At 55.1% G+C, this 115,343-nt stretch carries 99 protein-coding genes, 8 tRNA genes, 3 rRNA genes and 1 riboswitch (2 of these 111 running past the window's edge); of the genes, 39 read left to right on the top strand and 71 right to left on the bottom strand.

What is annotated here, in order from left to right; all coding sequences use genetic code 11:
• The 3 genes from DAI21_RS05410 to pldB form a co-directional block, all read right to left on the bottom strand.
• Nucleotides 1-160: the start of a carboxylate/amino acid/amine transporter gene (locus DAI21_RS05410; protein ID WP_107702643.1), read on the bottom strand. Its footprint begins 740 nt before the window's first position; 160 of the gene's 900 nt are visible here — the first part of the coding sequence; it begins with the start codon at nucleotides 158-160; its stop codon lies beyond the left edge, outside the window.
• Between the two features lie 82 nt (nucleotides 161-242).
• The gene (gene yigL / locus DAI21_RS05405) at nucleotides 243-1,043 is read right to left on the bottom strand and encodes a sugar/pyridoxal phosphate phosphatase YigL (protein WP_100778451.1); all 801 of its coding nucleotides are present in this window, start codon (nucleotides 1,041-1,043) and stop codon (nucleotides 243-245) included.
• A 25-nt stretch (nucleotides 1,044-1,068) separates the two neighbouring features.
• Nucleotides 1,069-2,061: a lysophospholipase L2 gene (gene pldB, locus DAI21_RS05400; protein WP_102105646.1), complete on the bottom strand. Its 993-nt coding sequence runs from the start codon at nucleotides 2,059-2,061 to the stop codon at nucleotides 1,069-1,071.
• A gap of 109 nt (nucleotides 2,062-2,170) precedes the next feature.
• Here pldB and rhtB point away from each other — a divergent pair, with 109 nt between their 5' ends.
• On the top strand, nucleotides 2,171-2,791 hold the full coding sequence (gene rhtB / locus DAI21_RS05395) for a homoserine/homoserine lactone efflux protein (RefSeq protein ID WP_100778449.1): 621 nt from the start codon (nucleotides 2,171-2,173) through the stop codon (nucleotides 2,789-2,791).
• Nucleotides 2,792-2,841: 50 nt separating this feature from the next.
• Here rhtB and rhtC read toward each other — a convergent pair whose 3' ends face one another.
• The 3 genes from rhtC to pldA form a co-directional block, all read right to left on the bottom strand.
• Nucleotides 2,842-3,462: a threonine export protein RhtC gene (gene rhtC, locus DAI21_RS05390; RefSeq protein ID WP_100778448.1), complete on the bottom strand. Its 621-nt coding sequence runs from the start codon at nucleotides 3,460-3,462 to the stop codon at nucleotides 2,842-2,844.
• A gap of 61 nt (nucleotides 3,463-3,523) precedes the next feature.
• Nucleotides 3,524-5,353 (bottom strand): ATP-dependent DNA helicase RecQ, encoded by a 1,830-nt coding sequence (gene recQ, locus DAI21_RS05385; RefSeq protein WP_100780793.1) that lies wholly within the window; start codon nucleotides 5,351-5,353, stop codon nucleotides 3,524-3,526.
• Nucleotides 5,354-5,442: 89 nt separating this feature from the next.
• Nucleotides 5,443-6,312, bottom strand: coding sequence for a phospholipase A (gene pldA, locus DAI21_RS05380; protein WP_100778447.1), 870 nt, complete (start codon nucleotides 6,310-6,312; stop codon nucleotides 5,443-5,445).
• 160 nt (nucleotides 6,313-6,472) lie between these two features.
• Here pldA and yigI point away from each other — a divergent pair, with 160 nt between their 5' ends.
• Both yigI and rarD read left to right on the top strand, forming a co-directional pair.
• Nucleotides 6,473-6,940 carry an acyl-CoA thioesterase YigI gene (gene yigI / locus DAI21_RS05375; protein WP_095283881.1) on the top strand — a complete coding sequence of 156 codons (468 nt, stop codon included), beginning with the start codon at nucleotides 6,473-6,475 and terminating at the stop codon, nucleotides 6,938-6,940.
• A gap of 51 nt (nucleotides 6,941-6,991) precedes the next feature.
• Nucleotides 6,992-7,888: an EamA family transporter RarD gene (gene rarD, locus DAI21_RS05370; RefSeq protein WP_100778446.1), complete on the top strand. Its 897-nt coding sequence runs from the start codon at nucleotides 6,992-6,994 to the stop codon at nucleotides 7,886-7,888.
• An 82-nt stretch (nucleotides 7,889-7,970) separates the two neighbouring features.
• Here rarD and corA read toward each other — a convergent pair whose 3' ends face one another.
• The 8 genes from corA to DAI21_RS05335 form a co-directional block, all read right to left on the bottom strand.
• Nucleotides 7,971-8,921: a magnesium/cobalt transporter CorA gene (gene corA / locus DAI21_RS05365; RefSeq protein ID WP_095283883.1), complete on the bottom strand. Its 951-nt coding sequence runs from the start codon at nucleotides 8,919-8,921 to the stop codon at nucleotides 7,971-7,973.
• A 150-nt stretch (nucleotides 8,922-9,071) separates the two neighbouring features.
• Nucleotides 9,072-9,128 carry a YsgD/CorL family protein gene (ysgD, locus tag DAI21_RS23175; RefSeq protein ID WP_212743980.1) on the bottom strand — a complete coding sequence of 19 codons (57 nt, stop codon included), beginning with the start codon at nucleotides 9,126-9,128 and terminating at the stop codon, nucleotides 9,072-9,074.
• A 149-nt stretch (nucleotides 9,129-9,277) separates the two neighbouring features.
• Nucleotides 9,278-11,440 carry a DNA helicase II gene (uvrD, locus tag DAI21_RS05360; RefSeq protein WP_107702642.1) on the bottom strand — a complete coding sequence of 721 codons (2,163 nt, stop codon included), beginning with the start codon at nucleotides 11,438-11,440 and terminating at the stop codon, nucleotides 9,278-9,280.
• A 78-nt stretch (nucleotides 11,441-11,518) separates the two neighbouring features.
• Nucleotides 11,519-12,235: a 5-amino-6-(5-phospho-D-ribitylamino)uracil phosphatase YigB gene (gene yigB / locus DAI21_RS05355; RefSeq protein ID WP_102105650.1), complete on the bottom strand. Its 717-nt coding sequence runs from the start codon at nucleotides 12,233-12,235 to the stop codon at nucleotides 11,519-11,521.
• Complete coding sequence (gene xerC / locus DAI21_RS05350) at nucleotides 12,235-13,137, bottom strand: tyrosine recombinase XerC (RefSeq protein WP_107702641.1); 903 nt, start codon at nucleotides 13,135-13,137, stop codon at nucleotides 12,235-12,237. Before xerC ends, yigB begins: the two co-directional genes overlap by 1 nt.
• Nucleotides 13,134-13,841, bottom strand: a complete 708-nt coding sequence (locus tag DAI21_RS05345; protein WP_100778442.1) for a DUF484 domain-containing protein — start codon at nucleotides 13,839-13,841, stop codon at nucleotides 13,134-13,136. Before DAI21_RS05345 ends, xerC begins: the two co-directional genes overlap by 4 nt.
• The gene (dapF, locus tag DAI21_RS05340; RefSeq protein ID WP_102105652.1) at nucleotides 13,838-14,662 is read right to left on the bottom strand and encodes a diaminopimelate epimerase; all 825 of its coding nucleotides are present in this window, start codon (nucleotides 14,660-14,662) and stop codon (nucleotides 13,838-13,840) included. The genes DAI21_RS05345 and dapF overlap by 4 nt, the downstream gene beginning before the upstream one ends.
• A gap of 34 nt (nucleotides 14,663-14,696) precedes the next feature.
• Nucleotides 14,697-14,900, bottom strand: a complete 204-nt coding sequence (locus tag DAI21_RS05335; protein WP_102105653.1) for a lipoprotein — start codon at nucleotides 14,898-14,900, stop codon at nucleotides 14,697-14,699.
• A gap of 137 nt (nucleotides 14,901-15,037) precedes the next feature.
• On the opposite strand from DAI21_RS05335, the gene cyaY reads away from it, so the two are divergent.
• The 4 genes from cyaY (at nucleotide 15,038) to DAI21_RS22935 (ending at nucleotide 17,420) form a co-directional block, all read left to right on the top strand.
• A complete protein-coding gene (cyaY, locus tag DAI21_RS05330; protein WP_107702640.1) occupies nucleotides 15,038-15,358 on the top strand; it encodes an iron donor protein CyaY in 321 nt (106 codons plus the stop codon).
• A 239-nt stretch (nucleotides 15,359-15,597) separates the two neighbouring features.
• Nucleotides 15,598-16,077: an Hcp family type VI secretion system effector gene (locus tag DAI21_RS05325; RefSeq protein ID WP_107702639.1), complete on the top strand. Its 480-nt coding sequence runs from the start codon at nucleotides 15,598-15,600 to the stop codon at nucleotides 16,075-16,077.
• Nucleotides 16,078-16,092: 15 nt separating this feature from the next.
• Nucleotides 16,093-16,956 (top strand): hypothetical protein, encoded by an 864-nt coding sequence (locus DAI21_RS05320; protein ID WP_234419517.1) that lies wholly within the window; start codon nucleotides 16,093-16,095, stop codon nucleotides 16,954-16,956.
• Nucleotides 16,957-16,958: 2 nt separating this feature from the next.
• Nucleotides 16,959-17,420 carry a hypothetical protein gene (locus DAI21_RS22935; RefSeq protein ID WP_159075405.1) on the top strand — a complete coding sequence of 154 codons (462 nt, stop codon included), beginning with the start codon at nucleotides 16,959-16,961 and terminating at the stop codon, nucleotides 17,418-17,420.
• A 117-nt stretch (nucleotides 17,421-17,537) separates the two neighbouring features.
• Here the strand turns inward: DAI21_RS22935 and cyaA are convergent, their stop codons facing one another.
• On the bottom strand, nucleotides 17,538-20,081 hold the full coding sequence (gene cyaA / locus DAI21_RS05315; protein WP_107702638.1) for a class I adenylate cyclase: 2,544 nt from the start codon (nucleotides 20,079-20,081) through the stop codon (nucleotides 17,538-17,540).
• Between the two features lie 345 nt (nucleotides 20,082-20,426).
• Between cyaA and hemC the strand changes: the two genes are divergently transcribed.
• Genes hemC through hemY form a run of 4 tightly spaced genes read left to right on the top strand, consistent with a single transcriptional unit; the run spans nucleotide 20,427 to nucleotide 24,510 of the window.
• Nucleotides 20,427-21,368: a hydroxymethylbilane synthase gene (gene hemC / locus DAI21_RS05310; protein ID WP_146003479.1), complete on the top strand. Its 942-nt coding sequence runs from the start codon at nucleotides 20,427-20,429 to the stop codon at nucleotides 21,366-21,368.
• Entirely contained in the window at nucleotides 21,365-22,105 is a 741-nt protein-coding gene (gene hemD / locus DAI21_RS05305; protein WP_107702637.1) for a uroporphyrinogen-III synthase, read from the top strand. Before hemC ends, hemD begins: the two co-directional genes overlap by 4 nt.
• Nucleotides 22,106-22,126: 21 nt before the next feature.
• On the top strand, nucleotides 22,127-23,314 hold the full coding sequence (gene hemX / locus DAI21_RS05300; RefSeq protein WP_100778432.1) for a uroporphyrinogen-III C-methyltransferase: 1,188 nt from the start codon (nucleotides 22,127-22,129) through the stop codon (nucleotides 23,312-23,314).
• A gap of 2 nt (nucleotides 23,315-23,316) precedes the next feature.
• Nucleotides 23,317-24,510 (top strand): protoheme IX biogenesis protein HemY, encoded by a 1,194-nt coding sequence (gene hemY / locus DAI21_RS05295; protein WP_102105659.1) that lies wholly within the window; start codon nucleotides 23,317-23,319, stop codon nucleotides 24,508-24,510.
• A gap of 568 nt (nucleotides 24,511-25,078) precedes the next feature.
• Here the strand turns inward: hemY and DAI21_RS05290 are convergent.
• The 17 genes from DAI21_RS05290 to trxA form a co-directional block, all read right to left on the bottom strand.
• Nucleotides 25,079-25,155 (bottom strand) — tRNA-Pro (locus DAI21_RS05290).
• 42 nt (nucleotides 25,156-25,197) lie between these two features.
• A tRNA-Leu gene (locus DAI21_RS05285) sits at nucleotides 25,198-25,284 on the bottom strand.
• Between the two features lie 22 nt (nucleotides 25,285-25,306).
• Nucleotides 25,307-25,382, bottom strand: a tRNA-His gene (locus DAI21_RS05280).
• 65 nt (nucleotides 25,383-25,447) lie between these two features.
• Nucleotides 25,448-25,524, bottom strand: a tRNA-Arg gene (locus DAI21_RS05275).
• Nucleotides 25,525-25,629: 105 nt separating this feature from the next.
• Nucleotides 25,630-27,012, bottom strand: a complete 1,383-nt coding sequence (locus DAI21_RS05270; RefSeq protein ID WP_100778430.1) for an amino acid permease — start codon at nucleotides 27,010-27,012, stop codon at nucleotides 25,630-25,632.
• Between the two features lie 194 nt (nucleotides 27,013-27,206).
• Nucleotides 27,207-27,947 (bottom strand): lipopolysaccharide N-acetylmannosaminouronosyltransferase, encoded by a 741-nt coding sequence (gene wecG / locus DAI21_RS05265; protein WP_100778429.1) that lies wholly within the window; start codon nucleotides 27,945-27,947, stop codon nucleotides 27,207-27,209.
• Nucleotides 27,948-27,959: 12 nt separating this feature from the next.
• The gene (gene wzyE, locus DAI21_RS05260; protein ID WP_100778428.1) at nucleotides 27,960-29,309 is read right to left on the bottom strand and encodes an ECA oligosaccharide polymerase; all 1,350 of its coding nucleotides are present in this window, start codon (nucleotides 29,307-29,309) and stop codon (nucleotides 27,960-27,962) included.
• Nucleotides 29,306-30,385, bottom strand: a complete 1,080-nt coding sequence (locus tag DAI21_RS05255) for a TDP-N-acetylfucosamine:lipid II N-acetylfucosaminyltransferase (protein WP_107702636.1) — start codon at nucleotides 30,383-30,385, stop codon at nucleotides 29,306-29,308. Before DAI21_RS05255 ends, wzyE begins: the two co-directional genes overlap by 4 nt.
• The gene (gene wzxE / locus DAI21_RS05250) at nucleotides 30,382-31,632 is read right to left on the bottom strand and encodes a lipid III flippase WzxE (RefSeq protein ID WP_107702635.1); all 1,251 of its coding nucleotides are present in this window, start codon (nucleotides 31,630-31,632) and stop codon (nucleotides 30,382-30,384) included. The genes DAI21_RS05255 and wzxE overlap by 4 nt, the downstream gene beginning before the upstream one ends.
• Before the next feature lies 1 nt (nucleotide 31,633).
• Entirely contained in the window at nucleotides 31,634-32,764 is a 1,131-nt protein-coding gene (gene rffA / locus DAI21_RS05245; protein WP_107702634.1) for a dTDP-4-amino-4,6-dideoxygalactose transaminase, read from the bottom strand.
• 4 nt (nucleotides 32,765-32,768) lie between these two features.
• Nucleotides 32,769-33,446, bottom strand: coding sequence for a dTDP-4-amino-4,6-dideoxy-D-galactose acyltransferase (gene rffC, locus DAI21_RS05240; protein ID WP_107702633.1), 678 nt, complete (start codon nucleotides 33,444-33,446; stop codon nucleotides 32,769-32,771).
• Nucleotides 33,443-34,705 carry a UDP-N-acetyl-D-mannosamine dehydrogenase gene (wecC, locus tag DAI21_RS05235; protein ID WP_107702632.1) on the bottom strand — a complete coding sequence of 421 codons (1,263 nt, stop codon included), beginning with the start codon at nucleotides 34,703-34,705 and terminating at the stop codon, nucleotides 33,443-33,445. Before wecC ends, rffC begins: the two co-directional genes overlap by 4 nt.
• Nucleotides 34,702-35,832, bottom strand: coding sequence for a non-hydrolyzing UDP-N-acetylglucosamine 2-epimerase (wecB, locus tag DAI21_RS05230; RefSeq protein WP_102105666.1), 1,131 nt, complete (start codon nucleotides 35,830-35,832; stop codon nucleotides 34,702-34,704). Before wecB ends, wecC begins: the two co-directional genes overlap by 4 nt.
• 56 nt (nucleotides 35,833-35,888) lie before the next feature.
• On the bottom strand, nucleotides 35,889-36,935 hold the full coding sequence (gene wzzE, locus DAI21_RS05225; RefSeq protein ID WP_100778419.1) for an ECA polysaccharide chain length modulation protein: 1,047 nt from the start codon (nucleotides 36,933-36,935) through the stop codon (nucleotides 35,889-35,891).
• Nucleotides 36,936-36,948: 13 nt separating this feature from the next.
• Nucleotides 36,949-38,052 (bottom strand): UDP-N-acetylglucosamine--undecaprenyl-phosphate N-acetylglucosaminephosphotransferase, encoded by a 1,104-nt coding sequence (gene wecA / locus DAI21_RS05220; RefSeq protein ID WP_100778418.1) that lies wholly within the window; start codon nucleotides 38,050-38,052, stop codon nucleotides 36,949-36,951.
• Between the two features lie 240 nt (nucleotides 38,053-38,292).
• Nucleotides 38,293-39,552 carry a transcription termination factor Rho gene (rho, locus tag DAI21_RS05215; protein ID WP_061706582.1) on the bottom strand — a complete coding sequence of 420 codons (1,260 nt, stop codon included), beginning with the start codon at nucleotides 39,550-39,552 and terminating at the stop codon, nucleotides 38,293-38,295.
• A 330-nt stretch (nucleotides 39,553-39,882) separates the two neighbouring features.
• Nucleotides 39,883-40,212 (bottom strand): thioredoxin TrxA, encoded by a 330-nt coding sequence (gene trxA, locus DAI21_RS05210; protein ID WP_002437994.1) that lies wholly within the window; start codon nucleotides 40,210-40,212, stop codon nucleotides 39,883-39,885.
• Nucleotides 40,213-40,356: 144 nt separating this feature from the next.
• Between trxA and rhlB the strand changes: the two genes are divergently transcribed.
• Both rhlB and gppA read left to right on the top strand, forming a co-directional pair.
• A complete protein-coding gene (gene rhlB / locus DAI21_RS05205) occupies nucleotides 40,357-41,625 on the top strand; it encodes an ATP-dependent RNA helicase RhlB (RefSeq protein ID WP_100778417.1) in 1,269 nt (422 codons plus the stop codon).
• A gap of 5 nt (nucleotides 41,626-41,630) precedes the next feature.
• Nucleotides 41,631-43,115, top strand: coding sequence for a guanosine-5'-triphosphate,3'-diphosphate diphosphatase (gene gppA, locus DAI21_RS05200; protein ID WP_107702631.1), 1,485 nt, complete (start codon nucleotides 41,631-41,633; stop codon nucleotides 43,113-43,115).
• Between the two features lie 5 nt (nucleotides 43,116-43,120).
• Here the strand turns inward: gppA and rep are convergent, their stop codons facing one another.
• Nucleotides 43,121-45,142: a DNA helicase Rep gene (rep, locus tag DAI21_RS05195; RefSeq protein WP_100778415.1), complete on the bottom strand. Its 2,022-nt coding sequence runs from the start codon at nucleotides 45,140-45,142 to the stop codon at nucleotides 43,121-43,123.
• Between the two features lie 95 nt (nucleotides 45,143-45,237).
• Between rep and ppiC the strand changes: the two genes are divergently transcribed.
• Entirely contained in the window at nucleotides 45,238-45,519 is a 282-nt protein-coding gene (gene ppiC / locus DAI21_RS05190) for a peptidylprolyl isomerase PpiC (RefSeq protein WP_015960967.1), read from the top strand.
• A gap of 154 nt (nucleotides 45,520-45,673) precedes the next feature.
• Here ppiC and ilvC read toward each other — a convergent pair whose 3' ends face one another.
• Nucleotides 45,674-47,149: a ketol-acid reductoisomerase gene (gene ilvC, locus DAI21_RS05185; protein WP_100778414.1), complete on the bottom strand. Its 1,476-nt coding sequence runs from the start codon at nucleotides 47,147-47,149 to the stop codon at nucleotides 45,674-45,676.
• Between the two features lie 148 nt (nucleotides 47,150-47,297).
• Between ilvC and ilvY the strand changes: the two genes are divergently transcribed.
• Nucleotides 47,298-48,188 (top strand): HTH-type transcriptional activator IlvY, encoded by an 891-nt coding sequence (gene ilvY / locus DAI21_RS05180; protein ID WP_100778413.1) that lies wholly within the window; start codon nucleotides 47,298-47,300, stop codon nucleotides 48,186-48,188.
• Here ilvY and ilvA read toward each other — a convergent pair.
• The 7 genes from ilvA to ilvL all read right to left on the bottom strand — a co-directional run bounded on the left by ilvA (nucleotide 48,185) and on the right by ilvL (nucleotide 54,734).
• The gene (gene ilvA / locus DAI21_RS05175) at nucleotides 48,185-49,729 is read right to left on the bottom strand and encodes a threonine ammonia-lyase, biosynthetic (RefSeq protein ID WP_107704217.1); all 1,545 of its coding nucleotides are present in this window, start codon (nucleotides 49,727-49,729) and stop codon (nucleotides 48,185-48,187) included. The two genes, ilvY and ilvA, sit on opposite strands and share 4 nt — an antisense overlap.
• Before the next feature lie 2 nt (nucleotides 49,730-49,731).
• Nucleotides 49,732-51,582 (bottom strand): dihydroxy-acid dehydratase, encoded by a 1,851-nt coding sequence (gene ilvD, locus DAI21_RS05170; RefSeq protein WP_107702630.1) that lies wholly within the window; start codon nucleotides 51,580-51,582, stop codon nucleotides 49,732-49,734.
• Nucleotides 51,583-51,641: 59 nt separating this feature from the next.
• A complete protein-coding gene (ilvE, locus tag DAI21_RS05165; RefSeq protein WP_100778411.1) occupies nucleotides 51,642-52,571 on the bottom strand; it encodes a branched-chain-amino-acid transaminase in 930 nt (309 codons plus the stop codon).
• An 18-nt stretch (nucleotides 52,572-52,589) separates the two neighbouring features.
• The gene (gene ilvM / locus DAI21_RS05160) at nucleotides 52,590-52,853 is read right to left on the bottom strand and encodes an acetolactate synthase 2 small subunit (protein WP_095283916.1); all 264 of its coding nucleotides are present in this window, start codon (nucleotides 52,851-52,853) and stop codon (nucleotides 52,590-52,592) included.
• Nucleotides 52,850-54,496 carry an acetolactate synthase 2 catalytic subunit gene (ilvG, locus tag DAI21_RS05155; RefSeq protein WP_100778410.1) on the bottom strand — a complete coding sequence of 549 codons (1,647 nt, stop codon included), beginning with the start codon at nucleotides 54,494-54,496 and terminating at the stop codon, nucleotides 52,850-52,852. Before ilvG ends, ilvM begins: the two co-directional genes overlap by 4 nt.
• Nucleotides 54,493-54,549: a peptide IlvX gene (gene ilvX, locus DAI21_RS23050; RefSeq protein WP_194514210.1), complete on the bottom strand. Its 57-nt coding sequence runs from the start codon at nucleotides 54,547-54,549 to the stop codon at nucleotides 54,493-54,495. Before ilvX ends, ilvG begins: the two co-directional genes overlap by 4 nt.
• Nucleotides 54,550-54,635: 86 nt before the next feature.
• On the bottom strand, nucleotides 54,636-54,734 hold the full coding sequence (gene ilvL / locus DAI21_RS05150) for an ilv operon leader peptide (protein WP_023620831.1): 99 nt from the start codon (nucleotides 54,732-54,734) through the stop codon (nucleotides 54,636-54,638).
• Between the two features lie 343 nt (nucleotides 54,735-55,077).
• On the opposite strand from ilvL, the gene DAI21_RS05145 reads away from it, so the two are divergent.
• Nucleotides 55,078-56,598 carry a YifB family Mg chelatase-like AAA ATPase gene (locus DAI21_RS05145; protein WP_107702629.1) on the top strand — a complete coding sequence of 507 codons (1,521 nt, stop codon included), beginning with the start codon at nucleotides 55,078-55,080 and terminating at the stop codon, nucleotides 56,596-56,598.
• A gap of 31 nt (nucleotides 56,599-56,629) precedes the next feature.
• Here the strand turns inward: DAI21_RS05145 and DAI21_RS05140 are convergent, their stop codons facing one another.
• Complete coding sequence (locus DAI21_RS05140) at nucleotides 56,630-56,968, bottom strand: DUF413 domain-containing protein (RefSeq protein WP_100778408.1); 339 nt, start codon at nucleotides 56,966-56,968, stop codon at nucleotides 56,630-56,632.
• A gap of 118 nt (nucleotides 56,969-57,086) precedes the next feature.
• On the opposite strand from DAI21_RS05140, the gene hdfR reads away from it, so the two are divergent.
• Nucleotides 57,087-57,908: an HTH-type transcriptional regulator HdfR gene (hdfR, locus tag DAI21_RS05135; protein WP_100778407.1), complete on the top strand. Its 822-nt coding sequence runs from the start codon at nucleotides 57,087-57,089 to the stop codon at nucleotides 57,906-57,908.
• A 92-nt stretch (nucleotides 57,909-58,000) separates the two neighbouring features.
• On the opposite strand, the gene DAI21_RS05130 is transcribed toward hdfR, so the two are convergent.
• The 9 genes from DAI21_RS05130 to btuB form a co-directional block, all read right to left on the bottom strand.
• A tRNA-Trp gene (locus DAI21_RS05130) sits at nucleotides 58,001-58,076 on the bottom strand.
• 53 nt (nucleotides 58,077-58,129) lie between these two features.
• Nucleotides 58,130-58,206, bottom strand: a tRNA-Asp gene (locus DAI21_RS05125).
• 55 nt (nucleotides 58,207-58,261) lie between these two features.
• Nucleotides 58,262-58,377 (bottom strand): 5S ribosomal RNA (gene rrf, locus DAI21_RS05120).
• A 95-nt stretch (nucleotides 58,378-58,472) separates the two neighbouring features.
• A 23S ribosomal RNA gene (locus DAI21_RS05115) occupies nucleotides 58,473-61,377 on the bottom strand.
• A gap of 207 nt (nucleotides 61,378-61,584) precedes the next feature.
• A tRNA-Ala gene (locus DAI21_RS05110) sits at nucleotides 61,585-61,660 on the bottom strand.
• A 110-nt stretch (nucleotides 61,661-61,770) separates the two neighbouring features.
• Nucleotides 61,771-61,847, bottom strand: a tRNA-Ile gene (locus DAI21_RS05105).
• Between the two features lie 71 nt (nucleotides 61,848-61,918).
• A 16S ribosomal RNA gene (locus DAI21_RS05100) occupies nucleotides 61,919-63,458 on the bottom strand.
• The 16S, 23S and 5S rRNA genes sit together here with 4 tRNA genes alongside, the layout of an rRNA operon.
• 383 nt (nucleotides 63,459-63,841) lie before the next feature.
• Entirely contained in the window at nucleotides 63,842-64,693 is an 852-nt protein-coding gene (murI, locus tag DAI21_RS05095; protein ID WP_102105806.1) for a glutamate racemase, read from the bottom strand.
• Nucleotides 64,638-66,491 (bottom strand): TonB-dependent vitamin B12 receptor BtuB, encoded by a 1,854-nt coding sequence (btuB, locus tag DAI21_RS05090; protein ID WP_107702628.1) that lies wholly within the window; start codon nucleotides 66,489-66,491, stop codon nucleotides 64,638-64,640. The genes murI and btuB overlap by 56 nt, the downstream gene beginning before the upstream one ends.
• A 65-nt stretch (nucleotides 66,492-66,556) precedes the next feature.
• Nucleotides 66,557-66,734: riboswitch (cobalamin riboswitch) on the bottom strand.
• Between the two features lie 104 nt (nucleotides 66,735-66,838).
• On the opposite strand from btuB, the gene trmA reads away from it, so the two are divergent.
• A complete protein-coding gene (gene trmA, locus DAI21_RS05085) occupies nucleotides 66,839-67,939 on the top strand; it encodes a tRNA (uridine(54)-C5)-methyltransferase TrmA (protein WP_100778404.1) in 1,101 nt (366 codons plus the stop codon).
• Nucleotides 67,940-68,022: 83 nt separating this feature from the next.
• Here trmA and DAI21_RS05080 read toward each other — a convergent pair whose 3' ends face one another.
• The gene (locus DAI21_RS05080) at nucleotides 68,023-68,382 is read right to left on the bottom strand and encodes a YijD family membrane protein (protein ID WP_100778403.1); all 360 of its coding nucleotides are present in this window, start codon (nucleotides 68,380-68,382) and stop codon (nucleotides 68,023-68,025) included.
• Entirely contained in the window at nucleotides 68,382-69,026 is a 645-nt protein-coding gene (fabR, locus tag DAI21_RS05075; protein WP_129035629.1) for an HTH-type transcriptional repressor FabR, read from the bottom strand. The genes DAI21_RS05080 and fabR overlap by 1 nt, the downstream gene beginning before the upstream one ends.
• A gap of 196 nt (nucleotides 69,027-69,222) precedes the next feature.
• Here fabR and sthA point away from each other — a divergent pair, with 196 nt between their 5' ends.
• The gene (gene sthA, locus DAI21_RS05070) at nucleotides 69,223-70,623 is read left to right on the top strand and encodes a Si-specific NAD(P)(+) transhydrogenase (RefSeq protein WP_100778401.1); all 1,401 of its coding nucleotides are present in this window, start codon (nucleotides 69,223-69,225) and stop codon (nucleotides 70,621-70,623) included.
• Here the strand turns inward: sthA and oxyR are convergent.
• The 4 genes from oxyR to argC all read right to left on the bottom strand — a co-directional run bounded on the left by oxyR (nucleotide 70,606) and on the right by argC (nucleotide 75,090).
• Nucleotides 70,606-71,523: a DNA-binding transcriptional regulator OxyR gene (gene oxyR / locus DAI21_RS05065; RefSeq protein ID WP_095283927.1), complete on the bottom strand. Its 918-nt coding sequence runs from the start codon at nucleotides 71,521-71,523 to the stop codon at nucleotides 70,606-70,608. The genes sthA and oxyR overlap by 18 nt on opposite strands.
• Before the next feature lie 292 nt (nucleotides 71,524-71,815).
• A complete protein-coding gene (gene argH, locus DAI21_RS05055) occupies nucleotides 71,816-73,189 on the bottom strand; it encodes an argininosuccinate lyase (RefSeq protein ID WP_100778400.1) in 1,374 nt (457 codons plus the stop codon).
• A 113-nt stretch (nucleotides 73,190-73,302) separates the two neighbouring features.
• Entirely contained in the window at nucleotides 73,303-74,079 is a 777-nt protein-coding gene (argB, locus tag DAI21_RS05045) for an acetylglutamate kinase (RefSeq protein ID WP_095283929.1), read from the bottom strand.
• A 6-nt stretch (nucleotides 74,080-74,085) separates the two neighbouring features.
• Complete coding sequence (argC, locus tag DAI21_RS05040; protein WP_107702627.1) at nucleotides 74,086-75,090, bottom strand: N-acetyl-gamma-glutamyl-phosphate reductase; 1,005 nt, start codon at nucleotides 75,088-75,090, stop codon at nucleotides 74,086-74,088.
• 88 nt (nucleotides 75,091-75,178) lie between these two features.
• Here argC and argE point away from each other — a divergent pair, with 88 nt between their 5' ends.
• The 3 genes from argE (at nucleotide 75,179) to DAI21_RS05025 (ending at nucleotide 80,183) form a co-directional block, all read left to right on the top strand.
• The gene (gene argE / locus DAI21_RS05035; RefSeq protein WP_100778398.1) at nucleotides 75,179-76,330 is read left to right on the top strand and encodes an acetylornithine deacetylase; all 1,152 of its coding nucleotides are present in this window, start codon (nucleotides 75,179-75,181) and stop codon (nucleotides 76,328-76,330) included.
• A 258-nt stretch (nucleotides 76,331-76,588) separates the two neighbouring features.
• Nucleotides 76,589-79,240: a phosphoenolpyruvate carboxylase gene (gene ppc / locus DAI21_RS05030; RefSeq protein WP_100778397.1), complete on the top strand. Its 2,652-nt coding sequence runs from the start codon at nucleotides 76,589-76,591 to the stop codon at nucleotides 79,238-79,240.
• 94 nt (nucleotides 79,241-79,334) lie between these two features.
• Nucleotides 79,335-80,183, top strand: coding sequence for an AraC family transcriptional regulator (locus DAI21_RS05025; RefSeq protein WP_100778396.1), 849 nt, complete (start codon nucleotides 79,335-79,337; stop codon nucleotides 80,181-80,183).
• On the opposite strand, the gene DAI21_RS05020 is transcribed toward DAI21_RS05025, so the two are convergent.
• From DAI21_RS05020 to DAI21_RS05000, 5 genes are read right to left on the bottom strand one after another with little or no spacing between them, the layout of a single operon-like run.
• Nucleotides 80,170-80,526 carry a PTS fructose-like transporter subunit IIB gene (locus DAI21_RS05020; RefSeq protein ID WP_100778395.1) on the bottom strand — a complete coding sequence of 119 codons (357 nt, stop codon included), beginning with the start codon at nucleotides 80,524-80,526 and terminating at the stop codon, nucleotides 80,170-80,172. The two genes, DAI21_RS05025 and DAI21_RS05020, sit on opposite strands and share 14 nt — an antisense overlap.
• A 1-nt stretch (nucleotide 80,527) precedes the next feature.
• Nucleotides 80,528-81,403 carry a [formate-C-acetyltransferase]-activating enzyme gene (locus DAI21_RS05015; protein WP_107702626.1) on the bottom strand — a complete coding sequence of 292 codons (876 nt, stop codon included), beginning with the start codon at nucleotides 81,401-81,403 and terminating at the stop codon, nucleotides 80,528-80,530.
• A complete protein-coding gene (locus tag DAI21_RS05010) occupies nucleotides 81,369-83,663 on the bottom strand; it encodes a formate C-acetyltransferase (protein ID WP_107702625.1) in 2,295 nt (764 codons plus the stop codon). Before DAI21_RS05010 ends, DAI21_RS05015 begins: the two co-directional genes overlap by 35 nt.
• 51 nt (nucleotides 83,664-83,714) lie before the next feature.
• On the bottom strand, nucleotides 83,715-84,035 hold the full coding sequence (locus DAI21_RS05005; protein WP_100778392.1) for a PTS fructose-like transporter subunit IIB: 321 nt from the start codon (nucleotides 84,033-84,035) through the stop codon (nucleotides 83,715-83,717).
• Between the two features lie 14 nt (nucleotides 84,036-84,049).
• Nucleotides 84,050-85,129 (bottom strand): PTS fructose transporter subunit EIIC, encoded by a 1,080-nt coding sequence (locus DAI21_RS05000; RefSeq protein WP_100778391.1) that lies wholly within the window; start codon nucleotides 85,127-85,129, stop codon nucleotides 84,050-84,052.
• Nucleotides 85,130-85,443: 314 nt separating this feature from the next.
• On the opposite strand from DAI21_RS05000, the gene ptsP reads away from it, so the two are divergent.
• The 3 genes from ptsP to DAI21_RS04985 are packed head-to-tail and all read left to right on the top strand — an operon-like array spanning nucleotide 85,444 to nucleotide 89,738.
• Nucleotides 85,444-87,945, top strand: coding sequence for a phosphoenolpyruvate--protein phosphotransferase (gene ptsP / locus DAI21_RS04995; protein WP_107702624.1), 2,502 nt, complete (start codon nucleotides 85,444-85,446; stop codon nucleotides 87,943-87,945).
• A gap of 14 nt (nucleotides 87,946-87,959) precedes the next feature.
• The gene (gene fsa / locus DAI21_RS04990; protein WP_107702623.1) at nucleotides 87,960-88,622 is read left to right on the top strand and encodes a fructose-6-phosphate aldolase; all 663 of its coding nucleotides are present in this window, start codon (nucleotides 87,960-87,962) and stop codon (nucleotides 88,620-88,622) included.
• A 12-nt stretch (nucleotides 88,623-88,634) separates the two neighbouring features.
• On the top strand, nucleotides 88,635-89,738 hold the full coding sequence (locus tag DAI21_RS04985) for a glycerol dehydrogenase (protein WP_107702622.1): 1,104 nt from the start codon (nucleotides 88,635-88,637) through the stop codon (nucleotides 89,736-89,738).
• A 119-nt stretch (nucleotides 89,739-89,857) separates the two neighbouring features.
• Here the strand turns inward: DAI21_RS04985 and katG are convergent, their stop codons facing one another.
• The 4 genes from katG to metB all read right to left on the bottom strand — a co-directional run bounded on the left by katG (nucleotide 89,858) and on the right by metB (nucleotide 96,967).
• Nucleotides 89,858-92,035: a catalase/peroxidase HPI gene (katG, locus tag DAI21_RS04980; RefSeq protein ID WP_100778387.1), complete on the bottom strand. Its 2,178-nt coding sequence runs from the start codon at nucleotides 92,033-92,035 to the stop codon at nucleotides 89,858-89,860.
• Between the two features lie 208 nt (nucleotides 92,036-92,243).
• Complete coding sequence (gene metF / locus DAI21_RS04975; protein WP_102105674.1) at nucleotides 92,244-93,134, bottom strand: methylenetetrahydrofolate reductase; 891 nt, start codon at nucleotides 93,132-93,134, stop codon at nucleotides 92,244-92,246.
• Between the two features lie 238 nt (nucleotides 93,135-93,372).
• Nucleotides 93,373-95,805, bottom strand: a complete 2,433-nt coding sequence (locus DAI21_RS04970) for a bifunctional aspartate kinase/homoserine dehydrogenase II (RefSeq protein WP_107702621.1) — start codon at nucleotides 95,803-95,805, stop codon at nucleotides 93,373-93,375.
• Entirely contained in the window at nucleotides 95,747-96,967 is a 1,221-nt protein-coding gene (metB, locus tag DAI21_RS04965; RefSeq protein WP_107702620.1) for a cystathionine gamma-synthase, read from the bottom strand. Before metB ends, DAI21_RS04970 begins: the two co-directional genes overlap by 59 nt.
• Before the next feature lie 274 nt (nucleotides 96,968-97,241).
• On the opposite strand from metB, the gene metJ reads away from it, so the two are divergent.
• The gene (gene metJ, locus DAI21_RS04955; RefSeq protein WP_015960995.1) at nucleotides 97,242-97,559 is read left to right on the top strand and encodes a met regulon transcriptional regulator MetJ; all 318 of its coding nucleotides are present in this window, start codon (nucleotides 97,242-97,244) and stop codon (nucleotides 97,557-97,559) included.
• A gap of 42 nt (nucleotides 97,560-97,601) precedes the next feature.
• On the opposite strand, the gene DAI21_RS04950 is transcribed toward metJ, so the two are convergent.
• Entirely contained in the window at nucleotides 97,602-98,282 is a 681-nt protein-coding gene (locus DAI21_RS04950; protein ID WP_107702619.1) for an oligogalacturonate-specific porin KdgM family protein, read from the bottom strand.
• 317 nt (nucleotides 98,283-98,599) lie between these two features.
• Entirely contained in the window at nucleotides 98,600-98,812 is a 213-nt protein-coding gene (gene rpmE / locus DAI21_RS04945) for a 50S ribosomal protein L31 (protein ID WP_015960996.1), read from the bottom strand.
• A gap of 273 nt (nucleotides 98,813-99,085) precedes the next feature.
• Here rpmE and priA point away from each other — a divergent pair, with 273 nt between their 5' ends.
• The 7 genes from priA to rraA all read left to right on the top strand — a co-directional run bounded on the left by priA (nucleotide 99,086) and on the right by rraA (nucleotide 107,079).
• Entirely contained in the window at nucleotides 99,086-101,281 is a 2,196-nt protein-coding gene (gene priA / locus DAI21_RS04940) for a primosomal protein N' (protein ID WP_100778381.1), read from the top strand.
• 130 nt (nucleotides 101,282-101,411) lie between these two features.
• On the top strand, nucleotides 101,412-102,437 hold the full coding sequence (cytR, locus tag DAI21_RS04935; RefSeq protein WP_100778380.1) for a DNA-binding transcriptional regulator CytR: 1,026 nt from the start codon (nucleotides 101,412-101,414) through the stop codon (nucleotides 102,435-102,437).
• A 93-nt stretch (nucleotides 102,438-102,530) separates the two neighbouring features.
• On the top strand, nucleotides 102,531-103,550 hold the full coding sequence (gene ftsN, locus DAI21_RS04930) for a cell division protein FtsN (protein ID WP_107702618.1): 1,020 nt from the start codon (nucleotides 102,531-102,533) through the stop codon (nucleotides 103,548-103,550).
• Nucleotides 103,551-103,641: 91 nt separating this feature from the next.
• Nucleotides 103,642-104,172, top strand: a complete 531-nt coding sequence (gene hslV, locus DAI21_RS04925) for an ATP-dependent protease subunit HslV (RefSeq protein WP_100778378.1) — start codon at nucleotides 103,642-103,644, stop codon at nucleotides 104,170-104,172.
• Between the two features lie 9 nt (nucleotides 104,173-104,181).
• Nucleotides 104,182-105,513 (top strand): HslU--HslV peptidase ATPase subunit, encoded by a 1,332-nt coding sequence (gene hslU, locus DAI21_RS04920; protein ID WP_100778377.1) that lies wholly within the window; start codon nucleotides 104,182-104,184, stop codon nucleotides 105,511-105,513.
• Between the two features lie 67 nt (nucleotides 105,514-105,580).
• Complete coding sequence (gene menA, locus DAI21_RS04915) at nucleotides 105,581-106,501, top strand: 1,4-dihydroxy-2-naphthoate polyprenyltransferase (protein WP_107702617.1); 921 nt, start codon at nucleotides 105,581-105,583, stop codon at nucleotides 106,499-106,501.
• Nucleotides 106,502-106,593: 92 nt separating this feature from the next.
• Entirely contained in the window at nucleotides 106,594-107,079 is a 486-nt protein-coding gene (gene rraA / locus DAI21_RS04910) for a ribonuclease E activity regulator RraA (protein WP_100778375.1), read from the top strand.
• A 111-nt stretch (nucleotides 107,080-107,190) separates the two neighbouring features.
• Here the strand turns inward: rraA and zapB are convergent, their stop codons facing one another.
• Nucleotides 107,191-107,436, bottom strand: a complete 246-nt coding sequence (gene zapB, locus DAI21_RS04905) for a septal ring assembly protein ZapB (protein ID WP_100778374.1) — start codon at nucleotides 107,434-107,436, stop codon at nucleotides 107,191-107,193.
• A gap of 393 nt (nucleotides 107,437-107,829) precedes the next feature.
• Between zapB and DAI21_RS04900 the strand changes: the two genes are divergently transcribed.
• The 4 genes from DAI21_RS04900 to fpr all read left to right on the top strand — a co-directional run bounded on the left by DAI21_RS04900 (nucleotide 107,830) and on the right by fpr (nucleotide 112,156).
• Complete coding sequence (locus DAI21_RS04900) at nucleotides 107,830-108,675, top strand: MIP/aquaporin family protein (protein WP_107702616.1); 846 nt, start codon at nucleotides 107,830-107,832, stop codon at nucleotides 108,673-108,675.
• A gap of 21 nt (nucleotides 108,676-108,696) precedes the next feature.
• Nucleotides 108,697-110,205 carry a glycerol kinase GlpK gene (gene glpK / locus DAI21_RS04895; protein WP_100778372.1) on the top strand — a complete coding sequence of 503 codons (1,509 nt, stop codon included), beginning with the start codon at nucleotides 108,697-108,699 and terminating at the stop codon, nucleotides 110,203-110,205.
• A gap of 97 nt (nucleotides 110,206-110,302) precedes the next feature.
• The gene (glpX, locus tag DAI21_RS04890; protein ID WP_102105679.1) at nucleotides 110,303-111,313 is read left to right on the top strand and encodes a class II fructose-bisphosphatase; all 1,011 of its coding nucleotides are present in this window, start codon (nucleotides 110,303-110,305) and stop codon (nucleotides 111,311-111,313) included.
• A gap of 96 nt (nucleotides 111,314-111,409) precedes the next feature.
• Nucleotides 111,410-112,156, top strand: a complete 747-nt coding sequence (gene fpr, locus DAI21_RS04885; protein ID WP_100778370.1) for a ferredoxin--NADP(+) reductase — start codon at nucleotides 111,410-111,412, stop codon at nucleotides 112,154-112,156.
• Here fpr and DAI21_RS04880 read toward each other — a convergent pair whose 3' ends face one another.
• Nucleotides 112,157-112,576 carry a DUF805 domain-containing protein gene (locus DAI21_RS04880; RefSeq protein ID WP_100778369.1) on the bottom strand — a complete coding sequence of 140 codons (420 nt, stop codon included), beginning with the start codon at nucleotides 112,574-112,576 and terminating at the stop codon, nucleotides 112,157-112,159.
• A 112-nt stretch (nucleotides 112,577-112,688) separates the two neighbouring features.
• Between DAI21_RS04880 and DAI21_RS04875 the strand changes: the two genes are divergently transcribed.
• Together DAI21_RS04875 and tpiA are read left to right on the top strand one after the other, a co-directional pair.
• Nucleotides 112,689-113,279, top strand: coding sequence for a DUF1454 family protein (locus DAI21_RS04875; RefSeq protein ID WP_100778368.1), 591 nt, complete (start codon nucleotides 112,689-112,691; stop codon nucleotides 113,277-113,279).
• A gap of 111 nt (nucleotides 113,280-113,390) precedes the next feature.
• Entirely contained in the window at nucleotides 113,391-114,158 is a 768-nt protein-coding gene (gene tpiA, locus DAI21_RS04870; protein WP_100778367.1) for a triose-phosphate isomerase, read from the top strand.
• 81 nt (nucleotides 114,159-114,239) lie between these two features.
• On the opposite strand, the gene DAI21_RS04865 is transcribed toward tpiA, so the two are convergent.
• Nucleotides 114,240-115,343, bottom strand: the 3' portion of a protein-coding gene (locus DAI21_RS04865) for an SLC13 family permease (protein WP_107702615.1). 201 nt of this gene lie beyond the right edge of the window; 1,104 of the gene's 1,305 nt are visible here — the last part of the coding sequence; the start codon falls outside the window, past its right edge; the stop codon is at nucleotides 114,240-114,242.

Here is a 115,343-nt window from a genome sequence, read left to right as displayed (position 1 = left end):
TCGTCTGTCCGCGCAGGCGCAGGAACGGCAGGAACACCAGCGCAGCCAGCCCAACGCGCATCAGCACAGAGAAGTAGCTGTCGACGTGTACGGCAAGATATTCACCGATCAGGCTGAACGAGAAGGCCCACAGGATAGTGGTGATAATGAGTAGCGCCACAATGCATGTCTCTCAGAAAGAAGGACGAGCATTGTAGCGAACTCTTCAGTTGACAACTGAGCAATAAATAATCAAATGAAGATTATTCAAGGAACAGTTTGCGCAGATAGTTCGGCACGGCGTTATCGGTGTTGGTGCCAATCACCTCCAGCTCCGGGTGCAGATCTTTCAGACGCTGGTGCGCGTTTTCCATAATGCAGCCTTTCCCGGCCATCGACAGCATTTCAGCGTCGTTCATGCCATCGCCAAAGGCGATGCAATCTTTCAGCTCGTAGCCCATGCGTTTTGCCACCGCTTCCAGGGCGTGACCTTTCGATACGCCGCCCGCCATCACTTCCAGACAGGTCAACGTTGAGAAGCTGACGTTCACCCGGTCGCCCCAGCGCGCGTTAATGGCCTGCTCCAGCGGCAGCAGCTCTTCGTGGCTTTCGCAGGTGAAGAACACTTTACTGATCCCTTCAGGCTCCAGCAGACCCGGCTCGTACAGGGTGTAGTTGAAAACCGCTTCCTTAAAGAAACGCATTTCATCCGGACGATGACGGTTCATAAACCAGTCGTCGTTGCGGTAAACATTGGTGACGATTGACGGGTTGCTATGCACCACGCCAAACAGGTCGGCGGCGATATCGCGATCGAGGTTATGGGTGAAGATCAGATTGCCGTCGGTGTCGTGTACGCGAGCACCGTTAGAGGTGATCATGTACGCTTTGATGTCCAGATTATCGCGGATCTGCCCCACATCCACGTGGTGGCGGCCTGTTGCGAAGACGAAGTTCACGCCACGGGCTGTCAGGAGTTTTAAGGTTTCTTTCGCGTAAGGCGACAGGGTGTGGTCGGGAGAAAGCAGCGTGCCATCTAAATCAGATGCGACAACCTGGTACATAGGAAAATTTAACCTCAATAGGAAATCAGTTATGCCTGTCGAAAAACTCGACGATAGCGTTGAGCGCGACTGAGCGCATGGTGTCCTTTTCAAAAAGGATCTCATGGTACGCGCCCTTTATGACCAACGGTTTCTCCCCTTCACAGGGGTGCCCGGCGGCGGCGCGCAATTCGCAAAAACGGTCGTGCATGCGGTTATCCACCACACGCTCTTCTTCCGCCTGAATCAGTAACGTTGGCGTGGCATCTTTACCCGCACCGGCCAGCGCAGACTCCCCCGCGCGGATACCCTCACGCACCCAGTGGTACGTTGGCCCACCGACGCGCAGGCGCGGCTCATCGGCGTAGAAACGCAGGTTACGCCGATAACGCTGGCGGCTGTGCGTTAGCACGTTCACGGCAAACGGCAGGGCGCGCCAGCGACCGGTCCCGATCGCGTAGCCTTCACGAATGCGCTGATGGCCCTCAGCCCAGTCGAGAATATGGCGCACCATCCAGTCCGGAAAGCGCATCACGATGCCAAACATCGGTGCGGTGAGCGCGATGGCATCGCACTGATGCGGATGACGCTGTAAAAAGAGCGTCGCAATCGCCCCGCCCATGGAGTGTGCCAGGATATAGCGCTTGCGCCACGGCCCAGGCTGTACTTCCTGCTCCCAGAACGCGGCGAGATCGTCGACATAATCGCTGAAATTCACCACATGCCCGCGGTGCGAGTCGGATAACAACCGACCGGAGCGCCCTTGCCCACGATGGTCGATAATCAGTACATCAAACCCAAGATGGAAAAGGTCGTAGGCCAGTTCAGCGTATTTAACGTAACTTTCGATACGACCGGGGCAAACCACGATCACGCGGTCATTTTTGACATTCCGAAAACGAACAAAGCGCACCGGAACATTGTCCACGCCTGTGATTTCGGCTTCTTCGCGCTGACGCCAGAAATCGGTCAGCGGCCCCATGGAGAAAGCAGCAAATGCGTTCTCGCGTGTTTCCCAGTCCTTTTTCTGCTGAAACATCGGGTTTCCACCCCTGTAAGCCAAGGAATATCGTTTTTTCTGGTTGCGTCACACAATGACGCGACAATAGCGTATTGTGGCATAAAAATAGACGATTCGGGAGTTTCAAATGACCTTCGAGTGGTGGTTCGCTTACCTGCTGACATCCATCATCCTGAGCCTTTCCCCTGGCTCTGGCGCGATCAATACCATGACCACGTCCATTAACCACGGCTATCGCGGCGCGGTGGCGTCCATTGCCGGACTGCAGACCGGGCTGGGTATTCATATCGTGCTGGTGGGGATTGGTCTTGGGACGCTGTTCTCGCGTTCAGTGCTAGCGTTTGAAGTGCTCAAATGGGCAGGCGCAGCTTATCTGATTTGGCTGGGCATCCAGCAATGGCGCGCGGCAGGCTCGATTGACCTGAATACCCTCGCCCATACCCAGACGCGTGGTCGCCTGTTTAAACGCGCGGTATTTGTGAACCTGACTAACCCGAAAAGCATCGTCTTTCTCGCCGCCCTCTTTCCGCAGTTTATTGTCCCGCATCAGCCACAGGTGATGCAGTACGTGGTGCTCGGCGCCACCACCATTATCGTCGATATCATTGTGATGATTGGTTACGCGACCCTGGCGCAACGAATTGCCGCGTGGATCAAAGGGCCGAAACAGATGAAGGCGCTGAACAAAGTGTTCGGGTCATTGTTTATGCTGGTAGGTGCGTTGCTGGCGTCGGCGAGGCATGCGTAGCCGGGAAAAGCCGGATGGCGGTGCAAGCACCGCATCCGGCATTCAGGATATTAGCGGGAGATAATCAGGTGAATCCCAAACCCTGCGAAGAGCGCACCCGCAAAGCCGTCGATCCACTTCGCCAGGCGCTGATAGCCGCGGCGCATGGACGGTAAGGCGAACAGGCTCGCTACCACGGTAAACCACGCGAAGGTTTCGACGACGATCAGCAGGAAAATGCCCCAGCGCGCGCCCGCGCCGACGTCGTCACCGACGAACAGGGAAAACACCGAACCGAAGTAGATAATCGCTTTTGGGTTTGCAAGGTTGGTCAGTAAGCCGCGTACGAAACTGCGTCCACCGGTCGCCAGCTCAACGTTAGGTTCAGCGGCTACGCTCTCTTCTTTCTTCAGCGCACCGCGCAGCATCTGGTAGCCCATCCAGCACAGATACAAGCCACCGCCGACCATAATGATATTATGCAGCCAGGCCATTTTCGCGAGGATCAGGTTCAGGCCAAGCAGCGCAACGGCAGCCCAGACCATGACACCCATGGTAATACCGAGCACGCCCATCATCGCCTCTTTGCGGGAGCGGCTGACGGCAGTCTGCGAAACGAAGAAAAAGTCAGGGCCAGGGCTCATCAACGCAACGATGTGCACCAACGCCACAGTGAGGAATAGCATTAACATAATTAACTCGCGGGAAAATAATTCAGTGAGTCACCATCCTGGCACTTTTTAGCCGGACTGACTACTCCTCATCGTCACCATCAGCATGGGAACGAATGAGCGCCATAAATTCTTTGCCAAAGCGCTCGAGTTTGCGCGTACCAACGCCGTTGACGCTCAGCATTTCACCGGCGCTGAGCGGCATCTGCTCGGCCATCTCAATCAGTGTCGCATCGTTGAACACCACATACGGCGGGATGTTTTCTTCGTCGGCAATCGCCTTACGCAGCTTGCGCAGTTTGGCAAACAGCTTGCGATCGTAGTTGCCGCCGTAGGATTTCTGCATCACGCGCGGTTTCAGGGCGACGACGCGTGGAACCGCGAGCTGCAGCGCTAACTCACCGCGCAGCACAGGACGCGCCGCTTCCGTGAGCTGGAGCGCGGAGTGCTGGGCGATATTTTGCGTGGCGAAACCGAGGTGAATCAGCTGACGGATAATACTCACCCAGTGTTCGTGGCTCTGTTCGCGGCCAATGCCATAAACCGGCAGCTTATCGTGGCCCATCTCGCGGATACGCTGATTATTTGCACCGCGCAGCACTTCCACCACGTAACCCATACCAAAGCGCTGATTCACGCGGTAAATGGTTGAGAGCGCCTTACGGGCGTCCATCAGCCCATCGTACTGTTTTGGCGGGTCGAGACAGATATCGCAGTTACCGCACGGCTCCTGGCGCCCCTCACCAAAGTAGTTAAGAAGCACCAGTCGACGGCAGGTTTGCGCTTCGGCAAACGCGCCCATCGCGTTGAGCTTATGACGTTCGATATCCAGCAACTGCCCCTGCGGTTTTTCTTCCAGGCAGCGGCGCAGCCACGCCATATCCGCCGGATCGTAAAACAGCATCGCTTCGGCAGGCAGACCATCACGCCCGGCGCGGCCCGTCTCCTGATAGTAGGATTCGATATTGCGCGGAATGTCGAAATGCACCACAAAGCGCACGTTCGGTTTGTTGATGCCCATCCCGAACGCCACGGTCGCGACCACGATTTGCAGGTCATCACGCTGGAATTTTTCCTGCACGTCGGCGCGGATATGGTTTTCTAAACCGGCGTGATAGGCCGCGGCGCTAAAGCCACGGTTTTGCAGACGCGCGGCGGTGTCTTCCACTTTCGCGCGGCTGTTGCAGTAAATAATGCCGGATTTGCCGCGCTGCTCCTGCACGTAGCGCAGAAGCTGGTCCGTCGGCTTGAATTTTTCCATCAGCATGTAGCGGATGTTGGGGCGGTCGAAGCTGCTGACCTGAATAAAGGGATCGTTTAGCCCGAGCAGGCGCACGATGTCCAGACGCGTGGTGTCATCCGCCGTGGCGGTGAGTGCCATAAACGGCAGCGCCGGGAAACGCTGGCGGAGTTGGCCGAGCGCGGCGTACTCCGGGCGGAAATCGTGCCCCCACTGGGAGATACAGTGCGCTTCGTCGACCGCCAGCAGCACCGGGTTCCAGTGCGCCAAATGTTCGAGGAAGTTGTCCAGCATCAGACGTTCCGGGGCGATGTACAGCAGGCGAATCTGCCCGGTACGGCATCCGGCCATCACTTCCTGCTGCTGTTCACGAGTCTGAGTGGAGTTGATACAGGCAGCGGCCACGCCGTTAGCCAGCAGCTGATCCACCTGGTCTTTCATCAGGGAAATGAGCGGTGAAACCACCACCGTAAGACCATCCAGCACCAGCGCGGGAACCTGATAGCACAGGGATTTGCCGCCGCCTGTCGGCATCACTACCAGACAGTCGCGGCCTTCCAGCACGGTTTCAATGATGGTTTCCTGGCCAGGGCGGAATTGCTGGTAGCCAAAGGTTTCATGCAAAACCTGTTTAGCCAGCGATTCCTGATTCATTACTTCCGCCTGCGCCACGTTAACCCCATTTGCCAGATACAAAACAGGCGCTATTTTCAGCGCCTGAGAGAGAAACTTCAACGTTTAACGCAAAAACATTTAGCAGGCTAGAAAAGATCGTTAAGCATCACGCCCACGCCGACGCGGGTCTGATTGAAGTTGTAGTCGATCAGCGACTCGCCGTAACCGCTGTACACCTGAGTATAGATGCGTACATGTTTGGTCATCGGATAGCTCAGGCCCAGCTCTGCGCCGCCGTAGCCGGTGTTCCAGTTGTATTGACCTTTGGCGCTCAGCACCGCGTCGCCCAGCTGATAGCCAATCTTCAGCTGATAGTAGCCCATGTATTTGGTGATATCCGGGTTGTCGTCCGTATCGCCAATCACATACCACGGCTTCACTTCCACCATCCAGTTGCCGTTTTCCGCCATCAGACGTGTGTACAGGCGGTTCCAGCTACGCGAGGTTGGATCGGATCGGCCGTTGGAGTCGTGGTTATAGCCAAACTCCACATCGCGCAGCGTCCAGCCGGCAAATTCGTCATCGGTCGCAAAACCGAGGAACAGCTGCGGCTCATAATTGGTTTCGCGGAACGGAGAAGATTCGCCGCTATTAGAGAGCTGCCACCAGGATTTCTGGGTATACGAGCCGCCCAGAACCGAGTTCGGCCCCAGAATGCCGCGCCAGAACGGGAAGGCCAGGCTGAGCTGGAACTTCACTTCGTCTTTACGCGCATTATCGGACCAGTTATAGGAGCTGATCGCTTCTTTGTTGAGATCGCTCGTCTGGGTGTAGATCACATAGTTTGTGTCGTACGGGTAGAGCGTGAACGGGTTATCGTGCTCCTGAAGCATGTTAGCAATAATGCTGCCGCGAACGGCGGGCTTATCGTGCACTTCCTTGAGCGTCGCTTCCTGCGCAAATGCTGTGAGCGGCAGCGTAACCGCCGCCAGTAACCAACCCAGATACGTCCGCATCGGTGGGGTTCTCCTGCAAAATGAAATTATGTGAATAGTTATGTGGGCCACATTCTACCTATTTCTCAATTAACTTCCCCTCTTCGTTTCTGAAAGTGGAATTCCTTATCTCTGAAGCTTAAAATCAACATTTTGTTAACAACGAAGGATGCGACTTTTCATGTCAGCCACGCTTACCGCTGAAGAAGCTCTGAAACTGGTGGGAGAGATTTTTGTCTATCACATGCCCTTTAACCGTGCGCTGGGGCTGGAGCTTGAACGTTACGAGAAGGGATTCGCTCAGCTCAGCTTTAACAATCAGCCGATGATGGTGGGAAACTGGGCGCAAAGCATTTTGCACGGCGGAGTGATCGCTTCTGCGCTGGATGTTGCCGCCGGGCTGGTCTGCGTGGGCAGCACGCTGGCACGCCATGACACCATCAACGAAGATGAACTGCGTCAGCGCTTATCCAGAATGGGCACCATTGATTTACGCGTAGATTATTTACGGCCAGGCCGCGGGAACCGTTTTACCGCCACCAGCAGTCTGCTGCGCGCAGGCAATAAGGTCGCCGTCGCTCGCGTCGAATTGCATAACGAAGAGCAGGTTTACATCGCCAGCGCAACCGCCACTTATATGGTGGGTTGAGAAGGTGTAATCGGGTAAAATGAATTTACTTTTTTGTAACGGATTATCCCGATGGATGCTAAACAGACGCGGCAGGGCGTTTTACTCGCTCTAGCCGCTTATTTTATATGGGGTATCGCGCCTGCGTACTTCAAGCTGATCTACTTTGTCCCGGCCGATGAAATCCTCACCCACCGTGTGATCTGGTCCTTTTTCTTTATGGTGGCGCTGATGAGCGTGAGCCGCCAGTGGTCGGGCGTGAAAACGCTGATGCAAACCCCGAAGAAGATTTTCCTGTTGGCGCTGTCTGCGGTGCTGATCGGCGGCAACTGGCTGCTGTTCATCTGGGCGGTGAACAACCACCATATGCTGGAAGCGAGCCTCGGTTACTTTATTAACCCGCTGGTGAATATCGTGCTGGGGATGCTTTTCCTCGGCGAGCGTTTCCGCCGAATGCAGTGGGTGGCGGTACTCCTGGCGCTCTGCGGTGTACTGGTACAGCTGTGGACCTTCGGCTCGCTGCCGATCATCGCTCTGGGGCTGGCTTTTAGCTTTGCGTTTTATGGCCTGGTGCGTAAGAAAATCGCCGTGGAAGCGCAAACCGGGATGCTGTTTGAAACCCTGTGGCTGCTGCCGCTGGCCGCGATCTATCTGTTCGGCATCGCCGACAGCAGCACCAGCCATATGGCGAATAATCCGTGGTCGCTGAATCTGATGCTGATTGCCGCCGGTGTTGTCACCACCATCCCGCTACTGTGCTTCACCGGTGCCGCCACACGCTTACGCCTCTCCACGCTTGGCTTCTTCCAGTATATCGGCCCGACGCTGATGTTCCTGCTGGCGGTGGTGTTCTACGGCGAAGTACCGGGCGCGGATAAGATGGTGACGTTCGCGTTCATCTGGGTGGCGCTGGCGGTATTCGTCGCCGATGCGATTTATACCCAGCGTAGAGTGCGGAAAGGGGTGTGATTTTTTGCCGGTGGGCGCTTTGCCACTCTGGCCTACAGGTTACGTAGGCCGGAGAAAGCGCAGTTGCCACCCGGCATCACGCTCAAAGCCAGTTACGACGTTTGAAATAGAGATACGGTGCCAGCCCGGCGAGGATCATAAAGATAATCGCGCCCGGGTAGCCGAAGCTCCAGCGCAGTTCCGGCATAAACTCAAAGTTCATCCCGTAGCTCGACGCCACCAGCGTTGGCGGCAGGAACACCACCGACACCACCGAGAAGATCTTGATGATGCGGTTCTGCTCGATATTGATAAAGCCCATCGCCGCCTGCATCAGGAAGTTAACTTTCTGGAACAGGGATTCGTTATGCGGCAACAGGGATTCGATATCGCGCAGGATCTCACGCGCCTGCTCCAGCTGACCGCCCGGTAAACGCGCTTTACGCACCAGGAAGTTCAGGGCGCGCTGGGTATCCATCAGACACAAACGCACTTTCCAGCCGATATCTTCCTGCTCCGCCAGCGTCGACAGCGCTTCGTCATATTCATCGCCCTGATGGCCTTCCATGATCACGCGGCTCAGCTTTTCAAGATCGCTGTAGATGTTTTCGATTTCGTCCGCCAGCTGCTCGATTTTGGTTTCGAACAGGTCGAGCAGCAGCTCATAGGCATTGCCATCTACCATCGCCTGGCTGCGGGCGCGCATGCGGTAGAGACGAAACGCAGGCAGCTCGCGTTCGCGCAGGGTAAACAGGCGGCCATCACGAATGGTAAATGCCACGGTGGAGTTACCGGCGTGGTCTTCCGCATCTTCATAAAAGAAGAAGGAGTGAATATGCAGGCCGTCTTCGTCTTCAAAGAAACGCGCGGAGGCCTCGATGTCTTCCAGTTCCGGGCGGGTCGCCAGGCTTTGTCCGAGCTCTGATTGTACGCGAAGGCGTTCATCGTCGTCCGGCTCGACCAGATCCACCCATACGGCATCAATGAGGGGCTGTGACTCTTCAGCTTCAAGCCGAATCAGTCGGTTTTTTTCCAGTTGAAATGCGCTCAACATGACCGGGACTCCCAATGCAAAAAATATCGGACAGTTCGGTGGGCACACAGAAACAATATGGGTTTCAGACCATTAAAAGCCTGACTCAGCGCGACGGGAATTAAGCAGGTCGCTGACAACCACTAAGGCCATCAGCAAGAGGAGATAGCCTTAGGAGTTGTTCCTGGATGACAGGGAATTGAGCCAGTATCTACTGGGTGTGTCCAAGGCGAATGTCCTCTTAGCGTAATCGTGCGCGCATGTTACGCCAGCAATAACTGTGGCGTCAACACGCAACGGAACGCTGAAGAGCAATAAATAGCCTTCAGCTTATAAGGCTAGCAGATTATTACAAAATAATGATATTTTTCTGAATGTTACACTGTTTCCAGCTTGGCGTAAGCCGCGACCAGCCATTTGATCCCCTGCCCCTGGAACGCCACCTGCAGGCGACTGTGCTCGCCGCTGCCTTCCAGATTCACGATGGTGCCTTCGCCAAATTTGGAATGGCGAACGCGCTGGCCCAGCTTGTAGCCCGTATCGTTTTCCGAAATCGGCGTGCCCATCCGCTGATGGTTGACCGGACGGCTGATACTGGCGCGCAAACGCACCTCTTCGACGCACTCCTCCGGCAGCTCGCCGATGAAGCGCGACGGGCGATGGTAGACCTCTTTGCCGTACAGACGGCGCGTTTCCGCATAGGTCAGGGTCAGCTTTTGCATCGCACGGGTGACGCCCACATAGGCCAGCCGACGCTCCTCTTCCAGACGCCCGCCTTCATCGAGCGACATCTGGCTTGGGAACATCCCCTCTTCCATCCCGACGATAAACACCTGCGGGAACTCTAGCCCTTTCGCGGAGTGCAGCGTCATCAGTTGAACCGCATCCTGCCAGGTATCCGCCTGCCCTTCGCCCGCTTCCAGCGCCGCGTGGGAGAGGAATGCCTGCAGCGGCATCAGATCTTCGTCTTCTTCGTTGTAGCTAAACTGGCGCGTTGCCGTCACCAGTTCCTCTAAGTTCTCAATACGCGTCTGGCCTTTCTCGCCTTTTTCCTGCTCGTACATCGTGCGCAGACCGGAATCTTTCACCACCCTGTCCGTCTGCACGTGCAGCGGCATGTCGGCCGTTTCCTGTGCCAGGGCATCGATCAGTTCGATAAAGCGCTGAAGCGCGCTCGCGGCGCGTCCTGCCAGCGCTTTTTCCTGCAACAGCTCACGGCACGCCTGCCAAAGGGTGAGCTGGCGGTCACGGGAGGCCTGGCGCACCACGTCGAGGGTGCGATCGCCGATACCGCGCGTGGGTGTGTTCACCACGCGCTCAAAGGCCGCGTCGTCGTTACGGTTGGCAATCAGGCGCAGATAGGAGAGCGCATCTTTGATTTCCTGACGTTCGAAGAAGCGCATGCCGCCGTAAATGCGATACGGCATGCTGACCTGTAACAGCGCCTCTTCCAGCACGCGCGACTGGGCGTTGCTGCGATAGAGAATGGCGCACTGCTCAAGCGCTCCGCCGTTTTCCTGCCAGGTTTTAATGCGGTTGACCACAAAGCGGGCTTCGTCCAGTTCGTTGAACGCGCAGTAAATTGAAATCGGCTCACCGTCGACGCCGTCGGTCCACAGCTTTTTGCCCAGACGCCCGTTGTTGTTTTCTATCAGGGCGTTTGCGGCGCTCAGAATATTGCTGGTTGAACGGTAGTTCTGCTCCAGACGAATGGTTTCGGCGCCCGGGAAGTCGTTCAGGAAGCGCTGGATGTTTTCCACCTGCGCGCCGCGCCAGCCGTAAATCGACTGGTCATCATCGCCGACGATCATCACTTTGCCGGTGTCGCCCGCCAGCAGGCGGATCCACGCGTACTGAATGTTGTTGGTATCCTGGAATTCGTCCACCAGGATGTTGGTGAAGCGCTCGCGGTAATGCTGAAGAATATGCGGTTTGTTGAGCCACAGCTCATGGGCGCGGAGCAGCAGCTCGGCGAAATCCACCAGCCCCGCGCGGTCGCAGGCTTCCTGATAGGCCTGATAGACCTTCTGCCAGGTTTGCTCCACCGGATTACCGAAGCTCTGAATATGGTGCGGGCGTAGCCCTTCGTCTTTCTGGCTGTTGATGTACCACATCGCCTGACGCGGCGGCCACTGCTTCTCGTCAAGATTCATCGCCTTAATCAGGCGTTTAAGCAGGCGCAGCTGGTCTTCACTGTCGAGGATCTGAAAATCCTGCGGCAGATTGGCATCCATATGGTGCGCGCGCAGCAGACGGTGCGCCAGCCCGTGGAACGTGCCTACCCACATGCCGCCCTGGCTGGTGCCCATCAGCTGTGCGATACGGTGGCGCATCTCTGCCGCCGCTTTGTTGGTAAAGGTCACCGCCATGATGGAGTACGGCGAGCAGTTCTCTACGCTCTGCAGCCATGCGATGCGATGCACCAGAACACGCGTCTTACCACTGCCCGCCCCTGCCAGCACCAGCATATTGGTCCGCGTCGCGGCAACCGCGTCGCGCTGTTTGTCATTAAGGCTGTCGAGAAGGTAAGAAACGTCCATTGGCACCGCCAGAAGTCATCTGCCCGACAGCGTTTTTTCTGCCGGGCATACTGTTGATTTATACAATACTGCTGGTGATTATATCAGCGTGGTGAGGGATGCCAACCGCGAAATTTCGATGTGTGGCAACAGGCGGCTGTCGGCGGTCTGCATCAGATCGGCCCTTTCCGGTTTGATCCAGCAGGCCTGCATTCCGCAGCGGATCGCGCCCGCCACGTCGGTGGTCAGGTCATCGCCGACGTGCAGGATCTCGCCCAGCGGCAGATCGAGTTTTTCGGCAGCCAGATGATACATGTCGTTAAAAGGCTTCGAGCGCCCGTGCGGGCCCGCGCGCAGGACGAACTGGAAATAATCGCCCAGGCCAAACAGTTCCGGCTGCGCGTTGCCGTTGGTGATCGCCACCAGCGGCCATTTTTTACCGAGAGCCGTCAGGGTGTCGTGCGTTTCCTGCGGCACATCGATCCGGCTGCGCCATTTGGCAAAGTTCGCCATTGAAGCTTCTGCGCCCAGCGCCGCCTCTTGCGCGCTCAGGCCGGCATTCAGCATCGCCTGCTCTACCGCACGACGACGCCATTCGGTTACGTCGTGATAGATGTCCGGTTCGGTTTCGCGCAACGCCTGGCGCAGGCGCTGAAAATCTTTGTTTTGCAGCGTTTTTAAAGCGGGATGGTAGTTTTGCACAAACGCCAGAGATTCCTGCTCGGTGCGCAGAATCACTTCGCGGTTATCGTAAAGGGTGTCATCAAGGTCAAACGTCAGGGCAGAGATCTGACCCAGTGGGCGGTAAAAACGCATTATTTCCCCCGTTTTGCGCGTGGATGCGCCGAGTCATACACCGAAGCAAGGTGTTGAAAATCAAGATGGGTATAGATTTGAGTGGTCGATAAATTGGCGTGGCCTAACAGCTCCTGCACGCCGCGCAGGTCGCCGCTGGATTCCAGCATGTGGGTGGCAAAAGAGTGGCGCAGTTTGTGCGGGTGAACGTGGCTGTTCAGCCCCTGCTTAATGCCCCATTCGGCAAAACGCTTCTGCACATTACGCGCGGAGATCCGCTTGCCAAGCTTCGAGAGAAACAGCGCGTTCTCTTCGGCGCCAAACAGCCCGCGCAGGTCGAGCCAGTGCTCAATCCATACCACTGCATTGCGGCCAATCGGTAAACGGCGCTCTTTGCTGCCTTTCCCCATCACCCACACTTCGCCGGTATCCAGATCGAGATGTTTAAGATCTAACCCCACCAGTTCCGAAAGACGTAAGCCCGCACCGTACATTACTTCTAGCATGGCGCGATCGCGTACCGCCAGCGGATCGTTAAGATCGATATCCAGCAGCCGATTCACGTCATCAACGTCGATATTTTTCGGCAGATGGCGCGGCGCTTTCGGGGTAGCGATGCCTTTCGCCGGATTGGCTTTTAGCTGGCCCTGGCTCACCAGCCAGTCGAAGAAACTGCGCAGGGCTGAGAGACGTAACGCGAGACTCGCGGGGCCTAAACCTTTGCGGCGACTGCGCACCACAAACCCGCGCACGGTGGCAGCGTCACATTGTTGCCAGCTCTTCAGACCGGTTTCATCGGCGATCTGCATGATGGCATCAAGCTGACGCTGATAGTTCAGCAGCGTGATCGGGCTAAGCTGTCGTTCAACGCCCAGATAGCGCAGGAAACGCACCACCAGAGGCGCAAGCAGGGAGTCCGTCATACGCGCTCAATCCAGCGCTCCAGCAGCTCAGGGAGCATCAGGGCGATTTCCTGCAACAAATGCGTGGCTTGTCCCTGCTCGTAATGATGCGCGTCGCGGCTGGTGAATAACATTACGCCCAAATCGCCTTCGCGCCCCATCAGGGACATGGCAACCGAGCCGATAGCCTTGGCTTCAGGAAGCACCACCAGCAGTTCAGGACCGTTCAACGGGCCGAGATAGTGATGCTCATGACCAAGACGCTGAATGCGCAGCGGTTCAAACGCCTGACGGCTTAGCGCCAGATGCGTGAAACCGGAGGGGGCACCGATGCGCCAGCGGTCGGGAAAGAGACGAATAGTTGCGCCTGCCAGCCCAAGCTCACGCGCCCAGCGATGAAAGCGGCTGAGAAACTCGTCCAGGCTGTGCGCCGACGCGAGCCGCGCCTGCAAATGTAGCAGACGATAAAACAGGCTTTCGTTATTGCTGGCCTGTTCCATCAGCAGGGTCATGTTCTCTTCCAGCTGATCGATGTGCTTGCGCGAGCGCGCCATATGCCATTCGACCAGCGAGACGGTGTCGCGCACCGGATGCGGCACGCGCATCTGTTCGACCACGCGTGCATTGCGGATAAAAAACTCAGGATTGCGCAGCAGATAATCAACAACAGTCCGGTCGTCCAGCTCCGTTATTGCTTCCTGCAGTTCTTCCCCTGGTTGTTTCATAAATGGATAAACCCGTCGTATACATGTGCCGCCGGGCCAGTCATATACAGTGGATGACCCGGACCTTTCCAGGCGATATCAAGACGACCGCCCGGCAATTCCACGCGAACCTCTTCTGCCAGTAATCCTTGTGAGATACCCACAGCCACAGCCGCGCACGCGCCGCTGCCACAGGCCCGCGTTTCGCCTGCGCCGCGCTCATAAACGCGCAGACGGATATGTTCACGTTTCACCACCTGCATGAAACCGATATTGGCGCGCTCAGGGAAGCGCTCATGGCTTTCCATAATCGGGCCTAAGGTTTCAACGGCAGCGACATCAACATCATCAACCTGAATCACGCAATGGGGATTGCCCATCGAGACGACGCCGCACAATACTGTCTGCTCAGCCGCCCGCATAATATAGGTCTTTTCCGCTTTGATTGCCCGAAACGGGACCGCAGAAGGCTCGAAGTTGGGCTCGCCCATGTTCACGCGCACCAGCTCGTCGTCGGTGACGCTGAGCACCATGCGGCCATTGGCCGTACTGACGCGAATATCGCGCTTGTTGGTCAGCCCTTTCAGACGCACAAAGCGCGCAAAGCAGCGCGCGCCGTTGCCGCACTGGGATACTTCGCTACCGTCAGCATTAAAGATTCGGTAGTGAAAATCGAGATCCGGATCGTAGGGTGGCTCAACGACCAGCAGTTGATCAAACCCCACGCCCAGATGCCTGTCCGCCAGGCGACGAATCAGCTCAGGGGAAAAAAAGACATTCTGCGTTACCGCGTCGACGACCATAAAATCGTTGCCAAGGCCATGCATTTTAGAGAACTGCATCATTTACTCCATTGCGCGGTTGAACAACTGATTGTCAGTAGTTGACCTGGCTTGGGCCACCGTTATCGCCGCGATCGTTGCTCACTGGCGTCGATGATTCAATCTGGGTTTGAACGGGTTTGGTTGGCGGCGGCGCTGTTTTATCGGCTGGCGGGAAGTAAAGCGGCCCTTTCAGACCACAGCCAGTCAGACTAAACAGTGTGATGAGAACGGCAAGCGTTCGAAAAACGTTTTTCATTATGGGTTGCCCGTAAGTTCATGCTTTCTGTTTCTATCATCGCAGGAGAAGACACAAAAGCAAGAGTTAGCCGCTTTCCTGCAACGGGAATTATTTAGCGTTATACTGCCGCCATCACGAAAAACAGGAACAAAACCATGAATGACAGTGAATTCCATCGCCTGGCCGATACCCTGTGGCAGACCATTGAAGAGCGCCTGGACGACTGGGATGGCGACAGCGATATCGATTGTGAAATCAACGGCGGCGTGCTGACGCTCAGCTTCGAAAACGGCAGTAAAATTATTATCAACCGCCAGGAGCCGCTGCACCAGGTATGGCTGGCAACAAAACAGGGCGGCTACCATTTCGATCTGAAAGACGACCAGTGGGTGTGTGACCGTAGCGGCGAAACGTTCTGGAATCTGCTGGAGCAGGCTGCGACGCAGCAGGCGGGCGAGGACGTCAGCTTCCGTTAAGTGAATTGATACCGTTTCTTTCTGGAAACGGTATTCACAAAAACACGCTTTTCCTTTTTATTTATTTCATAGATCCCCAGTAGACCTTCCATTAATTAATTTAAATACCTCTATTATTCACACCTCATCATTACACTAAATTGATTGATTTCTTTTTGGGTCGGGCACAGAATTATTTTCGTTATTACACTGCAAATCCAAAACTTATAATCCGGCTGAATATATAATAAGGAAATGATATGTCTGACTTGGTTTATTTAACCCTGAATGGCAACCAGCAAGGGTTAATTTCTGCTGGCTGTGCATCCATGAGTTCAATCGGTAATAAGGCCCAACTCGCCCATGTTGATCAAATCATGGTGTATGCGCTCAAGCATGCCCTCTCTCGCGTACAGAACGTTAATCATCAGGAGTTAAGTATTGTAAAACCCATCGATAAATCTTCTCCTCTGTTAGGAAAAGCCATAAATGATAACGAAACGCTAACCTGTGAATTCAGTGTTTACCGTACCAACCGGGCAGGTATGAATGAGCTTTACTATAAAATAAAGCTGACCAACGCCCACATTTTGCACCTGGAAACAGTCATTCCGCACAGCGTTATTGAAAACGGAGCAGAATCACAGGAAAAAGTTTCCTTCAGTTATGAATCTATCACCTGGGAGCATTTCTCAGCCGGAACAAGTGCATACAGTTTGTGGAGTGAGCGAATTTTATAATCTCAAGGAACGATAATGAACATGAATGAATGGCACACAGATCCAAACCCCTGGGACAACCACGACTCTCATCCGTTTCCCAGCATGAATCCTATGCTGGGTGATATGGCAATGCTTAATGACACGTTGATTAGTCAAAGTCACCATATCCTTTTGCTGACGCTTGAGGAAGCGCAGGAAGTGACTGACGAGATGCTTGGAAACATCGATAGCTTTTTCTCCTACCGCGCAGGGCCAGGGAATATCAAAGACGCCATGGATGGTTTTCACTTTCTCAGTCGTTTGACAACTTACTATAACCCTGCAGGGCAATTACTTATTAACTTTAAATCGCTGGGTATCAAAGCGGTTGAATACACACTCAATGGCCATAGCTACATCAAAATCACTGGTTATCCAGGCCTGCGTCGTATTTTGCAGGGGACCCGCTATGGTGCTCGCAATGTACAGATAATGGAAATGGGGATTGGAAGGCTTGGATATTTCGGTGCTATTACGGGCGGAATTAAATGTTGTATCTATTTTTCTCTTGCGTGGCGAGCGATAGAACTCATTTTTAAATCTGACTATACATTGAATGATTTTCTGGTAGATATTCCTATGGATGCGGTGAAAGCGATGGTTGCCGGAGTGGTGATTGGAGCGATTGGTGGGGGATTTATGTTAATAAGCGGATCAATATTAATTACTCCTTTTTGTATAATTGCTATAGGATTTGCTACGAACATAGGATTTAACATTATTGATGATAAATTAAATTTATCTACAAGCCTAAAAAAAGGACTCCTTACAGCGATCACAGAAAGGAATAAAATCAGTGCTTGGAACCTACAACACAACGATCATTTTTTTAGCAATTTATTCAGCCAGGGATGGTAAGAATGAAAAAAAATACAACGTTAAGCTGGAAAGTGTTTATCATCAAAAAAATCGTATCCATTTTTATCATAGGAGTATTCTCTCTATTTATTATATTCAATATTAAATCAGTTCCATTACGAAGTGTTATATCATTAATTAATCGCAACGATATTATCTTCAATTATGGTATGTCAATCGCATGTTTTGGAGGATTGCCATTTGCGCTATATATTATTGGTTTTACGCTTCGTACTTTATTTCAGAAAAGAACCATAACTACAGAACGACCAACATTAGCAGGAAGTATATTTTTGTTTTTTAGCATTGTTATTTTCGGAATCTTCATCATCGCATCTTATTTAGTGCCATTATGGCTGATTTTTTCTGGATATCATCCGTGCCAGGGGGCCTCACTACATGGGTACTTTGTGATTGATTTAGATTTATGTAAGAGCATTGCCCCACCATCTAGTTTTTGGTGAATCATTGCGGCGTGTCTGAAACGACTTATTAGGCGGCAGCCCGAATGCGCTACGCTTATCGGGCTTACAACGACTGAACCTTAGGCCGGATAAGCGAAGTGCATCCGGCATGGTGGCTCAGGAAAAATACTGCTGCAACAGCGGCTGATTCGCGTCCTGGTTGGCCGGCGGAGCGGGGATAACCTGGGTGCGGAACGGAATCACCTGCGCGCGGTCATCGACTTTCACAATCTGATAGAACTGCGGCAAGTTGAAGTTGATAAAGCTTGAGCCGTAGGTGAAGCGGTCGTGTGAGGACGAATAGAAGCGGCTCACGTCGCGCACCAGCTCTTCTTTACTGCCCTCGCAGTGGTGATACACCTCGGCGCGGTTGGTCTCATCCAGAATATAAATGGTAAACCCGGACTCATCGGCCGCTTCTTCGAAGAAGAACTGGATAATCCCTTCGCTGGCAAACCCATCCACCACCTGCGGCAGTTTAACGTGGTTCGTTTCTACCTGCACAGAGAGGCCATGCAGCTTGTTGTGGGAAATCGCGCCGTAGAACTCAATCGCGTTTTCCAGCTTCTGTACAGAGACGTTGAGGCGTTCAAAGAACAGGCCCCAGGTCTGACCGGAGACACGCAGCGCTTTGAAGCGTCCGGTTTCCTGACGCGTACTGGACAGGCGCAGTTCGATACACTCTGACACAAGCTGCTGCACGCGGGTACGAATCAGGCCACGCAGATGCTGGCTGTAGCAGAACACTTCCACGCTATCCGGCGGCGCAGCGTCCTGGTGCATTTTGCCGAGAATAGTTTTCAGCGCTTCGATCATCGCCTGCTCGCCGTTGAAATGCAGAGTACGCACTTCGTTCCACGAGTTGCGATACAGCAGATCCACGCTGCCGACCAGGCAGTTTTGCTGCTCGCCAAAGCTAAAGACATCCAGCTTGCGGAAATCAAAATGGACCACCTGATTGCGGAAGGCCGCCGTCGGGTCGTATTCCAGGTTGACGATAATCGCCAGATGGCGAATCTCACACGGGCTGTAGAGCGCTTTTGGTGTTGGCGCTGGCAGACGCAGCGGGAAGTGGTGCGACACATCGGCGACCATTTCCTGCAATTTGGCGAGATCAACGACCTCATTGCCTTTGATAAACAGGCGCGTCCGCGATGTCAGCAGGCCGTTAAACCAGGCCCAGGCCACCAGCTTGTTCAGATAGCGGTTATATTCCAGCGGCTGATGGCTGATGATCGAATCCATGCTTGGCGCACGGTTGTACAGATACCAGCCCGTGCGGTTGGCGCGGCCTGGCGGAACATAGATAAAGGTCAGATTAGGTTCTGACAGGTCCGGCGAAATCTGCGGGTTAACCAGCGTGACTTTCCCCGGCAGCGCTTCGAACGCAGCGTAAAGTTTACGGGTTAAAACACCGATATCCTGCGGGCTGGCGGAAACGCTGAGGTTGTTACGGCGGGCGAAGCGAATCAGATTGCGGTAGCTCTGCATCATCGCATCGAGCAGTTCGTTGTGCGCTTCACGCACCTGATCGATTTTCCAGTTGGCGCGGTTATCGAGCATAGACAAACGTTCTTCGTCCCAGCCCCACTCTTTGACTAACTGACTGACCACTTCACGACGCCAGCCAACGCATGCGCGTTCGCGGCTGAGTTTTTCACAGACTTTGAGATAGAAACATCGACGTACCAGATCGAGACGCGTGGTGTCATCAATGGCTTTCAGGTATTCGGTCACGCGTTCAAGCATCATGCAATAGGCATCGAGGCCAAAGGAGACGATCTCTCCATCATGCAAACGCTGTTTGATATCTTTCGCCAGCAGTCGCGGCGTAGGGTATTCCCAGGAGTAGGCTTCCAGCAGCAGGGTTTTCAGCACCGCTTTATACGGGGAATCAATACTCTTATAGAGCTGCCACAGACTCGCGCCAAAATACTCTTCGGCGGACAGAGAGCTTAAACCGCCCAGATCCAGCCATTCGTTTGGCGTCAGGACGCCCTGGGAGTAGAGCGACATGACGTAATCGTCGTAATGCTCTTCTTCTTCGCACGGCACCATATTCCACAGAATACGCTTCCCGGCGAGGCGCACGGCGCTACGGTAAAATTCGTCGAGCAGCAAAATATGCTGCGTGGAGCCACAGTCTTCACCACCGAGACTGCCGCTTTCGTTATGGCGGAAACGGTTTTCATCAATCAGGAAGAAGCTCACTTCCACGCCGAGCGACGCCGCCCAGCTCTCCAGCAGGCTGCATTTACGCTGCAACAACTGGCGCTCGTCATTATCGAGCCAGGATTGATGGCAGACCCAGATATCCAGGTCAGAAGAACAGCTTTGGCCTACGGATGAGGTACTCCCCATGGTGTAGACGCCGGTTATCGGCAGCTCACCTTTTGGAGACACCTGCGGCGGCATGCCACGGTAGAGTTCCAGCTCGGTCAGATAGTGCTGTTGAGTTTCATCAGGCGTGAAAAGGCAAATGCCCTGGGGAACGTTACCATCGAGGTAACCTGGCATCAGCGGATGGTGATAGTGCAGTAATGTTGGCAGCAGACTGTAAACCTGTTGGAAAGCAGGTCCCATGGCAGCAAGCGCACGATCCACGCGCAATTGATTTATGGCATCCAGTCTCTGTTTCAGAGTCTCAATATAGAGGTACAAGACATATCGCCTGATGTTGCCGGACGTAGCAATCGTTCAAAAGAGCAATGATTACGAGCCCGCAGTATTTCAAAAAAGAACCGTTACCCTTTTTCGTCCTTACTCAATGGTGGTAGCGACGAAAAAATGGTCTAAAACGTGATCAATTTAACACCTTGCCGATTGACCGTAAAGAAAGATGCGCTACATACAAGTGTAGCACCGTTCTGTACGTGTAAATTCCTTAATACGGCAGCGGGTGTCCTGCGCACCGCCTTGTCCCTCACCCCTTCATCGACCGTAAAACTGACATCCCAGAGTCAACAATGTTAGGATGGTCTGCGGACGATAATGACGGTAACAAGCATGTTAGACAATGTTTTGAGAATTGCCACACGCCAAAGCCCCCTTGCGCTATGGCAGGCACAATATGTTAAGCAGCGCCTCGAAGCCTGCCATTCCGGGTTGCGTGTCGAACTGGTTCCTATGGTGACGCGCGGCGATGTGATCCTTGATACGCCGCTGGCGAAAGTGGGCGGAAAAGGCCTGTTCGTCAAAGAGCTGGAAGTTGCACTGCTTGAGAACCGCGCCGATATCGCCGTCCACTCCATGAAAGATGTCCCGGTCGAATTCCCCGAGGGATTGGGCCTGGTGACGATTTGCGAGCGCGAAGATCCGCGCGATGCGTTCGTCTCAAACCACTACGCTTCTCTGGACGATTTACCCGTCGGGAGCGTGGTTGGCACGTCAAGTTTACGCCGTCAGTGTCAGCTGGCTGAGCGTCGCCCGGACCTGGTGATTCGCTCTCTGCGCGGCAATGTCGGTACGCGTCTCGGCAAACTGGATAACGGCGATTACGATGCCATTATTCTGGCGGTTGCGGGCCTGAAACGTCTGGGGCTGGAGTCTCGTGTACGCGTTGCCCTTGCGCCAGAGCTTTCACTTCCGGCCGTTGGCCAGGGCGCGGTGGGGATTGAGTGTCGTCTTGACGACGACCGCACCCGTGCCCTGCTGGCACCGCTGAATCACGACGAAACCGAGATTCGCGTCAAAGCCGAGCGCGCCATGAACACCCGCCTTGAAGGCGGCTGTCAGGTGCCGATTGGCAGCTATGCTGAATTCATTGACGGTGAATTGTGGCTGCGTGCGCTGGTTGGCGCACCGGACGGTTCACAGATGGTGCGTGGCGAACGCCGCGGACGGGCGCAAGACGCCGAAGCGCTCGGCATCTCACTTGCCGAAGAACTGCTGAATAACGGCGCCCGCGAAATTCTGGCAGACGTCTACAACGGAGAACCACCAGCATGAATATTCTCGTCACCCGCCCTTCTCCCGCAGGAGAGCAGTTAGTGAGCCGTCTGCGCGCACTGGGGCAGGTGGCATGGAGTTTTCCGCTGATTGAGTTCTCCCCTGGCCGGCAGCTCTCTGCGCTCGCCGACCATCTGCACGCATTGAATGAAGGCGATTTAGTTTTCGCCTTATCACAACATGCCGTGGAATTTGCACACGCCCAACTGCAGCAAGAGAAACAGCACTGGCCGACTGCGCCGCGCTATTTCGCCATTGGACGCACCACCGCCCTGGCCCTGCATGCGGTCAGCGGAATTGACGTCCAATACCCGTTAGATCGGGAAATCAGCGAAATCTTGCTACAATTACCTGAATTACAAACTGTTGCGGGAAAGCGTGCGCTGATTTTGCGCGGAAACGGCGGCCGTGAACTGCTGGGCGAAACCTTAAGCGCCCGTGGGGCTGACGTCACGTTCTGCGAATGCTACCAGCGCTGTGCAAAATATTATGACGGCGCGCAGGAAGCGATGCGCTGGCACACGCGCGGCGTGGATACCATCGTCATCACCAGCGGCGAAATGCTACAGCAGCTCTGGTCGCTCATTCCGCAATGGTATCGTGAAAACTGGTTACTCCGCTGTCGGCTTCTGGTCGTCAGTGAGCGTCTGGCGAACCTCGCCCGGGAACTGGGCTGGCAAGATATTCGGATCGCTGATAACGCCGACAACGATGCGCTGCTGCGCGCATTACAATAACTCTCATAATGGGAAGCCATAATGACGGAACAAGAAAAATCCTCCGCCGTGGTTGAAGAGACCAGGGAGACTGTGGCCACCCCGCCGCAGCCAGAAAAGACTGAACACACTGTTGAGAAAAAAAACGGCAGCAATAAAACCAGCCTGGCGCTGAGCGCGATAGCTATCGCCATTGCCCTGGCGGCCGGTGTCGGTCTATACGGTCTGGTAAAAAAACAGGCCACTAACCAGACGGTCACCAGCGATGCGCTGGTGAACCAAATCACCGCCCTGCAAAAAGCGCAGGAGACGCAGAAAGCGGAGCTGGAAGGCGTCATTAAGCAGCAATCTACGCAGCTGGCCGAAGCCAACTCCCGCCAGGAAGAGCTGACGAAACAGCTCGGCGAAGTGCAGCAAAAAGTGGCGACCATCTCCGGTACCGATGCCAAAACCTGGCTGCTCTCTCAGGCCGATTTCCTGGTCAAACTGGCCGGACGTAAGCTGTGGAGCGATCAGGATGTCACCACCGCCGCCGCGCTGCTGAAAAGCGCCGACGCCAGCCTGGCCGACATGAACGACCCGAGCCTGATCGCCGCGCGTCGCGCCATTACCGAAGATATCGCCAGCCTGGGTGCGGTTTCGCAGGTCGATTACGACGGCATCATTCTGAAGGTCAATCAGCTGTCGAATTCGATTGATAACCTGCGCCTCGCGGATAACAACGACGACGACTCCCCGATGGATTCCGACGGCACGGAGCTGTCCAGCTCCCTGAGCGAGTGGCGTATCAATCTGCAAAAAAGCTGGCAGAACTTTATGGACAGCTTTATCACCGTCCGCCGCCGCGACGAAACCGCTGTTCCGCTGTTAGCGCCGAATCAGGACGTCTATCTGCGCGAAAACATCCGCTCCCGACTGCTGGTTGCGGCGCAGGCCGTCCCGCGTCATCAGGAAGAGACCTACAAGCAGGCGCTGGATAATGTTTCAACGTGGGTACGTGCTTACTACGATACCAGCGATGCCACGACGACCGCGTTCCTGGACGATGTTGATAAGCTCAGCCAGCAAAATATCACCATGAATGTCCCGGACAAACTCGAAAGCCAGCCGATTCTGGAAAAACTGATGCAAACCCGCGTGCGCAACCTGCTGGCCCAGCCTGGCGTTGCAGCGCAGCCGGATGCAGCAGCCCCTGCGCCAGCCCCTGAAAGCGCACCTCAAGGAGAGTGATCATGTTAAAAGTCTTATTACTCTTCTTATTGTTGATCGCTGGGATCGTCCTCGGGCCGCTGATTGCTGGCCATCAGGGCTATGTGCTGATCCAGACCGATAACTACAACATTGAAACCAGCGTGACGGGTCTGGTGATCATCGCGATCCTCACCATGGTGGTGTTGTTTGCGATCGAATGGATCCTGCGCCGCATCTTCCGTACCGGTGCGCACACCCGTGGCTGGTTCGTTGGCCGCAAACGCCGCCGCGCGCGCAAACAGACTGAACAGGCTTTGCTTAAACTGGCCGAAGGCGATTATCAGCAGGTTGAAAAGCTGATGTCGAAAAACGCCGACCATGCCGAGCAGCCGGTGGTGAACTATCTGTTAGCCGCCGAAGCGGCCCAGCAGCGTGGGGATGAGGCGCGTGCGAATCAGCATCTGGAGCGCGCGTCGGAGCTGGCATCGAATGATCAGATCCCGGTAGAAATCACCCGCGTGCGCATCCAGCTGGCACGCAATGAGAATCACGCCGCGCGTCATGGCGTTGACCGCCTGCTGGAGATCACCCCGCGCCATCCGGAAGTGCTGCGTCTTGCCGAGCAGGCTTATATCCGCACCGGCGCCTGGGGTTCACTGCTGGATATCATCCCATCGATGGCGAAAGCCAACGTGGGCGATGATGAGCATCGTGATGAGCTGCAGCGCCAGGCGTGGATTGGTCTGATGGATCAGGCGCGAGCCGATCTGGGCAGCGATGGGCTGAAAACCTGGTGGAAAAATCAGAGCCGCAAAACGCGCCAGCAGGTTCCGCTGCAGGTGGCGATGGCCGAACATCTCATCGAATGTGACGATCATGACACAGCGCAGGAGATCATCCTTGATGGCCTGAAACGCCAGTATGATGACCGTCTGGTGATGGTGATCCCACGTCTTAAAACCAATAATCCTGAGCAGATGGAAAAGATGCTGCGCCAGCAGATCAAAACCGTGGGTGACCGCCCGCTGCTGTGGAGTACGCTGGGCCAGTCGCTGATGAAACACGGCGAATGGCAGGAGGCAAGTCTCGCTTTCCGCGCAGCGCTGAAACAGCGCCCGGATGCGTTTGACTACGCCTGGCTGGCCGATACGCTGGACAAACAGCACAAGCCGGAAGAAGCCGCTGCCATGCGTCGCGATGGCCTGCTGTTAACGTTGCAGAACAACGGTCAGTAAGCTTAAGCAGTGCAATCAGGAGGCCCATGGGCCTCCTTTTTTATTGCCGCAATCCTGAGGATCGCCCATAAAAAAACGCCTGCTATAAAAGCAGGCGTTAAACAGGTCTGTTTGACAACATATTTGGTGCTTCACTCAACGTTGTGTCCATGGTGTTTGATGAGGCCGAAGCGACATCTGTCTGTGGACGATAAGCACCTTAAATGGCTCTGCGTCATTCCTGAGTTTATGAGGCACTAAGGCGAACATAAGAGATGGAATGAGCATCTACGCGTATATTATTGCACGTTACGTGCCAGGGTTACAAAAAGAAGTTTTACATTTCGCAACATGATAAGAAGAAAGGAATTTTTATTTTGATGGGGTATTCAGAACAGCTGAAAAGGACCTAAATTTGGCGCAAGTGTCTCCTGAGAACGACACAATTATCGCTAAAGAATAATAGTCATATAAAACAGTGGATTAGCTGTCTCTGAATCGCGACAAATAGAATTAACGTTGTCGGGAAATGACAACAGAGGAATAAACGACAGAAAACAAAAAACCCCGCCGAAGCGGGGTTCAAAATTGGTCGGCGAGAGAGGATTCGAACCTCCGACCCACTGGTCCCAAACCAGTTGCGCTACCAAGCTGCGCTACTCGCCGATGTACTGCTTTTTTGAATTTTTAGTTCAATTCGTTAAGTCGTGGTGCGAGGGGGGGGACTTGAACCCCCACGTCCGTTAAGACACTAACACCTGAAGCTAGCGCGTCTACCAATTCCGCCACCGTCGCAATGTCACAACTTATCAAATAATGGGGTGGCTAATGGGATTCGAACCCACGACAACTGGAATCACAATCCAGGGCTCTACCAACTGAGCTATAGCCACCACTACTTATTCTTTCACGCGGTATGTACTACTACCACCGCAGCTCGAACGCCACACTACTTTATTGGCGCGCCCGACAGGATTCGAACCTGAGACCTCTGCCTCCGGAGGGCAGCGCTCTATCCAGCTGAGCTACGGGCGCTTAGCGCCGTTGCGGGGCTGGATATTACGGAGGTCTCGGTCTGCTGTCTAGTGCTTTTTTGAAAATAATGCGCGTTTGGTTACGCTTTGTGCATTTTGTCGCTTATTACTCCACTTTCTGGATTTCAGCGTGGCGGCTGAGACCAAAAAGCTTATAGCCAATCGACACGGCGGCCATAAAGATAATCCCGACAAACAGCGACATGCGGGTATCTTCATTAAAGTACATGCCGATCAAGACGCAAATCAGGAACGCCATCGTTAAATAGTTCGCCCACGGGAACATAATGGAGCGGAACGGGTGACTGGCGATCGCCTGCTTGTGCGCCTGACGGAAACGCAGCTGGCTAATCAGAATCACAAACCACGGCACCATGCCCGGCAGCACGCTGGCACTGTAGACATAGACAAACACGCGCTGTGGATTGGGAATGATGTAGTTCAGGCACGAGCCAATCAGCAGAATGGCAATGGAGACCGTTACGCCCGCTACCGGCACGCCAGCGCGGGAGACTTTCCCCATCGCCGCCGGAAGCTGACGGTTTTTCGCCAGTGCATAGAGCATACGTCCACAGCTGTACATGCCGCTGTTACAGCCTGAGAGCGCCGCCGTCAGCACCACGAAGTTGATAATCCCTGCCGCCGCCGTGATACCAATTTTCGCGAAGGTCAGCACGAAGGGGCTGCCGGTGGTGCCAATCTGGTTCCAGGGGAAGATGGTGACGATAACGAAAATCGCGCCCACGTAGAAAATCAGGATACGCCACAGCACTTTGCCGACCGCGCTACGCAGCGTGACCTGCGGGTTTTTCGCTTCCCCGGCGGTGATACCGATAAGCTCCACCCCCTGATAGGAGGCAACCACGATACAGAGTGCCGTCAGGAAGCCCTTCCAGCCGCCCGCAAAGAAGCCGCCATGCTCGGTCAGATTGCCAAAGCCAATCGCCTGACCACCGTTGCCGAAGCCAAAGAAGATCACGCCCAGCCCCACCACAATCATCACGATAATGGTGGTGACTTTAATCATCGCAAACCAGAACTCGATTTCGCCGTACAGACGCACAGCCGCAAGGTTCGCGAGCGCCACCAATCCTACGGCGATCAGCGCTGGTATCCACTGTGCCATTTCCGGGAACCAGAACTGGACGTAGACACCTATCGCTGTGATCTCCGATATCCCCACCGCCATCCACATAAACCAGTAGGACCAGGCCGTGAGATAGCCGAAGAAGGGGCTCATGTACTTGTGCGCATAAACGGCGAATGAACCGGCAACCGGCTCAAGGAACAGCATTTCGCCCATCGAGCGCATGATGAAGAAGACGAACAGTCCTGCGACGATATACGCCAGTAAGACCGACGGGCCTGCCCATTTAAGCGTGCTTGCGGAGCCCATAAACAGGCCGACGCCGATAGTGCCGCCTAGCGCTATCAATTCAATGTGACGAGCTTCCAGCCCACGCTGAAGCTCAGGTTTTTTCTCTGCCATAAATCCTCGGTTGTGTTTGCTGTTGCCCGGCTTTTGCCGGTTATTATTTTTGGGTACTGAAATACGGGGAGGAATGGTTTCTTAAATCCTGCTAAATGGCAAACGATGCATTAAAAAAATGAACGTATTGCACAGAAACGCAGCAGTTTTGCAGGCGGGTTGCAGCGCGAATAGCACATCGCGCTACATTTTGATTACATTTTGCCGGTGTAATGCCAGGCCAGATAGCGCAGGAGTTTAATCTGTCGTTTAATGCGGCTCGGCTGGGACAAGAGGCGATATAACCACTCCAGCCCTAAGTTTTGCCACACTTTTGGCGCACGCTTCACATGGCCGGTAAAGACGTCGTAGGTGCCGCCAACGCCCATATACAGGGCATTCGGGTAAACCAGACGGCAGTCGCGCATCAGGATTTCCTGGCGCGGGGAGCCCATCGCCACGGTCACGATTTTCGCGCCACTGTCGCGAATGCGTTCAAACAGCGCCTGACGATCCTCGGGTTTGAAGTAGCCATCCTGGCTGCCCACGATATTAACATTCCACTGCGCGCGGAGTTTCTGCTCCGTCTGCGCCAGCACATCGGGTTTACCACCAATCAGGAATACTGGCGTTCCATCCTGTCCTGCCCGCGCCATTAGCGCTTCCCAGAGATCGGCTCCGGCAACGCGAGAGACCTGCGCCTGCGGAAACTTTTTGCGAATCGAACGGACCACGCTGATGCCGTCGGCATATTTAAACTCGGCGGCTTCAATCAGGCTTTTCACTTCCGCGTTGTCTTCAATCGCCAGCATTTTTTCGGCATTGATGGCCACCAGGGTGCCAGATTTGATCTGCCCATCAGCGCAGAGATAATCCAGCGCATGCTGCATATCACGCCAGCCGATGAGCTGCAGGCCGCGCAGCGCATAGACCGGCGCAGAGGTATTGTCAGTCATTATTATCCTTACTCAGACTTGGGAAAGCGTGCTGGTTGCCCGCGTCAGTCGTCGGTGAATCAGGCCCGCGCTATCAAACAGCCAGTACAACAGTTTCGCCAGCAGCAGACAGAGACCGAAGACCACCATGAAAAACACCACGCGTGACACAAACGAATCCAGCCCTTCACGCGCCAGCACGATCATATTGAAAATGGCACCAAAACAGAAACTGTGCAAAATCGCCGCTTTATAGCGGTTGGTCTCTTCGTTCCCGCGCACATAAAGCCAGTCGAACCATTTGATGATAAGCCCAACGGCCACGGCGCCCGGCAGGATAAACCACACGCCGCCCATCACCACCAGCGAGCCAATCAGCGTCGGGGAGATCGCCAGGCCAGAGTGGTTGTTGAGCACTTCCCAGGTAAAGTAGTTCGCCGTGTTCAGCACCACGCCAGGCCGATCGGGCCACAGCCAGGTCGGGATAAAGACGTAGAAATCACGTGCGATGGGGGCCAGCCCCTGGAAGTCAATTTTGTCGTAGTTTTGCAGCAGTAGCGCCAGGTTTTCCCACGGCGAGAAGGTGTCTCGGGTGAGGTACAGGAAGGTGTAAAACGCTTCGTCACCACTCACGTCCATGCCGTAGCGCTTGAGCGCCAGCCAGAACATGCCGACAATCCCAAACACCCCTGCCGCAACCAGCATCCAGAGCGAGATCCAGCCGCGAATGATGCCGATAAACAGGAAGATCGCGAAGGCGATGATGATATTCGCGCGCGTCCCGCCGACGATCATATAGGTCAGAAGACCGAAGGCTACCGTGCTCACCAGGAAAAACAGCCAGGCTTTGCTGTCCTGACGCAGGAAGTAGATCACCAGCATCGCGGGGATGAAGAAATAGAAGAAACGCTTAAGTGCCACGCCGGACACTTCGGCGGAAAAAATCTGGCTGTAAGAGTGCAGTTTGAACAGCAAAAAGCCGTTATGCATGAAGAAAATACCGACACTCACCAGCGCGATAATCATCAGCATCACCCAGGTCAGGTGCGTTTCCACCCGATTCATGGTGAACAGCGGACGGCGCGGCGCGTGGTTCACCGGACGTAAACGGGTCTTATAGGTGACGTAGTACACCGCGTAGAAACAGGTGGCAGACAACAGGGCCTGCATCAGAATTTCTGGCGGGGCGACGGCCACGTCAAAGCGGAAGACCAGAATGCTGGTCAGCGGGAAGCCGAAGAAGAAGGTCAGCAGGAACAGCAGCGAGAAGAAGACGTTGAAGTTAAAGCGCACGCGGCGGAACTCAAACCAGGTGAGCGTGCCGATAAACAGCGAGGCCAGAAGCCAAATCACCAGTAAGCCGCTAAATTCCAACTGGCTCATGCTTTGTCTCCTGCAGCTATCCGCAGCGCCTGATGCCAGGGCGTGAGAAAATTCGGGCTGAAAAAGTCGATGGCATTTTTATCCACCAACGCCAGCTGACGCTGTGCTTCGCGCACCACATCCTCATTCAGATCGTCCGTGGTAAACAGCACCGGAATGTGCTGCTCCGCCATATCCTGCCAGAAAGGATTTTCACGGTTAAGCACGCACGGAACGCCGGCCTGAATCAGGAGGCACAGCGTGCCAATCCCCTGCTGGCGCGCAAAGATGAAGTAGCCGAGATCGCATTTTCTGAGCAGGGCCAGGTAGTCGTCAAACTCGAGCTTTTCGCTGAGGATTTGCAGATTATCCGGGCTGAACAGCGCCAGCCCGCTCTGACGGACCTCCGCAATATACGCGTCGTTATGTGCAGGATAGCCCATCGGCACAATCACGTTCACCGTGTCGCCAAACTGCTTATGCACGGCTTTCAGCGCTGCGATGTGTTCGTTACTGCGATCGCCCGAATTGCCCACCAGTATGGTCAGCTTGCCTTCGCGCTGCGTATCGTTCGCCATTGTGTTCAGCGCAGGGTCCATCCGCGTGGGGAAATAGAGCAGTTCGCCGCGCACGTTTGGGTGCTGTTGCGCGAAAAAGTTCAGGTCGCCGCGCGTCGCAAACACGCAGCCAACGCGCCCCTGAGCCATACGGCGCAGGGGATAGAACAGGCGGAATTTCCAGCCGCGCGACACTTCATACAGATCCGCGCCCCAGATATGCCAGTTAAACTGCGCAGGCTTGATGCCGCCACTCAGCAACGCCAGCCACAGGCCGGTATTAAACTGGCCGTGAAAGAAGAAACGCTGCTCGCGGTTGGCTTTGGCTTTAGCGATCACCGCGTTTGCCAGCGCGGATTTATCCGGCCAGAAGCTTAACGACAGCGCAGGAAAGGCGGCGCTTAGCCCCTTATCCTGGCCCGCGACCATAAACTCGCGCGCGTCGGCGCTGCCGGCCGCCAGCGAGTCATTAAAAAACTGTAATACTGTGCGGTTGTGATGCGGGATATCCGAACCCAACACGTGAATCAGTGCAGTCATGCGCGTCTACGCCAAAGTAAAAATACGCCGCAACAGGCAGCAAAATAGACAATGTAAGTGGCCATATAGGCCTGAGCCGCCCCTAGCGCGCCATGCGTTGGGATCAGCCAGTGCGAGAAACCGGTCAGCAGCGTGAACTGGCTAATCTCTGCCAGGATATACAGCCGCAGAGAGGCTTTGGCAATCACCAGATAGCCGAAAACGTAAGCACCCACTTTCAGGACATCGCCCACCAGCTGCCAGGCGAACAGGTCGCGCATCGCGGTAAATTTCGCAGAGAACAGCAGCCAGATGGCGACGTCGCGCAGCAGCCAGACGGTTAAACTCGCGGCGGCCACAGCAGGAAGCACAAAACGCAGTGAGCGGCCAATTTCGCGGGTGATGTCCTGCCGGGAGGTCAACCGCGACAGAGTCGGCAGCAAATAGACACTGAACGAGGCAGTAATAAACTGGAGATAGGCGTCAGAAATACTGCTGACACCCTGCCAAATCCCGACCTCATCCCAGCTGTAGTGCGCTGCCAGCAGGTTTCGCATCATCACATACGCCACAGGAAGCGTGACGGAAGTGATGAGCGCCATCAGGGTAAATTTCCCTAACTGCCCCGCCAGAATTTTGTCCCACTGCGGCTTGAGATAGCTCAGGGGAATTGTGCGCCTGCGCATCAGCATAAACGCAGCGGGAATGACCACCAGTGCAGGAACCAGCGCCAGGCCAAGCAGCGCGCCTTCATAGCCGCCAAGGCGATAGCAGAAATAATAGGCAATGACGCCGATAAGGCTGCCCAGAATCAGTGCCAGCGCATTTCCGGCGGCGTCGCGGAAACCTTTCATTAAGGCTAACAGCAGGTTAGCCCAGGCGATCCCCATCTGCACCAGCGCCACCAGACGTACCAGCCCCTGGTAATGGGTATTGCCGAAGAGTGCCTGACTGACAGGCGCGGCCGCCAGTAAAAAGACGATGGCCAGCAGCGTGGAGAACCCGAGCACCATCGCCGAGGACGTGCCGACCACCCGACGCAGCGCGGCCTCATCGTCGTGATGCTGCGCTACGTATTTGGTGACACCGTTGAAAATACCGGCCCCGGCAAGCACGCCGAGTACGGTGATGAGCTGACGGAAGTTACCGGCCTGCCCGACACCAGAAGGGCCAAATGACACCGCCAGCATTTTTACAACTAGCAGCCCTGCGCCAATCTTGACGAGTGTGGACGCGGCGGTCCACACCGATGCTTTCGCCAGTGACATATCAGCGGAAGTAGCTCAGAAGGGTATTAATCACCGTGCGCTGATTCACCGGCGCGAGGTTGTAGAACAGTGGCAGACGAAGCAAACGCTCACTTTCTTTCGTGGTGTAGCGATCGTCACCGACAAACTGGCCGAACGCTTCACCCGCCGGGCTGGAGTGCAGCGGAATGTAATGGAACACCGCCATAATCTCAGCTTCTTTCAGGTAAGCGATCAGACTGCTGCGATCGTCGTTGTCGCGCAGTTTGATGTAAAACATATGTGCGTTGTGAACGCAGTCTGCCGGGATCGTCGGCAGCTCAATACGCCCTTTTTGCGCCAGCGGCGTCAGGGCATCGTAATAGGTCTGCCACAGGGTCAAACGCTGCTGGTTGATGCGCTCAGCCGCTTCGAGCTGCGCCCAGAGATAGGCGGCCTGCAGATCGGCCATCAGATAGCTGGAGCCGATATCGCGCCAGGTGTATTTGTCGACCTGACCACGGAAGAACTGGCTGCGGTTGGTCCCTTTTTCGCGGATCACTTCAGCCCGCTCCACCAGCGCGCGATCGTTAATCAGCGTTGCGCCACCTTCACCGCCCGCCGTGTAGTTTTTGGTTTCATGGAAGCTAAAGCAGCCGATATGGCCAATAGTACCCAGCGCACGGCCCTTGTAGGTGGACATCACCCCTTGCGCGGCGTCTTCTACCACGAACAGGTTGTGCTTTTTGGCGATGGCCATGATGGTGTCCATCTCACAGGCCACACCCGCATAGTGTACCGGCACAATCGCCCGCGTTTTATCGGTGATCGCCGCTTCAATCAGGGTTTCATCGATGTTCATCGTATCCGGACGGACATCCACAAAGATAATTTTGGCACCACGCAGGACAAACGCATTCGCCGTCGAGACGAAGGTGTAGCTCGGCATGATGACTTCGTCGCCCGGCTTGATGTCCAGCAGCAGAGCAGCCATCTCCAGCGACGCCGTACAGGATGGCGTTAGCAGCACTTTCGCACTGTGAAAACGCTGCTCCATCCACTGCTGGCAGCGACGGGTGAAACCACCGTCTCCGCAAAGTTTGCCGCTGCCCATGGCAGACTGCATGTAATCAAGTTCGGTGCCCACAACGGGAGGCGCGTTAAATGGAATCATCTTGTCACCTGTATAACCAGTAAGCGGTCGCATCAATGTTGCCACCGCTGGCAATGTAACGTTTAAGCGCGGCGGTGTTGCCTAGTTGGGTCGCCACGCGCAAAGTTGATAAATGACGCTGCGCGGCCCAATTCAGGGCGGCCTGCATGAGTTTGTCGCCCATTCCGCGCCCGGCGAGCAGGCCAATACGCGCTTCGCTATCGCTCAATTGGCGCAGCGAGACAAACGCCTGGATCTCACCGCTGTTTTCGCGGAAAACCAGACATTCATGGTCAAACGTGCCTTTGACGGCGTTTTCAATCCACTGGGCGTAAAAACGACCGCTGGCGTCAGGCGCATACCACGGCGCGCGGAAACGGCTTTGCGCAAAAGCCTGCGCGGCCATCTGGCGCAGCGCGGGGATATCCTGTTCGGTCGCCACTTCTGCGGCAGCCAGGCTGTGCGGCGTGACGGCAAGGCTCAGATCGACTTCGCCTTCCACCAGTTGAAAACCCAGCGTTTGTAGGGCATCCAGCCAGTCGGCGCGCCCTGCCGGAATTTTGGCCTGTACCCGCGCCCACGGCGAAAAATCCGCCGCCGTGAGTGCCGGAGCGTCGTCGCGAAAGCGCACTACCGCAGAGGAGAGACCAAAAAATTGACTCTCCCAGGTTAGCGGTTCAAGTACGCCGGGCAACTCACTCAACGCCACACCCCTTTCGTATCAACAATATACTTCTGCTGCACCGCATCGCTGCTGATGGCTTTGAACTGGCTATGGTCTACCAGCAGAACCAGCACGTCGGCAGTGTTCAGTGCGTTTTCCAGCGTCGCGAGCTGGCAGTGCCCGGCCAGTTTCTTCGGCAGGGTATGAATATTTGGCTCCACAACCAGCGTTTCACCGGTGTGCCAGTTGGCAATCATCTCGGCGATGCCCATCGCCGGGCTTTCGCGCAGGTCGTCGATGTTTGGCTTAAACGCCAGGCCAAAGCAGGCGATTTTTATCTCGCTGGCGCGCTTGCCGCTTTCGGCCAGGCAATCCGCTACCGTGGCTTTCACCTGGTTCATTACCCAGTGCGGTTTACCGTCGTTCACTTCGCGGGCCGTGCGGATCAGGCGAGCCTGGTCCGGGTTTTGTGCCACGATAAACCACGGGTCCACGGCGATACAGTGACCGCCCACGCCAGGTCCTGGCTGGAGAATATTGACGCGCGGATGGCGGTTCGCCAGGCGAATCAGTTCCCAGACGTTAATTCCCTGGTCGGCACAAATGAGTGACAGTTCGTTAGCAAAAGCGATGTTGACGTCGCGGAAGCTGTTTTCGGTGAGCTTGCACATTTCTGCCGTGCGGGAGTTAGTGACCACGCACTCCCCTTCGAGGAAGATGCTGTAGAGTTCGCTGGCACGCGCAGAGCAGACGGGCGTCATCCCGCCAATTACGCGGTCATTTTTGATCAGCTCAATCATCACCTGGCCGGGCAGAACGCGCTCCGGGCAGTAGGCGATATTAATATCCGCCTGTTCGCCTGCCTGCTGCGGGAAGGTCAAATCAGGGCGGGCTTCCGCCAGCCATTGGGCCATTTGCTCCGTCGCGCCGACGGGAGAAGTGGACTCCAGAATCACCAGCGCGCCTTTCTTCAGCACTGGAGCAAGGGATTTTGCCGCCGCTTCGACATACACCATATCCGGCTCATGCTCGCCTTTAAACGGCGTCGGCACCGCGATCAGATACGCATCGGCTTCCACCGGCGTTGTGCTGGCTTTGAGAAAACCGCCTTCAACTGCGGTTTTGACCACTTTGTCGAGATCCGGCTCCACGATATGAATTTCACCACGGTTAATGGTATCCACCGCATGCTGGTTGATATCCACCCCGATAACCTGTTTTTGACGCGATGCAAAAGCGGCCGCAGTCGGCAGTCCAATGTAACCAAGACCAATGACAGAGATGGTAGAAAAACTCATAGCGTTACCCGATTATGTTTAAGTGCATGCAAAATACGACTGCAGGCCTGCCCGTCACCATAAGGATTATGGGCGTGGCTCATCGCCTGGTACTCTTTTTCATCGTGTAGGAGGCGTGTCACCTCTGCCACGAGATGTTTAGTGTCGGTCCCGACCAGGCGTACCGTTCCGGCTTTAATAGCCTCCGGACGCTCGGTCGTTTCACGCATCACCAGCACCGGTTTACCCAGCGACGGTGCCTCTTCCTGAATGCCGCCGGAGTCGGTCAAAATCAGCCACGCGTGGTTCATCAGCCAGACGAACGGCAGATAGTCCTGCGGCTCAATGAGGATCACGTTTTCGATATGGCCGAGGATGCGGTTAACCGGCTCGCTGACGTTCGGGTTGAGGTGGACCGGATAGACGATCTGGACGTCAGGGTTTTGCGCGGCGATCTCCGCCAGCGCATGGCAGATCTGCTCGAACCCACGGCCAAAGCTCTCGCGGCGATGGCCCGTCACCAGGATCATCTTTTTGCCAGCGGTGAGGAACGGATAGCGCACCGCCAGCTCTTCGCGCAGAGCGTCGCTGGCCATCACGCGATCGCGAACCCAAATCAGGGCGTCAATCACCGTATTGCCGGTCACGAAAATTTTGTCATCACGGATGTTTTCGCGCAGCAGGTTCTGCCGGGAATTTTCGGTTGGCGCAAAGTGATACATTGCCAGATGACCGGTAAGCGTACGGTTGGCCTCTTCAGGCCACGGAGAATAAAGGTCGCCGGTGCGCAAACCGGCTTCAACGTGCCCGACCGGGATGCGTTGATAGAATGCCGCCAGGCTGGTTGCGATGGTGGTAGTGGTATCGCCGTGCACCAGAACCACGTCTGGTTTAAACGATTCCAGAATAGGTTTTAGCCCTTCCAGAATGCGGCAGGTAATTTCGGTCAATCCCTGCCCCGGTTTCATAATATTGAGATCGTAATCCGGGACAATAGAAAAGAGATTTAAAACCTGATCAAGCATCTCCCGATGCTGCGCGGTAACGCATACTTTCGCCTCAAACCAGGGATCATTTGCCAGCGCATGGACCAGCGGCGCCATCTTGATGGCTTCCGGCCTTGTGCCAAATACGGTAAGTACTTTCACATCGATTCTCTTCGATTAGGTGATGAAGGCCGAAACCTTCATCGTAGACGGCGTTCTTAATTTGTGCGACGACGTGTTAACGCCACGCCTGCGCCCGTCAATGCGCCCACAATCCCCCACATGATCATCAGGAATGCGCGACGCGGACTATCGCGTTTTACAGGTTCTTCAGGCGTTCGCAAATAACGATAGGTCTGAAAACGCGGGTCCAGTGTAGGACCGACATTCAGGGTATTGAGCATCGCGCGGTTCTGGTCGTAGTCGAGATCAAAATCTGGCCCAACGGCCTGCAGATTTTCCAGGCGTGCCTGCAGCATCGGGCGGCCCAGCAGGAACATTTCTGAATCCGGCAGTTCATCAGCCGGAACGTCCGTTTCACTGCGGGAGATATTGCGCTGCTCGGCAATTTTCAGTGCCTGTTCAATGTTATGGACGCGGCGGGAGAAAATGGCTTTAGCCACCTCTTCCTGGCGTTTGACCTGCGCCTTCATTTGGATAGTACGCGCGGCCCAGGCCCCTTTCAGCTCATCATTGAGATGGCTCGCGGCGCGCTGGCTGGCAAATGCCACGTACTGACGCAGCAGGTTATTGGCGTCCGGCGCGGTTTCGGCAATCAGCTTAACGTTATCATTAATATTGCGCAGGATGTCGCCTGGCGTGAACTGGATGTTGTTGATCAGATCGTCGAGCAGGGCGGCGTCGGCTTTACTGTTGCCGACCATACGCTGCTTGTAATAATCGGTCTGGGACCAGAAATCACGGCGCGTATCCCAGGAAGCCAGCTGCATGATGAACTCTTTGTAAGATTCATCCATCACGGAGGGCTGATCCGAAGAGGCCAGATTGGCTTTAATGTCGAGATTACGCAGGAACTGCTGCTGCGAATAGAATCCGCCCAGCATATTCACCGTTGGTCGATCGGTAATCGCTGTCGCGCTCCACTCTTGTTTCGCAAAAAAGGTATACGCCAGCGCTAACAGCGCGAACCCCAGCGCGATCCCAGCAATCCACAGTTTGCCCGCCCATAGAACACGAAACAAACCACGAACATCCAGCTCATTCTCAGTTACCACTGATTTCGCTCCCGCCAACGGTTGAGTCATCACAATCCCGTTTTTACTTAGTTAATGTTGGATTTTTACCACTGTTTCTACGCATCCGGCGTTTTACACGTTTAATGAAGCGCGCGACTTTCCATGCGCGTTTAATGCAATAGCCGTACATGAAGAATGCTAGCAAGAATAATACCAACATTACCCATTCAGGAATAAAGTGCGCATATTCTGCTGCCACACCGATACCTGCCAACAGCGCGGCAGCAAGGGTAATCAGCACAAATGCCTGACGTGAAGTAAAACCTGCACGCATGATCAGATGATGAATATGCTGGCGGTCCGGCGAGAAAGGACTCATACCTTTACGCAGACGGCGGTACATGATTGCCACCATGTCCATCAGCGGAATAGCAATAATCCACAGCGCCGTTACCGGGCTAATCGGATGGGTTTTACCCTGAGTGGTTTCCAGCAAAATCCAGATAACGGTGAAACCAATCAGCGTACTGCCCGCATCACCCATGAAGACTTTGTAGCGACGGCCCAGCACACCGAGGTTGAGCAGGATATAAGGCAGGATGGCCGCAATCATGGCGAAACACCACATTGACAGGCTGTACTGACCATCAAACCATAGAATGATGCCGATTGCGGCAAAGGATACGGACGAGAGACCGCCCAACAGGCCATCAATCCCATCTACCATGTTAAAGGCGTTGATAGCAGCCCACACGGCGAAGAGCGTCAGGAAGAAGCCGAAGGGACCGAGCACCATCTCCCAGGTACCGAAGATGTAACCGAGACTGCTCAGATAGAGCTTACCGACCACCATCATAATGATGCCGATTGCAGCCTGCACCGAAGCGCGGAATTTTACGCTGATATCGAAACGATCATCCAACGCGCCCACCAGCACCAGAACCCCTGCACAGGCCAGATAGAGTGCCGCGTGGGGGATATAATAATCTGCGATTCCAAAGGTGAAGCAAATACCCGCGTAAACGGAGATCCCCCCGACCAATGGGATCAAGCCCTGATGGCGTTTACGATAATTGGGTTTATCCACTAACCCGATTCTTTTTGCCACCTTGCGCGCAATGAACAAAAAACAGGTTGTGAATAAAAATATACTGATTAGCTCAGTAACCGCAGTGAGTAGATTCACAATGCATGCTCTCAACAAAAGTTAGTCCTGGAAGTATAACTACGAAGCCATAGCTCCCGAAGGATTAAAGCCAGCCTCTTACAACTCCCTTTGTATGTTTTTCAATCAATTACTTTTTGACGCAACAAACATTCTAATTGTCGCACTGGTTAGTCAAAAATGGGAGTCTGCGGTTATAGCGTATAGTCCAAAAAAAGAAAACGCCACGTAAAAACGTGGCGTTGGCTGGGTTTATTTGTATTACGAGCGTTTCATCATGTCGAAGAATTCGTCGTTTGTCTTAGTCATTGCCAGCTTATTGATGAGGAATTCCATTGCATCGATTTCGCCCATTGGGTGAATGATCTTACGCAGAATCCACATTTTCTGCAGCTCTTCCTGGGTGGTGAGCAGCTCTTCTTTACGGGTACCGGAACGGTTGTAGTCTATTGCCGGGAAGACGCGCTTCTCTGCAATTTTACGAGAGAGGTGCAGTTCCATGTTACCTGTACCTTTAAATTCTTCGTAAATAACTTCATCCATTTTGGAGCCGGTATCAATCAGCGCGGTCGCGATGATGGTCAGGCTTCCGCCCTCTTCCACGTTACGTGCAGCACCGAAGAAGCGTTTTGGACGGTGCAGGGCGTTGGCATCCACACCACCGGTCAATACTTTGCCGGAAGCAGGAACCACGGTGTTGTACGCGCGCGCCAGACGAGTGATGGAGTCGAGCAGAATGATAACGTCTTTTTTATGTTCAACCAGACGCTTCGCTTTCTCGATAACCATTTCAGCAACCTGAACGTGGCGAGACGCTGGCTCATCAAAGGTAGAAGCAACCACTTCACCTTTGACCAGACGCTGCATCTCGGTCACTTCTTCTGGACGCTCATCGATCAGCAGAACCATCAGCACGCAATCAGGGTGGTTGTAAGCAATGCTCTGTGCGATGTTCTGCAGCAGCATTGTTTTACCCGCTTTCGGCGGTGCCACAATCAGACCACGCTGACCACGACCAATCGGAGAAGCCAGATCCAGAACGCGAGCCGTCAGGTCTTCGGTAGAACCGTTACCACGCTCCATGCGCAGACGCGAGTTAGCGTGCAGCGGCGTTAAGTTTTCGAACAGGATCTTGTTGCGCGAGTTTTCAGGTTTATCGTAGTTAACTTCGTTAACTTTCAACAGCGCAAAGTAGCGTTCACCCTCTTTTGGAGGACGAATCTTACCTGAAATGGTGTCACCTGTGCGGAGGTTGAAACGGCGGATTTGGCTTGGGGATACGTAGATGTCATCAGGACCGGCGAGGTAGGAGCTGTCTGCAGAACGGAGGAAACCAAATCCGTCTTGCAATATCTCCAGGACACCGTCGCCAAAGATATCTTCGCCACTCTTTGCGTGCTGCTTCAGGATGGCAAAAATAATGTCCTGCTTGCGCATACGAGCCTGGTTTTCCAGCCCCATATTTTCGCCGAGAGTGATCAGCTCAGAAACCGGCGTATTCTTTAATTCGGTAAGATTCATAATGGTGTGGGTTCTTAAACTCGGGGTGAAACTCGAACTTAATGTTGTGAATGGTATGGCAGGGTCATCCATGCCTGTTAGCGGCCATCAACTCATGTCTGTTCGCTGTCTGGTCAAAGGGGAAGCACAGAACTGAAACGACAAGACGGATTGAGTGACAAGCCCGGAATCTATCTGCCTCTCGCATCGTTCATTTAACAATGGGAAGCATCGGGTAAAACCAGAACGACAAGGTATGTTTAAATCGAAGTCATAGGTAACTTAGCACGACTAAAGCCGGGCGTCCAGAGATCCACAGAATTTCGGAATCCAGACCCCGGCCGAGAAACCTTACGCCAGATTAGCGTCCAGGAACTCTTTCAGCTGACCTTTGGACAGTGCGCCCACTTTGGTTGCAGCCACTTCGCCGTTTTTGAACAGCAGCAGGGTTGGGATACCACGGATGCCGTACTTCGGCGCAGTGCCCGGGTTCTGGTCGATGTTCAGCTTGGCAATCGTCAGTTTGCCCTGATATTCGTCAGCGATTTCATCCAGAATCGGAGCGATCATTTTGCAAGGACCACACCATTCAGCCCAGAAATCGACGAGGATCAGCCCGTCAGCTTTAAGTACGTCCGTGTCAAAACTGTCGTCAGTCAGGTGAATAATTTTATCGCTCATATATAACTCCACAGGAATAAGCCTGGCGTGTTGGTGTAGGATTAATCAACGACGTGTTGATGTAGCATTAACCAACTAAAGGTTGACTTTATTTCACCGGATACGCTTTCGTAAAGCAATAGTAAGCTGATATTCTACCACACTATGAGCAAAACACATTTAACAGAACAGAAGTTTTCCGACTTCGCCCTGCACGCAAAAGTTATCGAAGCCCTTGAAAATAAAGGCTTTCATAACTGCACGCCCATTCAAGCCCTCGCTCTGCCGCTCACGCTGGCAGGTCGCGATGTTGCAGGGCAGGCGCAAACCGGTACTGGCAAAACGATGGCGTTTTTGACGTCAACGTTTCATTATTTACTTTCTCATCCAGCAATTGCTGACCGAAAAGTTAACCAACCGCGTGCGCTGATCATGGCTCCAACGCGAGAACTTGCGGTGCAGATCCATGCCGACGCTGAACCTCTGGCACAGACCACTGGCCTGAAATTAGGGCTGGCTTATGGCGGCGACGGCTACGATAAACAGCTCAAAGTGCTGGAAAGCGGCGTTGATATTCTGATCGGTACGACCGGTCGTCTGATCGACTACGCGAAGCAAAATCACATCAACCTCGGTGCCATCCAGGTTGTGGTCCTCGATGAAGCCGATCGCATGTACGATTTGGGCTTTATTAAAGACATCCGCTGGCTGTTCCGTCGTATGCCACCTACCACGCAGCGTCTGAACATGCTGTTCTCTGCGACTCTCTCCTACCGCGTCCGTGAACTGGCGTTCGAACAGATGAATAACGCCGAATACGTGGAAGTCGAGCCAGAACAGAAAACGGGTCACCGTATTAAAGAAGAGCTCTTCTATCCATCGAATGAAGAGAAGATGCGTCTGCTGCAAACGCTGATCGAAGAAGAGTGGCCAGATCGCGCCATTATCTTTGCCAACACTAAGCATCGCTGCGAAGACATCTGGGGCCACCTTGCCGCAGACGGACATCGCGTTGGCCTGCTGACGGGTGACGTTGCACAGAAAAAACGTCTGCGCATCCTTGAAGAATTTACCCGTGGCGACCTGGATATTCTGGTAGCAACCGACGTTGCTGCACGTGGCCTGCACATCCCTGCTGTCACACACGTCTTTAACTACGATCTCCCTGACGATTGCGAAGACTATGTTCACCGCATTGGCCGTACCGGTCGTGCTGGCGCAAGCGGCCACTCCATCAGCCTCGCCTGTGAAGAGTACGCCCTGAACCTTCCTGCCATCGAGACGTACATCGGCCACTCCATTCCGCAGAGCAAATACAATCCGGAAGCCCTGTTGAGTGAACTGCCTCCGGCGAAGCGCCTCACGCGCGCCCGCTCCGGCAATGGCCCACGCCGCACCGGCGGAGCACCACGTAACCGTCGTCGTTCAGGTTAAATATTATGCTCAGTTCCACCTCGCTCTATGCAGCTATTGATTTAGGTTCGAATAGTTTTCATATGCTGGTTGTACGCGAGGTGGCGGGGAGCATACAGACCCTGACGCGCATTAAGCGCAAGGTCCGCCTCGCGGCGGGCCTGAGCAGCGATAATTACCTCTCCCCTGAAGCGATGGAACGCGGCTGGCAATGTCTGCGCCTCTTCGCTGAACGTCTGCAGGATATTCCGCACAATCAAATTCGCGTTGTGGCGACCGCCACGCTGCGATTGGCTGTGAACTCCGTCGATTTTATTGCTAAAGCGCAGGAAATTCTCGGCTGTCCGGTGCAGGTCATCAGCGGTGAAGAAGAAGCGCGCCTGATTTATCAGGGTGTCGCCCACACTACCGGGGGTGACGATCGCCGTCTGGTGGTGGATATCGGCGGTGCCAGTACGGAACTGGTCACAGGCACCGGATCGCAGGCGACGTCGTTGTTCAGCCTGTCAATGGGCTGCGTCACCTGGCTGGAGCGCTATTTTACCGATCGTAATCTCGCACAAGAGAACTTCGACGAGGCCGAAAAAGCCGCGCGCGAAGTGCTGCATCCGGTGATGGATGAGCTGCGATATCACGGCTGGAAAGTGTGTGTCGGCGCGTCGGGCACCGTTCAGGCTCTGCAAGAGATCATGATGGCGCAGGGCATGGACGAGCGGATTACGCTGGCGAAACTTCAACAGCTTAAACAGCGCGCTATTCAGTGCGGCCGTCTGGAAGAGCTGGAAATTGAAGGGCTGACGCTGGAGCGCGCGCTGGTGTTTCCGAGCGGCCTGGCGATCCTAATCGCCATTTTCACCGAATTAGAAATCCACTGCATGACGCTGGCTGGCGGCGCGCTGCGCGAAGGGCTGGTCTACGGCATGTTGCATCTTGCTGTAGAACAAGACATTCGCAGCCGGACGCTGCGTAACGTTCAGCGTCGTTTTATCGTTGATACGGAACAGGCACAGCGCGTGGCCCAACTGGCCTCAAGCTTTGCCGATCAGGTGGCAACCACCTGGGCGCTCGAACCCTTGAGCCGCGATTTACTCCTGAGCGCCTGTGCGCTGCATGAGATTGGCCTGAGTATCGATTTCAAACAGGCGCCGGTTCATGCCGCGTACCTGGTGCGTCATCTGGATCTGCCTGGTTTTACTCCGGCGCAGAAAAAGCTGCTGGCGACATTGCTGCTTAACCAGACCAACTCGGTCGATCTCTCTTCTTTGCATCAGCAAAATGCCGTTCCGCCGCGCGTGGCCGAGCATCTCTGCCGACTGCTGCGCCTGGCGATTTTGTTTGCCAGCCGTCGTCGTGCCGATCTGCTGCCCGCCATTACTCTTTCTGCGGAAGGCGAAAACCTGACGCTTACGTTGCCGGATAACTGGCTGGATAATCATCCGCTTGGCGCGGAGATGATCGAACAGGAATGCCAGTGGCAGAGTTACGTCCACTGGGCTCTTGAAATTAAATAGCGCCGCTATTTTTCTTTGGCTTTCGCCAGCATGGCGCGAATGTTCGCGACGTTCGCCTGGCCCTTGTGCATCCTCTCTTCCGCCGTAATCACTTTTCGTTCCTGTTCCCAGATCAGATCGTCCTGCGGCAGTTCCAGCAGGAAGCGGCTCGGCTCCGGGCGCACCAGTTCGCCATACTGACGACGCTCTTTGCACAGGGTAAAAATCAGCTCTTTTTGCGCACGCGTGATACCCACGTAGGCCAGACGTCGCTCTTCATCGACGTTGTCCTCATCAATGCTGCTCTGATGCGGCAGTAACCCTTCTTCCATTCCCACCAGATAGACATACGGGAACTCCAGGCCTTTGGACGCGTGAAGCGTCATCAGCTGAACCTGATCCGCCTCTTCTTCGCTCTCGCCGCGCTCCATCATATCGCGCAGGGTAAACCGCGTGACCACCTGCGTCAGCGTCATCGGCTCGTCGATATCAGAACCTTCCAGCATCTCGGTCATCCAGGTGAAGAGCTGGTTGACGTTTTTCATCCGCATTTCTGCCGCTTTCGGGCTGGCGGAGGTTTCATACAGCCAGGACTCATAATCCACGCCGTGGATCAGATCGCGCACGGCGGCGATCGGCTCGCGCTCGGCAAGACGCTGGATTTCCGCCAGCCACTGGGTGAAGCGCGTGAGCGACTCGTAGCCGCGCCCGGTCAGCGTCTGGCTCAGGCCCATGTCGAAGCTGGCGGTGAACATGCTTTTGTTGCGGGTCATCGCCCACTCGCCCAGCTTTTGCAGCGTCGCCGGTCCGATTTCACGCTTCGGTGTATTCACGATGCGTAAAAATGCGCTGTCATCGTCCGGGTTGGTCAGCACGCGCAAATAGGCAAGCAAGTCTTTGATTTCAGGACGAGAGAAGAACGAGGTCCCGCCGGAAATTTTGTACGGAATGCGGTTTTGCATCAGCATTTTTTCAAAGACGCGCGACTGATGGTTCCCGCGATACAGGATGGCGTAGTCTTTGTACGCCGTTTTGTTGACGAAGTGATGGGCGATCAGCTCGCCGGCCACGCGTTCGGCCTCGTGCTCTTCATTGTTGGCACTTAAGACTTTCAGTTCGGTGCCGTATCCCAGCTCAGAGAAGAGGCGCTTTTCGAACACGTGCGGGTTATTGGCGATCAGGATGTTAGCTGCTTTCAGGATGCGCCCTGACGAACGGTAGTTCTGCTCCAGCTTAATTACCTGCAACGCCGGAAAATCTTTGCTCAGCAACACCAGGTTTTGTGGGCGAGCCCCACGCCAGGAGTAGATAGACTGGTCATCGTCGCCCACCACCGTAAAGCGCGCGCGCTGCCCCACCAGCAGTTTTACCAGCTCATACTGGCTGGTGTTGGTGTCCTGGTATTCATCCACCAGCAGATAGCGGATTTTGTTTTGCCAGCGCTCGCGCACCTCTTCATTACGTTGAAGCAGCAGCGTTGGCAGCAGGATAAGATCGTCAAAATCGAGAACATTACAGGCCTTGAGATGGTCATCATACAGGCTGTAACAATGCGCAAAGATCCGGTCCCGTTCGCCTTTGGCGCTCGCCGCCGCTTGCGCGGGGGTCATCAGATCGTTTTTCCAGTTTGAGATCGTGGAGATCAACTGCTGGAGAATCGTCTTGTCCTCTTCGAGCCGCCCTTCGGTCAACTCTTTTAGCAGCGCCATCTGATCCGTATCGTCGAACAGGGAGAAATTCGATTTCATTCCCAGCGCGGCGTATTCGCGCTTAATGATATCCAGGCCCAGCGTGTGGAAAGTGGAGATCATCAGGCCTCGCGCCTCTTTGCGCCCCAGCGTCTGACCGACACGCTCCTTCATCTCACGCGCCGCTTTATTGGTGAAGGTAACCGCCGCAATGTGACGCGCCTGATAGCCGCAGCCGCGAATCAGATGAGCGATTTTATTGGTGATTACACGCGTCTTTCCGGAACCCGCACCCGCCAGCACCAGGCAAGGTCCGGTGACGAATTCGACGGCTTGTTGTTGTCCGGGGTTTAAACGCATAAGAAGTTCACTCAATGAAGGTCGGGAGGAGAAGAAAAAGGAAAATCGCGTGTGGTAGTATAGCGAGCCTAATCCATACCACTCAAGGCACGATCATGGCAAAAACAGCAGCAGCACTGCATATTCTTGTTAAAGAAGAGAAACTGGCACTGGATCTTCTGGAGCAGATCAAAAACGGCGCGGACTTCGAGAAACTGGCGAAGAAACACTCTACCTGCCCGTCAGGCAAAAAAGGCGGCCACTTAGGTGAATTCCGTCAGGGTCAGATGGTTCCTGCGTTTGATAAAGTGGTGTTCTCCTGCCCGGTGCTGGAGCCAACCGGCCCACTGCACACCCAGTTCGGTTACCACATCATTAAAGTGCTGTACCGCAACTAAGCAGTAAAAAGCCCGGTGGCGGCTACGCCTTACCGGGCTTATTGAGTGTCATTTCGATTGGCAGGAAAGCGCTAAATGCGCACAACCCTACTACTCAGTGACTGGGCTGTGCGAATGTTGCCAATGCATCTGCAACTCGAAAGGTGACGAGGGATCAGCCAGCGACGGCGATACGCTTCATATCTTTCATATAACCGCGCAGCGTATGACCCACGCTCTCAATTGCATGGCTACGAATCGCTTCGTTCACATCACGCAGCTGAGCGTTATCCACCGTACCTTCGGCAATCGCTTTGCCCAGATCGCCTGGCTGCAGAGTCGTCATGAACTCTTTCAGCAGCGGTACGCAAGCGTAAGAGAACAGGTAGTTACCGTACTCAGCGGTATCAGAGATAACCACGTTCATCTCGTACAGACGCTTACGGGCGATAGTGTTGGCAATCAGCGGCAGCTCGTGCAGTGATTCATAGTACGCAGACTCTTCGATGATGCCGGAATCCACCATGGTTTCGAACGCCAGTTCAACGCCCGCTTTCACCATCGCGATCATCAGAACGCCTTTATCGAAGTACTCTTGCTCGCTGATTTTACCGTCAAACTGCGCAGCGGTTTCGAACGCGGTTTTGCCGGTCTCTTCACGCCAGGTCAGCAGTTTTTTATCGTCGTTGGCCCAGTCAGCCATCATGCCGGAGGAGAATTCGCCGGAGATGATGTCATCCATATGTTTCTGGAACAGCGGCGCCATGATCTCTTTCAGCTGCTCAGACAGTGCATAAGCACGCAGTTTTGCCGGGTTGGACAGACGGTCCATCATCAGCGTGATACCGCCCTGCTTCAGCGCTTCGGTGATGGTTTCCCAGCCGAACTGAATCAGTTTTTCTGCGTAAGACGGGTCGGTACCCTCTTCCACCAGCTTGTCGAAGCACAGCAGAGAACCGGCCTGCAGCATACCGCACAGGATAGTCTGCTCGCCCATCAGGTCAGATTTCACTTCTGCCACGAAGGAAGATTCCAGGACACCTGCGCGGTGACCGCCGGTAGCCGCAGCCCAGGCTTTGGCAATCGCCATGCCTTCGCCCTTCGGATCGTTTTCCGGGTGAACCGCAATCAGGGTTGGCACACCGAAACCACGTTTGTACTCTTCACGCACTTCGGTGCCTGGACACTTCGGCGCAACCATCACCACGGTGATGTCTTTACGGATCTGCTCGCCCACTTCAACGATGTTGAAACCGTGAGAATAACCCAGCGCCGCGCCGTCTTTCATCAGCGGCTGAACAGAGCGCACAACGTCGGAGTGCTGTTTGTCCGGCGTCAGGTTAACCACCAGATCCGCCTGTGGGATCAGCTCTTCGTAGGTGCCCACTTTGAAGCCGTTTTCGGTCGCTTTACGCCATGAAGCACGTTTCTCAGCGATCGCTTCTTTACGCAGGGCGTAAGCAATGTCCAGACCGGAGTCACGCATGTTCAGGCCCTGGTTCAGACCCTGTGCGCCACAGCCGACGATGACCACTTTTTTACCCTGAAGGTAGCTCGCGCCATCGGCGAATTCATCACGCGCCATAAAGCGGCATTTGCCCAACTGTGCCAGCTGCTGACGCAGATTCAGTGTATTGAAGTAGTTAGCCATGGTGAACTCCGTGATGTTGTGTTGCTTATTGTTCGGGTCGCTTATGCGAGAATGAACTTACTATATGACAGGAAATTTATTGCGGAAATTGATATATTCACAACGTCACGTTGCAATTTCTGCAATATAAAACCGTGGGGAGCGATCTGTGGATTTACGCGATCTCAAAACCTTTCTGCATCTGGCAGAAAGCCGTCATTTTGGCCGCAGCGCCCGGGCCATGCACGTCAGTCCCTCCACGCTCTCCCGGCAAATTCAGCGCCTGGAAGAGGATCTCGGTCAGGCGCTATTTGTGCGCGACAACCGCACCGTGACGCTCACGGAAGCGGGCGAAGAGCTGCGAACGTTCGCTCAACAGACCTTACTTCAGTACCAGCAGTTGCGGCACACCATCGATCAACAGGGGCCGTCCCTCTCTGGCGAACTGCATATCTTCTGCTCCGTGACGGCGGCCTATAGCCACCTGCCGCCGATTCTCGATCGTTTTCGTGCTGAACATCCGTCGGTAGAAATCAAGCTCACCACGGGCGATGCCGCTGATGCGATGGAGAAAGTGGTGACGGGTGAAGCGGATCTTGCGATTGCGGGTAAACCCGAAACGCTGCCCGGCGCGGTCGCGTTTTCGATGCTGGAGAATCTGGCCGTGGTGTTAATCGCTCCGGCTCTACCGTGCCCGGTGCGCAATCAGATATCCGTCGATAATCCTGACTGGGCAACGGTGCCGTTCATCATGGCCGACCAGGGGCCCGTCCGCCGCCGCATCGAGCTGTGGTTCCGTCGGCAAAAAATCAGCAACCCGTCGATTTATGCGACAGTGGGCGGGCACGAAGCGATGGTGTCGATGGTGGCGCTAGGCTGTGGCGTGGCGTTGCTGCCGGAAGTGGTGCTGGAAAATAGCCCCGAGCCGGTGCGTAATCGCGTGATGATTTTAGAGCGGAGCGATGAGAAAACGCCGTTTGAGCTTGGCGTATGCGCACAAAAAAAGCGGCTGCATGAGCCGCTTATTGACGCGTTTTGGCAGATATTGCCGAACCACTAGCCCGCCAGGAAGAACCTGAACGCCGGGTTATGGGTCTCGTCGTGACAATCGTAACCCAGCTCGTTCAGCCGCGTTTCGAAATCCGGCTCGTGCTCGCCCAGTTCGAATGCCGCTAACACACGCCCGTAGTCGGTACCATGGCTACGGTAGTGAAACAGAGAGATGTTCCAGTGCGTGCCGAGGGTGTGCAGGAACTTCAGCAACGCGCCCGGTGATTCCGGGAACTCAAAGCTGAACAGACGCTCCTTTAACGGCTTCGACGGACGCCCGCCGACCATATAGCGCACATGCAGCTTCGCCATTTCATCATCAGAGAGATCCACCACGCTGTAGCCGCCTTCATTCAGCAGGTGGAGGATCTCTTTGCGCTCCTCCAGCCCACGGCTCAGACGCACGCCGACAAAAATGCAGGCATCTTTCGCATCGGCAAAGCGATAGTTAAATTCTGTGACGGAACGCCCGCCGAGCAGCTGGCAGAATTTGAGGAAACTGCCCTTCTCTTCCGGGATTGTCACCGCCAGCAGCGCTTCGCGTTGCTCACCCAGCTCGCAGCGTTCGGACACGTAGCGCAGGCCGTGAAAGTTGACGTTCGCGCCGGACAGCACATGCGCCAGGCGTTCCCCGCGAATGTCGTGCTGAGCGATGTATTTTTTCATTCCCGCCAGCGCCAGAGCACCCGACGGCTCCGCGACCGCACGGACATCCTCGAACAGATCTTTCATAGCCGCGCAGATCGCATCGCTGTCGACGGTGATGATGTCGTCGAGATACTCCTGGCAAACGCGGAAGGTCTCGTCGCCAATGCGCTTGACCGCAACGCCCTCAGCAAACAGCCCGACGCGCGGGAGATCGACCGGATGACCGGCATCCAGCGCCGCCTTCAGGCAGGCAGAATCTTCCGCTTCCACCGCAATCACTTTGATCTGTGGCATCAGCTGTTTGATAAGCACTGCAACACCCGCCGCCAGACCACCGCCACCCACCGGGACAAACACCCGATCGAGATGCGCATCCTGCTGCAACAGCTCCAGCGCCAGCGTGCCCTGCCCTGCAATCACCATCGGGTGATCGAACGGTGGCACCCAGGTAAAGCCCTGCTGCTGCGCCAGTTCAATGGCGCGTGCCTTCGCTTCGTCAAAATTGGCACCGTGCAGGAGTACTTCGCCACCAAAACCGCGAACCGCGTCCACTTTGATATCCGCCGTGGCCACCGGCATCACGATCAGCGCTTTCAGCCCTAAACGCGCGGCGGAAAACGCCACGCCCTGGGCGTGATTTCCCGCTGAGGCGGTGATGACGCCGCGTGCTTTTTGCTCTTCGGTTAGCCCGGCCATCATCGCGTAGGCACCGCGCAGCTTAAAGCTGTGTACCGGCTGGCGATCTTCGCGTTTCACCAGGATCACGTTATCAAGACGGGACGACAGCTTGTCCATTTTCTGCAGCGGTGTGACCTGCACAGCCTCGTAGACCGGTGCGCGCAGCACCGCTCTGAGATATTCCGCCCCCTCAGGGGCGGCGGATAAGGGTTGTGATTCGGCCATCATTAGCCCCCAAGCTTGGATTTATCGCGCACCGCGCCTTTGTCCGCACTGGTGGCAAGGGTGGCATAAGCGCGCAGGGCGAAGGAGACTTCACGCTGGCGATCTTTTGGCGTCCAGGCTTTATCGCCACGGGCTTCCTGCGCTTCACGACGCGCGGCAATTTCCTGCTCGCTCAGCTGCAACTGAATGCCGCGATTCGGAATGTCGATCGCAATCATGTCACCGTCTTCAATGATGGCGATGTTGCCGCCGCTCGCGGCTTCCGGAGAAACATGGCCGATAGAGAGACCAGAGGTACCGCCGGAGAAACGGCCATCGGTGATCAGCGCGCAGGCTTTGCCGAGACCCATAGATTTCAGGAAGGTGGTCGGATAGAGCATTTCTTGCATGCCCGGCCCGCCTTTTGGCCCTTCGTAGCGGATAACAACCACATCGCCCGCCACCACTTTACCGCCCAGAATCGCGTCAACCGCAGCATCCTGGCTTTCGTACACTTTCGCCGGACCGGTGAATTTCAGAATGCTATCGTCCACGCCCGCTGTTTTTACGATACAGCCGTTTTCAGCAAAGTTGCCGTACAGCACGGCCAGACCGCCGTCCTTGCTATAGGCATTTTCCAGAGAACGGATGCAGCCTTCAGCGCGGTCGTCATCCAGTGTGTCCCAGCGGCAATCCTGCGAGAAGGCCTGCGTGGTGCGAATACCTGCCGGACCGGCGCGGAACATCTTTTTCACCGCGTCGTCTTTGGTCAGCATCACGTCGTACTGCTCCAGCGTTTGCGGCAGCGTCAGGCCGAGAATGTTTTTCACTTCACGGTTCAGCAGACCGGCACGTTCCAGCTCGCCGAGAATACCCAGCACGCCACCGGCACGGTGTACGTCTTCCATGTGGTATTTCTGCGTACTTGGCGCGACCTTACACAGCTGCGGCACTTTGCGGGAAAGCTTGTCGATGTCACTCATGGTGAAATCAATTTCAGCTTCCTGCGCCGCTGCCAGCAGGTGCAGAACGGTATTGGTGGAACCGCCCATGGCGATATCCAGCGTCATGGCATTTTCGAACGCCGCTTTGTTGGCGATGTTGCGTGGCAGTGCGCTGACGTCGTCTTGCTCGTAATAACGTTTGGTCAGTTCCACGATGCGAGTACCCGCATTCAGGAACAGCTGTTTGCGGTCGGCGTGCGTTGCCAGCAGGGAGCCGTTACCTGGCTGGGAAAGGCCGAGGGCTTCGGTCAGACAGTTCATGGAGTTGGCGGTGAACATCCCGGAACAGGATCCGCAGGTCGGACACGCTGAGCGCTCAACCTGATCGCTCTGCTCGTCGGAGACTTTCGGGTCCGCGCCCTGAATCATCGCGTCGACCAGGTCGAGCTTGATGATCTTGTCTGAAAGCTTGGTTTTACCGGCTTCCATCGGGCCGCCAGAGACGAAGATCACCGGAATGTTCAGGCGCAGGGACGCCATCAGCATCCCTGGGGTGATTTTGTCGCAGTTGGAGATACACACCATCGCATCAGCGCAGTGGGCGTTAACCATGTACTCGACCGAATCGGCGATCAGCTCGCGCGACGGCAGTGAATAGAGCATGCCCCCGTGGCCCATCGCGATACCATCATCGACAGCGATGGTATTGAACTCTTTCGCCACGCCGCCTGCGGCTTCAATTTGCTCAGCAACCAGTTTACCCAGATCGCGCAGGTGGACGTGCCCCGGCACAAACTGGGTAAAGGAGTTAACCACAGCGATAATCGGCTTACCGAAGTCAGCGTCGGTCATCCCGGTAGCGCGCCACAGCGCGCGGGCACCGGCCATATTACGGCCATGGGTGGTGGTGGCGGAACGATACTTAGGCATGCTCTTTTACTCCCGTCTGAATATTCACTGGGACGGTGCGTGCCGTCCCAAAATTATGCTTATGAATTAACTTGATCCAACCAGCCCCATTTATCTTCCGTTTCACCGGTGAAGAGGCCAAAGAATGCATCCTGAATACGTTTGGTAACCGGGCCACGGCGGCCTTCGCCGACCTGAATACCGTCCACACTGCGAACCGGGGTGATTTCAGCTGCGGTACCGGACATAAACACTTCATCTGCCAGGTACAGGGATTCGCGGGACAGAACCTGCTCACGGACTTCGATACCCAGATCTTTCGCCAGCTTGATGATCGCATCACGAGTGATGCCCGGCAGTGCTGAGGAGGTGAATGGCGGGGTGAACAGAATGCCGTCTTTCACTTCAAACAGGTTTTCACCGGCGCCTTCTGAGATGTAGCCGTTCACGTCCAGAGCGATACCTTCCTGATAACCGTGGCGGCGCGCTTCGCTACCGACCAGCAGGGAAGAGAGGTAGTTACCGCCCGCTTTCGCGGCCGTTGGGATGGTGTTTGGTGCGACGCGATTCCAGGATGAAACCATTGCGTCGATCCCCTGCTCCAGAGCTTCTGCACCCAGATAAGCTCCCCACGGGAACGCGGCAATGATGACGTCAGTGGAGTAACCGGCTGGCGGGTTAACGCCCATGCCCACATCACCCACGAAGACCAGCGGGCGAATATAGGCGCTGGTCAGATTGTTTTTACGGAGCACTTCGCGGCACGCTTCCATCAGCTCATCAACGCTCTGAGAGACCGGGAAACGATAAATTTTGGCTGAATCATGCAGACGCTGCATGTGTTCGCGATGGCGGAACACCACTGGTCCTTTGTGAGAGTCGTAGCAACGGACACCTTCAAACACAGAGGTACCGTAATGCAGGGCGTGAGACATCACGTGTACCGTGGCATCTTCCCAACGAACCATCTCACCGTTGAACCAAATGTAATCAGCTTTCTTCGTCGTCATGTTTTCTTCCTGTCACGCTTAAGCGCGGATTTGTTGTGATGTGGTTGTGCTCTGGCAGATGGCCACATGGGCAACATCTACCAGTTTACTTAACTGGCTAAACAGTAAGTCGACCGACCGTGGACTGGCAACGGTCAATTCGATATTTATGTTCTGGGCATCGGTGGCGGTTTCCATATTCATGGCACAGATCTGAAAACCACGGTGGCGAACGACGCGCAATACGCGCTCTAATGTTTCTGGGTTGAAGCGGGCCTGAACGGCGACCTGATGTTGCATCATGATAATTTCTCCATCATTTGTGCGTTACTGGCGCCAGGTGGCACCAACGGCCAGACATTCTCAAGTTCGTCGATTGAGACATGAAGCAGGTATGGCCCTTCGCTGGACAGCATGGTGTCGAGTGCCGCTTCAACCTGGTCTTTACGGGTGATGTGTTGGCCAGGGATGCCGAAGGCGCTGGCCAGCACGAGGAAATCAGGATTATCAGTGAGGGTAGTTTCGCTGTAGCGCTCCTGGAAAAAGAGCTGCTGCCACTGGCGAACCATGCCTAAACGCTGGTTATCCAGTAACAGGATTTTCAGCGGCAGCTGTTTGCGTTTGACCGTGCCCAGCTCCTGCACGTTCATCATGAATGATCCATCCCCCGAAACGCAGATGACCGTGTCATTCGGGCGTGCAACCTGAGCGCCGACGGCTGCTGGCAGGCCGAAGCCCATGGTGCCTAATCCGCTGGAGGTGATGAAATTTTCCGGGCGGGTGTAGGTCATATGCTGGGCAGACCACATCTGGTGCTGGCCGACATCGGTGGTAACGACGCAGTCAGCTGGTTTGCGATCCGACAGCTGTTTTAACAGCAGTGGAGCGTAAATTGCCTCACCAGGATGATCGTAACGCCAGCTATTTTCCACGCGCATCTGCGCCGTGTGCTGACGCCATTCATTGATGGACAACGGCTGCTGCAACGCCGGTAACAGCGCGTTCAGATCGCCCTGCAACGCCACGTGCGCCTGGCGCAGTTTATTCATTTCGGCCGGATCGATATCCATATGGATCACTTTGGCATTCGGGGCGAAGGTGTTCAGCTTACCGGTCACACGGTCGTCGAAACGCGCGCCAACGGCGATCAGCAGGTCGCATTCTTGCACTGCCAGATTTGCGGCCCTAGTGCCATGCATCCCCAGCATGCCGAGGTAATACGGGTAATCCGCTTCAACAGCACCCAGCCCTTTCAGGGTGCAGGTCGCAGGAATTTGCGTTGCAGCGATAAATTCGCGCAGCGCGGGAACCGCTTGCGCCATCCCCACTCCGCCCCCGACATACAGCATCGGCTGCTGCGCCTGGGCCAGCATCTGGCGAGCCAGTTCAACTTCCACCTGCGGGAAAAAGTCATCATTTTCAACGGTGGAGAAGTGCGGCTCTAAATCGCCGACTGCCACCTGAATATCTTTGGGAATATCAATCAGAACGGGGCCAGGACGGCCTGAGTTTGCCACCTGGAAGGCCTCTGCCATGACACGCGGCAGCTCTTCCAGCGACTGCACCAGGAAGCTGTGCTTGGTGCAGGCCAGGGACAAACCGAGAACGTCCACTTCCTGAAACGCATCGGTACCAATAAACGGTGAGGCAACCTGCCCGGTAATGGCGACGACGGGAACGGAATCCAGCAGCGCATCGGCAAGGCCAGTGATCAGGTTGGTCGCACCCGGTCCTGAAGTGGCCATGCAAACACCCGTTTTACCGGTCGCTCGGGCGAAACCAATCGCCGCCATCGCCGCACCCTGCTCGTGTCGGCACAACAGGTGCTCCACGCCGCCGTCATACAGTGCATCGTAAATCGGCATAATTGCGCCACCCGGATAACCGAAGACCGTCTCGACTCCTTGCGCTCGCAACGCATGTACTACCCATTGTGCCCCGTTCATAGTGAGTTCCCCGTCATAAATCTGGAGAAACAGAATTTTGTGCTAGTTGTCATTATCTGCTCCTCATTTAAGTTTTTAGGTCATAAAAAAACCCCCGGACCTTTCGGTGCGGGGGTCTTAGTTCGTTAAGGCTTGTTTTTTAAGCCTTTCCTCGTCCAAGTGCAGCCCCGCACGGTGGGATAATAATCACCACCACGCTAATCACGACCAGGCTAATCACTAGTAGAAGGGCTGTCATTTTGAGTTCTTTTGGCATCTTGTTCGAAGGAATACCTAAAGAGGTATCACAGACATTGAATTAAACACAAGAAATATTTATGACGCGATTGCTTAGCCAGCGAATACTTTCGCAAAAAATGTTTGTTTTATATAAGGAAAATAGAAAATGAATATTTTTCATTTTTTAAATAGTGTCTCCAACAGAAAAAAAGTCGATTTTTGCGCATTTGCGATCGTTCTTCCGCCATAAAGCAAGTGTGACTTTGTTTCATTAAAAAGCATGAACACGCCTCGTAATGTCTGCAATTGACGCTAAAAAACCACAAAACACACTGGCATAGTGACTGGCAAAGGAGACACCTATGTCACTGTCAGTCGTTTTTACTCGCGCAGCGTTGGGCGTACAGGCGCCGCTTATTTCTGTGGAAGTTCATCTGAGCAATGGACTGCCCGGCTTAACCCTCGTCGGACTCCCGGAAACCACCGTGAAAGAGGCCCGGGATCGCGTTCGCAGCGCTATCATCAATAGCGGTTATACCTTTCCCGCCAAGAAGATAACCATCAACCTGGCCCCTGCCGACCTCCCAAAAGAAGGCGGGCGATATGATTTACCTATCGCCATAGCGCTTCTCTCTGCCTCTGAGCAGCTTAACGCTCCCCATTTGAATCGGTATGAGTTTGTGGGCGAACTGGCGCTTACAGGCGCGTTAAGAGGCGTTCCAGGCGCAATCTCGGGAGTGTTAGCCGCGTTACAGGCCGGAAGACATATCATCGTGGCTACTGAGAACTCATCAGAAGTCAGCCTCATTGAGGAAAAGGGGTGCCTGATTGCCGGACATTTACAGGAGGTGTGTGCATTTCTGGAGGGGCGTCATGAGTTGGCTGAACCTGAAGAGAATCGTATCGGTGTGCCGGAACATCTGGAGGATCTTAGCGACATCATTGGTCAGGAGCAGGGCAAGCGCGCGCTGGAAATCACTGCGGCTGGCGGCCACAACCTGCTGCTGATTGGGCCGCCAGGCACAGGGAAAACTATGCTTGCCAGTAGGCTTAACGGTTTGTTGCCCCCACTGAGCAACCATGAAGCTCTGGAGAGCGCAGCAATCATTAGTCTGACGAATTCCACATCCCTACAGAAGCACTGGCGCAGAAGGCCGTTTCGCTCCCCACATCACAGCGCCTCACTCACGGCGATGGTTGGCGGCGGTTCGATCCCAATACCTGGTGAAATTTCCCTCGCACACCACGGGATTCTGTTTCTGGATGAATTACCTGAATTCGAAAGACGTGTTCTGGATGCCCTGCGCGAACCGATCGAGTCCGGGCAGATTCATATCTCCCGTACCCGGGCCAAGATCAGCTATCCGGCGCAGTTCCAACTCATTGCTGCCATGAATCCCAGCCCATCAGGCCATTACCAGGGCAACCACAACCGAAGTACACCTGAGCAGACACTTCGTTATCTGGGACGACTGTCAGGCCCGTTCCTCGACCGCTTCGATCTCTCGCTCGAAATCCCACTGCCGCCACCGGGAGTGCTCAGCCAGATGAGTAACACAGGGGAGAACAGCAGCACCGTACGGGAACGCGTGATTCGAGCCCAGGAACGGCAGTATTTACGTCAGAACAAGCTCAATGCGCGTCTCGATAACGCAGAGATCCGTCAGTTTTGTTGTCTGTCCGAAGTTGATTCACGCTGGCTGGAAGAGACGCTGACGCGATTTGGCCTCTCAGTACGAGCATGGCAACGCCTGTTGAAGGTTGCGCGTACTATCGCTGATTTGGAGGGGAGTGGTGATATCGCGCGGCAACATCTGCAGGAAGCGCTAAGTTATCGCGCAATAGACCGTTTGCTGCTGCACCTGCAAAAGATGCTGGCGTAAAAAAGGGGCCGCAGCCCCTTTTCACATCATATCAATCGTCAGATTCGGTGTAGTCTTCTGCACCTTCCATCTGCGGCTTACCGCCGGAGAGAGTATGGAAACGCTTTGGTCGCTTAATGCGAGCCATGTATTTGATCCATACGCGTTCTGCTTCAGATTCTGGCTCACGCTCACCACGGCAAACGGCAACAAACAGTTTTTCGTCTTCAGTTGCAGGCTCACGTTTCCCCAGATCCAGCTCGTTAAAGGCATAACCATGGCGCTCAAGCAGTTGCGCCTCTTTGATGGTGAAATCGCCATGACGAGAGAACCCGCGCGGATAATTTTTATTGTCGAAAAAACGATTAGTTGTCGTAAAGCTTTCCGCCATCCTACACGCTCCTAATTCTTTGGCCGAGCTATTTATGGCGCGGAGTATTAGTTACGCTTGACAGAGCGTCAAACAAAACATTTAAATCATCACGACAAATAATTTTGCGGAGAAAGATATGGATACGGAATTGCTAAAAACTTTCCTCGAAGTGAGCAGAACGCGTCACTTTGGGCGAGCGGCGGAAGCACTCTACCTGACACAGTCAGCGGTGAGTTTTCGTATTCGTCAGCTGGAAAATCAACTCGGTGTGAATCTTTTTACCCGCCATCGCAACAATATTCGCTTAACGGCGGCTGGTGAGAAGCTCTTACCCTACGCTGAGACACTGATGAATACCTGGCAGGCGGCGCGAAAGGAGGTGGCTCATACTTCCAGATACAACGAGTTTTCTATCGGGGCGAGTGCATCCCTTTGGGAATGCATGCTGAGTCAGTGGCTTACACGATTGTATAAGTCGCACAACAACCTGCAATTTGAAGCCCGAATTGCACAGCGGCAGTCGCTGGTGAAGCAGTTACATGAACGGCAGTTAGATCTGCTGATCACGACTGAAGCTCCCAAAATGGATGAATTTAGCAGCCAGATCCTGGGACAATTTAATCTGGCACTCTATGCTTCTCAGCCTTCGATGATGAAAGCGGATCTCAGCTATTTACGACTGGAATGGGGCCCCGATTTCCAGCAGCATGAAGTGGGTTTGATCGCGGCGGATGATGTCCCTTCACTGACGACCAGCTCTGCAGAGATCGCCTGTCAGCAATTAGCCCTTCTCAATGGTTGCACCTGGTTACCCACTCGTTGGGCGGATGACAAACCCGGACTGCATACTGTCTCTGATTCTACAACGCTTGTCCGGCCACTCTATGCGATCTGGCTTCAGAACAGCGACAAGCATGTCCAAATTAAAGATCTATTGAAAATCAACGTAATGGATTAGTTTTGAGAGTCTGGCAGGGACGCAAGAAAGACAGGGTTTTTTGAGGTATTTAAAGCAAAAAAAAATCCTTTGCCGAAGCAAAGGATTATATATGGCAGGGGCGGAGAGACTCGAACTCGCGACACCCGGTTTTGGAGACCGGTGCTCTACCAACTGAGCTACGCCCCTAAATCTTCTTGCTATTAAGCCTGCTAGGTAAGCAGGCTTAATATCTTAATAAGTGGCGGAACGGACGGGACTCGAACCCGCGACCCCCTGCGTGACAGGCAGGTATTCTAACCGACTGAACTACCGCTCCACCGAAGACTTCTGTAACCACCGGATTCATGCACCGGTTTACTACTTAATTTGATGCCTGGCAGTTCCCTACTCTCACATGGGGAGACCCCACACTACCATCGGCGCTACGGCGTTTCACTTCTGAGTTCGGCATGGGGTCAGGTGGGACCACCGCGCTAAAGCCGCCAGGCAAATTCTGTATCAACACGCATCTCTGCGCATTAATTAATCTGTATCAGCTGAAAATCGTCTGTCTCTGCTTCGCCAAAACATCTTCGGCGTTGTAAGGTTAAGCCTCACGGTTCATTAGTACTGGTTAGCTCAATACATCGCTGCACTTACACACCCAGCCTATCAACGTCGTAGTCTTCAACGTTCCTTCAGGACTCTCAAGGAGTCAGGGAGAACTCATCTCGGGGCAAGTTTCGTGCTTAGATGCTTTCAGCACTTATCTTTTCCGCATTTAGCTACCGGGCAATGCCATTGGCATGACAACCCGAACACCAGTGATGCGTCCACTCCGGTCCTCTCGTACTAGGAGCAGCCCCCCTCAATTCTCCAGCGCCCACGGCAGATAGGGACCGAACTGTCTCACGACGTTCTAAACCCAGCTCGCGTACCACTTTAAACGGCGAACAGCCGTACCCTTGGGACCTACTTCAGCCCCAGGATGTGATGAGCCGACATCGAGGTGCCAAACACCGCCGTCGATATGAACTCTTGGGCGGTATCAGCCTGTTATCCCCGGAGTACCTTTTATCCGTTGAGCGATGGCCCTTCCATTCAGAACCACCGGATCACTATGACCTGCTTTCGCACCTGCTCGAGCCGTCACTCTCGCAGTCAAGCTAGCTTATGCCATTGCACTAACCTCCTGATGTCCGACCAGGATTAGCTAACCTTCGTGCTCCTCCGTTACTCTTTAGGAGGAGACCGCCCCAGTCAAACTACCCACCAGACACTGTCCGCAACCCGGATTACGGGTCTACGTTAGAACACCAGCCATTAAAGGGTGGTATTTCAAGGTTGGCTCCACGCAGACTGGCGTCCACGCTTCAAAGCCTCCCACCTATCCTACACATCAAGGACCAGTGTTCAGTGTCAAGCTATAGTAAAGGTTCACGGGGTCTTTCCGTCTTGCCGCGGGTACACTGCATCTTCACAGCGAGTTCAATTTCACTGAGTCTCGGGTGGAGACAGCCTGGCCATCATTACGCCATTCGTGCAGGTCGGAACTTACCCGACAAGGAATTTCGCTACCTTAGGACCGTTATAGTTACGGCCGCCGTTTACCGGGGCTTCGATCAAGAGCTTCGCGTTGCCGCTAACCCCATCAATTAACCTTCCGGCACCGGGCAGGCGTCACACCGTATACGTCCACTTTCGTGTTTGCACAGTGCTGTGTTTTTAATAAACAGTTGCAGCCAGCTGGTATCTTCGACTGGTTTCAGCTCCGTCCGCAGGGACTTCACCTACACACCAGCGTGCCTTCTCCCGAAGTTACGGCACCATTTTGCCTAGTTCCTTCACCCGAGTTCTCTCAAGCGCCTTGGTATTCTCTACCTGACCACCTGTGTCGGTTTGGGGTACGATTTGATGTTACCTGATGCTTAGAGGCTTTTCCTGGAAGCAGGGCATTTGTTACTTCAGCACCGTAGTGCCTCGTCATCACACCTCAGCGTTAAAAAGGTACCGGATTTACCTGGAACCTCCGCCTACATGCTTAAACCGGGACAACCGTCGCCCGGCTAACATAGCCTTCTCCGTCCCCCTTCGCAGTAACACCAAGTACAGGAATATTAACCTGTTTCCCATCGACTACGCCTTTCGGCCTCGCCTTAGGGGTCGACTCACCCTGCCCCGATTAACGTTGGACAGGAACCCTTGGTCTTCCGGCGAGCGGGCTTTTCACCCGCTTTATCGTTACTTATGTCAGCATTCGCACTTCTGATACCTCCAGCATGCCTCACAGCACACCTTCAACGGCTTACAGAACGCTCCCCTACCCAACAACGCATAAGCGTCGCTGCCGCAGCTTCGGTGCATGGTTTAGCCCCGTTACATCTTCCGCGCAGGCCGACTCGACCAGTGAGCTATTACGCTTTCTTTAAATGATGGCTGCTTCTAAGCCAACATCCTGGCTGTCTGTGCCTTCCCACATCGTTTCCCACTTAACCATGACTTTGGGACCTTAGCTGGCGGTCTGGGTTGTTTCCCTCTTCACGACGGACGTTAGCACCCGCCGTGTGTCTCCCGTGATAACATTCTTCGGTATTCGTAGTTTGCATCGGGTTGGTAAGCCGGGATGGCCCCCTAGCCGAAACAGTGCTCTACCCCCGAAGATGAGTTCACGAGGCGCTACCTAAATAGCTTTCGGGGAGAACCAGCTATCTCCCGGTTTGATTGGCCTTTCACCCCCAGCCACAAGTCATCCGCTAATTTTTCAACATTAGTCGGTTCGGTCCTCCAGTTAGTGTTACCCAACCTTCAACCTGCCCATGGCTAGATCACCGGGTTTCGGGTCTATACCCTGCAACTTAACGCCCAGTTAAGACTCGGTTTCCCTTCGGCTCCCCTATACGGTTAACCTTGCTACAGAATATAAGTCGCTGACCCATTATACAAAAGGTACGCAGTCACCCCATAAAGAGGCTCCCACTGCTTGTACGTACACGGTTTCAGGTTCTTTTTCACTCCCCTCGCCGGGGTTCTTTTCGCCTTTCCCTCACGGTACTGGTTCACTATCGGTCAGTCAGGAGTATTTAGCCTTGGAGGATGGTCCCCCCATATTCAGACAGGATACCACGTGTCCCGCCCTACTCTTCGAGTTCACAACGTGTGCATTTTTGTGTACGGGGCTGTCACCCTGTATCGCCGGACTTTCCAGACCGTTCCACTAACACACGCGCTGATTCAGACTCTGGGCTCCTCCCCGTTCGCTCGCCGCTACTGGGGGAATCTCGGTTGATTTCTTTTCCTCGGGGTACTTAGATGTTTCAGTTCCCCCGGTTCGCCTCATGCCACTATGTATTCATGACATGATAGTGTGTCGGAACACACTGGGTTTCCCCATTCGGGTATCGCCGGGTCAAAGGTTCATATCACCTCGCCGACGCTTATCGCAGATTAGCACGCCCTTCATCGCCTCTGACTGCCAGGGCATCCACCGTGTACGCTTAGTCGCTTAACCTCACAACCCGAAGATGTTTCGTAAAACATCGTCGTGTCGCGAAAATTTGAGAGACTCGAACACACCGTCACTCTGTTCTTATTACGGAGAACAGACGCAGCGTGTCGTTTCAATTTTCAGCTTGATCCAGATTTTTAAAGAGCAAAACTTCGCAGTGAACCTTTTCAGGTACACTCTGAAGTTTTCTTGTTGTTCGCAGTAAAAGGATGGTGGAGCTATGCGGGATCGAACCGCAGACCTCCTGCGTGCAAGGCAGGCGCTCTCCCAGCTGAGCTATAACCCCATCACAAATGCTAAATCTCATTACCGGTAATTTAGACTGAGACAAGGCGTGGAAGGACGAAGCATACTGAAGTATGCGAGCCGTTTCACAACGCAGTATCAGGATAAATTTGGTAGGCCTGAGTGGACTTGAACCACCGACCTCACCCTTATCAGGGGTGCGCTCTAACCACCTGAGCTACAAGCCTGCAGAGATTTTTTACTGCTTATTTTTCATCAGACAATCTGTGTGAGCACTACAAAGGCAGGTTCTTTCAGGTAAGGAGGTGATCCAACCGCAGGTTCCCCTACGGTTACCTTGTTACGACTTCACCCCAGTCATGAATCACAAAGTGGTAAGCGCCCTCCCGAAGGTTAAGCTACCTACTTCTTTTGCAACCCACTCCCATGGTGTGACGGGCGGTGTGTACAAGGCCCGGGAACGTATTCACCGTAGCATTCTGATCTACGATTACTAGCGATTCCGACTTCATGGAGTCGAGTTGCAGACTCCAATCCGGACTACGACGTACTTTATGAGGTCCGCTTGCTCTCGCGAGGTCGCTTCTCTTTGTATACGCCATTGTAGCACGTGTGTAGCCCTACTCGTAAGGGCCATGATGACTTGACGTCATCCCCACCTTCCTCCAGTTTATCACTGGCAGTCTCCTTTGAGTTCCCGGCCGGACCGCTGGCAACAAAGGATAAGGGTTGCGCTCGTTGCGGGACTTAACCCAACATTTCACAACACGAGCTGACGACAGCCATGCAGCACCTGTCTCAGAGTTCCCGAAGGCACCAAAGCATCTCTGCTAAGTTCTCTGGATGTCAAGAGTAGGTAAGGTTCTTCGCGTTGCATCGAATTAAACCACATGCTCCACCGCTTGTGCGGGCCCCCGTCAATTCATTTGAGTTTTAACCTTGCGGCCGTACTCCCCAGGCGGTCGACTTAACGCGTTAGCTCCGGAAGCCACTCCTCAAGGGAACAACCTCCAAGTCGACATCGTTTACGGCGTGGACTACCAGGGTATCTAATCCTGTTTGCTCCCCACGCTTTCGCACCTGAGCGTCAGTCTTTGTCCAGGGGGCCGCCTTCGCCACCGGTATTCCTCCAGATCTCTACGCATTTCACCGCTACACCTGGAATTCTACCCCCCTCTACAAGACTCTAGCCTGCCAGTTTCGAATGCAGTTCCCAGGTTGAGCCCGGGGATTTCACATCCGACTTGACAGACCGCCTGCGTGCGCTTTACGCCCAGTAATTCCGATTAACGCTTGCACCCTCCGTATTACCGCGGCTGCTGGCACGGAGTTAGCCGGTGCTTCTTCTGCGAGTAACGTCAATCACTGAGGTTATTAACCTCAATGCCTTCCTCCTCGCTGAAAGTACTTTACAACCCGAAGGCCTTCTTCATACACGCGGCATGGCTGCATCAGGCTTGCGCCCATTGTGCAATATTCCCCACTGCTGCCTCCCGTAGGAGTCTGGACCGTGTCTCAGTTCCAGTGTGGCTGGTCATCCTCTCAGACCAGCTAGGGATCGTCGCCTAGGTGAGCCGTTACCCCACCTACTAGCTAATCCCATCTGGGCACATCTGATGGCAAGAGGCCCGAAGGTCCCCCTCTTTGGTCTTGCGACGTTATGCGGTATTAGCTACCGTTTCCAGTAGTTATCCCCCTCCATCAGGCAGTTTCCCAGACATTACTCACCCGTCCGCCGCTCGTCACCCGAGAGCAAGCTCTCTGTGCTACCGCTCGACTTGCATGTGTTAGGCCTGCCGCCAGCGTTCAATCTGAGCCATGATCAAACTCTTCAATTTAAGTTTGATGCTCGTGAATTAAACTTCGTAATGAATTACGTATGTTCACTCAGAGACTTTGGTATTCATTTAGCGTCTTGCGACGTTTAGAATCCATGTCACTTTGAGTGCCCACACAGATTGTCTGATAAATTGTTAAAGAGCAGTGCAACGCGGCTTTCGCTCACCGTTGCGAGGTCCCGTATAATACGTTTTCCTCATTCAGAGTCAAGCGTTTAATTTCGCTTTTCGCTGTCGGCGTTCATCGCTGAACCCCTTCTGTCCCGGCGGCTTGCGTGCCGTTGTTCCGTGTCAGTGGAGGCGCATTATAGGGAGTTCTCAGACGTTGACAACCCCTCTTTTAAAAAAAACTTTCAACCGCCTTTTTTTTGTTCAAAACCGTGCTACAGCGCCAGTTTTTCGAGCGTTTCAAAGCCATATCGGCGTAAGACGGGTAAAAGTTGCTCAGTCTCAGGGGTGAGCGCCATACAGAAAGCAATATTCTTGTCACTGGATTTGGCATCTGGCGCTTCATGTTCAAGAAGCCAGGCGGTGCGTCGGGCAATCGCTGCACCGGAGTCGACCAGACGTGTGCCTTCCGGCAAGACCTCAAGCAGCTCGTCCTGTAAAAGCGGGAAATGCGTGCAGCCCAGCACAACCGTATCCGGTGGTTCAGCCATTCGTAGCCATGGACGCAAAATGCGACGCAGCTCCTCCAGCGGCACCGGATGACCATGCAGCTTCGCTTCGGCCATCTCCACCAGTTCGGCTGAGCCGAGCATGGCAATCGAGCATTCGTTAGCGAAGCGGTCAATCAGCTCACGCGTATAAGGACGCTTCACCGTCCCGCGCGTCGCCAGCAGGCCGACGATACCGTTCGCCGTCAGACGAGCCGCAGGCTTAATCGCCGGCACCACGCCCACAACGGGGAACGGGAATTTTTCGCGTAATGCAGGAAGGGAAACGGTGCTTGCGGTATTACAGGCAATCACGGCCAGCGCTAAGGGATAACGCTGTTGGACGGCAGTGACGATTTCCAGGACACGCTCAACGATAAAGTCTTCGCTCTTTTCCCCATAAGGAAAAGCGACGTTATCGAAGGCATAGATGTAATGAAGATCCGGCAGAAGATGCCGAATCTCATCGTAGACCGAAAGCCCACCGACGCCGGAGTCAAACACCAGCACGGTGGGACGTGGATCAGAAGGTGTAGCTGCCAGACAAGGTGTATTCCCGTCCTGCAGTTTGGTAGCCATAAACTGTCTCGTAATCTTTATCGAACAGGTTAGCTATTTTACCACGAACTGTCAGATGTGAGGTGACAGGATATGAAACTGCGACATCCCACAGACTTACGCCACCCATTTTCACACGTTCAGACGTATAGGTATTGGGATCGTATGCCACATCATAACGCGTGCCCAGATAGCGGTAGGCCAGATTCCAGTCGAGATCCCAAACCTGCCAGTCCAGCTGATACTTAACCTGCTGCTTCGAACGGCGGGCCAGCACTTCGTTAGTTTTAGCGTTACGGGGATCCACATAATCATAGGAAATCTGATGCCCCACCAGGCCAGTGTCGAACTGTGCTGTGGCTTCGATACCTTTAATACGGGCTTCGTCGACGTTGTAGTAACGATACGTGTGCGGATCGCTGCTGATCAGGTTATCAATATCATTACGATAACCTGTAACACGCCAGTTTACCGGTCCCGTCAGACCTTCAAAGCCTCCTTCCCACTGCTTACTCTCTTCCGGTTTAAGGTCCGGATTCCCGTAAGTCGCGCTGTGAATCTGGCTCATTGTTGGGGCTTTATACGCCGTACCGTAAGAGGCAATAGCGCGGTAACCATCAATAAACTCCCACGCCGCACTGGTTTGCCAGGTACCGTGATTACCAAAGTTAGAGTTATCGTCATTACGCGCAGCCGCTTCAAGCGTCACGCTATTGAACTGCTGCATAGCAGACAAGAACACACCGGTGTTACGTTGCTCGTAACCTTTATCCAGATACCCCGTTCCCGCCTGGGTTTTTTGTTTCTGCCAGTCCAGACCCGCACCGATATTACCGTGGCCGACTTGAATATGATTCAGCCATTGAGTGGTGTACTGCTTCACATCGTCAGTCGTTGCCGAATCCGCGTAACGTCCTTTTTTCGGATCATAATTCTGATCTTTACTGCGGCCATACCCCGCCACCAGTTGAGACTGGAAAATCCCCTGGTTATAACGCAGGCCCGTATCCCAGTTTTGACTGTAGAGCTGGCGTGTATCCGGTCTTCCGTCGATCATGAAATTGGCATCGTAGTGATCATAACCGTCATACGCAGTACGGTTGTCATAGCCAAAACCACGGAAGAAGCCGCTCACGCTGTCGGTGATTTGCTGCTCCACGGAGCCGTACAGAGACTTACTCATAAAACCGTCGCGATCCGGCTGACGCGGTGCATCCTGCGCATCAATATCAAAACCGCGGGTATAGGTATAGTTGCCCGCAACGGTGACTTTGGTTTTATCGAAGCGCTGCTGGAATGAACCGTCGTAAGATTGATAGCCCTTCGACCCCACGCCCGCAGAGATCTCACCGCCAGGCTGATCGCGTCCGGTGATAATGTTGATTACGCCGCCAATCGCATCGGAACCATACAGCGCAGACCGTGGACCGCGAATGTACTCAAGACGCTGGATAAGAGAAGTAGGGATTTGGCTAAGATCGGCGACATTACTGATCCCGGCGTTGTTCAGCGGGATGCCGTCAATCAGCACCAGAACGTGACGTGATTCCGTACCGCGTATAAAAGTAGAAGCGTTTGCCCCCATGCCGCCGCTTTGGGCGATATCCACACCCGGCAGGCGCTGCATGACTTCCACGACGCTCTTGGCCTGCCAGCGTTCGATATCTTCACGGGTCACCACCGACGTCGGTGCCAGAACGGTATTTGCCGGTTGCTCAAAACGGTTTGCTGTCACCACCAACGAGTCAGCGCTTTCCTGCGCCCAGCCCGAAAAAGCCGTGACGGAAAGCGCCGTCATCAGCGATACTTTTTTAATCATTGTTAAAGCATCCACAATATAAGAAGGATGCCGCAGGCGTCATCTATAGCACGCGATGATGAAACCAAATGCGACGTAACACCGGCAGGTCTTCGGGCTTGGTGGCGTGTGTGGATGAAGACTTCCCACTCGAAAGCAGTGTCTACAACATTCATCCCGCCAGTCTTTACCGCTGCGCGTCAGCTCCAGATTTACACTGGATTCCCTTTTCACTTACAGGAGACCGGAAACAGAATGCTACAATTAGAAACGTATGGATGTCCAGACAGCTATGCATGATTAAATCTGGACATCCCCTGTACAGTGCTTACAATCCCCGCGAAATTGTTTACCACTCAGGATGCATCATGACCCCCGAACACCTCCCGACAGAACAGTACGACGCGCAGCTGGCAGAAAAAGTGGTCCGCCTGCAAAGTATGATGACGCCTTTTGCGGCGCCCGTTCCCGAGGTGTTCCGCTCGCCGGTCAGTCACTATCGCATGCGCGCTGAATTCCGTATCTGGCATGACGGCGACGATCTGTACCACATCATTTTCGATCAGCAGACCAAGTCCCGCATCCGCGTAAACAGCTTCCCGGCCGCGAGTGAATTAATTAACCAGTTAATGACGCTGATGATTGAAGGCGTACGTGAAAACCCGATTCTGCGCCACAAATTGTTCCAGATTGATTACCTGACCACGCAAAGCAACCAGGCGATCGTCTCCCTGCTTTATCACAAAACCCTGAATGATGAATGGCGTCAGGAAGCGGAAGCGCTGCGCGATGCGCTGCGTGCCCAGAATATCAATGTGCATCTGATTGGCCGCGCCACCAAAACCAAAATCATGCTCGATCAGGACTATGTGGATGAACGTCTGCCAGTGGCCGGGAAAGAGATGATTTATCGCCAGGTCGAAAACAGCTTCACGCAGCCGAATGCGGCGATGAACGTGCAGATGCTGGAGTGGGCGCTGAACGCCACCGAAGGGGCAACGGGTGATTTGCTCGAGCTATACTGCGGGAACGGCAACTTCTCCCTCGCGCTGGCGCGCAACTTTGAACGCGTTCTGGCCACCGAAATTGCTAAACCCTCCGTCGCGGCAGCGCAGTACAACATCGCGGCGAACCACATTGATAATGTGCAAATTATCCGTATGGCAGCCGAAGAGTTTACGCAGGCCATGAACGGCGTGCGTGAATTCAACCGCTTGCAGGGAATCGATCTGAAGAGCTACCAGTGCGAGACGATTTTCGTCGATCCACCGCGCAGCGGGCTGGACAGCGAAACCGAGAAGATGGTGCAGGCGTATCCGCGTATTCTTTACATCTCCTGCAATCCGGAGACGCTGTGTAAGAATCTGGAAACATTAAGCCAGACGCACAAGGTTGAACGTCTGGCGTTGTTCGATCAGTTCCCGTATACGCACCATATGGAGTGCGGCGTACTGTTAACGGCGAAGTAAAATCTCGTAGGCCGGATAAGCGAAACGCCATCCGGCTTTTTTTCGGCAGGTGGCGCTACGCCTGTCTACCCTACAACATCCCGTTATTCATGGATTTGATGCTTACGGTTACGCATCTTAATACCAATCCAGAACACCAGCGCCACTGACAGCACCGCAGGCAGGAAGTTAGAGCCGATATCCGGATATTCCGCGCGCACCACGGTGCTATACAACAGAACGCCCAGGATAAAGAACGCGGCAGCCAGGCCCGGTAAACCTACCGGCATGGTACGGTTCTGATAGCGCTGATGCAGACAGTAAACCGTCAGCACCAGGGCAATAAGCGGGAAGATCGAAAACGGCACAATCGAGCTGAACACGGCTGCAAATGTTCCGTTAATAGATAAGCCAGCGATCAATGCCAGCAACAACGTACCTTTATCCTGACCTGACTGTTTCATTACTCACCTTCGTCGATTTGATGCGCCGACTTTTCTTGTTCCCGGCGGTACCAGTAATACGCCCCTTTGGAAATCATCCTCAGCTGTAATACCAGTCGCTCTTCGAGTTGCTTGCGTTGTTCAACGCCAACATCCAGTGCTTCGGCACCCGCACTGAAAACAATGGTCACCATCGCCTCGGCCTGCGCTTCCGTGAAGGCGCGTGGCATATGGTTTTCGATTTCGAGATAGTCGGCAAGTTCCGCAATAAAATGCTGAATTTCACGCGCAACGGCGGCACGAAACGCGGCAGATGTCCCCGAACGTTCGCGCAATAACAGTCGAAACGCGTTGGGATTGTTGCCGATAAATTCCATAAACGTTGAAACGGACGTGCGGATCACGCTGCCGCCTTTAGCGATACGCTGACGCGCCTGGCGCATAAGCTGGCGCAGCATCAGGCCGCTCTCATCCACCATGGTCAGACCCAACTCATCCACATCACGAAAATGACGATAAAAGGACGTTGGCGCAATCCCGGCCTCGCGTGCGACTTCGCGCAGGCTCAAACTCGCAAAACTTCGCTCAGCACTCAGTTGACTAAATGCCGCTTCCACCAGCGAACGCCGGGTTTTCTCTTTTTGTTGTGCTCTTACGCCCATCACAATAGTTGAATCCTTCCAAAGGCCTTCAGGCACTATACCAGAGAATAAAATTAATCTGTTTGCATCACTTTGTGAATGATTGTTTACGTGAGGTTTGTGCTCCACAGCTCGAAAAGAGCACAACGATAATTGGGTTATCCTGCTAATGATGTTACTATTCTGTTGCTTTTATGTATAAGAACAGGTAAGCCTTGCCATGCCACACACCTACGATTACGACGCAATAGTTATTGGTTCCGGCCCCGGCGGCGAAGGCGCTGCTATGGGACTGGTGAAACAGGGAGCCAGAGTAGCGGTCATTGAGCGCTACCATAATGTTGGCGGCGGTTGCACCCACTGGGGCACCATCCCTTCTAAAGCCCTCCGCCACGCCGTTAGCCGCATTATTGAATTTAACCAGAACCCTCTTTACAGCGACCATTCCCGACTTCTTCGTTCTTCCTTTGCCGACATCCTCAACCATGCTGATAACGTCATTAATCAGCAAACGCGGATGCGCCAGGGGTTTTACGAGCGCAATCACTGCGAAATTTTGCAGGGCGACGCGCACTTTGTTGACGAACACACGCTGGCGCTGAAGTGTCATGACGGTTCCGTCGAGACGATTACCGCCGAGAAATTTGTCATCGCCTGCGGCTCACGCCCGTACCATCCGACCGACGTCGATTTCTCTCATCCGCGCGTCTACGACAGCGACTCGATTTTGAGCCTGCACCATGAACCGCGCCACGTGCTGATCTACGGCGCAGGGGTGATTGGCTGCGAATATGCATCGATCTTCCGTGGAATGGACGTGAAAGTCGACCTGATCAACACCCGTGACCGTCTGCTGGCGTTTCTCGATCAGGAGATGTCCGACTCCCTCTCCTACCACTTCTGGAACAGCGGCGTGGTTATTCGCCACAACGAAGAGTACGAGAAAATCGAAGGCTGCGATGACGGTGTGATCATGCACCTGAAATCCGGGAAAAAGCTCAAAGCCGACTGCCTGCTGTATGCCAACGGGCGTACGGGTAACACCGATTCGCTGGCGCTGGAAAACATCGGTCTTGAAACGGACAGCCGTGGTCAGCTGAAGGTCAACAGCATGTATCAGACTGCCTTACCGCATATCTACGCGGTGGGGGATGTGATTGGTTATCCGAGCCTGGCTTCCGCCGCTTACGACCAGGGCCGCATCGCTGCACAGGCGCTGGTGAAAGGCGAAGCGACTGCGCATCTGATCGAGGATATTCCAACCGGGATTTACACGATTCCGGAGATCAGCTCGGTGGGCAAAACCGAACAGCAGCTGACGTCAATGAAGGTGCCTTACGAGGTGGGTCGTGCGCAGTTCAAGCATCTGGCGCGGGCGCAAATCGTGGGAATGAGCGTGGGAACGCTGAAGATTTTGTTCCATCGCGAGACGAAAGAGATCCTCGGGATTCACTGCTTCGGTGAACGCGCGGCGGAAATCATTCATATCGGTCAGGCCATCATGGAGCAAAAAGGTGGCGGTAACACGATTGAGTACTTCGTTAACACCACCTTTAACTACCCGACGATGGCAGAAGCCTATCGGGTAGCCGCGCTGAACGGTTTAAACCGCCTGTTTTAACGCACCGTCAAAGTGGCCATCCATCGAACTGCGGATGGCCTCTGCCAGCTGCTCATAGCGGCTGCGCAGCGGTGATCCTGGACGATAGACCAGACCAATGGTACGACGCGGCTCAGGTTTAATGCACGGCAGATAAACCACACCATCGCGTTTGCGCTCGCGCGGTACGGCCAGCGCAGGCAGCAGTGTAATGCCACTTCCCGCCGCCACCATATTGCGCAGCGTTTCCAGGCTGGTTGCACGGAAATGGGTATCTTCATCCGCACCCGCTTCAAAGCAAAAACCCATCGCCTGATCGCGCAGACAGTGACCGTCTTCGAGCATCAGCAGCTTTTCACCCGCCAGATCGGACATCGGCACGCGATCGCGGTTCGCCCACGGGTGATCCTCATAGATCGCCAGCATCATCGGCTCATCAAACAGCGGCACTTCGATAAAGGCTTCGCTCTCTTTGACCAGCGCCAGAATGGCACAGTCGAGCTTACCGCTATCCAGCTGCGCCAGCAGTTGATGGGTCTGGGCTTCGTGCAGATACATTTCGAGTTTCGGGAAGGTCTGGTGCAGCATCGGGATAATTTGCGGCAACAAATAGGGGCCAACGGTAGGGATCAGGCCAATGTGCAGTGGGCCGGACATGGCTTCCCCCTGCTGGCTTGCCATTTCCTTGAGCACTTTGACCTCGCGCAGCACGGTGCGCGCCTGATCCACCAGCAGCAAACCGGCCTGGGTGAACAGCACTTTACGACTGGTACGTTCCAGCAGCATCACGCCCAGCTCATCTTCCAGCTTGCGGATCTGACCGCTCAGGGTCGGCTGGCTGACGTGGCAGGAATCTGCCGCGCGGCGAAAATGACGATGCTCAGCTAACGCTACCAGGTATTCAAGATCACGAATATTCATTATTCATCCTCCGTCGCCACGATAGTTCATGGCGATAGATAGCATAGCAACGAACGATTATCCCTATCAAGCATTCTGTTGAATAATACACCACATAGACGAGGCGGTGACTGTTTGACCCTTGAAGCACCGCCGCGTTATACGAGTTTCTCTCAAAACTCGAACAACTAAAGCCAACGTGAACTTTTGCGGACCCTGTGTCCGCTTTTTTTTGCATAAAAAAAGCCCGGCAAACGCCAGGCCTGATTTTTATTGGCCGGGTAAGCGCTGCGCCACCCGGCAATGTACCGACTTAGATCAGCCGATCTTTCGCATCCGCAATCGCCTGCGCCACCTGCTTCGGCGACACACCGCCTTTCGCCGCACGCTTATCCAGGCAGGATTGCAGCGCCAGAATCGGATAAACGTCATCGCCAATCACCGCACTGAATTTCTGCAGATCGGCAAGCGTAAGATCTTCCAGCGGCTTGCCCTGACGAATCGCCTCAACCACCGCTTCGCCCACAATATGGTGCGCTTCACGGAACGGCACGCCTTTAGCGACCAGATAATCCGCCAGCTCCGTAGAGTTCGCATAGCCCTGCTGCGCCGCTTCCTGGCAGCGCGGACGTTTCACCTGAATACCGTCCAGCACCAGCGCGCCCATATGCAGGCAGTCGAGCCAGGTGTCGAGAGCATCAAACAGCCCCTCTTTATCTTCCTGCATGTCTTTGTTGTAGGCCAGTGGCAGCCCTTTCAGCGTCATCATCATGCCGGTCAGCGCGCCCTGCACGCGGCCACATTTACCCCGGATCAGCTCCAGCGCATCCGGGTTTTTCTTCTGCGGCATCAGGGAAGAACCGGACGTCACGCGATCAGACAGCTCAACAAACCCGGCTTCACCGGAGTTGAAGAAAATCAGATCTTCGGCAAAGCGCGACAGATGCACCATGCCAATGGACGCATTCGACAGTAGCTCCAGCACGTGGTCGCGATCGGAAACGCTGTCCAGGCTGTTACGGGTGGCAGAAGCAAAGCCCAGCCAGCCGGCTAACTGTTCACGGTCGATTTCATACGCCGTGCCGGCCAGCGCACCGCTGCCCAGCGGACTGACGTCCAGACGCTTCAGGGTATCCTGCAAACGACTCTCATCGCGCGCCAGCATTTCAACATAGGCCAGACACCAGTGAGCAAACGTCACCGGCTGCGCGCGCTGCAGGTGGGTATAACCCGGCATCACCGCGTCCTGATTGTGATGCGCTGTTTCCACCAGCGCACTCTGCAGCTGGCGATTCGCCGACAGCAGCTCCACAACAGTGTCTTTACACCACAGCTTCAGGTCAGTCGCGACCTGATCGTTACGGCTACGCCCGGTGTGCAGCTTTTTACCCAACTGGCCGACTTTGTCGATCAGTTTGCCTTCCACCCAGCTATGAATATCTTCAGCATCGCTCTCAAGGATCTGCTGCGGATTCAGACGCACCTCTTCCAGCAGATTGTTCAGCGCCTCTTCGAGCTGCACTTGTTCGTCTGCCGTCAGCACGCCAACGGTAACCAGCGCTTTAGACCAGGCCACAGAGCCGACGATATCCTGTTCGGCCAGGCGGTAGTCGAAGCGCAAAGAGTCATTGAACTGTTTGAAACGCTGATCCGCTGCCTGTGTAAAACGCCCACCCCAAAGTGCCATAACATGCTTCCTTAAATTCGGTTAGTTCTGTCGGGTCGCGCTGCGCTTACCCGACCTGCAATCATCAATACTCTTTTTTTACCCGATAACGCTGTACTTACATGCACAAAATATTAGGCCAGAATACGTGTACCAATCGGCGTGCCGTTAAACAGCGCGGGCAATTGTTCCGCGTGACGCCACGAGGCGATATCGACCGGGCGACCCAAAGTGCGAGCGGCATCCAGCGCGGCATTCACCTTCACAATCATGCCGTCGGTAATAATGCCCTGGTCGATCAACTGCTCGGCCTTCGCTGCCGTCATCTCGGCAATGCGCTGGCCTTTTCCATCCAGAATCCCGCTCACATCGGAGAGCAGAATCAGATCCGCGCCCAGCGTCGCCGCCAGCGCCGTGGCCGCCTGGTCGGCATTCACGTTCATCAGTTGACCCTCTTCGGTCACCCCGATAGAGCTCACAACCGGCAGGAAACCGCCCTCCAGCAGAGTGTTAATCAGCTTAGGTGAACCCGGCTGCGCCAGTCCAACATGGCCCAGTTCTTCGTCGAGCTGGGTCACATTTACGCTATCACCGTCGCCCAGATACAGACCCACGGAGGCGATATGGTGTTTCTTTGCCCACGCCAGCAGCGTTTTGTTTGCGGTTCCCGCCAGCGCGCCGGTAATAATGTCGATCTGATCGGCAGGCGTCACACGCAGGCCGTTTTTCTTTTTCACCGGCAGATTCAGCCCTTTCATCAGCTCATCCACCACGCAGCCGCCGCCGTGTACAATCACCAGCGGACGTTGGTGTGATTCACGATAGTTCACCAGTGCAGTAAACAGACGCTCCAGCGCTTCTTCGCTGTCCAGCAGTACACCGCCGAGTTTGATAATTAATGGATTCATCATCACACCTTAAATAAGAGACTGCGTTTCGGCGAAGCCAAAACGAATGTTTGCGCACTGCACCGCCTGGGCGGCAGCGCCTTTGAGAAGGTTATCTTCTGCAGCCACCACGATCAGGTGCTCGCCCTGAACGGCAAAACCGATATCGCAGAACGGCAGGCCGACCACGTTTTTCAGCGCCGGGACACCTTTGTCATACAGACGCACCAACGGTTTATCGGCATAAGCCTGGTTAAAGGCTTCGGCTACCTGATCTTTGGTCACGCCCGGTTTCAGACGGCAGGTGATGGTTTCCAGAATCCCGCGCGGGAAGTTGCCCAGATGCGGGGTGAAAATCACTTCCGCGCCCAGGTGTGTAGTGATTTCCGGGTGATGACGGTGGTTGAACACGCCATACGGCTGCAGGCTCACTTCGCAGAAGCTGTTGGAAATGGCCGCCTTACGCCCGGCACCGCTGACGCCACTGGTGGCGTTGATCACAGGCCACTGATTGAGATCCAGCAGACCCGCGTCGATCAAAGGTTTAAGAGAAAGCTGCGCCGCCGTTGGATAGCATCCCGGAACGGCAATCAAATTGGCTTCTTTCAGCTTATCCGCGCTCCACTCCGCCAGACCATAAACCGCTTTTTTAAGCAGATCCGGATGCTGGTGAGTAAAGCCGTAATATTTTTCATAAAACGCACTGTCGTTAACGCGGAACGCGCCGGAGAGATCGAAAACCACACAGCCGGCCGCCAGGAACTGCGGTGCCAGGTCGTGGCTAACTTCGTGGGCGGTGGCCAAAAACACCACATCCACACCGTCGGTAAACTCGCTGATGTCGGACATCGGCTGCAGCGGCAAATCCACGATTCCCTTAAGCTGCGGATGCAAATCAGAAATTAATTTTCCCGCATCATTGCTTTGCGCTGATACGGTCAAAGCGGTTATGGTCATATGAGGATGGCGATTCACGTAGCTTACAAGCTCTGCGCCCGCATAACCGCTAGCGCCCACAATCAGCGTATTCAACATCGGGTTCCTTTACGATCAACGTTAGTGTATTTTTATTCACATTTAGTGCATGAATATTGATACTATCACGACCTAAGGTATGTCAACAATGAAAATGAATTTACCACCCTTTATCGAGATTTACCGCGCCCTGATTGCCACGCCGTCTATCAGTGCGACCGAAGAAGCGCTCGACCAAAGCAATGAGTCTTTAATCAATTTACTGGCTGGCTGGTTTAGCGAACTCGGGTTTAAGGTGGAAGTTCAACCCGTTCCAGGAACCCGCAATAAATTCAACCTGCTCGCCAGTACCGGCGAGGGTGCTGGCGGCCTGCTGCTGGCCGGACATACGGATACCGTCCCCTTTGATGATGGCCGCTGGACGCGCGATCCCTTCACCCTGACCGAGCACGACAACAAGCTCTACGGTCTGGGCACGGCGGATATGAAAGGCTTCTTCGCCTTTATTCTTGATGCCCTGCGTGACGTGGATGTGAAAACCCTGAAAAAGCCGCTCTATATTCTGGCCACCGCCGATGAAGAGACCAGCATGGCGGGTGCGCGCTATTTTTCGGAGAATACCGCCCTGCGCCCGGATTGCGCCATTATCGGTGAACCGACCTCACTGCAACCGATTCGCGCCCACAAAGGCCATATCTCTACCGCCGTACGCGTGATGGGCCAGTCCGGCCACTCCAGCGATCCCGCTCGTGGCGTCAACGCCATCGAACTGATGCATGATGCGATTGGCCGTATCATGCAGCTTCGCGATTCCCTGAAAGAGCGCTATCACCACGATTCGTTTACCGTGCCGTACCCAACGCTGAACCTGGGCAGTCTGCACGGTGGTGACGCCTCCAACCGCATCTGCGCTTGCTGCGAACTGCATATGGATATCCGCCCGCTGCCGGGCATGACCTTAAGCGATCTGGATGGCCTGCTGACGGAAGCATTGGCCCCTGTGAGCGAGCGCTGGCCGGGCCGTCTGACCATTTCCGAGCTGCACCCGCCGATCCCTGGCTACGAATGCCCGCCGGACCACCAGCTGGTGCAGGTGGTCGAAAAACTGCTCGGCGCGCAAACCGATGTGGTGAACTACTGCACCGAAGCGCCGTTTATCCAGACGCTGTGCCCGACACTGGTGCTTGGCCCGGGTTCCATTAATCAGGCCCACCAGCCGGACGAATACCTGGAAACCCGCTTTATTAAGCCGACACGCGAATTAATTACCCAGGTTGTGCATCATTTCTGCTGGCACTAACGGTTCTTTTTGAGTGCCCTCTTCCGCCAGGAGAGGGCACCAAAACGCATGATCCTCGTCACATTCTCATAAGCATCTCTTATCTGACGCGAAGCGAATTAAATTTCGTAAATTGCCCACATTTATTCGTTTGCTGAACCGTTTTCGCAGCAATTGACGGCAGGGGGTTTACGTGGCTTTATAAAGGGAGATGACAAATAAATGTCCAAAAGATTTCTGAATGGGCATAAACAAAAATGATGGGGTGACTGGGTTTTTATGAACGAACAATATTCCGCGTTGCGTAGTAATGTCAGTATGCTCGGCAAAGTGCTGGGAGATACCATCAAGGACGCGCTGGGAGAGAACATTCTCGACCGCGTTGAAACCATCCGTAAGCTGTCCAAATCCTCCCGTGCAGGAAATGAAGCGAACCGCCAGGAGCTGCTCACCACCTTGCAGAACCTGTCCAACGACGAGCTGCTGCCCGTCGCGCGCGCGTTCAGCCAGTTCCTGAACCTGGCTAACACCGCCGAGCAATACCACAGTATTTCGCCGAAGGGCGAAGCTGCCAGCAACCCGGAAGTGATTGCCCGCACGCTCAGAAAACTCAAAGACCAGCCCGATCTTAACGAAGAGACCATCAAAAAAGCGGTGGAATCCCTCTCCCTGGAACTGGTGCTCACTGCGCACCCGACCGAGATCACCCGTCGTACGCTTATCCACAAAATGGTGGAAGTGAACAACTGCCTGAAGCAGCTTGATAACAAAGACATTGTCGATTACGAACGCAACCAGCTGATGCGTCGTCTTCGCCAGCTGATTGCCCAGTCCTGGCACACGGATGAAATCCGTAAGTACCGTCCAAGCCCGGTTGATGAAGCCAAATGGGGCTTCGCAGTCGTGGAAAACAGCCTGTGGGAAGGTGTGCCAAACTACCTTCGCGAGCTAAACGAACAACTCGAAGAGAATCTGGGCTACCGCCTGCCGGTGGATTTTGTGCCGGTGCGCTTCACCTCCTGGATGGGTGGCGACCGCGACGGCAACCCAAACGTCACCGCTGAAATCACCCGCCACGTCCTGCTGTTGAGCCGCTGGAAAGCCACCGACCTGTTCCTGAAAGATATTCAAATCCTGATTTCTGAACTGTCGATGGTTGAAGCGACGCCAGAGCTGCTGGAACTGGTCGGCGAAGCGGGCGCCAGCGAGCCGTATCGTTACCTGATGAAAAACCTGCGCAGTCAGCTGATGGCGACCCAAGCCTGGCTGGAAGCGCGCCTGAAAGGCCAGCGTCTGCCGAAACCGGCGGGACTGCTCAGCCAAAACGAACAACTGTGGGACCCGCTCTACGCGTGCTATAAATCACTACAGGCATGCGGAATGGGCATCATCGCCAACGGCGAGCTGCTCGATACCCTGCGCCGCGTGAAGTGTTTCGGCGTGCCGCTGGTACGTATCGACGTGCGTCAGGAAAGCACCCGCCACACTGAAGCGCTGGGCGAGCTGACCCGCTATCTCGGCATTGGCGACTACGAAAGCTGGTCTGAAGCTGACAAACAGGCCTTCCTGATCCGCGAGTTGAACTCAAAACGCCCTCTTCTCCCGCGCAGCTGGGAGCCGAGCGAAGAGACCAGCGAAGTGCTCAACACCTGTAAAGCGATCGTTGATGCGCCAAAAGGATCTGTCGCCGCCTATGTGATCTCCATGGCGAAGACCCCGTCCGACGTGCTGGCCGTACACCTGCTGTTAAAAGAAGCCGGTATTAGCTTTGCGCTGCCGGTGGCTCCACTGTTTGAAACTCTCGACGACCTGAATAACGCCAACGACGTGATGACCCAGTTGCTGAACATCGACTGGTATCGCGGCTTTATTCAGGGCAAACAGATGGTAATGATTGGCTATTCCGACTCTGCAAAAGACGCGGGCGTAATGGCGGCCTCCTGGGCGCAGTACCAGGCGCAGGACGCGCTGATCAAAACCTGCGAAAAAGCGGGTATCGAATTAACGCTGTTCCACGGACGCGGCGGCTCTATCGGTCGCGGCGGCGCACCAGCGCACGCGGCACTGCTTTCGCAGCCGCCGGGCAGCCTGAAAGGCGGCCTGCGTGTCACCGAGCAGGGCGAGATGATCCGCTTTAAATATGGCTTGCCGGAAGTGACCATCAGCAGCCTGTCGCTCTACACCAGCGCGATTCTGGAAGCGAACCTGCTGCCACCACCGGAGCCAAAAGATGCATGGCGTCATATCATGGACGAGCTGTCAGATATCTCCTGCGATCTGTACCGTGGCTATGTGCGTGAAAACAAAGATTTCGTCCCGTACTTCCGCTCAGCAACGCCTGAACAGGAGCTGGGCAAACTGCCGCTCGGTTCACGTCCTGCGAAACGCCGCCCAACCGGTGGCGTAGAGTCTCTGCGCGCCATTCCATGGATCTTCGCCTGGACGCAAAACCGTCTGATGCTGCCTGCCTGGCTGGGCGCCGGTGCGGCGCTGCAAAAAGTGGTCGAGGACGGCAAGCAAAGCGAGCTGGAAACCATGTGCCGCGACTGGCCGTTCTTCTCCACCCGTCTGGGCATGCTGGAGATGGTATTCTCCAAAGCCGACCTGTGGCTGGCGGAATACTACGATCAGCGCCTGGTCAAACCGGAGCTGTGGGGCCTGGGTAAAGAGCTACGCGAGCTGCTGGAAGGCGACATTAAAGTCGTGCTGGATATCGCCAACGACTCGCATCTGATGGAAGATTTACCCTGGATTGCCGAGTCCATCCAGCTGCGCAACATCTACACTGACCCACTGAACGTATTGCAGGCAGAACTGCTGCACCGTTCCCGTCAGGCGGAAGAAGCCGGCAAAGAGCCAGACCCACGCGTGGAACAAGCGCTGATGGTCACCATCGCGGGCGTCGCTGCGGGCATGCGTAACACGGGCTAATCTCTGTTTTACGCTCATCAGGCCACACCATGTGTGGCCTTTTTTTATGCTTGCAGGTAAGGTTTTCTCTTTGGTCGACACGGAAGGAAATGCCATGCAGCAAGATATCAGCCTGATACTGGCCGAATTGATTGAAGGCCCGGCATCCCTGCGGAAAGTGCATTTTGCTAACCCTGCGACTCCCGCACCAGAGCTGGCGCTGCAGGTTGATTTCCCACGTCTGGAGATTGTGCTGGAAGGCTCCGTGAAAGACGTATCGACCGGAGTTTTGCAGGCTCAGGATGTCTTATATGTTCCGGCGGGCGGCTGGAACTCGCCGCAATGGCAACAACCCGCAACCGCCTTAAGTATTCTGTTTGGCAAACAACAACTTGGTTTTAGTCTGGTGCAGTGGGATGGCATAGCCCTGCGCAATCTGGCGAAACAGCACGTTGCACGCCGAGGCCCGCGTATTGGCTCATTCCTGCTGCAAACATTGCATGAAATGCAGATGCAGCCACAGGAGCAGCAAACCGCCAGGCTGATTACCTTGAGCCTGCTCAGCCATTGCACCGACCTGCTCGGCAGCCAGATCCAGACCGCTTCACGTAGCCAGGCCCTGTTTGGCGCCATTCGCGACTATATTGATGAGCACTACGCGTCGCCGCTGACCCGTGAATCCGTCGCGAAAGCGTTCTACATCTCACCCAACTATCTTTCGCATCTTTTCCAGAAGACAGGCGCGGTGGGATTTAACGAATATCTGACGCATACCCGGCTCGAACATGCTCGCCGGTTGCTGAAGGGGTATGATTTGAAGGTCAAAGAGATCGCACACAGCTGTGGGTTTATTGACAGTAACTATTTTTGCCGACTGTTCCGCAAAAATACGGAACGCTCGCCGTCTGAGTATCGCCGCCAGTACCACAGTCAGCTCACCGGAAAGTCGGTTAATCCAGAATAAGCTGGGTATGTTGCGGGGCAGACAGCAGTTTACGGACGGCAACCATCACCTTTTGCGGGTCGCGTAAGAACGCATTGATGCCGCATTTCACATAGCGACACTGCTCGAATCGCTCCACGCCAGCCAGTTCAATATCCGTAATGAGCAGAACCACTTCCGCCTGACGAATGTCCTCTTCTGTCAGTTCGCATTCAATGCCCAGAGCACCCTGGGTTTCGATTCGAATGTTCCACTTTTCCTGGTGACAGAGCTTTTCCAGCCGTTCAGCTGCCATGTAAGTATGGGCGACACCGCTTACACAGGCGGTCACTGCGACAATTCGGTGTTCCGCGATAGCGGCCATATTAACCTCCAACGGTTACCAAAAATCCTGCACGCTCGGCCATCTGTCGCACCCGGGCGATATCCTCTTCCGTCGGTACAGCCACCTGGCTCATGGTCCACGCGTGTTCGAGCAGCCGATATTTCGGCTCGCCATACTGATGGAAGGGCAACAAATGCAGTTGCCGTATTTTTGAGGGTATCAGAAATGCCAGTACGCGATTCATATTCGTCTCACTCAGCGTATAGCCGGGGATGAGCGGCACGCGTGGGATCACGTTGATGCCCTCTTCCACCAGACGCAGCAGATTATCCAGCACCCTCGGTAAATTCATATTTATCACGGTTTTCGCCTGGTCTGAATCCATGATTTTCAGATCGAACAGCACTTCATCGCACTGCTTCGCCAGGGGTAAAAGGCGGGAAAGCGGCGCATCGCCTGCGGTTTCAATGGCGGTATGAACTCCCCACCGACGCAGCCGTTGCAATAGCTGAGTGGCAAAAGGCGCCTGCATTAATACCTCACCGCCGGAGAGCGTCACTCCGCCGCCGGAGGAGCGAAAGAAGACCTCATCTTTCATCACCTCGCGTTCAAGTTCTTCAAGCGTAACATCGCGACCAATGTGCTCAAACGCACCGGAAGGGCATTCGGCAACATCTCGCAAGCAGGGTGCGCAGTGCAGACATTTGCTCTCCCTGCGCACGGTCTCGATCTTTGGCGAGATGGATTCCGGATTCGCGCACCACGGGCAGGAGTGGGGACAGCCTTTGAAAAAGACCACCGTGCGGATGCCCTGCCCATCATTCAGGGAGTAGCGCTGGATGTTAAAAATACGCGCCTGGTCAGCGCGTGTTTCTATCATTTCACAGCTGATGCGCGGTACGGCGGATAATGTCATCCTGAATCTCCTTCGACAGCTCAACAAAGAAGGCACTGTACCCGGCGACGCGGACCACCAGCCCGGCAAAATCCTGCGGGCGTTGTTGCGCTTCGCGAAGCGTATCCGCATTCACCACGTTGAACTGAACATGCTGTAATTTCAGCTGGGTGAATGCACGCAGGAAATCGGCCAGTTTTTGTAACCCTGCGTCGCCTTCGAGCGTGGCTGGCGTGAATTTCACATTCAGCAGCGTGCCATTAGAGAGCAGATAGTTATCCAGCTTACTCACAGATTTCAGCACCGCCGTCGGGCCCTGCATGTCCTGGCCGAGCATCGGCGACAGGCCGCCGTCCGCCAGCTGCTCACCGGCAAAACGCCCATCCGGCGTGGCTCCGACAACAGCGCCGAGCGGCACGTGGGCTGAGACGGTATAGGAACCCGGCGTGAATTGCCCACCGCGCGGATTACGATACTTTTCGACCTCTTTGCAGTAGTGGCGCAGGAGTTCAGCGCTGATATTGTCGACCTCATCGATATCATTGCCGTATTTTTCGAAGCGATGGATAAGCCGCGCACGGACCTTTTCCCCCTCGGGCGTCGCGAAGTTCGCTTTGAGTACCGCCAGCAGTTCATCAAAACTTAAGCGCTGCTGCTCAAACACCAGCCCTTTTAAGGCATGAAGCGAATCACTCAGATTGGCGATCCCAATACCCTGCACGCCAGAGAAGTTATACCGTGCCCCGCCTTCGGTGATGTCCTTGCCGTTATCAAGACAGTCGCTGATAAAGGAAGAAAGCAGCGGAACCGGTGCCCAGTCGCGATGGCCAATGTCGCAGATATTGCTGCCTTCGACCATTAAGGCAATGTAGTGGTTAATTTTGGTGCGGATATGTTCCAGCAATTCGTCATAACTCAGCGCCGTATTACCTTCGTTCTCCTGCATCGCAATTTCCATTACCTTCAGCAGGTTAAACATGGCGATATCGTGCAGACCGTAGGTTTTACCCGGAATCGATAACTCAACGCAGCCGACAACCGCGTAATCGCGCGCATCCTCCAGCGACACACCGCGATTCAGGAAAGCGGGCACCACCACCTCGTCATTGAAAATCTGCGGAATACCGGTGCCCAGACGAATAGTTTCCGCCGTCTTGAGCAGGAACGGCCTGTCGATAAACTCATTGACGCGAACACCCAGGTTCGGCTGCGGTAACTGGATACTCTGATAGGCATCGAGGCAGAGGAATGAGAGCACGTTTACCGCGCTGCGGCCATTTTCCGTCAGGCCACCCAGCAACGCGGTGTAGCCCGTCGGGAACCCGGCAAAATAGCGGGCGCTGCTGGTCGAGCGCAACAACACCACGTCGTTGCATTTCACCCACAGAGATTCTAATAACTCTTTAAGGAACGCCGCATCTTCGCCCTGGCTCAGCGAGGCCTGATAAAACGGCAGCATGTACTGATCGAAGCGGCCAATAGAGAGCGAACTGGCGTTAGATTCATACTGCAAAATGACGTTCATGTACCAGAACAGCTGACACGCCTGCCAGAAGCTTTTTGGCTTGTATTGGGCGTTGTGGCGCGAGTTTGCAGCGATGGCCAACAGCTCCTGCCGACGCGGTTCGTCATAGTGTTCAGCCATCTCTTCCGCCAGCGCCGCGTAGCGCAGGATATGGCGCTGCGAGGCTTCAAGAAGCAGTAGCGCGGCCTGATAAAATGCATTCTGCGGCTCGCGCTGACAGTGCTCGTTCATCTCAGCCACCAGCGCACCCAGCCCGTTGTTCAACAGACGCGGGTAATCAATGATGATGTGCCCCTGGCCTTTATCCGTCTGGTTAACGCTGAAAATCTGCGTGCTCACCGCCGCTTTGACCTCTTCCGTCATCTGGCTATTGATGAAGTCCTTCATCGACAGCTTTTCCCAGTACGGATAAAGCACGTCGCGGTAGAGGCGTTTGTCTTCTTCGCTGATATTAAAGCGATCCTGCGGGCGGGTGGAGAACTCCTCCAGCTCTTTCAGCAGCCAGTACGGGTCCATTTCGGGCGACATAATCCCGGCGCGCGGTTTCACCGTGCGGTTACCGGCAATCAGTTCATCATCACGAATCGCGATCTCAACGTGGTCGAGAATATACGCCGTCGCTTTCGCCCGACGCAGAATGACCGGTTCGCCTTCCGTCTGCTGATGGCTTTCGGTGTAGAGCAGCGCACGTTCAAGCGAGATTTCGCGTGGGCTGGCGAACAATGCGTCTTTCAGGCGCTGAATACGATTCGTCATGATTAAACTCCAGTAACTGAAAACAAGCCCGCCCCGAAGGGCGGGAAGAGGTCAGGCAGTTTGCGCCAGGTGGGCATCAATTTTGTTCATGATGGCTTCTGCGCGTTTGACCGCATCACTGATGTTGACGCGCACAATGGTTTTTCCGGCGAAGCGCTCTTCAAACTTAATGCCGATATCTTTGGTCAGGATGACCATATCCGCTGCGGCGACGTCTTCAGCCGTCAGTTCGTTTTCGAGGCCGATAGACCCCTGGGTTTCGACTTTGACTTCCCAACCTTTGGCTTTAGCGGCGCTTTCCAGCGCTTCGGCGGCCATGTAGGTGTGGGCAACGCCAGACGGACACGCGGTGACTGCAATAATTCGGGCCATGTTTTCTTCCTCACTCAGTTAATTTCGAAATCCAGATCCAGGTCGTCTTCCTTCTCTTCGACCTGTTTCGCGTTCTTACGCGCAATGCTTTTCAGTACGTTAACGCTGACCGCCGTGACCACGGCCCCGACGGCAACGGCCGCGATATACCCGAGCTTGCCTTCCACTACAGGCAGCACAATCAGGCCGCCCCACCCGGCATAACATTGCGCGCCAAATACGGCTGCTGTGACTGCACCGCAGGCTGAGCCAAGCATGATGGAAGGAATGACGCGCAGCGGATCGGCAGCGGCAAAAGGTATTGCCCCTTCCGTCACACCCACGCAGCCCATCACCAGCGCGGCTTTACCCGCTTCGCGCTCTTCTGCATTGAAATTCTTGCGGTTGATCAGCGTCGCCAGCCCCAGTCCTAATGGCGGTACGCAGATCCCAACCGCTGCGATAGCCACCACGGTATAAACCCCCTGCGCCACGCAAATCAGCATGAACGCGTAGGCCACCTTGTTGATAGGGCCGCCCATGTCGAAGGCCAGCATGAGCCCCATGATGACGGCAAGTACCACGATGCTGCCCTGCTGCATGCCTTGCAGCCACTGCGTTAATCCGGTGGTGAGTGCGCCGACAGGCTCACCGAGGCCCCACATCATGATGCCGGCGGTGATAAAGGTGCCGATGATAGGGATGATGAAAATCGGCATAACCGAGCGAAGTACTTTCGGCACTGGCAGTTTTTTCAGGTAGAAGACGACGATACCGCCGAGGATCCCGGCGATGATGGCGCCGAAGAACCCTGCGCCGAAGCTGTTACCGACCCATGCTGCGATAGCGCAGGGGGCGAGTGCCGCGCGTTCGGCAATGGAATAACCGATATAGGCCGCCAGGAAAGGCACCATCAGCGTTAAGCCCGCCACGCCAAGATCGAACAGTTTTTTCAGATTGGGATCGGTGGCCGCGTCCGGAACGGCGCCTTTGCCATAGAGCATGACCGAAACGGCCAGCAAAATACCGCCTGCGACGACGAAGGGGATCATGTGCGACACCCCTGTCATCAGATGCTGCCGCGTGTTCTTGAGAATATGCATCAACTCTTTCATGTGTCGCTCCCGGGCTTTCGCTCGCCTATATCCATAAAGATGTTGTGGCAACAATAGGCAATCGGAAAGCGGGCTGACAGTGGACAAAAAGGGCATTTGCTGGATTTTTGTATTACAGAAAGAAAAATGCGATCCGCCTCGAAATTTCCACCTTCCTTCAAAAAGCGCAAAAACAGTGAACCTGTGAGTCAAATCTCACTTTTCGCCGGACATTACATTTGTCCAGCGTTTGGCAGTTTTGTCACATGGCGCGTCTCACCGTCGCGCTCGTATGCTTTCCACTAATAGTGATTTTGGTTTTCAGGAGTGTGCGTATGACCCAGGTTGTGGATTTTGTCTGTGATTTGCCCAATGGCGTACATGCACGCCCGGCAAGTCATGTTGAAACGCTGTGCAATACTTTTACCTCGCAGATTGAGTGGCACAATCTGCGCAGCGATCGGAAAGGCGATGCCAAAAGCGCGCTCGCCCTGATCGGCACCGATACTCTAACGGGTGATGCCTGTCGCCTGGTGATTACCGGTGCAGATGAACAGCATGCCTATCAGCGCCTGGCGCAGTGGCTAAAAGAGGAGTTTCCCCACTGTGACGCCCCCCTCGCCGCCACGATTAGCACCGACCTAGACCCGTTACCGGAATCCCTGACTCGCCTCAACCCGACGCTCTTTCGCGCCCTGCCCGTATGCAGCGGCAGCGATCGCGGCGTGCTTACACTGCTGACTTCGCTCGATCTCAACGCGTTAACGTCACTCCCTGACGCCCGAGGCGCGGAGGAAGAACAATCTTCACTGGATAAAGGTCTGACGCTGCTGGTGAAAAGCATTGAGCTGCGCGCGCTGGATAGCGACAGCACCGCAAGCGCCATTCTGGAAGCCCATCGCTCGCTGGCGACGGACACCTCACTGCGTCAGCATCTTCTGGCAGGCGTCAATCAGGGGCTAAGTTGCGCACAGGCGGTTATCGCCACGGCAAATCATTTCTGCGCTGAGTTTTCGCGCTCCAGCAGCAATTATTTACAGGAGCGCGTACTGGACGTACGCGATGTCTGCTATCAACTCTTACAGCAGATTTACGGCGAGGAGCGCTTTCCGGCACCGGGTCAGCTGACGCAACCGTCCGTCTGTCTGGCAGACGACCTCACGCCGGGCCAGTTCCTGGAGCTGGATAAAACCCTGCTGAAAGGCCTGCTGCTGAAAAGCGGCGGCACCACTTCCCACACTGTGATTCTGGCGCGTTCGTTTAACATCCCAACGCTGGTGGGCGTCGACAGCGATAGCCTGCTGTCATGGCGCGATCAATCGGTGTTTATTGACGGCAATGCCGGTGCCATCGTGGTGAATGCCAGCGAGGCGGTTGCCCGTTATTACCAGCAGGAAAAGGCCGTGCAGGAGCAGCTCCGCGAACAACAGAGCGTCTGGCTCGATCGCGAAGCGAGAACCGCGGATGGTTTGCGCATTGAAATTGCCGCCAACATTGCCCATTCGGCAGAAGCGCAGGCCGCCTTTGGCAACGGCGCTGAGGGCGTAGGCCTGTTCCGCACCGAAATGCTGTACATGGATCGCGCCTGCGCGCCCTGTGAAAACGAGCTATACAACATTTTTTGTCAGGCTCTGGAAAGTGCAAACGGGCGGAGCATCATTGTGCGCACCATGGATATCGGCGGTGATAAACCCGTTGAGTATCTGAATATCCCGGCGGAGAACAACCCGTTCCTCGGCTATCGTGCCGTCCGTATTTACGAAGAATATTCCGCGCTGTTTACCACTCAGCTCAGGGCGATCCTTCGCGCGTCTGCGCATGGCAGCCTGAAGATCATGATCCCGATGATCTCCTCGATGGAAGAGATCCTGTGGGTGAAGGAAAAACTTGCTGAAGCCAAACAGCAGCTACGTGCCGAACATATTCCGTTTGAGGAGAAAATCCCACTCGGCATCATGCTGGAAGTGCCGTCGGTGATGTTCATCATCGACCAGTGCTGTGAAGAGATTGATTTCTTTAGCATTGGCAGTAATGACCTGACGCAGTACCTGCTGGCGGTCGACAGGGATAATGCCAAAGTGACCCGCCATTACAACAGCCTGAATCCGGCATTTCTGCGGGCGCTCGATTTCGCCGTGCAGGCCGTGCATCGTCAGGGGAAATGGATTGGTCTTTGCGGTGAACTCGGGGCAAAAGGCTCTGTGCTGCCGCTGCTGGTCGGGCTGGGGCTGGATGAACTTAGCATGGGCTCGCCGTCGATTCCGGCGAACAAAGCGCGTCTGGCACAGCTGGACAGCCGCGCGTGTCGTCAGTTACTCAATCAGGCGATGGCATGCCGCACGTCCCTTGAAGTGGAGCATCTGTTAGCCCAGTTCCGTATGAATCAGCAGGACACCCCGCTGGTCACGCCGCGCTGTATTTCTCTCGATAACGACTGGATCAGCAAAGAAGAGGTCATGAAGGGCATGACCGACAAGCTACTGCTGGCCGGGCGTTGCCGCTATCCGCGCAAGCTGGAAGCCGATTTATGGGCGCGGGAAGCCGTTTTCTCGACCGGTCTTGGTTTCAGCTTTGCCATTCCGCACAGCAAATCTGAGCACATTGAGCAATCCACCATCAGCGTCGCGCGGCTGAAAGCCCCCGTCCAGTGGGGCGATGAAGAGGCGCAGTTCATCATTATGCTGACCCTCAACAAACACGCCGCGGGCGATCAGCATATGCGTATTTTCTCGCGTCTGGCGCGCCGCATCATGCACGAAGATTTCCGCAACGCGCTGGTTAATGCCAGCTCCGAAGAGGCCATCGCGGTCCTCCTGCAACGTGAATTAGAACTGTAAACAGAGGAAGAGTCATGGAACTGTATCTTGATACCGCCAACGTGGCGGAAGTTGAACGTCTGGCCCGTATTTTTCCGATTGCTGGCGTGACCACCAATCCCAGCATTGTCGCCGCCAGCCGCGAGTCTCTCTGGGATGTGCTGCCGCGCCTGCAAAAAGCCATCGGGCAGGAGGGCACCCTGTTTGCACAAACGATGGGCCGTGATGCCGAAACCATGGTGGCCGAAGCCAAACGTCTGAGCAACGTACTGCCGGATATCGTGGTCAAAATCCCTGTCACCGCGGAAGGGCTGGTCGCAATCAAAGCGTTGAAAAAAGAAGGTATTACGACTCTCGGCACCGCCGTTTACAGCGCGGCGCAGGGTTTATTGGCCGCGCTGGCTGGAGCGAAATATGTCGCGCCATACGTTAACCGCGTCGATGCCCAGGGCGGCGACGGGATTCGCATGGTGCAGGAGCTGCAGTCCCTGCTGGAACTGCATGTCCCCGACAGCAAAGTGCTGGCCGCCAGCTTCAAAACGCCGCGTCAGGCTCTCGACTGCCTGCTCGCCGGATGTGAGGCGATCACACTTCCTTTAGATGTAGCGCAACAAATGCTCGGCACGCCAGCGGTAGAGTCAGCAATAGAGAAGTTCGAGCACGACTGGAAAAACGCGTTTGGTAACCTCAATCTCTAAAGGAGAAACGTTATGGACCGTATCATTCAATCACCGGGAAAATACATTCAGGGCGCGGATGTTCTCAGCCGCCTTGGTGACTACCTGAAACCGCTGGCCGCGCGCTGGCTGGTTGTCGGTGATAAATTCGTTCTCGGCTTTGCCGAAGAGACGCTGCGTGAAAGCTTCAAAAATGCTGAACTGCATGTTGAAATCGCGCCATTTGGCGGCGAATGCTCCCAGACGGAAATTGATCGTCTGCGCAAGCTGGCAAAAAGCGCCGATTGCCAGGCCGTTTTAGGTATTGGCGGCGGGAAGACGCTGGATACGGCCAAAGCGCTCGCCCACTTTATGGATGTGCCGGTTGCCATCGCTCCGACCATAGCCTCAACGGATGCGCCGTGCAGCGCCCTTTCAGTCATCTACACCGACAGCGGCGAGTTCGATCGTTACCTGATGCTGCCGCACAACCCGAACATGGTTATCGTCGACACCAAAGTCGTGGCCGGTGCGCCTGCCCGCCTGCTAGCGGCAGGGATTGGCGATGCGCTGGCAACCTGGTTCGAAGCACGCGCCTGCTCCCGCAGCGGCGCCACCACTATGGCGGGCGGGAAATGTACCCAGGCCGCATTGGCTTTGGCCGAGCTGTGCTACAACACGCTTATTCAGGAAGGCGAAAAAGCGATGCTCGCCGCCGAACAGCATGTCGTGACCCCCGCCCTTGAGCGCGTGATTGAAGCCAACACCTATCTGAGCGGCGTCGGCTTTGAGAGCGGCGGATTAGCCGCAGCACATGCGATCCACAACGGTCTGACGGCCATCCCTGATGCGCACCACTATTACCACGGTGAAAAAGTCGCGTTTGGCACCCTCACCCAGCTGGTGCTGGAAAATGCCCCGGTTGAGGAGATCGAAACGGTGGCCGCGCTGTGCCATAGCGTCGGATTGCCGATCACGCTGGCGCAGCTGGATATCAAAGAGGATATTCCGGGCAAAATGCGTCTGGTGGCAGAAGCGTCATGCGCAGAAGGCGAGACGATTCACAATATGCCTGGCGGGGTGACGCCGGATCAGGTGTACGCAGCACTGCTGGTTGCCGATCAGTACGGGCAGCGTTTTTTACATGAGTGGGAATAATTTCTGTCGCCGGATGGCACTGCGCTAACCCGGCCTATCAACCGCGTAGGTGCACACAAGCGCAGCCGCCGCAGAATAAAAAAATCCCCGCCAGAGCGGGGATTTTCATCTTTATAGAATTACAGCAGGTCGAAACGGTCCAGATTCATCACTTTCACCCAGGCGGCGACAAAGTCCTTCACGAACTTCTCACCGGCATCCTGGCTGGCATACACTTCTGCCAGTGCACGCAGAACCGCGTTAGAACCGAACACCAGATCGGCACGCGTTGCGGTGTATTTCACCTCTCCGCTTTGACGATCGCTGCCAGCGAACAGCTCATTTGAGTCATCGGTGGCTTTCCATTGAGTGTTCATATCCAGCAGATTGACGAAGAAATCGTTGCTGAGCACACCCACGCGATCGGTGAAGACGCCGTTCTGACTGCCGTCAAAGTTGGCCCCCAGAACACGCATCCCACCCACCAGCGCAGTCATTTCTGGCGCAGTGAGCGTCAGCTGCTGGGCTTTGTCGATCAGCAGAGATTCTGTCGTCGCGCTGTCCTGCTGAGCGCGATAGTTACGGAAACCATCGGCAACCGGCTTGAGCAGCTCAAACATTTCGATATCCGTCTGATCCTGACGCGCATCCACGCGGCCCGGCGTGAACGGTACGGTGATGTAAACCCCTGCCGCTTTCGCAGCCTGTTCAACACCCACCACACCGGCCAGCACGATGATGTCGGCCAGCGACGCTTTATGAGCAGACTTATAGATGCCCTCCAGGGTTGGCAACGCGCGCGCTGCAGCGGCGTTAACATCCCAGTCACGCTGTGGTGCCAGCGCCAGACGCGCCCCGTTGGCACCCCCGCGTTTATCGCCACCACGGAAGGTGGAAGCGGACGCCCAGGCAACCGACACCAGTTCGCTAACGGACAGCCCGGAAGCTGCAATTTCTGCTTTCAGGCTTTCGATGTCCGCAGCCGTTGGCTGGAAGAATGCCTGCGGCAGCGGGTCCTGCCAGATCAGATCTTCTTTCGGGACTTCCGGACCGATGTACCGCGCTTTTGGCCCCATATCACGGTGCGTCAGTTTGAACCACGCGCGGGCAAAGGCTTCGTTGAACGCCTGCGGATCGTTGAGGAAACGACGAGAAATCTTCTCGAATTCCGGGTCCATACGCAGGGTCAGGTCGGTGACCAGCATGGTTGGCTTACGTTTTTTCGACGGGTCGAACGGATCAGGAATCATCTCTGGCGCGTCGACAGCTTCGAATTGAATTGCGCCTGCCGGACTGCGCGTCTGCACCCATTCGAATTTGAACAGGTTCTCGAAGAAGTAGTTGCTCCACTGAGTTGGGGTTTGCGTCCAGACCACTTCCAGACCGGAAGTGATAGCGTCAGCGCCCACGCCGCTGCCATGGGTGCTGGCCCAGCCTAAACCTTGGGATTCAATCGGTGCGGCTTCAGGATCAACGCCAACATGCGTCGCTTCTGCGGCGCCGTGAGTTTTACCCAGCGTGTGACCGCCCGCGATCAGGGCCACGGTCTCTTCGTCGTTCATACCCATGTTGCCGAAGGTGGCACGAATAGCCGCCGCCGCAGACAGCGGTTCACCGCTGGCATTTGGCCCTTCCGGGTTGACGTAAATCAGCCCCATTTCAGTCGCGGCTAACGGACGTTTCGCCAGCGCCTCCGGATCACGATGAGCCAGCCAGGTTTTTTCATCACCCCAGTTCACATCCAGATCCGGTTCCCAGACATCTTCACGCCCGGCACCAAAACCAAAGGTACGGAAGCCGGAGTTTTCCAGCGCCACGTTACCGGCCAGGATAAACAGGTCGGCCCAGGAGATTTTCTGTCCGTATTTTTGCTTAATCGGCCATAACAGACGGCGCGCTTTATCAAGGCTGACGTTGTCCGGCCAGGAGTTTAAAGGTGCAAAACGCTGTTGACCGCGCCCTGCACCGCCGCGACCGTCAACGGAACGGTAGGTGCCTGCGCCATGCCATGCCATACGAATAAACAGGCCCGCGTAGCTGCCCCAGTCGGCAGGCCACCACGGTTGAGAATCGGTCAGAAGGGCTTTGAGATCGCCTTTGAGGGCGGAGTAATCAAGTTTGCTGAATTCTTTGCGGTAGTCGAAGTCTTCACCCAGCGGGTTAGAACGGTTGGAATGTTGATTCAAAAGATCGACGCGAAGTTGCTTGGGCCACCAGTCGCGGCTGTTCGTGCCAGCGCCCGCGCTTTGGTCAGGCCCGCCTTTATGAAAAGGGCACTGTCCGGTTGATAACGTGTTATGGGTATCGTCTGTGCTCATCTCTCATGCTCCCTCTACAGTATTTAGCTTAAAGATATACACCTCTGCTTAGAAGGTATAGTTGAGATAACGCACGGATTCGATAGTTATTTCCGTTTAATTGACCATAGAAATTATCTGCCTATTGTGTACAGAGGCGGTGGCGTTGATATGGCAGGGAAAGCGGAGGGAGAAGAAAACAAAAAACCCTCCGAAGAGGGTTTGTCGATTACAGGCCAGGGCGAACGCCGAGGGTGTGGCAGATGGCGTAACTCATTTCGGCGCGATTCAGGGTGTAGAAATGGAAGTCTTTGACCCCTTCACGGCTTAAAATCTTCACCATGTCCATCGCGATATTGGCACCGACCAGCTTGCGCGTTTCGGCATCATCGTCCAGCCCTTCGTACATTTTTGACATCCACAGCGGGATGCGCACGTTGGTCATGTCGGCGAATTTCTTCGCCTGCTTGAAGTTGGACACCGGCAGAATACCTGGAATGATCTCAACATCAATGCCCGCCGTGATGCAGCGGTCGCGGAAACGCAGATAACTTTCCACGTCGAAGAAGAACTGTGTGATCGCACGGTTTGCACCGGCATCCACTTTGCGTTTCAGGTTGAGCAGATCGGCCTGCGCGCTTTTCGCTTCCGGATGCACTTCCGGATACGCCGCCACAGAGATATCAAAATCGCCGACCTCTTTCAGTAACGCCACCAGGTCGGTTGCGTACATGTCCGGTTTACCGCTACCCGGTGGCAGGTCGCCGCGCAGGGCGACGATATGGCGAATACCGTTGTCCCAGTAGTCCTGGGCGATAGTGCGCAGTTCGTCGCGGGTCGCGTCGATACAGGTCAGATGCGGTGCCGCTTCCAGACCGGTGCGATCCTTAATGCCTTTAATAATGCTGTGCGTACGGTCGCGCTCACCGGAGTTAGCACCGTAAGTCACAGAGACGAACTTCGGTTTCAGGCTGCTCAGGCGATCGATAGAGCTCCACAGGGTTTGCTCCATTTCACTGGTGCGCGGCGGAAAGAATTCAAAAGAGACGTTAATCTGGCCCTGCACTTCAGCCAGGCTCTGATTCAGGGCTTCCCGCTGGTTGGCGTGAAAAAAGCTCATACCTTACCTCATCAATCGCGTGATAATTATTGCTGTTTATAAACATCTATCCATTTAGACGTCTGGATGTAAAAATGACGGAAAAGCGGGATGACGTCAACAGAAATCATCGGCATTAACGGTGAGGAATGTTCAGGAAAGATGAAGAACGTTCATGATGGCGGGGAGAAGTGCAGGGTGAGCGCGGTCTGGCGCCCTCACCCTTGCCCTCTCCCGTCGGGAGAGGGAATCAAAAAGACTACAGCAGCTGCGCCAGGCGATTAATGTCTGACTGAATCGCCCCGGCGGTGACGTCGCGCCCCGCACCTGGCCCACGAATCACCAGCGGGTTATCACGGTACCAACGGCTTTCAATGGCGAAGACGTTATCGCACGGCAGCAACGCCGCCAGAGGATGCTCAGGGCGAACGGCCTCAACACCCACGCGGGCTTTACCGTTAGCGTCAAAACGGGCCACATAGCGCAGAACCAGCCCCATTTCGCGTGCCGCTTCCAGGCGTGACACCATCTGTTCGTTCAGCTCCTCACCGTTCTCGAAGAAGTGATCGACTGACCCCTCTTCGCAACCGGCCGGAACCAGCGACTCCACGCGCACCTGGCCTGGCTCAATGTCGTAACCCGCTTCGCGCGCCAGAATGACCAGCTTGCGCATCACGTCTTTTCCGGCGAGATCCACGCGCGGGTCCGGCTCCGTCAGCCCCTGCTGCCACGCCTGGTCCACCAGGTCCGTAAACGGAACGGTGCCGTCAAACTGCAGGAACAGCCAGGAGAGGGTACCGGAGAAGATACCGCTGATTGCCAGAATGCTGTCACCGCTGTCGATCAGGTCGCGCACGGTGTGGTTCACCGGCAGACCGGCACCCACGGTGGCGTTATATAGCCAGTGACGGCCGGTTTTTTCAAACGCGTCGTGGATTTGGCGGTATTTATCGGTGCTGCTTGCGCCGGCCAGTTTGTTCGCGCTGATAACGTGGAAACCGTGGCTGGCAAAATCGAGGTACTGATCGGCCAGCTGCTCGCTGGCAGTGACGTCCAGCACGACCAGATCGTCGTACGGGTGCGCGCGCATCCACAGGAACAGGGACTCTTCGTCCTGCTCGACCGCTTCATCGTTGAAAAATGCGAGCGCGCGGCTGGCGTCCAGCCCGTCGTAGTTCAGCAGGCTGCGGCGGCTGTCCACCACGCCTGCTAATACAAATTCAAAACCGGTGCGTGCAGAGAGCGTCGTTTGCTCGCGGGCAAACAGCTCCAGCCAGCGGGAACCGATGTTTCCCTTCCCGAACAGCACCAGGCCGATACGTTTTTCCGCGCGGAACAGGGTGGTGTGCAGCCCCTGAATCAGGCTCTCGGTTGGGCCTTTACGCAGCACGGCGACCAGGCTGATGCCCTCTTCCGACTGCCAGGTGAACTCCACCGGCTGGCCTTTCAGCTGTTGCCAGAAACGGTGGCAATGGAGCGGGTTACGGGTGACACCCGCGCCGACCATCGCGACCAGCGCCAGCCCCTGACGCAGGCGAAGTTCGCCCGGTAATCCGGCTTCATCAAGAATTTTCAGCGCGCTGTCAGCCACTTCGGCGGTGTAGCAGAACTGCAGCAGCTGGCGGTCATTGTGCACGCCAACGGCCAGAGGGCGCACCTGGGCGCGCTTGAGGATCAGGTCGATATCTTTGTGTGCCAGTTTGAAATCTTGTCCGGCAGGCACCTGGAATTCGATCAGGCAAATATCATCGTGACTGGTCACGATGCGCGCGCCTGTGCCCGAGGCCAGTACGCGTTCGATGCGGGTCGAACCTTTATCTGGGGTGTAACTACAGCGCAGCTGCAGGTCGATATCGCTGCCCGAAACAGGCTGTAAGGTACGTGCGTGCAGGACCGGTGCTGCCAGACGCGCCAGCTCACTGGCTTCGTCCAGACGCAGCAGCGGCAGCAGACAGGCATCTTTTACTTTGCGCGGATCGGCGCTATACACCCCGGCCACATCGCTCCAGATAGTGACGCGAGACGCCCCCGCCAGCGCACCGATTTGCGTTGCCGAGTAGTCCGAGCCGTTACGGCCCAGAAGCACGGTTTCGCCCGCGTTGCTGCGGCTGATAAAGCCCGTCACGACGATGCGTTTGCCCGGATGCTGCACCAGCAGCTGTTGCAGCAGAGGATAAGAGAGGCCCTCGTCGACCTGCGGTTGCGCCGCACGCTCAGCGCGCAGGAAATCGCGCGCGTCCAGCCACGCGGCCTCCAGCCCTTGCTGCTCCAGGACTGCCGCCATCAGGCGCGCAGACCAGACTTCACCGTGGCCGACCACTTCAGCGTAAACCGCTTCGGTCACGCCGCTGTCCAGTAATCCGGCCAGACGCTCCAGATCGTGAACAAATGCGCTGATGAGGCTGTCTGCCGCGTCCGCAGGCAGCAGGCCGACGATCAGATCGCTCTGATAGCGGCGTAACGTTTGTTGAACCTGATGCGCAGAAAGGCGATCGGTCTGGCTTAATTTCAGCCAGCTAATCAACTGGTTGGTAGTGCTGCCTGCCGCCGAGACAACCATCATGTCGCCCGGCATCGAATACTCCGCCATGATCCCTGCGACACGCAGGTAACATTTCACATCAGCAAGACTACTACCACCAAACTTGTGCAGCTGGCGACCCTTCGCCCCTGCCTGCGCTATCACACTCATGATTACCCTTGGCTGCGACCCGGAAGGCATTTTCCAGATCGGCAATTAAATCTTCACAGTCTTCAATACCGGTTGAGATGCGTAACAGCGTCTCGGAGATTCCGGCGGCGGCACGCGCCTCTGGCGCCATGCCAGCGTGCGTCATTGTCGCGGCGTGGGAGATCAAGCTTTCGACTCCCCCTAAGGATTCCGCCAGCGTAAACAGTGACAGCCCGCTCAGGAAACGACGCAGCGTTTGCTCATCGCCATCCAGTTCAAAACTTAACATCGCGCCAAAACCTTTCTGCTGGCGCGCGGCAATCTCGTGGCCCTGATTTTCCGGCAGCGACGGGTGATATAACTTTTTCACCAGCGGCTGCTTTTTCAGGAACTCGACAATCGCCTGGGCATTACGCTGTGCCACTTCCATGCGCGGCGACAGTGTACGCAGACCGCGCAGCAGCAGATAGCTGTCGAACGCGCTACCGGTGACGCCAATGTTATTGGCCCACCATGCCAGTTCAGTGACAACCTCCGGATCTTTTGCAATCACCACCCCGGCGACCACGTCCGAGTGGCCGTTCAAATATTTGGTGCATGAATGCAATACCAGATCCGCACCCAGCGAAAGTGGGTTCTGAAGCGCCGGACTGAGGAACGTATTATCCACTACACTTATCGCTCCCGCATCCCTTGCGAGCTGACAAATTTTCGCAATATCGACAACGCGCAGTAATGGATTGCTTGGACTTTCCACCAGAACCAGCTTTGGCTTTTGGGCCAGCGCCTGTTGTAGCGCTTTTTCGTCATTCTGATCGACGAATAAAACACGGTAACAGCCGCGTTTTTCCAGGCTGTCGAACAGACGGTAGCTGCCGCCGTAACAGTCATGCGGAGCCACCAGCAGATCGCCAGGTTTCAGGAACACGGTTGTCACCAGGTGAATGGCTGACATACCGGTATTGGTCAGTACCGCGCCTGCACCGCCTTCCAGCTCCGCCAGCGCGCGCTGGGTCACGTCACGCGTAGGGTTGCCACGACGCGAGTAGTCATGCGCACGGGGTTCATTAAATCCGGTGAAATTGTAAGTACTGGAAAGATGAATCGGCGGGACAACGCAGCCGTACTGCTCGTCATCATTTAATCCGCTACGCACTGCGATAGTGGCCTGTTTACGCGTCATGGTGAAGGCTTCCTGGCGAAAGAGGTGAAAAGTCAGGCACCAGAGTAAACACTGAAACTATAGACGTCAATACATCTGGACATCTAAACTTCTTTGCGTATAGATTGAGCAATGCGAGAATAGCCGTTAAAATTACATGCTTTAGGACACGCCGCCGACGCAATATCCGTGTCACGGTATCGTCCTTACGGTAAACTACGCGAGATTACGGTTAAAAGCCTTATCAAAGGTAAGGTTTTAGCCTTTATTAATGACAAAGAGGATTAAAGGTCTCATGGCTGAATGGAGCGGCGAATATATCAGCCCATACGCTGAGCACGGTAAGAAGAGTGAACAAGTAAAGAAAATTACGGTTTCCATTCCTCTGAAGGTGTTGAAGATCCTCACCGATGAACGCACGCGTCGTCAGGTGAACAACCTGCGTCACGCGACCAACAGCGAACTGCTGTGCGAAGCATTTCTGCATGCGTTTACTGGTCAGCCGTTGCCGAACGATGAAGACCTGCGCAAAGAGCGTAGCGATGAAATCCCGGAAGCGGCGAAAGTGATCATGCGTGAACTGGGTATCGACCCGGATACGTGGGAATACTAACTGCGGTGTGATCCCGCTGAGGTGACTCAGCGGGATGGTTTCTTAGAAGTTGTAGCCCAGGCCGACACGCAGACGCGTCTGGCGATCGTCGCTGGTGGCGGTGTTATAGCCGGAAGAGACGTTACCCACTTCGATAAACGGGATCCATGAGTCGATGTTATAAGCCACGCGGAAGTTATATTCGTAATCTTCTTTTTTATTGTTATACAGATCTTCGTTGTCGGCGAACTTATAAATTCCGTTCAGTTCGAACATCCAGCTATCAATATTATAACCCAGCCACATTTCCGGGCGATAAACCATACGGTCGTCTTTACCGTCCGCGTTACGGCGGGTGTATTCTGTACGATAGCGGAAAGCCGTCCACCAGCTGTCATTAATATTATATTGCACGCGCAGATAAGGCTTATAAATGGTCATGTCGTCACCCATTTCTACAGCGACGCCCGGTTGCCAGATAAAATTTTGCCAGGTGAACTGATAGCTGGCAGTATATTCGTTGCTGTTACTTTCCATATTATTAAGCGCGTCGTTAGGCTGCTTCTCATCGGAGCGAGATACCGCCTCCACAGCCACGCCAAATCCAGTGCCAAAGCGATGTGACATGTACACACGGTCGTAGTTACGCCCGTCGTCATAATACTCGTGTCGGTAATCAACGTATCCCGCTTGCGCCGCACAAGATAATAATGGCAGCACAAATAACAGTTGCTTCATTTTCATAACAGTTCCCTCGAAGTAAACGCGCCCTGAAAGCCATTGCAGATGAAATGGCAAATAAGAATTCATGTTGAGCGAAGTGTAATTTTACGTAATGAGGGAAACCTTTTATTTTTTGACACACAAAGAAAAACAATGGCAAAGAATTAAAGAATACGAAGATGCAGTTCACTAACCGTTAAAGAATACACCAGACGAATATATTAAATACGACAGTACCTGGTTATTTATTTTTAAGATAAATATTAAATTCGGATTTATTCAGGGAGAATATTACAGGCACAAAAAAAGCGCCTTTCGGCGCTTTTTTTTCGGGTAGCTTATTTAGCGCCCGGGATGCTGAAACGCTTGTTGAAGCGGTCAACACGGCCACCGGTTGCAACATCACGCTGCTTACCAGTGTAGAACGGGTGGCATTGACCACAAACGTCCAGGTTCAGATCGTGACCCACTGTAGAGCGGATTTTGATCGCGTTACCGCAAGAGCAGTTTGCAGTAATAAAATCGTATTTCGGGTGAATATCTTTTTTCATGGGGAGAACCTCAGTTAAGGCCGCGTCGCTCTTCCAGCCCTAACGCCAGACACCACGCGATGTTAATAATTGCCCGTAGCCTTCCTCGCCGCTTCTGCGTTAGCTGCAATCCAGCAGCGCGAATTCTTCGGGTAATAGCTATTTTGATGCGGATAAACCTACACCAAAGGCGGCGAATCATACAGAATTCAACCAGCGTATGCAAACTGATCCGCACGCCTACAGCAACTAATGTGTATACTAATGCGCCACTTTTCAAGTCAGGAAGATTCGATGCCCGTCGCTCACGTTGCCCTGCCCGTTCCGCTTCCCCGCACCTTTGATTATCTGCTGCCTGACAGCATGAGCGTCAAAGCGGGCTGCCGCGTGAGCGTGCCCTTTGGTAAGCAGCAGCGCGTCGGGATCGTAGTATCAGTAAGCGATAAAAGCGAGCTGCCCCTCAACGAACTGAAAGCCGTGGTCGAAGTCCTGGACGACGAGCCAGTTTACTCGTCCAGTGTCTGGCGACTGCTGCTGTGGGCCGCAGATTATTATCATCACCCGATTGGCGACGTGCTGTTCCACGCCCTGCCGATTCTGCTGCGTCAGGGCAAAAGCGCCAGCCACGCGCCGATGTGGTACTGGTTTGCCACCGAGCAGGGCCAGGCCGTGGATATCAACAGCCTTAAGCGCTCTCCTAAACAGCAGCAGGCGCTTGCCGCGCTGCGTCAGGGAAGGATTTGGCGTCATCAGGTGACTGACCTGGATTTTAACGACGCGGCGCTGCAAGGGTTACGCAAGAAAGGTCTGTGCGAGCTGGCCAGCGAATCCCCGGCGCTGGTGGACTGGCGCAACGGGTTCTCCGTGGCGGGCGACCGCCTGCGTCTTAACACCGAGCAGGCCACCGCCGTAGGGGCCATTCACAGCGCCTCCGACCGTTTCTCTGCCTGGTTACTCGCGGGCGTCACCGGGTCCGGTAAGACTGAAGTCTATCTGAGCATTCTCGAAAACGTGCTCGCTCAGGGCAAACAGGCGCTGGTGATGGTGCCGGAAATCGGCCTCACGCCACAAACTATCGCCCGTTTTCGCGAACGCTTTAACGCCCCGGTGGAGGTGCTGCACTCCGGTTTAAACGACACCGAGCGCCTCAGCGCCTGGCTGAAAGCCAAAAACGGTGAGGCCGCAATTGTGATTGGCACCCGTTCATCCCTCTTTACACCCTTTAAAAATCTTGGCGTCATCGTGATCGACGAAGAGCACGACAGCTCCTATAAGCAGCAGGAAGGCTGGCGTTATCACGCTCGCGACCTGGCGGTGTATCGGGCGCACAGCGAACAGATTCCGATTATTCTTGGCTCAGCAACGCCTGCGCTGGAAACACTGCACAACGTGCGTCAGCGCAAATATCACATGCTGCGTCTGACGCGCCGCGCGGGAAATGCGCGCCCGGCGACGCAGCACGTGCTGGATCTGAAAGGTCAGCCGGTGCAGGCGGGGCTGGCTCCCGCGCTCATCAGCCGTATGCGTCAGCATTTACAGGCCGACAACCAGGTGATTCTGTTCCTGAACCGCCGCGGGTTCGCGCCGACGCTGCTGTGCCACGACTGCGGCTGGATTGCCGAGTGCCCGCGCTGCGATCACTACTACACCCTGCACCAGGCGCAGCATCATCTGCGCTGCCACCATTGTGACAGCCAGCGCCCGGTGCCGCGCCAGTGCCCGTCGTGCGGCTCCACGCATATGGTGCCTGTGGGTCTGGGTACCGAGCAGCTTGAACAGGCGCTCGCGCCGTTCTTCCCCGGCGTACCGCTGTCGCGTATCGATCGCGATACCACCAGCCGTAAAGGGGCGCTGGAACAACAGCTGGCCGAAGTGCATCGCGGCGGCGCGCGTATTCTGATTGGTACGCAGATGCTGGCCAAAGGCCACCACTTCCCTGACGTGACGCTGGTGGCGTTACTGGACGTCGATGGCGCACTGTTCTCCGCCGATTTCCGTTCCGCCGAGCGCTTTGCCCAGCTCTATACCCAGGTTGCAGGCCGCGCCGGACGTGCCGGAAAGCAGGGCGAAGTGGTGCTGCAAACCCATCATCCTGAACATCCGCTGCTGCAAACCTTGCTACATAAAGGCTACGACGCGTTTGCCGAGCAGGCGCTGGCCGAGCGTCAGACCCTGCAGCTGCCGCCGTGGACCAGCCATGTGATTATCCGCGCAGAGGATCATAACAATCAGCAGGCCCCGCTTTTCCTGCAGCAGCTTCGCAATCTGCTGCAGGCCAGCCCGCTGGTGGACAATCAGCTGTGGATATTAGGCCCGGTCCCGGCGCTGGCCCCTAAACGCGGTGGCCGCTATCGCTGGCAGATTCTGCTCCAGCACCCGTCGCGTGTACGTCTGCAACACGTCATCAGCGGCACGCTGGCGCTGATCAATACCCTGCCCGAGGCGCGCAAAGTGAAGTGGGTTCTCGACGTCGATCCGATTGAAGGTTAACGATTGCTGCGAGAGTGATCGAAAAATTTAACGCACCTCACACTTTTTATGAAAATTCTGTAACCGCTTCCACAAACTATCTGTAAAAATGGATGCGTCAGAAGTTCGGTGGTCCTGCGAGGAGAAGACGTTGAAGTCCAGGAAAGAGGTTGCTTCGGCGACCATGAAAGACGTTGCCCAGAGAGCCAAAGTATCCACGGCAACGGTGTCCCGCGCATTAATGAACCCGGATAAAGTCTCTCAGGCGACGCGTAATCGCGTCGAGCAGGCGGCGCTGGAAGTGGGCTATTTGCCGCAAGCCATGGGACGTAATGTAAAGCGTAACGAATCGCGTACAATTCTGGTTATCGTGCCGGATATTTGCGATCCCTTCTTCAGCGAAATAATCCGTGGCATTGAAGTGACGGCTGCGGAACAGGGCTATCTGGTGCTGATCGGCGATTGTGCCCACCAGAATCAGCAAGAAAAAACCTTTATTGACCTGATTATCACCAAGCAGATCGACGGCATGCTGCTGCTCGGCTCGCGCCTGCCGTTTGATGCCAGTATCGAAGAGCAGCGCAATCTGCCGCCGATGGTAATGGCGAACGAGTTCGCGCCAGAACTGGAGCTGCCGACCGTCCACATCGATAACCTCACCGCCGCCTTTAACGCCGTGAATTATCTTCAGGAGCTGGGTCACAAGCGCATTGGCTGTATCGCCGGGCCGGAAGAGATGCCGCTGTGCCACTATCGCCTGCAGGGTTACGTTCAGGCGCTGCGTCGCGCGGGTGTGACGGTCGATCCACATTACATCGCCCGTGGCGATTTTACCCTCGAAGCCGGTGGCCTCGCGCTGGAAAAATTACTCGCGCAACCAGAGCCGCCAACCGCCGTGTTCTGTCACAGCGATGTGATGGCGCTGGGCGCATTGTCCTACGCCAAACGTCGCGGTCTGCGAGTGCCAAAAGACTTGTCGATCATTGGCTTCGATAACATTTCGCTCTCCGAATTTTGCGATCCACCGCTCTCGACGGTCGCACAGCCGCGCTACGATATTGGCCGCGAAGCGATGCTCTTGCTTCTCGATCAACTGCACGGTCAAACGGTCAGCAGCGGCTCGCGTTTACTCGATTGCGAGCTGATCATTCGAGGCTCCACACAGGCGCTTACTTAAAGTAAATGTCTTTCAGACTCCCTTATCTGGTCAAAGGCCCGCCGCTTAAGTAACATGGCGGGCTGACGAACGAATAAATACAGCGAAACGATAGTGGCACAACGAGATTATGTACGTCGCGGCCAGCCGGCACCTTCGCGACGCAAAAAGAGCACCTCACGGAGCAAGCAGCGTAGCCTGCCCTCTGTCTCGCCAGCAATGGTCGCGATTGCTGCCGCCGTTCTGGTGGCCTTCATCGGTGGTCTGTACTTTATTACTCACCACAAGAAAGAAGATGCTGAAGCCCTTCAGGGCAACAAGGTCGTAGGCAATGGTTTGCCGCCAAAACCGGAAGAGCGCTGGCGCTATATCAAAGAGCTGGAGAGCCGTCAGCCGGGTGTGCGTGCGCCCACTGAGCCTTCCGCCGGTGGCGAAGTGAAAAACGCCGATCAGCTGACCAACGAACAACGCCAGCTGCTGGCCCAGATGCAGGCCGACATGCGCCAGCAGCCGACTCAACTGAACGAAGTGCCGTGGAATGAACAGACGCCGCAGCAGCGCCAGCAAACCCTGCAACGTCAGCGCCAGGTTCAGCAGCAAGTGCAACAGCAACAACAGCAGCAGTGGACGCAAACGCAGCCAGTGCAGCAGCCTCGTACGCAGCCGCGCGTGACGGAACAACCGTATCAGCAGCCGCAGCAACAGACGCGTACGGTGCAGACCCAGCCAGTTCAACAGCCGCCGAAAACGCAAACGCAAAAGCCGGCGACGTCGACTCAGCCGTATCAGGATCTGCTGCAAACGCCTGCGCATACCGCCGCGCAGCAGCCTAAAGCACAGCCACAGCAGAGCGCACCGGTGGCACAGGCAACCGAGGCGCCGAAGCAGACGGTAGAGAAAAAAGATGAGCGCCGCTGGATGGTTCAGTGCGGTTCGTTTAAAGGCGCAGAGCAGGCCGAAACCGTGCGCGCCCAGCTCGCGTTCGAAGGATTTGATTCACGCATTACCACCAATAACGGCTGGAATCGCGTGGTCATTGGCCCGGTCAAAGGCAAAGATAATGCCGATGGGACCATCAGCCGTCTGAAGATCGCCGGCCACACAAACTGCATTCGACTCGCTTCCGGGGGTTGAAACCCCCAAAATCCCCCCCATCTATCATTCTATTCAGCCCGAGCACAGGCTCGGGGTATCTGTTCCCAATTTGTAACCAGGGGGTCTGCTCGTGACAACAATTGTAAGTGTACGCCGTAACGGCCATGTGGTAATTGCCGGCGACGGCCAGGCCACGCTGGGTAATACCGTCATGAAGGGCAACGTGAAGAAAGTTCGCCGTCTGTATAACGACAAAGTGATCGCCGGTTTCGCTGGCGGCACCGCTGACGCCTTTACGCTGTTTGAACTGTTTGAACGTAAACTGGAAATGCATCAGGGCCATCTGGTCAAAGCCGCCGTTGAGCTGGCGAAAGACTGGCGTACCGACCGCATGCTGCGCAAACTTGAAGCGCTGCTGGCCGTTGCCGATGAAAACGCGTCGCTGATCATTACCGGTAATGGCGACGTCGTTCAGCCAGAAAACGATCTGATTGCTATCGGCTCGGGCGGTCCTTACGCCCAGGCCGCAGCGCGCGCTCTGCTGGAAAATACCGAACTGAGCGCCCGCGAAATTGCCGAGAAGGCGTTGGGTATTGCAGGTGATATCTGCATCTACACCAACCACTTCCATACCATCGAAGAATTGAACTCTAAAGCGTAAGGATCTCCCATGTCTGAAATGACCCCACGCGAAATTGTCAGCGAGCTGAACAAGCACATCATTGGCCAGGATAACGCGAAACGCTCCGTTGCCATTGCCCTGCGTAACCGCTGGCGCCGCATGCAGCTTGACGAAGAGCTGCGCCATGAAGTGACGCCAAAAAACATTCTGATGATCGGCCCGACCGGTGTCGGTAAAACCGAAATCGCCCGTCGTCTGGCGAAACTCGCCAACGCGCCGTTCATCAAAGTCGAAGCCACTAAGTTCACCGAAGTGGGCTACGTGGGGAAAGAAGTGGATTCCATCATCCGCGATCTGACCGACTCTGCGATTAAAATGGTGCGCATTCAGTCGATCGAGAAAAACCGCTACCGCGCTGAAGAGATGGCGGAAGAGCGTATTCTCGACGTGCTGATCCCACCGGCGAAAAATAACTGGGGACAGTCCGAGCAACCGGCTGAGCCTTCTGCGGCGCGCCAGTCCTTCCGCAAAAAACTGCGTGAAGGAGAGCTGGACGACAAAGAGATTGAAATCGATCTCGCCGCGGCACCTATGGGTGTTGAAATCATGTCCCCTCCGGGCATGGAAGAGATGACCAGCCAGCTGCAGTCCATGTTCCAGAACCTGGGCGGCCAGAAGCAAAAACCGCGTAAGCTGAAAATCAAAGACGCGATGAAGCTGCTGATCGAAGAAGAAGCAGCAAAACTGGTGAACCCGGAAGAGCTGAAACAAGACGCTATCGACGCGGTTGAACAGCACGGTATCGTGTTCATCGATGAAATCGACAAAATCTGTAAGCGCGGCGAATCCAACGGCCCGGACGTGTCCCGCGAAGGCGTTCAGCGCGACCTGCTGCCGCTGGTTGAGGGCTGCACAGTGTCGACCAAGCACGGCATGGTTAAAACCGACCATATCCTGTTTATCGCATCTGGCGCATTCCAGGTGGCTAAGCCTTCCGATTTAATCCCGGAACTGCAGGGCCGTCTGCCAATTCGCGTTGAGCTGCAGGCGCTGACCACCGAAGATTTCGAGCGCATCCTGACCGAGCCAAATGCCTCCATTACCGTGCAGTACAAAGCGCTGATGGCGACCGAAGGCGTGAACATTGAGTTCACCGAAGACGGTATCAAACGCATCGCACAGGCCGCGTGGCAGGTGAACGAAACCACCGAGAACATCGGTGCGCGTCGTCTGCATACGGTGCTGGAGCGTCTGGTGGAAGATATCTCTTATGAAGCCAGCGATCTGAACGGTCAGAGTATTACCATTGATGCAGATTATGTGAGTAAACATCTGGATGCGTTAGTGGCAGATGAAGATCTGAGCCGTTTTATCCTATAATCGCGCTTAATGTAATTTCATCATCATTGATGGGGGCTACTGCCCCCATTTTTATTGGCTAAATACTATGACTGATATCAGCCGTACTCAGGCGTGGCTGGAAAGCCTGCGTCCTAAGACCTTACCTTTGGCATTCGCTGCCATCGTCGTTGGCTCCGCACTGGCATGGTGGCAGGGGTATTTCGATCCGCTGGTCGCCGGGCTGGCGCTTATCACGGCCGGTTTGCTGCAAATCCTCTCAAATCTCGCCAATGACTATGGCGATGCGGTGAAAGGGAGCGACAAACCCGACCGTATCGGGCCGCTGCGCGGAATGCAAAAAGGGGTGATTACTCAGGCGCAGATGAAGCGCGCGCTGGTTATCACCGTGGTGCTGATCTGTCTGTCGGGTCTGTCGCTGGTGTCAGTGGCCTGTAAAACCACCGCGGATTTCATCGGCTTTATGGTGCTGGGCGGGCTGGCTATCGTGGCGGCAATCACTTACACCGTGGGTACGCGCCCCTACGGTTACATTGGCCTGGGTGATATCTCCGTGCTGGTGTTCTTCGGCTGGCTGAGCGTCATGGGGAGCTGGTATCTGCAGGCACACACGCTGATTCCGGCCATTTTCCTGCCGGCCACCGCCTGCGGTTTACTGGCGACGGCGGTGTTGAACATCAATAATCTGCGCGATATCGACAGCGACCGTCTGAACGGCAAAAACACCCTCGCAGTGCGCTTAGGCCCGGTCAACGCGCGTCGCTATCACGCCGCTCTGCTGATGGGTGCACTGGTCTGCCTGGCGTTGTTTAACCTGATTTCACTGCACAGCATCTGGGGCTGGCTGTTCGTCCTGGCCGCACCGCTGCTGATTAAACAGGCCCGTTTCGTGATGCGCGAGATGAGTCCTGCCGCGATGCCGCCGATGCTCGAACGCACGGTAAAAGGCGCGCTGCTGACTAACCTGTTGTTTGTCATCGGAATTGTGTTAAGCCAGACGATCGGTTAACTGACAAATATCAATTAACAATTGATGATTTTGCCAACAATGCGTTTCGCGCGATATACTGAACACATTCGCAGCAACCAGACATTAAACCTATGAAATACGATACTTCCGAGCTTTGTGACATCTACCAGGAAGATGTCAACGTCGTGGAACCGCTGTTCTCCAACTTTGGAGGACGGTCATCGTTTGGCGGACAGATCATCACGGTAAAGTGTTTCGAGGATAATGGGTTGCTGTATGAACTTCTCGAACAGAACGGCCGTGGTCGCATTCTGCTGGTCGATGGCGGGGGTTCTATGCGTCGTGCGTTAATCGATGCCGACCTTGCCCGTCTTGCCGTGCAAAACGAGTGGGAAGGACTGGTGGTGTATGGCGCGGTGCGTCAGGTGGACGATCTCGAAGAGCTGGATTTAGGCATCCAGGCCATCGCGGCGATTCCGGTCGGCGCGGCGGGTGACGGCATCGGCGAAAGCGACGTGCGCGTCAACTTCGGCGGCGTAACCTTCTTCTCTGGCGACCATCTCTACGCCGACAATACCGGGATTATCCTTTCCGAAGATCCGCTGGATATCGAGTAATAAAAAAGCCGGGTGGCGTTTACGCTTACCCGGCCTACTTTTCTGCGTCACCCTTCCCCTGACGATTTCGCGCGATAGCAAGGCTGCTACGGCGCGAAAGAGGACGGGGAATTAAACTTCTTCCATACGCCCTAACAGCGCCTGCAGACGATCCTGCCAGCCATTCTGCTGCTCACGCAGCTGGCTGTTTTCGCGCTCGAGCTCTTCGCGGCCATGTTGTGCAGCCTGCACTTCCTGCGACAGCGAATTGTTTTTCTCTTTCAGTTCTTCAATTTCCATCTGCAGCAGCGTGATGGTGTCAATCGCCTGCTGTACTTTCGATTCCAGTTTCTCAAACACTTCTAATGACATGGTCATACCTCTCCTGAATTGCAAGGCGACGCTTTAACGAAAACGCGCACGACATATAGTTGTCGATTGTATGGAGCGCCGCCGTCCCTGTCCAGCGGCACACCGCGCAGATTGCGGTTTGCAACACTTTTCGGCCTGGTCCTGGTGCGTTCGCTGCATATCCCCCTAAATTGTTAATACTTTAGTTAATGAAATGATTCAGCTCTCATTTGCAAAATGATGCAAAAATGCGCTTTATGGCGCGATAACGCTCATTTTATTGACGCAGCACACACATTTTGATTTCGATATTTCTCGTTTTTGCTCGTTAACGATAAATTAACACCATGTCTACAGGACATCGTGGCCGCTCAGTCGCTGCGCTAACAATAACATTCATCTTTCTTCAGGATTCCGATTATGAGTCAGACATCAACCTTAAAAGGCCAGTGCATCGCCGAGTTCCTTGGTACCGGGTTGTTGATTTTCTTCGGGGTAGGCTGTGTCGCTGCACTGAAAGTGGCGGGTGCCACGTTTGGCCAGTGGGAAATCAGCATTATCTGGGGTCTGGGTGTGGCGATGGCCATCTACCTGACCGCAGGGGTTTCCGGCGCACATCTTAACCCGGCGGTGACCATCGCGCTGTGGCTGTTCGCGTGCTTCGACAAACGCAAAGTTATCCCTTTCATCATTTCGCAATTTGCCGGCGCCTTTTGCGCAGCGGCGTTAGTTTACGGGCTTTATTACAATCTTTTCATCGACTTCGAACAGACGCATCATATGGTGCGCGGCAGCGTCGAAAGTCTTGATCTGGCGGGTATCTTCTCCACGTATCCGAACCCACATATCAATTTTGTGCAGGCGTTCGCGGTTGAAATGGTGATTACCGCTATTCTGATGGGCGTCATTATGGCGCTGGGCGATGACGGCAACGGCATTCCGCGTGGCCCGCTGGCACCGCTGCTGATCGGCCTGCTGATTGCGGTAATCGGCGCATCCATGGGGCCGCTGACCGGCTTTGCGATGAACCCGGCGCGTGACCTTGGACCGAAAACCTTCGCTTTCTTCGCTGGCTGGGGCGACGTTGCCTTCACCGGTGGGAAAGATATTCCTTACTTCCTGGTGCCGCTGTTTGGCCCGATTGTAGGGGCTGCGCTGGGTGCATTCGGCTATCGTAAATTAATTGGTCGCCACTTACCGTGCGACACCTGTGTGGAAGAAGAGAAGGAAACGACCTCTGCCACACAACAAAATGCTTCGCTGTAATCTGACTACGGGACACATACTATGACCGACAAAAAATATATCGTTGCGCTCGACCAGGGCACTACCAGCTCCCGCGCTGTCGTAATGGATCATGACGCGAATATCGTCAGCGTGTCGCAGCGCGAATTCGAACAAATTTATCCGAAGCCAGGCTGGGTTGAGCACGACCCGATGGAAATCTGGGCCACCCAAAGCTCCACCCTGGTTGAAGTGCTGGCGAAAGCCGACATCAGCTCCGACGAAATTGCCGCAATTGGTATCACCAATCAGCGTGAAACGGCAATTGTCTGGGAACGCGAAACCGGCAAACCGATCTACAACGCCATCGTCTGGCAGTGCCGCCGCACAGCGGAGATCTGCGAGAAGCTCAAGCGCGACGGCATGGAAGAGTACATCCGCAACGCCACCGGCCTGGTGGTGGACCCGTACTTCTCCGGCACCAAAGTGAAGTGGATTCTGGACCACGTGGAAGGCTCCCGCGAGCGCGCAAAACGCGGCGAACTGCTCTTCGGCACCGTGGACACCTGGCTTATCTGGAAAATGACCCAGGGACGCGTGCACGTCACCGACTACACTAACGCCTCGCGTACCATGATGTTCAACATCAACACTCTCGAGTGGGATGACAAGATGCTGGACGCGCTGGATATCCCACGCGCCATGCTGCCGGACGTGCGCAAGTCCTCCGAAGTTTACGGCCAGACCAACATTGGCGGTAAAGGCGGCACGCGTATTCCCATCTCCGGTATCGCCGGCGACCAGCAGGCGGCCCTGTTTGGCCAGCTGTGCGTGAAAGAAGGGATGGCGAAAAACACCTACGGTACCGGCTGCTTTATGCTGATGAACACCGGCGAGAAAGCGGTGAAATCCGACAACGGCCTGCTGACCACCATCGCCTGCGGTCCGAAAGGGGAAGTGAACTATGCGCTGGAAGGCGCGGTATTCATGGCGGGTGCGTCCATTCAGTGGCTGCGCGACGAGATGAAGCTGATCAGCGACGCGTTCGATTCCGAATATTTCGCGACCAAAGTGAAAGACACCAACGGCGTGTACGTGGTGCCCGCGTTCACTGGTCTCGGCGCGCCATATTGGGACCCGTATGCTCGTGGTGCCATCTTCGGCCTGACGCGTGGAGTGAACTCGAACCACATCATTCGCGCCACGCTGGAATCCATCGCCTACCAGACGCGCGACGTTCTGGAAGCGATGCAGGCTGACTCCGGCATCCGTCTGCACGCCCTGCGCGTGGATGGCGGTGCTGTTGCGAATAACTTCCTGATGCAGTTCCAGTCCGACATTCTGGGCACCCGCGTTGAGCGCCCGGAAGTCCGCGAAGTGACGGCGCTGGGCGCGGCGTATCTGGCCGGTCTGGCGGTTGGCTTCTGGCAGAACCTGGACGAACTGCAAGAGAAAGCGGTGATCGAACGTGAATTCCGCCCAGGCATCGAAACCACCGAGCGTAACGTTCGCTACAGTGGCTGGAAAAAAGCGGTAAAACGCGCTCTGGCGTGGGAAGATCACGACGAATAAGCCTTATCTGCCCTCTCCCCGGAGAGGGCATCAAACCGCACCCTCCCCCACTCTGTGATAAACTTCGTGCAATTCCTTTTGACTGCATGAGTATCTGATGAGACGTGAACTTGCTATCGAATTTTCCCGCGTAACCGAAGCCGCCGCCCTGGCGGGCTACAAATGGTTAGGCCGTGGCGATAAAAATATCGCTGACGGTGCTGCCGTCCACGCGATGCGCATTATGCTCAACCAGGTCAACATTGACGGCACCATCGTGATCGGCGAAGGCGAGATCGACGAAGCGCCGATGCTCTTTATTGGCGAAAAAGTCGGTACCGGCAACGGCGACGCGGTGGATATCGCCGTCGACCCGATCGAAGGTACGCGCATGACCGCCATGGGCCAGGCTAACGCGCTGGCAGTCCTGGCCGTCGGCGACAAAGGCTGTTTCCTTAACGCGCCGGATATGTACATGGAAAAGCTGATTGTCGGTCCGGGCGCAAAAGGCGCTATCGATCTCAACCTGCCGCTGGAAAATAACCTGCGTAACGTCGCCGCTGCGCTGGGTAAACCGCTGAGCGAACTCACGGTCACCATTCTGGCGAAGCCGCGCCACGACGTCACCATCGCGCATATGCAGCAGCTGGGCGTGCGCGTGTTTGCTATCCCGGATGGCGACGTGGCAGCGTCGATTCTGACCTGTATGCCTGACAGCGAAGTGGATGTCCTCTATGGCATCGGCGGCGCACCGGAAGGCGTAGTGTCAGCCGCCGTGATTCGCGCGCTGGATGGCGATATGCAGGGCCGTCTGCTGGCACGTCACGATGTCAAAGGCGACAACGCAGAGAACCGTCGTATCGGTGAAGACGAACTGGCGCGCTGTAAAGCGATGGGTATCGAAGCTAACAAAGTGCTGCGTCTGGATGAAATGGCGCGCAGCGATAACGTCATCTTCTCGGCCACCGGTATTACCAAAGGCGATCTGCTGGACGGAATCACCCGCAAGGGCAATATGGCGACCACCGAAACCCTGCTGATTCGCGGTAAATCACGCACCATCCGCCGCATTCAGTCGATTCACTATCTCGATCGCAAAGACCCGAACGTACAGACGCACATTCTGTAGGACAATTTGTTCTAATGAGCTTTCCAGCCGCAGCAGGCTGGAAATCTCTCTCGCAAGAATGGAAGATAGCGTAAGAAAACAGCTCAGGAGAACATCATGGCGGAGTGGGTAACTGGAAAAGTCACAAAGGTAGAATTCTGGACCGATGCACTATTTAGCCTCACCGTGCATGCTCCCATTCACCCATTTACAGCCGGGCAGTTTGCCAAGCTGGGGCTGGAGATTGACGGCGAACGCGTGCAGCGCGCCTACTCTTACGTGAATGCGCCTGATAATCCGGATCTGGAGTTTTACCTGGTCACAGTGCCAGACGGCAAATTAAGCCCGCGACTGGCGGCGCTGAAACCGGGCGATGAGATTCAGATTGTTAGCGAAGCAGCAGGTTTCTTTGTGCTGGACGAAATCCCGGACTGCGACACCCTGTGGATGCTGGCGACCGGCACCGCCATCGGCCCTTATCTGTCGATTTTGCAGTACGGGCGAGATCTGGAGCGTTTCAAAAACATCGTGCTGGTCCATGCCGCGCGGTATGCCGCCGACCTGAGCTATCTCCCTCTGATGCAGGCGCTGGAGAAGCGTTACGAAGGGAAGCTAAAAATCCAGACCGTGGTGAGCCGCGAAACGGCAGAAGGTTCGCTGACCGGGCGCGTTCCGGCGCTGATTGAGAGCGGAGAGCTTGAAGCGGCTGTCGGCCTGACGATGAACACCGAAAACAGCCACGTGATGCTGTGCGGTAACCCGCAGATGGTGCGCGACACCCAGCAGTTGCTGAAAGACTCCCGGCAGATGACCAAACACTTGCGTCGCCGACCGGGCCATATGACTGCCGAACACTACTGGTAATCAGCGGAACTTCACTTCCAGCGTGTCTTTACCGTATTTATTCTCGCTCTGGGTGCCGACAAACGCGCCCAGGTCGATAATCGTCATCACAAAGATGACGGTCGGGATCAGTTTTCCCACCACCCATGGAAGGATTGACGGCAACATCGACCAGTTCCCCGCCAGCAGCATCCACGCCAGAATCACCAGCAACGCCCACAGACCGGATCGGCCACGATCGTGCAGACGTTTGACAATAACCGACGCCGTCGGCCAGAGCAGACACACCAGCGCAAACGCCGCCGTTTGGGTGCCTAACCAGTTGTTATAGGCGAGGCCGAAAAGCACCAGCATCGCGACAATCCACGTGCCAATCCAGATCCAAAAATCACGGCGTCCGATACGCCCTTTGAATGAAAACAACCACTGCTGTATGGTCATGTAAGGTTCCTTATTATCGTATGCCGCGTAGTTTACCCTGGAGTGGTGACTTTTTGACAAGCAGACCAGATATCGTTTTAATCATGAACAGTTACGTTCAGGGACAATGTTGATGAAAAGTTGGGCTTATCCTTTTTGGCTGTGTTTCACCCTGCTGAGTGCCAGCTTTTCCCTGTTCGCCGCCGATGCCCCCGCAACGGCACCCTACCTTCTGCAGGGCGCGCCATCGTTTGATCAGTCGATCAGCCAGTTTCGCGAAGCCTTCAACAAAGAAAACCCGAAGCTCGCGCTGGGCGAGTTCCGCGCCATCGACAGCGCGCGGGATACGCCAACCCTGACGCGCGCCGCGAGCAAAATTAACGAAAACCTGTACGCCTCCACGGCGCTGGAGCGCGGCACGCTGAAAATCAAAAGCATGCAAATCACCTGGCTGCCGATTCAGGGGCCAGAGCAAAAAGCCGCGAAAGCTAAAGCGCTGGAGTACATGAGCGCCATTTTGCGCGCCTTCACCCCGAGTCTGACCAAAGCGCAGAGCCAGCAAAAGCTGCAAAAACTGCTGACCAGCGGCAAAAACAAGCGCTACTACGCCGAAACGGAAGGCGCGATTCGCTATGTGGTCGCAGATAACGGTGAAAAGGGACTGACCTTCGCTGTTGAACCGATTAAGCTGGCGCTATCTGACGCACTCGGAGGGGCGAATTAATGACAAAAAGCAAAGCCTTTCGAGGGAAAATCTCTATACTGATTCACAGACCATGCTGCTCTCACGGGCGGCCATAATCCTTAATTCGCTTTTTTAGCGTGGAGAATTGAAATGCGACATCCTTTAGTGATGGGTAACTGGAAACTGAACGGCAGCCGCCACATGGTAAACGAGCTGATTGCTAATCTGCGTAAAGAGCTGGCTGGCGTGACCGGCTGTGCGGTAGCGATCGCTCCACCAGACATCTATCTGGATCTGGCTAAACACGCCGCTGACGGCAGCCACATCGTGCTGGGCGCGCAGAACGTTGACGTTAACCTGTCTGGCGCATTCACCGGTGAAACCTCTGCAGAAATGCTGAAAGACATCGGCGCACAGTACATCATCATCGGCCACTCTGAGCGTCGTACTTACCACAAAGAGTCCGACGAGTTCATCGCCAAGAAATTTGCTGTGCTGAAAGAGCAGGGTCTGACCCCGGTTCTGTGCATCGGTGAAACTGAAGCCGAAAACGAAGCAGGCAAAACGGAAGAAGTTTGCGCACGTCAGATCGACGCCGTGCTGAAAACGCAGGGCGCAGCAGCGTTCGAAGGCGTGGTTATCGCTTACGAGCCAGTCTGGGCGATCGGTACCGGCAAATCTGCCACCCCAGCGCAGGCACAGGCTGTTCACAAATTTATCCGTGACCACATTGCTAAAGCCGACGCGAAAGTGGCTGAGCAAGTGATCATTCAGTACGGCGGTTCCGTCAACGCATCTAACGCGGCAGAGCTGTTCACCCAGCCTGACATCGACGGCGCACTGGTTGGCGGCGCATCCCTGAAAGCTGACGCTTTCGCGGTGATCGTTAAAGCAGCAGAAGCCGCTAAACAGGCGTAATTGCCGTTGTGACGGGTGGCGTTTCGCTATCCGCCCGACAAAATGCCAGGCCCGGTAAGCGCTCGTCGCCACCGGGCTTTTTTACAGCTGTCCGAGCACGCTGAACCACAAATAATCCAGCGGCAGCAGCACCAGCCAGGTTGCCACCGCCAGCGCCAGACACAGCAACATTCCCGCCTTCGCAGGCACTTTCCCCAACCCCATCGCCACCACGATCGGCGACGCCTGATACGGCAGTAATGGCGTGGAATACCCCAGTACCTGAATCATAATCACCGACAGCAGCGGGAAACCCGTCGCATCCGAGAAACTCTGCGCAAGCGTGGTATAGAGCGCCGGAACGCCGTTGGCGGTCATGATGAAATTGAGCGCCGTGGTGATGCCGGTCAGGGCGATAAAACTGGTAAACGGCTTATCCGCGTCGAGCGGCATCAGGCGCAGCAACGCCTCCCCGACGGCGCTGCCGATGCCCGTTTGCGTCACGGTGATTGCCAGCCCCAGAATCCCAGCCACATAGATACAGGTGCGCATATTCACCCCGGCCGAAAACTCTTCGCCGGTAATAAAGCCAATGCGCGGCAGCATGACGATCACCGACGCCGCCAGCCCCGTCCAGGCCGGGCCTACGCCGTGCCAGCTCTCCGTCACCCACATCACCAGCACTACCGCCAGCAGCCACGCCAGGCGCTTCTCATCACGCCCCATTGGGGCGGCTGGCGCAAGCTCCCGCGCGGGTTTTGGCGAGCCAGGGAACAGCCAGCAGATCAGGCCAATCAGAATCAGTCCTTTGAGAATGCCAAGCACCGGCGTGTGCAGCAGCAGGTAAGGCACATAGTTCAGGTGAATGCCATAAGAGCCTTCCGCCGCGCCGCTCATCACCAGATTGGGCACGTTAGCGGGAAGGATGGTCGCAGAGAGCTGAAAAGTACCGAATCCGACCGCCAGCACCAGGCCAAACCACGCCCGCGAGCCGTCCGCAATGCTGGCCCGCTTCGCCATCGCCGCCACAATCGGCATCAGCAGCGCGATGCGCCCCATGTTTGATGGCATCACGAACGCCAGGGCATAGCTCAGCAGCACCACGCTTGCCACCATCAGCGGCCACGAGTCGGTGAGTTTCGCCGAGAGCGCCCGCGCGGCTCTGTCCGCCAGCCCGGTTTTGCGGATCGCGACGCCAAGCACAAA

Source organism: Lelliottia sp. WB101, from assembly GCF_003051885.1.
In the GTDB taxonomy this organism is placed as follows: domain Bacteria; phylum Pseudomonadota; class Gammaproteobacteria; order Enterobacterales; family Enterobacteriaceae; genus Enterobacter; species Enterobacter nimipressuralis.
The sequence above is the reverse complement of the archived record's forward strand: the minus strand, read 5'-3'. Positions and strand labels throughout refer to the sequence as shown.

What these genes read in the sequence shown, in the direction of transcription:
- yigL (WP_100778451.1), bottom strand. Translation starts at nt 1,043, where the DNA reads ATGTACCAGGTTGTCGCATCTGATTTAGATGGCACGCTGCTTTCTCCC.
- pldB (WP_102105646.1), bottom strand. Translation starts at nt 2,061, where the DNA reads ATGTTTCAGCAGAAAAAGGACTGGGAAACACGCGAGAACGCATTTGCT.
- rhtB (WP_100778449.1), top strand. Translation starts at nt 2,171, where the DNA reads ATGACCTTCGAGTGGTGGTTCGCTTACCTGCTGACATCCATCATCCTG.
- rhtC (WP_100778448.1), bottom strand. Translation starts at nt 3,462, where the DNA reads ATGTTAATGCTATTCCTCACTGTGGCGTTGGTGCACATCGTTGCGTTG.
- pldA (WP_100778447.1), bottom strand. Translation starts at nt 6,312, where the DNA reads ATGCGGACGTATCTGGGTTGGTTACTGGCGGCGGTTACGCTGCCGCTC.
- yigI (WP_095283881.1), top strand. Translation starts at nt 6,473, where the DNA reads ATGTCAGCCACGCTTACCGCTGAAGAAGCTCTGAAACTGGTGGGAGAG.
- rarD (WP_100778446.1), top strand. Translation starts at nt 6,992, where the DNA reads ATGGATGCTAAACAGACGCGGCAGGGCGTTTTACTCGCTCTAGCCGCT.
- corA (WP_095283883.1), bottom strand. Translation starts at nt 8,921, where the DNA reads ATGTTGAGCGCATTTCAACTGGAAAAAAACCGACTGATTCGGCTTGAA.
- uvrD (WP_107702642.1), bottom strand. Translation starts at nt 11,440, where the DNA reads ATGGACGTTTCTTACCTTCTCGACAGCCTTAATGACAAACAGCGCGAC.
- yigB (WP_102105650.1), bottom strand. Translation starts at nt 12,235, where the DNA reads ATGCGTTTTTACCGCCCACTGGGTCAGATCTCTGCCCTGACGTTTGAC.
- xerC (WP_107702641.1), bottom strand. Translation starts at nt 13,137, where the DNA reads ATGACGGACTCCCTGCTTGCGCCTCTGGTGGTGCGTTTCCTGCGCTAT.
- DAI21_RS05345 (WP_100778442.1), bottom strand. Translation starts at nt 13,841, where the DNA reads ATGAAACAACCAGGGGAAGAACTGCAGGAAGCAATAACGGAGCTGGAC.
- dapF (WP_102105652.1), bottom strand. Translation starts at nt 14,662, where the DNA reads ATGCAGTTCTCTAAAATGCATGGCCTTGGCAACGATTTTATGGTCGTC.
- DAI21_RS05335 (WP_102105653.1), bottom strand. Translation starts at nt 14,900, where the DNA reads ATGAAAAACGTTTTTCGAACGCTTGCCGTTCTCATCACACTGTTTAGT.
- cyaY (WP_107702640.1), top strand. Translation starts at nt 15,038, where the DNA reads ATGAATGACAGTGAATTCCATCGCCTGGCCGATACCCTGTGGCAGACC.
- DAI21_RS05325 (WP_107702639.1), top strand. Translation starts at nt 15,598, where the DNA reads ATGTCTGACTTGGTTTATTTAACCCTGAATGGCAACCAGCAAGGGTTA.
- DAI21_RS05320 (WP_234419517.1), top strand. Translation starts at nt 16,093, where the DNA reads ATGAACATGAATGAATGGCACACAGATCCAAACCCCTGGGACAACCAC.
- DAI21_RS22935 (WP_159075405.1), top strand. Translation starts at nt 16,959, where the DNA reads ATGAAAAAAAATACAACGTTAAGCTGGAAAGTGTTTATCATCAAAAAA.
- hemC (WP_146003479.1), top strand. Translation starts at nt 20,427, where the DNA reads ATGTTAGACAATGTTTTGAGAATTGCCACACGCCAAAGCCCCCTTGCG.
- hemD (WP_107702637.1), top strand. Translation starts at nt 21,365, where the DNA reads ATGAATATTCTCGTCACCCGCCCTTCTCCCGCAGGAGAGCAGTTAGTG.
- hemX (WP_100778432.1), top strand. Translation starts at nt 22,127, where the DNA reads ATGACGGAACAAGAAAAATCCTCCGCCGTGGTTGAAGAGACCAGGGAG.
- hemY (WP_102105659.1), top strand. Translation starts at nt 23,317, where the DNA reads ATGTTAAAAGTCTTATTACTCTTCTTATTGTTGATCGCTGGGATCGTC.
- DAI21_RS05270 (WP_100778430.1), bottom strand. Translation starts at nt 27,012, where the DNA reads ATGGCAGAGAAAAAACCTGAGCTTCAGCGTGGGCTGGAAGCTCGTCAC.
- wecG (WP_100778429.1), bottom strand. Translation starts at nt 27,947, where the DNA reads ATGACTGACAATACCTCTGCGCCGGTCTATGCGCTGCGCGGCCTGCAG.
- wzyE (WP_100778428.1), bottom strand. Translation starts at nt 29,309, where the DNA reads ATGAGCCAGTTGGAATTTAGCGGCTTACTGGTGATTTGGCTTCTGGCC.
- DAI21_RS05255 (WP_107702636.1), bottom strand. Translation starts at nt 30,385, where the DNA reads ATGACTGCACTGATTCACGTGTTGGGTTCGGATATCCCGCATCACAAC.
- wzxE (WP_107702635.1), bottom strand. Translation starts at nt 31,632, where the DNA reads ATGTCACTGGCGAAAGCATCGGTGTGGACCGCCGCGTCCACACTCGTC.
- rffA (WP_107702634.1), bottom strand. Translation starts at nt 32,764, where the DNA reads ATGATTCCATTTAACGCGCCTCCCGTTGTGGGCACCGAACTTGATTAC.
- wecC (WP_107702632.1), bottom strand. Translation starts at nt 34,705, where the DNA reads ATGAGTTTTTCTACCATCTCTGTCATTGGTCTTGGTTACATTGGACTG.
- wzzE (WP_100778419.1), bottom strand. Translation starts at nt 36,935, where the DNA reads ATGACTCAACCGTTGGCGGGAGCGAAATCAGTGGTAACTGAGAATGAG.
- rho (WP_061706582.1), bottom strand. Translation starts at nt 39,552, where the DNA reads ATGAATCTTACCGAATTAAAGAATACGCCGGTTTCTGAGCTGATCACT.
- trxA (WP_002437994.1), bottom strand. Translation starts at nt 40,212, where the DNA reads ATGAGCGATAAAATTATTCACCTGACTGACGACAGTTTTGACACGGAC.
- rhlB (WP_100778417.1), top strand. Translation starts at nt 40,357, where the DNA reads ATGAGCAAAACACATTTAACAGAACAGAAGTTTTCCGACTTCGCCCTG.
- gppA (WP_107702631.1), top strand. Translation starts at nt 41,631, where the DNA reads ATGCTCAGTTCCACCTCGCTCTATGCAGCTATTGATTTAGGTTCGAAT.
- rep (WP_100778415.1), bottom strand. Translation starts at nt 45,142, where the DNA reads ATGCGTTTAAACCCCGGACAACAACAAGCCGTCGAATTCGTCACCGGA.
- ppiC (WP_015960967.1), top strand. Translation starts at nt 45,238, where the DNA reads ATGGCAAAAACAGCAGCAGCACTGCATATTCTTGTTAAAGAAGAGAAA.
- ilvC (WP_100778414.1), bottom strand. Translation starts at nt 47,149, where the DNA reads ATGGCTAACTACTTCAATACACTGAATCTGCGTCAGCAGCTGGCACAG.
- ilvA (WP_107704217.1), bottom strand. Translation starts at nt 49,729, where the DNA reads ATGGCCGAATCACAACCCTTATCCGCCGCCCCTGAGGGGGCGGAATAT.
- ilvD (WP_107702630.1), bottom strand. Translation starts at nt 51,582, where the DNA reads ATGCCTAAGTATCGTTCCGCCACCACCACCCATGGCCGTAATATGGCC.
- ilvE (WP_100778411.1), bottom strand. Translation starts at nt 52,571, where the DNA reads ATGACGACGAAGAAAGCTGATTACATTTGGTTCAACGGTGAGATGGTT.
- ilvM (WP_095283916.1), bottom strand. Translation starts at nt 52,853, where the DNA reads ATGATGCAACATCAGGTCGCCGTTCAGGCCCGCTTCAACCCAGAAACA.
- ilvG (WP_100778410.1), bottom strand. Translation starts at nt 54,496, where the DNA reads ATGAACGGGGCACAATGGGTAGTACATGCGTTGCGAGCGCAAGGAGTC.
- ilvL (WP_023620831.1), bottom strand. Translation starts at nt 54,734, where the DNA reads ATGACAGCCCTTCTACTAGTGATTAGCCTGGTCGTGATTAGCGTGGTG.
- DAI21_RS05145 (WP_107702629.1), top strand. Translation starts at nt 55,078, where the DNA reads ATGTCACTGTCAGTCGTTTTTACTCGCGCAGCGTTGGGCGTACAGGCG.
- DAI21_RS05140 (WP_100778408.1), bottom strand. Translation starts at nt 56,968, where the DNA reads ATGGCGGAAAGCTTTACGACAACTAATCGTTTTTTCGACAATAAAAAT.
- hdfR (WP_100778407.1), top strand. Translation starts at nt 57,087, where the DNA reads ATGGATACGGAATTGCTAAAAACTTTCCTCGAAGTGAGCAGAACGCGT.
- murI (WP_102105806.1), bottom strand. Translation starts at nt 64,693, where the DNA reads ATGGCTACCAAACTGCAGGACGGGAATACACCTTGTCTGGCAGCTACA.
- btuB (WP_107702628.1), bottom strand. Translation starts at nt 66,491, where the DNA reads ATGATTAAAAAAGTATCGCTGATGACGGCGCTTTCCGTCACGGCTTTT.
- trmA (WP_100778404.1), top strand. Translation starts at nt 66,839, where the DNA reads ATGACCCCCGAACACCTCCCGACAGAACAGTACGACGCGCAGCTGGCA.
- DAI21_RS05080 (WP_100778403.1), bottom strand. Translation starts at nt 68,382, where the DNA reads ATGAAACAGTCAGGTCAGGATAAAGGTACGTTGTTGCTGGCATTGATC.
- sthA (WP_100778401.1), top strand. Translation starts at nt 69,223, where the DNA reads ATGCCACACACCTACGATTACGACGCAATAGTTATTGGTTCCGGCCCC.
- oxyR (WP_095283927.1), bottom strand. Translation starts at nt 71,523, where the DNA reads ATGAATATTCGTGATCTTGAATACCTGGTAGCGTTAGCTGAGCATCGT.
- argH (WP_100778400.1), bottom strand. Translation starts at nt 73,189, where the DNA reads ATGGCACTTTGGGGTGGGCGTTTTACACAGGCAGCGGATCAGCGTTTC.
- argB (WP_095283929.1), bottom strand. Translation starts at nt 74,079, where the DNA reads ATGATGAATCCATTAATTATCAAACTCGGCGGTGTACTGCTGGACAGC.
- argC (WP_107702627.1), bottom strand. Translation starts at nt 75,090, where the DNA reads ATGTTGAATACGCTGATTGTGGGCGCTAGCGGTTATGCGGGCGCAGAG.
- argE (WP_100778398.1), top strand. Translation starts at nt 75,179, where the DNA reads ATGAAAATGAATTTACCACCCTTTATCGAGATTTACCGCGCCCTGATT.
- ppc (WP_100778397.1), top strand. Translation starts at nt 76,589, where the DNA reads ATGAACGAACAATATTCCGCGTTGCGTAGTAATGTCAGTATGCTCGGC.
- DAI21_RS05025 (WP_100778396.1), top strand. Translation starts at nt 79,335, where the DNA reads ATGCAGCAAGATATCAGCCTGATACTGGCCGAATTGATTGAAGGCCCG.
- DAI21_RS05020 (WP_100778395.1), bottom strand. Translation starts at nt 80,526, where the DNA reads ATGGCCGCTATCGCGGAACACCGAATTGTCGCAGTGACCGCCTGTGTA.
- DAI21_RS05015 (WP_107702626.1), bottom strand. Translation starts at nt 81,403, where the DNA reads ATGACATTATCCGCCGTACCGCGCATCAGCTGTGAAATGATAGAAACA.
- DAI21_RS05010 (WP_107702625.1), bottom strand. Translation starts at nt 83,663, where the DNA reads ATGACGAATCGTATTCAGCGCCTGAAAGACGCATTGTTCGCCAGCCCA.
- DAI21_RS05005 (WP_100778392.1), bottom strand. Translation starts at nt 84,035, where the DNA reads ATGGCCCGAATTATTGCAGTCACCGCGTGTCCGTCTGGCGTTGCCCAC.
- DAI21_RS05000 (WP_100778391.1), bottom strand. Translation starts at nt 85,129, where the DNA reads ATGAAAGAGTTGATGCATATTCTCAAGAACACGCGGCAGCATCTGATG.
- ptsP (WP_107702624.1), top strand. Translation starts at nt 85,444, where the DNA reads ATGACCCAGGTTGTGGATTTTGTCTGTGATTTGCCCAATGGCGTACAT.
- fsa (WP_107702623.1), top strand. Translation starts at nt 87,960, where the DNA reads ATGGAACTGTATCTTGATACCGCCAACGTGGCGGAAGTTGAACGTCTG.
- DAI21_RS04985 (WP_107702622.1), top strand. Translation starts at nt 88,635, where the DNA reads ATGGACCGTATCATTCAATCACCGGGAAAATACATTCAGGGCGCGGAT.
- katG (WP_100778387.1), bottom strand. Translation starts at nt 92,035, where the DNA reads ATGAGCACAGACGATACCCATAACACGTTATCAACCGGACAGTGCCCT.
- metF (WP_102105674.1), bottom strand. Translation starts at nt 93,134, where the DNA reads ATGAGCTTTTTTCACGCCAACCAGCGGGAAGCCCTGAATCAGAGCCTG.
- DAI21_RS04970 (WP_107702621.1), bottom strand. Translation starts at nt 95,805, where the DNA reads ATGAGTGTGATAGCGCAGGCAGGGGCGAAGGGTCGCCAGCTGCACAAG.
- metB (WP_107702620.1), bottom strand. Translation starts at nt 96,967, where the DNA reads ATGACGCGTAAACAGGCCACTATCGCAGTGCGTAGCGGATTAAATGAT.
- metJ (WP_015960995.1), top strand. Translation starts at nt 97,242, where the DNA reads ATGGCTGAATGGAGCGGCGAATATATCAGCCCATACGCTGAGCACGGT.
- DAI21_RS04950 (WP_107702619.1), bottom strand. Translation starts at nt 98,282, where the DNA reads ATGAAAATGAAGCAACTGTTATTTGTGCTGCCATTATTATCTTGTGCG.
- rpmE (WP_015960996.1), bottom strand. Translation starts at nt 98,812, where the DNA reads ATGAAAAAAGATATTCACCCGAAATACGATTTTATTACTGCAAACTGC.
- priA (WP_100778381.1), top strand. Translation starts at nt 99,086, where the DNA reads ATGCCCGTCGCTCACGTTGCCCTGCCCGTTCCGCTTCCCCGCACCTTT.
- hslU (WP_100778377.1), top strand. Translation starts at nt 104,182, where the DNA reads ATGTCTGAAATGACCCCACGCGAAATTGTCAGCGAGCTGAACAAGCAC.
- menA (WP_107702617.1), top strand. Translation starts at nt 105,581, where the DNA reads ATGACTGATATCAGCCGTACTCAGGCGTGGCTGGAAAGCCTGCGTCCT.
- rraA (WP_100778375.1), top strand. Translation starts at nt 106,594, where the DNA reads ATGAAATACGATACTTCCGAGCTTTGTGACATCTACCAGGAAGATGTC.
- zapB (WP_100778374.1), bottom strand. Translation starts at nt 107,436, where the DNA reads ATGACCATGTCATTAGAAGTGTTTGAGAAACTGGAATCGAAAGTACAG.
- DAI21_RS04900 (WP_107702616.1), top strand. Translation starts at nt 107,830, where the DNA reads ATGAGTCAGACATCAACCTTAAAAGGCCAGTGCATCGCCGAGTTCCTT.
- glpK (WP_100778372.1), top strand. Translation starts at nt 108,697, where the DNA reads ATGACCGACAAAAAATATATCGTTGCGCTCGACCAGGGCACTACCAGC.
- glpX (WP_102105679.1), top strand. Translation starts at nt 110,303, where the DNA reads ATGAGACGTGAACTTGCTATCGAATTTTCCCGCGTAACCGAAGCCGCC.
- fpr (WP_100778370.1), top strand. Translation starts at nt 111,410, where the DNA reads ATGGCGGAGTGGGTAACTGGAAAAGTCACAAAGGTAGAATTCTGGACC.
- DAI21_RS04880 (WP_100778369.1), bottom strand. Translation starts at nt 112,576, where the DNA reads ATGACCATACAGCAGTGGTTGTTTTCATTCAAAGGGCGTATCGGACGC.
- DAI21_RS04875 (WP_100778368.1), top strand. Translation starts at nt 112,689, where the DNA reads ATGAAAAGTTGGGCTTATCCTTTTTGGCTGTGTTTCACCCTGCTGAGT.
- tpiA (WP_100778367.1), top strand. Translation starts at nt 113,391, where the DNA reads ATGCGACATCCTTTAGTGATGGGTAACTGGAAACTGAACGGCAGCCGC.